General features: G+C 69.0%; 107 protein-coding genes, 1 tRNA gene and 1 pseudogene (1 of these 109 running past the window's edge). 60 read left to right on the forward strand and 49 right to left on the reverse strand.

The genetic code is table 11. The annotated features are described in order from the left end of the window. The 5 genes and pseudogenes from AC1DSA_RS15755 to AC1DSA_RS15775 all read left to right on the forward strand — a co-directional run. Positions 1–284, forward strand: a pseudogene (locus tag AC1DSA_RS15755) (efflux RND transporter periplasmic adaptor subunit); the annotation flags it as partial. Next, complete coding sequence (locus tag AC1DSA_RS15760) at positions 281–3,424, forward strand: efflux RND transporter permease subunit (RefSeq protein ID WP_477890807.1); 3,144 nt, start codon at positions 281–283, stop codon at positions 3,422–3,424. The pseudogene AC1DSA_RS15755 and the gene AC1DSA_RS15760, both read left to right, overlap by 4 nt. After that, complete coding sequence (locus AC1DSA_RS15765; protein ID WP_477890809.1) at positions 3,421–6,675, forward strand: efflux RND transporter permease subunit; 3,255 nt, start codon at positions 3,421–3,423, stop codon at positions 6,673–6,675. Before AC1DSA_RS15760 ends, AC1DSA_RS15765 begins: the two co-directional genes overlap by 4 nt. 5 nt (positions 6,676–6,680) lie before the next feature. Continuing rightward, entirely contained in the window at positions 6,681–8,096 is a 1,416-nt protein-coding gene (locus tag AC1DSA_RS15770; RefSeq protein WP_477890814.1) for an efflux transporter outer membrane subunit, read from the forward strand. A 57-nt stretch (positions 8,097–8,153) separates the two neighbouring features. Then, positions 8,154–8,564, forward strand: coding sequence for a hypothetical protein (locus tag AC1DSA_RS15775; RefSeq protein ID WP_477890816.1), 411 nt, complete (start codon positions 8,154–8,156; stop codon positions 8,562–8,564). A gap of 203 nt (positions 8,565–8,767) precedes the next feature. Here AC1DSA_RS15775 and AC1DSA_RS15780 read toward each other — a convergent pair whose 3' ends face one another. The 3 genes from AC1DSA_RS15780 to AC1DSA_RS15790 form a co-directional block, all read right to left on the reverse strand. Further along, the gene (locus AC1DSA_RS15780; protein ID WP_477890818.1) at positions 8,768–9,055 is read right to left on the reverse strand and encodes a hypothetical protein; all 288 of its coding nucleotides are present in this window, start codon (positions 9,053–9,055) and stop codon (positions 8,768–8,770) included. 48 nt (positions 9,056–9,103) lie between these two features. Continuing rightward, complete coding sequence (gene nth, locus AC1DSA_RS15785) at positions 9,104–9,754, reverse strand: endonuclease III (RefSeq protein WP_477890820.1); 651 nt, start codon at positions 9,752–9,754, stop codon at positions 9,104–9,106. Between the two features lie 170 nt (positions 9,755–9,924). Beyond that, on the reverse strand, positions 9,925–10,785 hold the full coding sequence (locus AC1DSA_RS15790; RefSeq protein ID WP_477890822.1) for a LysR family transcriptional regulator: 861 nt from the start codon (positions 10,783–10,785) through the stop codon (positions 9,925–9,927). Positions 10,786–10,868: 83 nt separating this feature from the next. On the opposite strand from AC1DSA_RS15790, the gene AC1DSA_RS15795 reads away from it, so the two are divergent. Together AC1DSA_RS15795 and AC1DSA_RS15800 are read left to right on the forward strand one after the other, a co-directional pair. Continuing rightward, positions 10,869–11,837, forward strand: coding sequence for a Bug family tripartite tricarboxylate transporter substrate binding protein (locus AC1DSA_RS15795; RefSeq protein WP_477890824.1), 969 nt, complete (start codon positions 10,869–10,871; stop codon positions 11,835–11,837). 7 nt (positions 11,838–11,844) lie between these two features. Beyond that, positions 11,845–13,458 carry a gamma-glutamyltransferase family protein gene (locus AC1DSA_RS15800; RefSeq protein ID WP_477890826.1) on the forward strand — a complete coding sequence of 538 codons (1,614 nt, stop codon included), beginning with the start codon at positions 11,845–11,847 and terminating at the stop codon, positions 13,456–13,458. A 71-nt stretch (positions 13,459–13,529) separates the two neighbouring features. Here AC1DSA_RS15800 and AC1DSA_RS15805 read toward each other — a convergent pair whose 3' ends face one another. Next, positions 13,530–13,865 (reverse strand): hypothetical protein, encoded by a 336-nt coding sequence (locus AC1DSA_RS15805; RefSeq protein WP_477890828.1) that lies wholly within the window; start codon positions 13,863–13,865, stop codon positions 13,530–13,532. A 157-nt stretch (positions 13,866–14,022) separates the two neighbouring features. Next, positions 14,023–14,985, reverse strand: a complete 963-nt coding sequence (locus tag AC1DSA_RS15810) for a Bug family tripartite tricarboxylate transporter substrate binding protein (RefSeq protein ID WP_477890830.1) — start codon at positions 14,983–14,985, stop codon at positions 14,023–14,025. 102 nt (positions 14,986–15,087) lie between these two features. Between AC1DSA_RS15810 and AC1DSA_RS15815 the strand changes: the two genes are divergently transcribed. Continuing rightward, complete coding sequence (locus tag AC1DSA_RS15815) at positions 15,088–15,993, forward strand: LysR substrate-binding domain-containing protein (RefSeq protein ID WP_477890832.1); 906 nt, start codon at positions 15,088–15,090, stop codon at positions 15,991–15,993. A gap of 64 nt (positions 15,994–16,057) precedes the next feature. Here AC1DSA_RS15815 and AC1DSA_RS15820 read toward each other — a convergent pair whose 3' ends face one another. Next, positions 16,058–16,603: a c-type cytochrome gene (locus AC1DSA_RS15820; RefSeq protein WP_477890834.1), complete on the reverse strand. Its 546-nt coding sequence runs from the start codon at positions 16,601–16,603 to the stop codon at positions 16,058–16,060. A gap of 37 nt (positions 16,604–16,640) precedes the next feature. After that, the gene (locus AC1DSA_RS15825; protein ID WP_477890836.1) at positions 16,641–18,356 is read right to left on the reverse strand and encodes an outer membrane protein assembly factor BamB family protein; all 1,716 of its coding nucleotides are present in this window, start codon (positions 18,354–18,356) and stop codon (positions 16,641–16,643) included. Between the two features lie 121 nt (positions 18,357–18,477). Between AC1DSA_RS15825 and AC1DSA_RS15830 the strand changes: the two genes are divergently transcribed. Together AC1DSA_RS15830 and AC1DSA_RS15835 are read left to right on the forward strand one after the other, a co-directional pair. Further along, positions 18,478–19,140, forward strand: coding sequence for an ankyrin repeat domain-containing protein (locus tag AC1DSA_RS15830; protein ID WP_477890838.1), 663 nt, complete (start codon positions 18,478–18,480; stop codon positions 19,138–19,140). A 371-nt stretch (positions 19,141–19,511) separates the two neighbouring features. Then, positions 19,512–19,976 (forward strand): cupin domain-containing protein, encoded by a 465-nt coding sequence (locus tag AC1DSA_RS15835; RefSeq protein ID WP_477890840.1) that lies wholly within the window; start codon positions 19,512–19,514, stop codon positions 19,974–19,976. A gap of 100 nt (positions 19,977–20,076) precedes the next feature. Here the strand turns inward: AC1DSA_RS15835 and AC1DSA_RS15840 are convergent, their stop codons facing one another. From AC1DSA_RS15840 to AC1DSA_RS15880, 9 genes are all read right to left on the reverse strand, one after another. Beyond that, entirely contained in the window at positions 20,077–20,982 is a 906-nt protein-coding gene (locus AC1DSA_RS15840) for a sugar phosphate isomerase/epimerase family protein (protein WP_477890842.1), read from the reverse strand. Beyond that, entirely contained in the window at positions 20,982–21,950 is a 969-nt protein-coding gene (locus AC1DSA_RS15845; RefSeq protein ID WP_477890844.1) for a 4-hydroxyphenylpyruvate dioxygenase, read from the reverse strand. Before AC1DSA_RS15845 ends, AC1DSA_RS15840 begins: the two co-directional genes overlap by 1 nt. Positions 21,951–21,952: 2 nt before the next feature. Then, entirely contained in the window at positions 21,953–22,786 is an 834-nt protein-coding gene (locus AC1DSA_RS15850) for a shikimate dehydrogenase family protein (protein WP_477891115.1), read from the reverse strand. Between the two features lie 23 nt (positions 22,787–22,809). Beyond that, entirely contained in the window at positions 22,810–23,283 is a 474-nt protein-coding gene (aroQ, locus tag AC1DSA_RS15855; RefSeq protein WP_477890846.1) for a type II 3-dehydroquinate dehydratase, read from the reverse strand. A 10-nt stretch (positions 23,284–23,293) separates the two neighbouring features. Next, positions 23,294–24,292: a TRAP transporter substrate-binding protein gene (locus AC1DSA_RS15860; protein WP_477890848.1), complete on the reverse strand. Its 999-nt coding sequence runs from the start codon at positions 24,290–24,292 to the stop codon at positions 23,294–23,296. A 27-nt stretch (positions 24,293–24,319) separates the two neighbouring features. Next, positions 24,320–25,600: a TRAP transporter large permease subunit gene (locus tag AC1DSA_RS15865; protein WP_477890850.1), complete on the reverse strand. Its 1,281-nt coding sequence runs from the start codon at positions 25,598–25,600 to the stop codon at positions 24,320–24,322. Positions 25,601–25,606: 6 nt separating this feature from the next. Next, positions 25,607–26,152 (reverse strand): TRAP transporter small permease, encoded by a 546-nt coding sequence (locus AC1DSA_RS15870; protein WP_477890852.1) that lies wholly within the window; start codon positions 26,150–26,152, stop codon positions 25,607–25,609. Between the two features lie 167 nt (positions 26,153–26,319). Next, positions 26,320–27,006: a TetR/AcrR family transcriptional regulator gene (locus AC1DSA_RS15875; protein WP_477890854.1), complete on the reverse strand. Its 687-nt coding sequence runs from the start codon at positions 27,004–27,006 to the stop codon at positions 26,320–26,322. Positions 27,007–27,217: 211 nt separating this feature from the next. Beyond that, a complete protein-coding gene (locus AC1DSA_RS15880; protein ID WP_477890856.1) occupies positions 27,218–27,967 on the reverse strand; it encodes a dienelactone hydrolase family protein in 750 nt (249 codons plus the stop codon). 174 nt (positions 27,968–28,141) lie between these two features. On the opposite strand from AC1DSA_RS15880, the gene AC1DSA_RS15885 reads away from it, so the two are divergent. Further along, entirely contained in the window at positions 28,142–28,762 is a 621-nt protein-coding gene (locus tag AC1DSA_RS15885) for a hypothetical protein (protein ID WP_477890858.1), read from the forward strand. 19 nt (positions 28,763–28,781) lie between these two features. On the opposite strand, the gene AC1DSA_RS15890 is transcribed toward AC1DSA_RS15885, so the two are convergent. The 5 genes from AC1DSA_RS15890 to AC1DSA_RS15910 are packed head-to-tail and all read right to left on the reverse strand — an operon-like array spanning position 28,782 to position 34,977. Further along, positions 28,782–29,594: an enoyl-CoA hydratase gene (locus tag AC1DSA_RS15890; protein WP_477890860.1), complete on the reverse strand. Its 813-nt coding sequence runs from the start codon at positions 29,592–29,594 to the stop codon at positions 28,782–28,784. After that, on the reverse strand, positions 29,591–31,024 hold the full coding sequence (locus AC1DSA_RS15895; RefSeq protein WP_477890862.1) for an aldehyde dehydrogenase family protein: 1,434 nt from the start codon (positions 31,022–31,024) through the stop codon (positions 29,591–29,593). Before AC1DSA_RS15895 ends, AC1DSA_RS15890 begins: the two co-directional genes overlap by 4 nt. Then, positions 31,021–31,800 (reverse strand): enoyl-CoA hydratase/isomerase family protein, encoded by a 780-nt coding sequence (locus AC1DSA_RS15900; RefSeq protein ID WP_477890864.1) that lies wholly within the window; start codon positions 31,798–31,800, stop codon positions 31,021–31,023. Before AC1DSA_RS15900 ends, AC1DSA_RS15895 begins: the two co-directional genes overlap by 4 nt. Further along, positions 31,793–33,994 (reverse strand): acetate--CoA ligase family protein, encoded by a 2,202-nt coding sequence (locus AC1DSA_RS15905; RefSeq protein ID WP_477890866.1) that lies wholly within the window; start codon positions 33,992–33,994, stop codon positions 31,793–31,795. Before AC1DSA_RS15905 ends, AC1DSA_RS15900 begins: the two co-directional genes overlap by 8 nt. Before the next feature lie 8 nt (positions 33,995–34,002). Further along, positions 34,003–34,977, reverse strand: a complete 975-nt coding sequence (locus tag AC1DSA_RS15910; protein WP_477890868.1) for a Bug family tripartite tricarboxylate transporter substrate binding protein — start codon at positions 34,975–34,977, stop codon at positions 34,003–34,005. A gap of 95 nt (positions 34,978–35,072) precedes the next feature. Here AC1DSA_RS15910 and AC1DSA_RS15915 point away from each other — a divergent pair, with 95 nt between their 5' ends. The 7 genes from AC1DSA_RS15915 (at position 35,073) to AC1DSA_RS15945 (ending at position 42,703) form a co-directional block, all read left to right on the forward strand. Then, on the forward strand, positions 35,073–35,969 hold the full coding sequence (locus AC1DSA_RS15915) for a LysR family transcriptional regulator (RefSeq protein WP_477890870.1): 897 nt from the start codon (positions 35,073–35,075) through the stop codon (positions 35,967–35,969). 205 nt (positions 35,970–36,174) lie between these two features. Further along, the gene (locus AC1DSA_RS15920) at positions 36,175–36,795 is read left to right on the forward strand and encodes a hypothetical protein (protein WP_477890872.1); all 621 of its coding nucleotides are present in this window, start codon (positions 36,175–36,177) and stop codon (positions 36,793–36,795) included. A 326-nt stretch (positions 36,796–37,121) separates the two neighbouring features. Next, complete coding sequence (locus tag AC1DSA_RS15925) at positions 37,122–38,318, forward strand: aminotransferase-like domain-containing protein (protein WP_477890873.1); 1,197 nt, start codon at positions 37,122–37,124, stop codon at positions 38,316–38,318. A 21-nt stretch (positions 38,319–38,339) separates the two neighbouring features. Next, positions 38,340–39,746, forward strand: coding sequence for an ATP-binding protein (locus AC1DSA_RS15930; protein ID WP_477890874.1), 1,407 nt, complete (start codon positions 38,340–38,342; stop codon positions 39,744–39,746). A gap of 391 nt (positions 39,747–40,137) precedes the next feature. Further along, entirely contained in the window at positions 40,138–40,494 is a 357-nt protein-coding gene (locus AC1DSA_RS15935) for a hypothetical protein (RefSeq protein ID WP_477890875.1), read from the forward strand. Further along, complete coding sequence (locus AC1DSA_RS15940; protein WP_477890877.1) at positions 40,491–41,318, forward strand: hypothetical protein; 828 nt, start codon at positions 40,491–40,493, stop codon at positions 41,316–41,318. Before AC1DSA_RS15935 ends, AC1DSA_RS15940 begins: the two co-directional genes overlap by 4 nt. A gap of 62 nt (positions 41,319–41,380) precedes the next feature. Continuing rightward, on the forward strand, positions 41,381–42,703 hold the full coding sequence (locus AC1DSA_RS15945; protein ID WP_477890879.1) for a tetratricopeptide repeat protein: 1,323 nt from the start codon (positions 41,381–41,383) through the stop codon (positions 42,701–42,703). Positions 42,704–42,829: 126 nt separating this feature from the next. Here the strand turns inward: AC1DSA_RS15945 and AC1DSA_RS15950 are convergent, their stop codons facing one another. Beyond that, positions 42,830–43,606 carry an IclR family transcriptional regulator gene (locus AC1DSA_RS15950; protein WP_477890881.1) on the reverse strand — a complete coding sequence of 259 codons (777 nt, stop codon included), beginning with the start codon at positions 43,604–43,606 and terminating at the stop codon, positions 42,830–42,832. A gap of 112 nt (positions 43,607–43,718) precedes the next feature. On the opposite strand from AC1DSA_RS15950, the gene AC1DSA_RS15955 reads away from it, so the two are divergent. The 7 genes from AC1DSA_RS15955 (at position 43,719) to AC1DSA_RS15985 (ending at position 48,901) form a co-directional block, all read left to right on the forward strand. Beyond that, positions 43,719–44,693 carry a Bug family tripartite tricarboxylate transporter substrate binding protein gene (locus tag AC1DSA_RS15955; RefSeq protein ID WP_477890883.1) on the forward strand — a complete coding sequence of 325 codons (975 nt, stop codon included), beginning with the start codon at positions 43,719–43,721 and terminating at the stop codon, positions 44,691–44,693. A 2-nt stretch (positions 44,694–44,695) separates the two neighbouring features. After that, positions 44,696–45,388 carry an RraA family protein gene (locus AC1DSA_RS15960; protein WP_477890885.1) on the forward strand — a complete coding sequence of 231 codons (693 nt, stop codon included), beginning with the start codon at positions 44,696–44,698 and terminating at the stop codon, positions 45,386–45,388. Further along, entirely contained in the window at positions 45,385–46,311 is a 927-nt protein-coding gene (locus AC1DSA_RS15965; RefSeq protein ID WP_477890887.1) for a hydroxyacid dehydrogenase, read from the forward strand. Before AC1DSA_RS15960 ends, AC1DSA_RS15965 begins: the two co-directional genes overlap by 4 nt. 357 nt (positions 46,312–46,668) lie before the next feature. Continuing rightward, positions 46,669–46,956 carry an excalibur calcium-binding domain-containing protein gene (locus AC1DSA_RS15970; protein WP_477890889.1) on the forward strand — a complete coding sequence of 96 codons (288 nt, stop codon included), beginning with the start codon at positions 46,669–46,671 and terminating at the stop codon, positions 46,954–46,956. A gap of 2 nt (positions 46,957–46,958) precedes the next feature. After that, positions 46,959–47,483, forward strand: a complete 525-nt coding sequence (locus AC1DSA_RS15975) for an NYN domain-containing protein (protein WP_477890890.1) — start codon at positions 46,959–46,961, stop codon at positions 47,481–47,483. A 204-nt stretch (positions 47,484–47,687) separates the two neighbouring features. After that, complete coding sequence (locus tag AC1DSA_RS15980) at positions 47,688–48,305, forward strand: excalibur calcium-binding domain-containing protein (protein ID WP_477890892.1); 618 nt, start codon at positions 47,688–47,690, stop codon at positions 48,303–48,305. Further along, entirely contained in the window at positions 48,296–48,901 is a 606-nt protein-coding gene (locus AC1DSA_RS15985; RefSeq protein WP_477890894.1) for a DedA family protein, read from the forward strand. The genes AC1DSA_RS15980 and AC1DSA_RS15985 overlap by 10 nt, the downstream gene beginning before the upstream one ends. A 12-nt stretch (positions 48,902–48,913) precedes the next feature. On the opposite strand, the gene AC1DSA_RS15990 is transcribed toward AC1DSA_RS15985, so the two are convergent. Continuing rightward, on the reverse strand, positions 48,914–49,777 hold the full coding sequence (locus AC1DSA_RS15990; RefSeq protein WP_477890896.1) for an alpha/beta fold hydrolase: 864 nt from the start codon (positions 49,775–49,777) through the stop codon (positions 48,914–48,916). A gap of 120 nt (positions 49,778–49,897) precedes the next feature. Between AC1DSA_RS15990 and AC1DSA_RS15995 the strand changes: the two genes are divergently transcribed. Then, a complete protein-coding gene (locus tag AC1DSA_RS15995) occupies positions 49,898–50,995 on the forward strand; it encodes a matrixin family metalloprotease (RefSeq protein ID WP_477890898.1) in 1,098 nt (365 codons plus the stop codon). A 22-nt stretch (positions 50,996–51,017) separates the two neighbouring features. Here the strand turns inward: AC1DSA_RS15995 and AC1DSA_RS16000 are convergent, their stop codons facing one another. Continuing rightward, positions 51,018–52,280 (reverse strand): phospholipase D-like domain-containing protein, encoded by a 1,263-nt coding sequence (locus AC1DSA_RS16000; protein ID WP_477890900.1) that lies wholly within the window; start codon positions 52,278–52,280, stop codon positions 51,018–51,020. Between the two features lie 155 nt (positions 52,281–52,435). Here AC1DSA_RS16000 and AC1DSA_RS16005 point away from each other — a divergent pair, with 155 nt between their 5' ends. Continuing rightward, positions 52,436–53,497, forward strand: a complete 1,062-nt coding sequence (locus tag AC1DSA_RS16005; RefSeq protein WP_477890902.1) for an Ldh family oxidoreductase — start codon at positions 52,436–52,438, stop codon at positions 53,495–53,497. A 276-nt stretch (positions 53,498–53,773) separates the two neighbouring features. Here AC1DSA_RS16005 and AC1DSA_RS16010 read toward each other — a convergent pair whose 3' ends face one another. From AC1DSA_RS16010 to AC1DSA_RS16020, 3 genes are read right to left on the reverse strand one after another with little or no spacing between them, the layout of a single operon-like run. After that, complete coding sequence (locus tag AC1DSA_RS16010) at positions 53,774–55,273, reverse strand: tripartite tricarboxylate transporter permease (protein ID WP_477890904.1); 1,500 nt, start codon at positions 55,271–55,273, stop codon at positions 53,774–53,776. Beyond that, positions 55,270–55,743, reverse strand: coding sequence for a tripartite tricarboxylate transporter TctB family protein (locus tag AC1DSA_RS16015; protein WP_477890906.1), 474 nt, complete (start codon positions 55,741–55,743; stop codon positions 55,270–55,272). The genes AC1DSA_RS16010 and AC1DSA_RS16015 overlap by 4 nt, the downstream gene beginning before the upstream one ends. Continuing rightward, positions 55,743–56,720 carry a tripartite tricarboxylate transporter substrate binding protein gene (locus tag AC1DSA_RS16020; protein ID WP_477890908.1) on the reverse strand — a complete coding sequence of 326 codons (978 nt, stop codon included), beginning with the start codon at positions 56,718–56,720 and terminating at the stop codon, positions 55,743–55,745. The genes AC1DSA_RS16015 and AC1DSA_RS16020 overlap by 1 nt, the downstream gene beginning before the upstream one ends. Positions 56,721–56,915: 195 nt before the next feature. Between AC1DSA_RS16020 and AC1DSA_RS16025 the strand changes: the two genes are divergently transcribed. The 4 genes from AC1DSA_RS16025 to AC1DSA_RS16040 all read left to right on the forward strand — a co-directional run bounded on the left by AC1DSA_RS16025 (position 56,916) and on the right by AC1DSA_RS16040 (position 59,990). Then, positions 56,916–57,212, forward strand: coding sequence for a c-type cytochrome (locus tag AC1DSA_RS16025; protein ID WP_477890910.1), 297 nt, complete (start codon positions 56,916–56,918; stop codon positions 57,210–57,212). Between the two features lie 19 nt (positions 57,213–57,231). Further along, positions 57,232–57,591: a translation initiation factor Sui1 gene (locus AC1DSA_RS16030; protein WP_477890912.1), complete on the forward strand. Its 360-nt coding sequence runs from the start codon at positions 57,232–57,234 to the stop codon at positions 57,589–57,591. Between the two features lie 109 nt (positions 57,592–57,700). Further along, on the forward strand, positions 57,701–59,737 hold the full coding sequence (locus AC1DSA_RS16035) for a penicillin-binding protein 1A (RefSeq protein ID WP_477890914.1): 2,037 nt from the start codon (positions 57,701–57,703) through the stop codon (positions 59,735–59,737). A gap of 25 nt (positions 59,738–59,762) precedes the next feature. Further along, positions 59,763–59,990, forward strand: a complete 228-nt coding sequence (locus tag AC1DSA_RS16040) for a hypothetical protein (RefSeq protein WP_477890915.1) — start codon at positions 59,763–59,765, stop codon at positions 59,988–59,990. On the opposite strand, the gene AC1DSA_RS16045 is transcribed toward AC1DSA_RS16040, so the two are convergent. Then, a complete protein-coding gene (locus tag AC1DSA_RS16045; protein ID WP_477890917.1) occupies positions 59,959–60,573 on the reverse strand; it encodes a 3'-5' exonuclease in 615 nt (204 codons plus the stop codon). The two genes, AC1DSA_RS16040 and AC1DSA_RS16045, sit on opposite strands and share 32 nt — an antisense overlap. 161 nt (positions 60,574–60,734) lie before the next feature. On the opposite strand from AC1DSA_RS16045, the gene AC1DSA_RS16050 reads away from it, so the two are divergent. From AC1DSA_RS16050 to AC1DSA_RS16080, 7 genes are all read left to right on the forward strand, one after another. Continuing rightward, positions 60,735–61,715 (forward strand): Bug family tripartite tricarboxylate transporter substrate binding protein, encoded by a 981-nt coding sequence (locus tag AC1DSA_RS16050; protein WP_477890919.1) that lies wholly within the window; start codon positions 60,735–60,737, stop codon positions 61,713–61,715. A gap of 19 nt (positions 61,716–61,734) precedes the next feature. Further along, entirely contained in the window at positions 61,735–62,379 is a 645-nt protein-coding gene (locus AC1DSA_RS16055) for a glutathione S-transferase family protein (protein WP_477890921.1), read from the forward strand. After that, complete coding sequence (locus AC1DSA_RS16060) at positions 62,379–63,158, forward strand: SDR family NAD(P)-dependent oxidoreductase (protein WP_477890923.1); 780 nt, start codon at positions 62,379–62,381, stop codon at positions 63,156–63,158. Before AC1DSA_RS16055 ends, AC1DSA_RS16060 begins: the two co-directional genes overlap by 1 nt. Before the next feature lie 9 nt (positions 63,159–63,167). Continuing rightward, on the forward strand, positions 63,168–63,953 hold the full coding sequence (locus tag AC1DSA_RS16065) for a 2-keto-4-pentenoate hydratase (RefSeq protein ID WP_477890925.1): 786 nt from the start codon (positions 63,168–63,170) through the stop codon (positions 63,951–63,953). An 8-nt stretch (positions 63,954–63,961) separates the two neighbouring features. Beyond that, a complete protein-coding gene (locus AC1DSA_RS16070) occupies positions 63,962–64,654 on the forward strand; it encodes a transglutaminase domain-containing protein (protein WP_477890927.1) in 693 nt (230 codons plus the stop codon). Between the two features lie 105 nt (positions 64,655–64,759). Beyond that, positions 64,760–65,836, forward strand: a complete 1,077-nt coding sequence (locus AC1DSA_RS16075; RefSeq protein ID WP_477890929.1) for a L,D-transpeptidase family protein — start codon at positions 64,760–64,762, stop codon at positions 65,834–65,836. Continuing rightward, a complete protein-coding gene (locus tag AC1DSA_RS16080; protein WP_477890931.1) occupies positions 65,833–66,987 on the forward strand; it encodes a M23 family metallopeptidase in 1,155 nt (384 codons plus the stop codon). The genes AC1DSA_RS16075 and AC1DSA_RS16080 overlap by 4 nt, the downstream gene beginning before the upstream one ends. On the opposite strand, the gene AC1DSA_RS16085 is transcribed toward AC1DSA_RS16080, so the two are convergent. Next, positions 66,969–68,213 (reverse strand): YbfB/YjiJ family MFS transporter, encoded by a 1,245-nt coding sequence (locus tag AC1DSA_RS16085; RefSeq protein WP_477890933.1) that lies wholly within the window; start codon positions 68,211–68,213, stop codon positions 66,969–66,971. The genes AC1DSA_RS16080 and AC1DSA_RS16085 overlap by 19 nt on opposite strands. A gap of 70 nt (positions 68,214–68,283) precedes the next feature. Between AC1DSA_RS16085 and AC1DSA_RS16090 the strand changes: the two genes are divergently transcribed. Continuing rightward, entirely contained in the window at positions 68,284–69,186 is a 903-nt protein-coding gene (locus AC1DSA_RS16090; protein WP_477890935.1) for a hypothetical protein, read from the forward strand. Positions 69,187–69,193: 7 nt separating this feature from the next. Here the strand turns inward: AC1DSA_RS16090 and AC1DSA_RS16095 are convergent, their stop codons facing one another. Further along, a complete protein-coding gene (locus AC1DSA_RS16095; protein WP_477890937.1) occupies positions 69,194–69,655 on the reverse strand; it encodes a universal stress protein in 462 nt (153 codons plus the stop codon). A gap of 105 nt (positions 69,656–69,760) precedes the next feature. Here AC1DSA_RS16095 and AC1DSA_RS16100 point away from each other — a divergent pair, with 105 nt between their 5' ends. The 7 genes from AC1DSA_RS16100 to AC1DSA_RS16130 all read left to right on the forward strand — a co-directional run bounded on the left by AC1DSA_RS16100 (position 69,761) and on the right by AC1DSA_RS16130 (position 75,564). Continuing rightward, the gene (locus tag AC1DSA_RS16100) at positions 69,761–70,309 is read left to right on the forward strand and encodes a hemerythrin domain-containing protein (RefSeq protein ID WP_477890939.1); all 549 of its coding nucleotides are present in this window, start codon (positions 69,761–69,763) and stop codon (positions 70,307–70,309) included. Positions 70,310–70,342: 33 nt separating this feature from the next. Continuing rightward, positions 70,343–70,810 carry a DUF2721 domain-containing protein gene (locus AC1DSA_RS16105; protein WP_477890941.1) on the forward strand — a complete coding sequence of 156 codons (468 nt, stop codon included), beginning with the start codon at positions 70,343–70,345 and terminating at the stop codon, positions 70,808–70,810. A 58-nt stretch (positions 70,811–70,868) separates the two neighbouring features. Continuing rightward, the gene (locus AC1DSA_RS16110) at positions 70,869–71,480 is read left to right on the forward strand and encodes an FHA domain-containing protein (protein ID WP_477890943.1); all 612 of its coding nucleotides are present in this window, start codon (positions 70,869–70,871) and stop codon (positions 71,478–71,480) included. Positions 71,481–71,496: 16 nt separating this feature from the next. Further along, positions 71,497–72,177 (forward strand): hypothetical protein, encoded by a 681-nt coding sequence (locus AC1DSA_RS16115; RefSeq protein WP_477890945.1) that lies wholly within the window; start codon positions 71,497–71,499, stop codon positions 72,175–72,177. Positions 72,178–72,352: 175 nt separating this feature from the next. Further along, a complete protein-coding gene (locus tag AC1DSA_RS16120; protein ID WP_477890947.1) occupies positions 72,353–73,666 on the forward strand; it encodes a DUF4382 domain-containing protein in 1,314 nt (437 codons plus the stop codon). Positions 73,667–73,910: 244 nt separating this feature from the next. Next, positions 73,911–75,143 (forward strand): DUF4382 domain-containing protein, encoded by a 1,233-nt coding sequence (locus AC1DSA_RS16125; protein WP_477890949.1) that lies wholly within the window; start codon positions 73,911–73,913, stop codon positions 75,141–75,143. Positions 75,144–75,243: 100 nt separating this feature from the next. Then, positions 75,244–75,564 (forward strand): hypothetical protein, encoded by a 321-nt coding sequence (locus tag AC1DSA_RS16130; RefSeq protein ID WP_477890950.1) that lies wholly within the window; start codon positions 75,244–75,246, stop codon positions 75,562–75,564. On the opposite strand, the gene thpR is transcribed toward AC1DSA_RS16130, so the two are convergent. Together thpR and AC1DSA_RS16140 are read right to left on the reverse strand one after the other, a co-directional pair. Next, positions 75,549–76,067: an RNA 2',3'-cyclic phosphodiesterase gene (thpR, locus tag AC1DSA_RS16135; protein ID WP_477890952.1), complete on the reverse strand. Its 519-nt coding sequence runs from the start codon at positions 76,065–76,067 to the stop codon at positions 75,549–75,551. The two genes, AC1DSA_RS16130 and thpR, sit on opposite strands and share 16 nt — an antisense overlap. 213 nt (positions 76,068–76,280) lie before the next feature. Then, positions 76,281–76,934 (reverse strand): CDP-alcohol phosphatidyltransferase family protein, encoded by a 654-nt coding sequence (locus tag AC1DSA_RS16140; protein ID WP_477890954.1) that lies wholly within the window; start codon positions 76,932–76,934, stop codon positions 76,281–76,283. A 155-nt stretch (positions 76,935–77,089) separates the two neighbouring features. On the opposite strand from AC1DSA_RS16140, the gene AC1DSA_RS16145 reads away from it, so the two are divergent. Further along, entirely contained in the window at positions 77,090–78,361 is a 1,272-nt protein-coding gene (locus tag AC1DSA_RS16145; RefSeq protein ID WP_477890956.1) for an MFS transporter, read from the forward strand. Positions 78,362–78,425: 64 nt separating this feature from the next. Beyond that, positions 78,426–81,158, forward strand: coding sequence for a sensor histidine kinase (locus AC1DSA_RS16150; RefSeq protein ID WP_477890958.1), 2,733 nt, complete (start codon positions 78,426–78,428; stop codon positions 81,156–81,158). Here AC1DSA_RS16150 and serB read toward each other — a convergent pair. From serB to mfd, 5 genes are all read right to left on the reverse strand, one after another. Then, positions 81,115–81,837 (reverse strand): phosphoserine phosphatase SerB, encoded by a 723-nt coding sequence (gene serB / locus AC1DSA_RS16155; RefSeq protein WP_477890960.1) that lies wholly within the window; start codon positions 81,835–81,837, stop codon positions 81,115–81,117. The genes AC1DSA_RS16150 and serB overlap by 44 nt on opposite strands. A gap of 74 nt (positions 81,838–81,911) precedes the next feature. Then, a complete protein-coding gene (locus AC1DSA_RS16160; RefSeq protein WP_477890962.1) occupies positions 81,912–82,262 on the reverse strand; it encodes a TfoX/Sxy family protein in 351 nt (116 codons plus the stop codon). A gap of 90 nt (positions 82,263–82,352) precedes the next feature. Continuing rightward, on the reverse strand, positions 82,353–82,628 hold the full coding sequence (locus AC1DSA_RS16165; RefSeq protein ID WP_477890964.1) for a hypothetical protein: 276 nt from the start codon (positions 82,626–82,628) through the stop codon (positions 82,353–82,355). Between the two features lie 143 nt (positions 82,629–82,771). After that, entirely contained in the window at positions 82,772–83,392 is a 621-nt protein-coding gene (locus tag AC1DSA_RS16170; protein ID WP_477890966.1) for a hypothetical protein, read from the reverse strand. Beyond that, positions 83,392–86,838 carry a transcription-repair coupling factor gene (gene mfd / locus AC1DSA_RS16175; protein ID WP_477890968.1) on the reverse strand — a complete coding sequence of 1,149 codons (3,447 nt, stop codon included), beginning with the start codon at positions 86,836–86,838 and terminating at the stop codon, positions 83,392–83,394. Before mfd ends, AC1DSA_RS16170 begins: the two co-directional genes overlap by 1 nt. Before the next feature lie 92 nt (positions 86,839–86,930). Between mfd and ispD the strand changes: the two genes are divergently transcribed. The 3 genes from ispD (at position 86,931) to AC1DSA_RS16190 (ending at position 88,983) form a co-directional block, all read left to right on the forward strand. Beyond that, the gene (ispD, locus tag AC1DSA_RS16180; RefSeq protein ID WP_477890970.1) at positions 86,931–87,629 is read left to right on the forward strand and encodes a 2-C-methyl-D-erythritol 4-phosphate cytidylyltransferase; all 699 of its coding nucleotides are present in this window, start codon (positions 86,931–86,933) and stop codon (positions 87,627–87,629) included. Between the two features lie 82 nt (positions 87,630–87,711). Beyond that, positions 87,712–88,188 (forward strand): 2-C-methyl-D-erythritol 2,4-cyclodiphosphate synthase, encoded by a 477-nt coding sequence (ispF, locus tag AC1DSA_RS16185; protein ID WP_477891117.1) that lies wholly within the window; start codon positions 87,712–87,714, stop codon positions 88,186–88,188. 81 nt (positions 88,189–88,269) lie between these two features. Then, complete coding sequence (locus tag AC1DSA_RS16190) at positions 88,270–88,983, forward strand: Crp/Fnr family transcriptional regulator (RefSeq protein ID WP_477890971.1); 714 nt, start codon at positions 88,270–88,272, stop codon at positions 88,981–88,983. A 37-nt stretch (positions 88,984–89,020) separates the two neighbouring features. Here AC1DSA_RS16190 and AC1DSA_RS16195 read toward each other — a convergent pair whose 3' ends face one another. Beyond that, positions 89,021–90,487: a sensor histidine kinase gene (locus tag AC1DSA_RS16195; RefSeq protein WP_477890973.1), complete on the reverse strand. Its 1,467-nt coding sequence runs from the start codon at positions 90,485–90,487 to the stop codon at positions 89,021–89,023. A 62-nt stretch (positions 90,488–90,549) separates the two neighbouring features. Then, positions 90,550–91,281 carry an osmolarity response regulator transcription factor OmpR gene (gene ompR, locus AC1DSA_RS16200; RefSeq protein WP_201169719.1) on the reverse strand — a complete coding sequence of 244 codons (732 nt, stop codon included), beginning with the start codon at positions 91,279–91,281 and terminating at the stop codon, positions 90,550–90,552. A gap of 163 nt (positions 91,282–91,444) precedes the next feature. On the opposite strand from ompR, the gene AC1DSA_RS16205 reads away from it, so the two are divergent. The 4 genes from AC1DSA_RS16205 (at position 91,445) to AC1DSA_RS16220 (ending at position 94,261) form a co-directional block, all read left to right on the forward strand. After that, positions 91,445–91,675: a hypothetical protein gene (locus tag AC1DSA_RS16205; RefSeq protein ID WP_477890975.1), complete on the forward strand. Its 231-nt coding sequence runs from the start codon at positions 91,445–91,447 to the stop codon at positions 91,673–91,675. A gap of 12 nt (positions 91,676–91,687) precedes the next feature. Then, complete coding sequence (locus tag AC1DSA_RS16210; RefSeq protein ID WP_477890977.1) at positions 91,688–92,389, forward strand: SIMPL domain-containing protein; 702 nt, start codon at positions 91,688–91,690, stop codon at positions 92,387–92,389. Positions 92,390–92,450: 61 nt separating this feature from the next. Next, positions 92,451–93,446: a diacylglycerol/lipid kinase family protein gene (locus tag AC1DSA_RS16215; protein WP_477890979.1), complete on the forward strand. Its 996-nt coding sequence runs from the start codon at positions 92,451–92,453 to the stop codon at positions 93,444–93,446. After that, positions 93,443–94,261, forward strand: coding sequence for a metallophosphoesterase family protein (locus AC1DSA_RS16220; protein ID WP_477890981.1), 819 nt, complete (start codon positions 93,443–93,445; stop codon positions 94,259–94,261). Before AC1DSA_RS16215 ends, AC1DSA_RS16220 begins: the two co-directional genes overlap by 4 nt. Before the next feature lie 7 nt (positions 94,262–94,268). Here the strand turns inward: AC1DSA_RS16220 and AC1DSA_RS16225 are convergent, their stop codons facing one another. Further along, complete coding sequence (locus tag AC1DSA_RS16225; RefSeq protein WP_477890983.1) at positions 94,269–95,039, reverse strand: 3-hydroxybutyrate dehydrogenase; 771 nt, start codon at positions 95,037–95,039, stop codon at positions 94,269–94,271. A gap of 80 nt (positions 95,040–95,119) precedes the next feature. On the opposite strand from AC1DSA_RS16225, the gene AC1DSA_RS16230 reads away from it, so the two are divergent. From AC1DSA_RS16230 to AC1DSA_RS16240, 3 genes are read left to right on the forward strand one after another with little or no spacing between them, the layout of a single operon-like run. Continuing rightward, a complete protein-coding gene (locus tag AC1DSA_RS16230; protein ID WP_477890985.1) occupies positions 95,120–96,064 on the forward strand; it encodes an alpha/beta fold hydrolase in 945 nt (314 codons plus the stop codon). Further along, the gene (locus AC1DSA_RS16235) at positions 96,036–98,237 is read left to right on the forward strand and encodes a RelA/SpoT family protein (RefSeq protein ID WP_477890987.1); all 2,202 of its coding nucleotides are present in this window, start codon (positions 96,036–96,038) and stop codon (positions 98,235–98,237) included. The genes AC1DSA_RS16230 and AC1DSA_RS16235 overlap by 29 nt, the downstream gene beginning before the upstream one ends. A 4-nt stretch (positions 98,238–98,241) precedes the next feature. Continuing rightward, a complete protein-coding gene (locus AC1DSA_RS16240) occupies positions 98,242–99,447 on the forward strand; it encodes an amidohydrolase family protein (protein ID WP_477890989.1) in 1,206 nt (401 codons plus the stop codon). A gap of 105 nt (positions 99,448–99,552) precedes the next feature. Here the strand turns inward: AC1DSA_RS16240 and AC1DSA_RS16245 are convergent, their stop codons facing one another. The 4 genes from AC1DSA_RS16245 to AC1DSA_RS16260 all read right to left on the reverse strand — a co-directional run bounded on the left by AC1DSA_RS16245 (position 99,553) and on the right by AC1DSA_RS16260 (position 103,821). Beyond that, entirely contained in the window at positions 99,553–100,029 is a 477-nt protein-coding gene (locus AC1DSA_RS16245; RefSeq protein WP_477890991.1) for a hypothetical protein, read from the reverse strand. Continuing rightward, positions 100,026–100,361 carry a PqqD family peptide modification chaperone gene (locus AC1DSA_RS16250; protein WP_477890993.1) on the reverse strand — a complete coding sequence of 112 codons (336 nt, stop codon included), beginning with the start codon at positions 100,359–100,361 and terminating at the stop codon, positions 100,026–100,028. Before AC1DSA_RS16250 ends, AC1DSA_RS16245 begins: the two co-directional genes overlap by 4 nt. Beyond that, positions 100,330–101,292 carry a radical SAM protein gene (locus AC1DSA_RS16255; RefSeq protein ID WP_477890995.1) on the reverse strand — a complete coding sequence of 321 codons (963 nt, stop codon included), beginning with the start codon at positions 101,290–101,292 and terminating at the stop codon, positions 100,330–100,332. Before AC1DSA_RS16255 ends, AC1DSA_RS16250 begins: the two co-directional genes overlap by 32 nt. Before the next feature lie 84 nt (positions 101,293–101,376). Continuing rightward, the gene (locus AC1DSA_RS16260; protein ID WP_477890997.1) at positions 101,377–103,821 is read right to left on the reverse strand and encodes a S8 family serine peptidase; all 2,445 of its coding nucleotides are present in this window, start codon (positions 103,819–103,821) and stop codon (positions 101,377–101,379) included. Between the two features lie 271 nt (positions 103,822–104,092). Here AC1DSA_RS16260 and AC1DSA_RS16265 point away from each other — a divergent pair, with 271 nt between their 5' ends. Both AC1DSA_RS16265 and AC1DSA_RS16270 read left to right on the forward strand, forming a co-directional pair. Next, positions 104,093–106,876 carry an ATP-binding protein gene (locus tag AC1DSA_RS16265; protein ID WP_477891119.1) on the forward strand — a complete coding sequence of 928 codons (2,784 nt, stop codon included), beginning with the start codon at positions 104,093–104,095 and terminating at the stop codon, positions 106,874–106,876. Further along, positions 106,854–106,930 (forward strand) — tRNA-Val (locus tag AC1DSA_RS16270). Before AC1DSA_RS16265 ends, AC1DSA_RS16270 begins: the two co-directional genes overlap by 23 nt. A 124-nt stretch (positions 106,931–107,054) precedes the next feature. Here the strand turns inward: AC1DSA_RS16270 and AC1DSA_RS16275 are convergent. The 5 genes in view from AC1DSA_RS16275 to AC1DSA_RS16295 are tightly spaced (at most 26 nt apart) and all read right to left on the reverse strand, a layout consistent with a single transcriptional unit that may run on beyond the window. Next, positions 107,055–107,510 (reverse strand): cyclophilin-like fold protein, encoded by a 456-nt coding sequence (locus AC1DSA_RS16275; protein ID WP_477890999.1) that lies wholly within the window; start codon positions 107,508–107,510, stop codon positions 107,055–107,057. A 26-nt stretch (positions 107,511–107,536) separates the two neighbouring features. Beyond that, positions 107,537–108,280, reverse strand: coding sequence for an SDR family oxidoreductase (locus tag AC1DSA_RS16280; RefSeq protein WP_477891001.1), 744 nt, complete (start codon positions 108,278–108,280; stop codon positions 107,537–107,539). Next, a complete protein-coding gene (locus tag AC1DSA_RS16285; RefSeq protein ID WP_477891003.1) occupies positions 108,277–108,681 on the reverse strand; it encodes a (R)-mandelonitrile lyase in 405 nt (134 codons plus the stop codon). Before AC1DSA_RS16285 ends, AC1DSA_RS16280 begins: the two co-directional genes overlap by 4 nt. Before the next feature lie 25 nt (positions 108,682–108,706). Then, the gene (locus AC1DSA_RS16290) at positions 108,707–109,834 is read right to left on the reverse strand and encodes an alpha/beta hydrolase (RefSeq protein WP_477891005.1); all 1,128 of its coding nucleotides are present in this window, start codon (positions 109,832–109,834) and stop codon (positions 108,707–108,709) included. 23 nt (positions 109,835–109,857) lie between these two features. Beyond that, positions 109,858–110,228, reverse strand: the 3' portion of a protein-coding gene (locus AC1DSA_RS16295) for an MFS transporter (protein ID WP_477891007.1). Its footprint extends 844 nt past the window's final position; only the last 371 of its 1,215 coding nucleotides appear in the window; its start codon lies off the right edge, out of view; its stop codon occupies positions 109,858–109,860.

The following is a 110,228-nucleotide window of genomic DNA, read 5'->3' on the forward strand; positions in this document are numbered from 1 at the left end:
GCGCTTCCGCGGCGCGCGCACCGGCGCCGCGGCGCGAAGCCACCGCGCCCTTCGCCGGCGCCTCGGCCAGCATGGGCGCGGGTGGTGGCGCCGCCGGCCGCGAAGCCGGCCTGAGTCCTGAGGAACGCGCGGCGCGGGCCGCGGCCCTCGCCAAGCTCACGCCCGAAGAACGCGCCGCCCGCGCCGCCGCATTCGAGAAGCTCACGCCGGAAGAGCGCGAGGCGCTGCGTCAGCAGCGGCGCGCGGCGCGAGCGGCAGCCAGCGGAGCCGCCCCATCGCAATGAGTCCGTCCCGTCCCTTCATCCTGCGGCCCGTCGCCACCTCGCTGCTGATGGTGGCCATCGTGCTCGCCGGGCTGGTGGGCCTGCGCTTCCTGCCCCTGTCGGCGCTGCCGCAGGTGGACTATCCGACCATCCAGGTGCAGACGCTGTTTCCCGGCGCCAGCCCGGAGGTGATGGCGCAGACCGTCACGGCGCCGCTGGAGCGGCAGTTCGGGCAGATGCCGGGGCTGTCGCGCATGGGTTCGACCAGCGCCGCCGGCGTCTCCATCGTCACGCTGCAGTTCGGCCTGGGGCTGCCGCTGGACGTCGCCGAACAGCAGGTGCAGGCCGCGATCAACGCCGGCGGCTCGCTGCTGCCGGCCGACCTGCCGGCGCCGCCCGTGTACGCCAAGGTGAACCCGGCCGACGCGCCGGTGCTGACGCTGGCGATCACCTCCAGCTCGCTGCCGCTGACCGAGGTGCGCAACATCGCCGATACGCGCCTGGCGCTCAAGATCAGCCAGGTCTCCGGCGTCGGCCTGGTGACGCTGTCCGGCGGCCAGCGCCCGGCCGTGCGCATCCAGGCGGACAACCGTGCGCTCGCCTCGATGGGGCTCACGCTCGACACCATCCGCACCACCATAGGCTCGGCCAACGCCAACGCGGCCAAGGGCAGCATCGACGGCCCCACGCGGTCGTACACGATCAACTCCAACGACCAGCTGCTCACCGCCGAGGACTACGGCAACCTGATCGTCACGGTGCGCAACGGCGCGCCGGTGCGGCTGCGCGACGTGGCCTCGGTCGTCGAGAGCGCGGAGAACGTGAAGCTGGGGGCGCTGGCCAACCTGCAGCCGGCGATCATCCTGAACGTGCAGCGCCAGCCCGGCGCCAACGTGATCGCCACCGTCGATGCGATCAAGCAGCGCCTGCCGGAACTCACCGCCGGACTGCCGCAGTCGATCCAGGTGGACGTGCTGTCGGACCGCACCACCGGCATCCGCGCGTCGGTGGAGCACGTGGAGATCGAACTGGTGCTGGCCGTGCTGCTGGTGGTGCTGGTGATCTTCGCCTTCCTGCACAGCCCGCGCGCCACCCTGATCGCCAGCCTGGCCGTGCCGATCTCGCTGGTCGGCACCTGCGCCGCGATGTACCTGCTGGGGTACAGCCTGAACAACCTGTCGCTGATGGCGTTGACCATCGCCACCGGCTTCGTGGTGGACGACGCCATCGTCATGATCGAGAACGTCGCGCGCCACATCGAGGACGGCCTGCCGCCGATGGAGGCGGCGCTGAAGGGCGCGGCGGAGATCGGCTTCACCATCATCTCGCTGACAGTGTCGCTGGTCGCGGTGCTGATCCCGCTGCTGTTCATGGGCGACGTGATCGGCCGCCTGTTCCGCGAGTTCGCGGTGACGCTGGCGATCACCATCCTGATCTCCGCCGTGGTGTCGCTGACCCTGGTGCCCATGATGTCCGCGCGCTGGCTGAAGCCGCACACGGAGCCGGAAAGCGGCCTGGGCGGGCGGATCCAGCGCGGCTTCGACCGCGTGGTCCACCACTACGACCGCGGGCTCACCTGGGTGCTGGGCCGGCAGACGCTGACGCTGCTGGTGGCCCTGGGCACGCTGGCGTTCACCGTGCTGCTGTACATCGCGATCCCCAAGGGCCTGTTCCCCACCCAGGACACCGGCCAGCTGCAGGTGCGGGTGGAGGCGGCGCAGTCGATCTCCTATCCGCGCATGGCGCAGCTGCAGCAGGACGTCGCCCGCTTCATGCTGCAGGACTCGGCGGTGGCGTCGATCGCCAGCTTCGTCGGCGTCGACGCCGCCAACAACACCATGCTGCACACCGGCCGCATGCTGGTGAACCTCAAGGGCGGGCACGGCAGCCAGCAGGCGCTGATGGACCGCCTGCGCGACCGCGGCCAGCGGGTGCCGGGGGTGCGCCTGTACCTGCAGCCGGTGCAGGACCTGACCATCGAGTCCGAGACCGGGCCCACGCAGTACCGCGTGGCGCTGGAGGGCTCGGACACGGCCACCGTCAACGACTGGGCACAGCGCGTGGTCGATCGCCTGCGCCAGGAGCGCCGCCTGGCCAACGTCACCACCGACGCGGGCGCCTCGGGCGCGGCCATGTTCGTGGACGTGGACCGGGACAGCGCCGCCCGGCTGGGCATCAGCACGGCGGCCATCAACGAGGCGCTGTACAGCGCCTTCGGCCAGCGCATCGTGTCGACGATCTTCACCGAGACCAACCAGTACCGCGTGGTGCTGGAGGCGCGGCCGGAAGCGAATGCGAACGCGCTGAATTCCATCCAGCTGCGCGGCACCTCGGGCGAAGCGACGCCGCTGACGGCGGTGGCGCGCATCACCGAGCGGCGCGCGCCGCTGCAGGTGGTGCACGTCGCGCAGTACCCGGCGGCCACCATCGGCTTCGACACGGCGCCCGGGGTGGCGCTGGGCTCGGCCGTCGACGTGATCCGCGGCGTGCTCGACGAGATGAAGCTGCCGGCGACGGTCAGCACCACCTTCCTGGGCGCGGCGGGGGCATACGAGACTTCGCTGTCCAACCAGTTGTGGCTGATCCTGGCGGCGGTGGTGTGCGTCTACATCGTGCTGGGCGTGCTGTACGAAAGCTACGTGCACCCGCTCACGATCCTGTCCACGCTGCCCTCGGCCGGCGTCGGCGCGCTGCTGGCGCTGATGGTCACCGGCAACGACCTGGGGGTGATCGGCATCATCGGCATCATCCTGCTGATCGGGATCGTCAAGAAGAACGCGATCATGATGATCGACTTCGCGCTGGACGCCGAGCGCGAGCAGGGCAAGTCGCCGCGCGAGGCGATCCACCAGGCCGCGCTGCTGCGCTTCCGCCCGATCATCATGACCACGCTGGCGGCGCTGTTCGCGGCCGTCCCGCTGATGGTCAGCTGGGGCGACGGCGCCGAGCTGCGCCGGCCGCTGGGCCTGGCCATCTTCGGCGGGCTGATCGTGAGCCAGCTGCTGACGCTGTTCACCACGCCGGTGATCTACCTGGGGTTCGACCGGTTGGGGCGGCGGTGGCGCTCGAAGCAGCCCTCACCCCAACCCTCTCCCGCAGGCGGGAGAGGGAGTGATCGGCCCCCTCTCCCGCTTGCGGGAGAGGGAGGGGTGAGGGAGTGAACCTCTCCGGCCCCTTCGTCCGCCGGCCCGTCGGCACCGTGCTGCTGACGGCTTGGATCGCCCTGGCCGGCATCGCGTCCTTCTTCAAGCTGCCGGTGGCTTCGCTGCCGCAGGTGGACTTCCCCGTGATCTCGGTCTCGGCCAGCCTGCCCGGCGCCAGCCCGCAGACCATGGCGACCAGCGTGGCGACGCCGCTGGAGCGGCGGCTGGCCACGATCGCGGGCGTCAACGAGATCACCTCCAACAGCGGCACCGGCAGCTCGCGGGTGACGCTGCAGTTCGACATCAACCGCAACATCGACGCGGCGGCGCGCGAGGTGCAGGCGGCGATCAACGCCTCGCGCACCGACCTGCCGGCCACGCTGCGCAGCAACCCGACCTACCGAAAGGCCAACCCCTCGGCCGCGCCGGTCATCATCCTGGCGCTGACCTCGCCCTCGCGCTCGCCCGGCCAGATCTACGACGCGGTGTCCAACATCGTGCAGCAGAAGATCGCGCAGGTGCCCGGCGTCGGCGACGTGGAGCTGGGCGGCGGCTCGCAGCCGGCGGTGCGGGTGGAACTGATCCCGTTCGCGCTGAACCGCTACGGCATCGCCATGGAGGACGTGCGGGCGGCGCTGCAGGCCGGCACCGCCAACCGGCCCAAGGGCGACGTGAACGTCGACGGCCAGCGGCTGCAGATCTACACCGGCACCGGCATGGCCAACAATGGCAAGTCGGCGTCCGACTATCGCAGCCTGGTGGTGGCCTGGCGCGAGGGCGCCGCCGTGCGGCTGTCCGACGTGGCCGAGGTCAGCGACGGCGTCGAGAACATCAACACCATGGGCCTGTTCAACGGCAAGCCGGCCGTGATCGTGCTGGTGACGCTGCAGGCCGGCGCCAACGTGATCGAGACGGTGGACGCGGTGCGCAATCTGCTGCCCTCGCTCCAGGAAGCGCTGCCCAAGGACATCGGCCTGGAGGTGGCGTCCGACCGCACGCACTCGATCCGCGCCTCGCTGCACGAGGTGGAGGTGACGCTGGGCATCTCGATCCTGCTGGTGGTGCTGGTGGTGAGCCTGTTCCTGCGCAGCGCGCGCGCGACCTTCATCCCCGCGGTCGCCACCATCGTGTCGCTGCTGGGCACCTTCGGCGTGATGTGGATGCTGGGCTTCTCGCTCAACAACCTGTCGCTGATGGCGCTGACGGTGGCCACCGGCTTCGTGGTGGACGACGCGATCGTGGTGCTGGAGAACACATCGCGCCACATCGAGGCGGGCATGGACCGCTTCCAGGCGGCGCTGCGCGGCGCGCGCGAGGTCGGCTTCACCGTGCTGTCGATCAGCCTGTCGCTGATCGCCGTGTTCATCCCGCTGCTGTTCATGGGCGGCCAGGTGGGCCGGCTGTTCCGCGAGTTCGCGGTGACGCTGTCGGCGGCGGTGATGATCTCGCTGCTGATCTCGCTGACCACCACGCCGATGATGTGCGCCTGGCTGCTGCGGCGCGACGCGCACGAGCGCCGGCCGGGGCGCTTCTCGCGCTGGGCCGAACGCGGCTTCGGCTGGCTGCAGAAGTCCTACGAGGTCAGCCTGGACTGGGCGCTGGCGGCCCGCTGGCTGGTGCTGCTGATGCTGGTGCTGGTGATCGCGCTCAACGCCTTCCTGTTCGTGCGCATCCCCAAGGGCTTCTTCCCGCAGCAGGACACGGGCCAGATCAACGGCGGCATCCGCGCCGACCAGAGCATCTCGTTCCAGGCGATGCAGGACAAGCTGCGGCAGCTGGTGGAAATCATCCGCAACGACCCGGCGGTGGACACGGTGGTGGCGTTCACCGGCGGCTCGCGCGCCGGCGGCGGCTTCATGTTCGTGAACCTCAAGCGCGGCGGCGACGCCGAGCGCGGGCAGGCCGTGATCGCCCGGCTGCGCCCGCAGCTGGCGCGCGTCACGGGCGTGAGCCTGTTCCTGAACCCGGTGCAGGACCTGCGCATGGGCGGGCGGCAGTCCAACAGCACCTACCAGTACACGCTCAAGAGCGACAACGAGGCCGACCTCAAGCTGTGGGCGCAACGCCTGGCCGAGGCGATGAAGGCCCAGCCCGCGCTGGTGGACGTGGACACCGACCAGCAGGAAAACGGCGTGGAGACCTTCGTCGACGTCGACCGGCAGACGGCGACGCGCCTGGGCATCAGCTCGCGCGACGTGGACAACGCGCTGTACAACGCCTTCGGCCAGCGCCAGGTGGCGACGATCTACGAAGAGGTCAACCAGTACCGCGTGATCATGCAGATCGCGCCGCGCTACATCCGCAGCCCCGAGGCCCTGAAGGACGTGTACGTGCCGGCGCGCAGCACCGGCGCGCCGACCGACCTGGCGGCGTCGCTGAGCACCTCGACCACCGCGACGGCGAGCACCACCACCGCGACGACGGCGGCGACCTCGGCCAATCCCTCGCTGCGCGATGCCTCCACCGGGCAGGCGGTCAGTGCGGCGGCGACCCCCATGGTGCCGCTGTCGTCGATCGCGCATTTCTCCGAGCGGCCGACCGCCACCTCGGTGAACCACCAGGACGCGGAGCTCGCCACCACCATCTCGTACAACCTGGCGGAAGGCGCCACGCTGGCCGACAGCCAGGCGGCGGTGCGGGCGGCACAGGACGAGATCCGCATGCCGATCAACGTGCGCGGCAGCTTCCAGGGCACGGCGCGCCAGGCCGAGGAAACCAACAAGAACCAGCCTCTGCTGATCCTGGCCGCCATCGTCGTGATCTACATCGTGCTGGGCGTGCTGTACGAAAGCCTGGTGCACCCGATCACCGTGCTGTCCACGCTGCCGTCGGCGGGCGTGGGCGCCGTGCTGGCCCTGCTGCTGGCGCGCATGGAGTTCTCCATCATGGCGCTGATCGGGCTGTTCCTGCTGATCGGGATCGTCAAGAAGAACGCGATCCTGATCATCGACTTCGCGCTCGACGCCGAGCGCTCGCGCGGCCTGTCGCCCTTCGACGCGGTGCGCGAGGCCTGCCTGCTGCGCTTCCGCCCCATCCTCATGACCACCATGGCCGCCATCCTGGGCGCGCTGCCGCTGGCCATCGGCTTCGGCGAGGGCGCCGAGCTGCGCCGGCCGCTGGGCATCGCCATCATCGGCGGGCTCGTCGCCAGCCAGGTGATCACGCTGCTGACCACCCCGGTGGTGTACCTGCTGATGGACAAGCTGCGCCGGCGCAGCCCGCTGGAACGCCAGCTCTCGCGCCATGGCGAGCCCCTGCCAACCCCCTGAACCGAATGAAACTGCGTCCCGTCCCGCTTCGCCTGCTGTCCCTCCTTGCATCGGCCCTGGTGCTGGCCGGCTGCGCCAACCTCGAGCCGAAGTACGAGGTGCCCGCCGTCGACACGCCCGTGGCCTTCAAGGAGGGGCAGGGCGCGTGGGTTGCCGCGGCGCCCGCCGATGCGCTGGAACGTGGTCCCTGGTGGGAGCTGTTCGACGACCCGGTGCTCAACGGCCTCGCCGCGCAGGTGGATGTGTCCAACCAGAACGTCGCCGCCGCGCTCGCCGCCTACGACCAGGCGCGTGCCGTCACCCGCGAGCAGCGCGCCGCGCTGTTCCCGCAGGTGAACCTGGACGCCGGCGCCAACCGCACCGGCGGGCCGGACCGCCCGACCACGCGCAGCTACCGGGTCAGCATGGGCGCGAGCTGGGAGCCGGACGTGTTCGGCCGGCTGCGGCTGGGCGTGCAGGGCGCGCGCGCCGGCGAGCAGATCGCGGAAGCGGACCTCGCCGCCGCGCGCCTCGCCGCGCAAGGCGAGCTGGCCGCCAACTACTTCGCCGTGCGCCAGGCCGACATCGCCTATGCGCTGCAGGCCGCGACGGTGGCCGGCTACCAGCGCAGCGTGCAGATCACCCGCAACCGCTACGAGGCGGGCATCGTCGCGCGCACCGACGTGCTGCAGGCGGAGAGCCAGCTGTCCAACAGCCAGGCCGACCTGCTGGGCGTGGAGCGCCAGCGGCAGACCTTCGAGCACGCCGTCGCGGTGCTGGTCGGCAAGGCGCCGGCCCACTTCGCGATCCAGCTCGACCCGAACTGGAGCGTGCAGATCCCGGCCGTGCCGCCGGTGGTGCCCAGCACGCTGCTGCAGCGCCGTCCCGACATCGCGGCGGCCGAGCGCCAGGTGGAGCAGGCCAACACCCGCATCGGCGTCGCCCGCGCGGGCTACTACCCCAGCTTCAACCTCACGGGCTCGCTCGGCTCGACCGCGGCCGGCATCGGCGACCTGTTCAACGCGTCCAGCCTGGCATGGGCGCTGGGCGCGTCGGTGGCGCAGATGGTGTTCGACGCCGGCGCCACCACCGCGCGCGTCGACCAGTCGAAGGCGGCGCTGGAGCAGTCGGCGGCGCGCTACCGGCAGACCGTGCTGACCGCCTTCCAGGACGTGGAGGACCAGCTGGTCGCGCTGCGGGTGCTGCAGGCCCAGCAGTCGCTGCGGCAGGAGGCGAGCCGGGCTGCAGACCTGGTGGAACAGCAGGTCCTGAACCGCTACCAGGCCGGCCAGGTCAACTACACCGAGGTGATCACGGCCCAGCAGAACGCCGCGGCCGCGCGCCGGGCGCTGGTGCAGGCCCAGATCGACCGGCAGGTGTCCGCCGTGGCGCTGGTCCAGTCCCTGGGTGGCGGCTGGCGCGGGCTGGAGGCCCGGCCCTGACGGGGGTCATTTGACCGCCGTCAAGTCCGCGTCATTCCGGCGGAGTACCGTAAGCGGATGGGCAATGGCAGGTTTGCCGCCATCCTGGCGGTGCTGATTTCGGTGGGCGTGGCCGCCTGGCCGAGCGTGACGCAGAAGAGCGTGGTGCACGGCGTGACCGTGGCCGTCACGCCGGGCACGCTGGCCCAGGAAGCCAGCATCTGGGACTTCGCGGTCGCCTATGACGCGCAGGGCGGCCGGCTGCTCAAGGGCGACGAGCCGCTGGACCAGTTCGTGCTGGTGGGCGGCGGCCACCGCGTCAAGCCGCTGGCCTGGGAAGGCGACCGCGACGGCACCCGGCACCGCGCCGGCGTGCTGAAGTTCATCGCCGTCCATCCGCGCCCCAAGGAACTGCAGCTGGAACTGACGCGGCCGGGCGAGAACAAGCCGCGCGTCTACCGCTTCGTCTTCGGCGACTGGTCGGCGTAGAAGCCTCGCGGATGCTGGGGTTCGCCTGCGGGCTCACCGCCAGCCTACGGGGCAGGCCAGGTAGGCTGGGGTGACGCAGGAACCCCAGCGATGCGCGATGCGCGATGCGCGATGCGCGATGCGCGATGCGCGAAGGGCTGGGGTTCGGCGCTGCGCGCGCTCACCGCCAGCCTACGAGGCGCGGAGCCCGCCGCGTGAAGCGATCAGCCCTGCTCGGGCTCGGTGCCCTGTCCCAGCAGCGCCATCATCCCGCCTTCCAGCGCCTCCATGTGCCGCGCCAGCTGCGGCGTCGACTCCTTGGAGATCTTCATGTAGCCCTTGAAGGTGCGCAGCAGCGTCGCGCGGTCGTTGTGGTGCAGCAGCATGGTGGCCAGCGCGGCCTGCAGCACGTGCACCTGGGCGGCGAGCATCAGCTGGTTGTCCACCAGCCCCTGGATGCTCTGCCTGTGCACGTCGAGCGTTTCCCTGATTTCCTTGTCGTCCTGGTCCATGCCGGCCTCGTCAATGTGTCCAATCCATTGTGACAGCGAAGGCGCGGCTCAGGCGCGCAGCGCGGGCGGCGGCGTTTTCGGCCGGTAGTCGCACCAGCGCGCCACCGCGCATTCCCAGCACCTGGGCAGGCGCGCGACGCACACGTAGCGCCCGTGCAGGATGAGCCAGTGGTGCGCGTCCTGCAGGTAGGCCTTGGGCACGCGCTCCATCAGGCGCTGTTCCACCTCCAGCGGGGTCTTGCCCGGCGCCAGCCCGGTGCGGTTGCTGACGCGAAAGATGTGCGTGTCCACCGCCATCGCCTCTTCGCCGAAAGCGACGTTGAGCACCACGTTGGCCGTCTTGCGGCCCACGCCGGGCAACGCCTCCAGCGCCTCGCGGTCGCGCGGCACCTGGCCGCCGTGCCGCTCCACCAGGATGCGGCAGGTCTCGATCAGGTGCCTGGCCTTCATGCGGTACAGGCCGATGGTCTTGATGTACTCCTCGAGGCCTTCCTGCCCGAGCGCCAGGATCGCCTGCGGCGTGCTGGCGACGTGGAACAGGCGGCGCGTCGCCTTGTTCACGCCGGCATCGGTGGCCTGCGCCGACAGCAGCACGGCCGCCAGCAGCTCGAACACGGTGCTGTACTCCAGCTCGCTGGCCGGCATGGGGTTGGCCGCCTTCAGCGTGGCGAAGAAGGGTTCGATGTCCGCGTCTTTCATGGACCAAGTGTAGGAGGCCGGGGCGCGGAGTTCGTAGGCTGGGGTGACGAAGGAACCCCAGCGATGCGCGGAGAGCTGGGGTTCGGCGCTGCGCGCGCTCACCGCCAGCCTACGGGATCCACTCGCCAGCCTACGGGACGATCTCGCCAGCCTACGACGAACTCGCCGGCCTACGGCACGAACTCGCGGGCGACGGCGGCGATGACGCTGGCCTTGTCGGAGTCGCGGCGTTGCACCCAGGCAATGCGCCGCTCTTCCGCATCCGGGATCTCGATGACGCGCAGCTTGGCGTCGCTGGCCCAGCGCGCGCCACGCAGCAGCGGCATCACGGCGACGCCCAGGCCCGAGCGCACCAGTTCCACGATGCCTTCCAGGGCGTTGAGCTCCAGCAGTTCGGCCGGTTTCACGCGCAAGCGCCGCAGCGTGCGTTCCACCAGCCGCCCGGTGTGCTGCGTGGGGTCGAAGCGGATGAAGGGCTGCGATTGCAGGAGGACGCGAGGACTGGTGCTCTCCAGCTTGCGCGGCGCCAGCAGCACCATGGGCTCCGCGTAGACGGTGGTCCAGACCAGCTCCGGGCGCGCCCCGGGCTCGCGCACCGCGATGGCCGCGTCGAGTTCACCGGACTGCACGCGTTCGATCAGCTCGATCGACTTGGCGGCGGACACGTGCAGGTCGAGCGCCGCATGCCTGCCCTTGAGTGCCAGCGTCGCCTGGATCAGCGGCCGCACGGCGGAGACCACCGCGCCCAGGTGCACGGTGCCCGCCATCGCATCGGCCGCGGAGGAAGGCGCCAGCATCTGTTCGTACAAGGCGAGCAATCTGCGCACCTGCGGCACCAGCTCGCGGCCGGCGTCGTTGAGCACCACCCCCTTGCCCTGGCGCTCGAACAGGGGACGGCGCAGCTCGCCTTCCAGCGCGCGCATCTGCTGGCCCACCGCCGCCTGCGTCAGCGCCACCCGCGCGGCCGCCGCCGCGAACGATCCCTCGCTCGCCACGGCGGAGAAAGTGCGCAGGACGCGGATGCTGCTCATGCCCGGATCCTAAATCAATGCTTTAGCGTGGCTAAAGGATTATTCGCTTTTGCTTTGGCGAGACCGTTCCTATCATGGTCCCCATGATGCTGAAGCTGTTCGCCTCCCTCCTGCTGGCCGCCTCGACGCTGCTGGCGCCCTCCGCGCAGGCGCAGGGCTATCCCGTGCGCCCGATCCGCCTGGTCGTTCCCTTCCCCGCGGGCGGCGCCACCGACATCTTCGCCCGCGCCGTGTCGCAGAAGCTGGGCGAGCGCCTGGGCCAGCCGGTGATCGTGGACAACAAGCCGGGCGCCGGAGGCGCCATCGGCTCCGACGTGGTCGCCAAGGCCCAGCCGGACGGCTACACGCTGCTGCTGGCCACCAGCAGCACGCACAGCATCGGCCCCAGCTTCGGCGGCAAGCTGCCCTACGACGCGGTCAACGACTTCACGCCGATCGCGCACGTGGGCGACGCGCCCAGCATCATGCTGGTGCCCAACAGCGCGCCCGCCAAGACGATCAAGGAATGGGTGGACTACGCCCGCAAGAACCCCGGCAAGCTGAACTACGCGAGCAGCGGCCCCGGCACCGTGGTGCACCTCACCGCCGAATACTTCAAGGCGCAGGCCGGCCTGTTCCTCGTCCACATCCCGTACAAGGGCACGGCCCTGGCGATCCCCGACCTGGTGAGCGCCAAGGTCGACGTGCTGTTCGACTCGCTGCCGAGCGCGCTGCCGCACGTGAAGGAAGGCCGGCTGCGCGCACTGGGCATGACCAGCCTCAAGCGCTCGCCGCTGCTGCCCAACCTGCCGGCGATCTCCGAGACCATTCCCGGCTTCGAATCGGTGACGTGGTTCGGCGTGTACGGTCCCAAGGGCCTGCCGCCCGAGCTGGTGCAGCGCGTGAACACGGCGCTCAACCAGGCGCTGCAGGAGGCGGACGTCAAGGAGCGCCTCGCGCGCCTGGGCATCGAGCCGGTCGGCGGCACGCCGCAGCAATTCGCGGCGATGCTGGAGAAGGACCGCGCGAAGTGGAGGAAGATCATCACCGAACGCCACATTTCCCCGGAGTGAGCCGCCCATGAAGCAATTCGATTTCCACAATCCCTACCCGAGCACGCGCATCCCGGTGTTCGCGCGCAATGCGGTGTCCACGTCGCATCCGCTGGCGGCGCAGGCCGGCCTGCGCATGCTGTGGAAGGGCGGCAATGCGGTCGACGCGGCCATCGCCGCCGCCGCCGCCATGACGATCTGCGAGCCGGTCAGCAACGGCCTGGGCAGCGACGCCTTCGCGATCCTGTGGGACGGCAAGCAATTGCAGGGCATCAATGGCTCGGGCCCCGCGCCGGCCGGATGGACGCCCGAGTACTTCCGCAAGAAGTACGGAGCCGACGCGAAGACGCCGCCCAAGCGCGGCATCGATTCCGTCAGCGTGCCGGGCGCGGTCGCCACCTGGGTGGCGCTGTCCGAGCGCTACGGCAAGCTGCCCTTCAGCGACCTGCTGGCGCCCGCCATCGAAATCGCCGAGCGCGGCTACCTGCTGCCCATCGTCGTGCAGCAGAAGTGGGAAGCGGCGACGCCCGAACTCGGCCCGCAGCCCGGCTTCGCGCAGAGCTTCCTGCCCTGGGGCCGTGCGCCCAGGGTCGGCGAGCTGTTCCAGTTTCCCGCCGCCGCGCGCGCGCTGCGCCTGATCGCCGAGACCAAGGGCACCGCCTTCTACGGCGGCGAGATCGCCGAGGCCATTGCGCGCTTCAGCAAGGACAACGGCGGTGCGCACACGGTGCAGGACTTCGCCTCTTTCAAGCCGGAGTGGGTGACGCCGATCGCGAAGAACTACCGCGGCTACACCATGCACGAGATCCCGCCCAACGGGCAGGGCATCGCCGCGCTGATCGCACTGGGCATCCTCGACAAGTTCGACCTGCGCTCGCACAAGGTGGACAGCGCCGATTCGCAGCACCTGCAGATCGAGGCCATGAAGCTCGCCTTCGCCGACGTCTACCGCTACGTGGCGGAACGCTCGGCGATGGAGGTCACCACCGAGCAGATGCTCGATGACGCCTATCTCGCCAGCCGCGCGAAGCTCATCGACATGAAGCGCGCGCAGGACTTCAAGGCCGGCAACCCGGTCAAGGGCGGCACGATCTACCTGACCGCGGCCGACGAGAACGGCATGATGATCAGCTTCATCCAGAGCAACTACATGGGCTTCGGCTCGGGCTGCGTGGAGCCCAGCTTCGGCATCAGCCTGCAGAACCGCGGCCACGGCTTCAGCCTGCAGCCCGGCGCCAACCAGGTCGCCCCGGGCAAGCGTCCCTTCCACACCATCATCCCGGCCTTCCTCACCAAGGATGGCCACCCGGTCATGAGCTTCGGCGTCATGGGCGGCAACATGCAGCCGCAGGGCCACATGCAGACGCTGGTTCGCATGATCGACTACGACCAGAGCCCGCAGGCTGCCTGCGATGCGCCGCGCTGGCGCTTCAACGCGGGCCTGGAGATCAACGTCGAACACCAGATGGATCCGGCCGTGGTGCGCGAGCTGAACGCGCGCGGCCACCGCATGGAAGTCATCAACGACAGCTACCAGGACTTCGGCGCCGGCCAGTTCATCTGGCGCATGGGCGACACCGGCAAGGAAGGCTACGTGGTCGCGTCGGACGCGCGCCGCGACGGGCTCGCCGCGGGGTTCTGAGCGCGGTCGGTCCGCGGCTTCGGTTCGCGGTGTTGAAAGAGGAAGGGCGGCGCGATGCCGCCCTTTCCACGTCAGGCCATCGAGCCGGCCTGCATCTGCCTCTTCAGGCGCGAGAGCTGGTCGTGCGCGCGCTGCACCGCCTGCTGGGTCTTGGGATCGACGCTGCTACCGGCCTGTCGGCAAGCCTGCATCGCGCGGTCGGCCGTCTGCTCGAGCTGCATCACCGTCTGCCGCAGCGCGTTCTCGTCCACGGAGCCCGCGTGTTTGGCCTGGCTCGCCTGCTGGTGCAGGTCCATGACGCACTGCTGCAGGTCCTGCGGCGCGCTGCCCGAACGCACGGCCGCCTTGGCCTCGTCCGCGCAGGCCTCGACCCGCTCGATGCTTTGCTTGATCTCCTGCGTATCCATCATCTCTCCTGTGAAACGAACGTCGGGTTGACGTCTCTCCGTCCCATTTCACGGTGGGTCCCGGGAAGACAAGGAGGGAGCGTTCCACGCAGGCACGTGGGCGTCGTCCGACAGGGCCCGGCACAGCAGCAGGCGCGGCCGGGCCAGGGCGGCGGGCTCACTGCACCGTGATGCGCGCCGTGCGGATCACGGTTGACCACCGTGCCATCTCGCTGGTCATGAACGCGCGGAACTCGGCGGGCCCAGAGGCGCCCACCGGCTCGAGTCCGGCGGCGGCGAGCCGCTGCTGCACGGTCTCCAGGGCGAGCACCTTGCCGATGGCGGCCGACAGGCGCTCGACCACGGCCACCGGCGTGCCTGCCGGCGCGACCACGCCGTGCCAGTCGCGCACCGTCACCGCGGGATGGCCGCTTTCCGCCATCGTCGGGACGTCAGGCAATCCGGCAATGCGGTGATCGCCGGTGGTGGCCAGCGCGCGCAACCGGCCGGCCTTCACCAGGGCGAGCACCGAAGGGCTGCTGGCGAACATGAACTGCACGTGGCCGCCCGCCACCGCGGTGACGCCCGCCACCGCGCCATTGAAGGGCACGTGCTGCAGCTGCAGGCCCAAGGTCTGGGCGAACAGCTCGCCGGCCAGGTGCGCCGGCGTGCCGTTGCCGCCGGAAGCGTAGGTCAGGGGCGCGGTGCGGGCGGCGGCCACCAGGTCGCCCAGCGTCGCGAACGGGCCGTCGGCGCGCACCACCAACACGTTGGTGACCGCCGAAATCTGCCGCACCGGCGCGAGGTCGTGTGCGCTGTCATAAGGCACGGAGTGGAGCAGGGCGGGTGCAACGGCGGCGGGCAGCCCGAAGATGCCGATCAATTGCCCATCGGGTTTCGCGCGTGCCACCGCGGCGATCGCCACGGTGCCGATCGCGCCAGGCCGGTTCTCCACGACCACGGGCTGTCCCAGTTCCGCAGCGAGCGGTCCGCTGATCGCCCGCGCCACCACGTCGCCCGGTGTCCCGGCAGCGGCGCCGGTGACGATCAACAGCGGTCCTGATGGCGTGGGCGCGGCGGTCTGCGCCCCTGCGGCGAGGCAGGCCCAGCACCCGATCCACAGGGCAATGCGCTTGATCATTCCGTCCTCCATGCACCCGGTTGCGATTCGTGCAGTACAGCATCGCCGGCCTCGCGACGTAAGATGACCCGTGCTTCTGCGCGATAACCCGGGGCTATCACCATGCAGCTGAACCAGCTACGCAATTTCATCGCCATGGTGGACGCGGGAAGCATCCGCGCGGCGGCGCGGGGGCTGGGCATTTCGCAGCCCGCAGCCACCAAGAGCCTGCGCTCGCTCGAACAGGAACTCGACGCCGTGCTGGTGCAGCGCAATACGCGCGGCGTGACGCTCACCGAGGCCGGCAAGGCGTTCCTCGCGCATGCGCGCAGCGTGCAGAGCGAATTGCAGCGCGCACGGCAGGAGCTGGCGCAACTGGCGGGCCAACGCAGCGAAGCGGTCGCTCTCGGTGTCGCTTCTGTGGTGGGGGCCTGGCTGGTGCCTCCGGTGCTGGAGCGGTACCGCGCGAGCTGGCCGGACGCCGGGGTGCGCGTGGTGGAGGGCACGCAGGAAACGCTGCTGCCCCTGCTGCGGGAGGGCGGGATCGACTTTGCCGTGTGCCTGCGCATGGAGCCGGAGTCCACCGGCGGCTTCAACGTGCGGCCGCTGGCGCGGCTGCGCCTGACGGTCGTGGGGCGCAAGGGGCACCCGCTGCGCCATGCTCGATCGCTGCGGGCGCTGGCCGACGCCCACTGGGTGATGAGCCGGCCGCGCGGCGGCACCGGCGTGCTGGAACACGCGTTCGCCGCCGAGGGTTTGCCGCTGCCCGCTTCAGCCGTCGAGTGCGATTCGCACGGCCTGAAGGTGGCGATGCTGGCTGCCGGTGATTCCCTCGCCCTCGTCAGCAAACCGATGCTGGCGGAGAAGAGTGCCCGCGCCGTGCTGGAGGAGATTCCGCTGGACAAGCCGTTCCCGCTGATGACCTTCGGCCTCTACAGCCGGGCCGATGCGCGGCCAAGCGCCGCGGCGCGCGCGTTCGCGACCCTGCTGGCCGGACACTGCCGGCAGGTGCTGCGAATCGCCGCATGAGCCTTCCGCTCGGCGGGTGCGCGGACCCGTGCACGCATCGTTCGTGCGCGCCAGCACGCGGCGTTCAGCGCAGTCCCGCGATGTAGTGCGCCAGGTTCTCGATGTCGGCATCGGACAGGGTGCGCGCCACGCTGGTCATGTTGCCGGCGTCGTTGGTGCGGGTGCGCTCCTTGAAGGCCTTGAGCTGGGCGACGATGTACTGGTAGCTCTGCCCCGCCACCCGCGGGATCTCGTTCTGCCCCTTGAACGCCTCCTGGTGGCACATGGTGCAGAGCGTCTCGTCCGCCTTGGCCTTGCCCAGGCGCGCCTTCGCCTCGTCGGGCTTGAACGTCGACGGCTTCAGCGCCTGCGCCGCATAGAAGTTGGCGACGTTGACCATGTCTTCGCGCGACAGCGGCTGCGCCTTCGGGGACATCAGCGGATTGCTGCGCCGGCCTTCCTTGAAGTCGCGCAGCTGGATGTAGAGGTAGCGCCAGGACTGTCCCGCGAGGCTGGGCACCTCGGGCGAGGGCGCGTTGCCGTCCGCGGCGTGGCACTCCCCGCAGATCTGCTGCGCCTTGGCGCGGCCGGCCTCGACGTCCTGCGCGGGTGCCGGCCCGGCGGCCAGCACTGCGAGGGTGAAAAGGACTTGCCGCGCGGCCCGCATCTCAGTCGGGCAGGGCGAACACCACCATGGTGTTGCCGCGCTTGAAGTCCAGCTGCGTGTTGCCGCCGCAGCCCATGGCCACGTACTGCTTGCCACGCACGGTGTAGCTCACGGGCATGGCGTTGGCGCCGGCGCCGCAGTTGAACTCCCACAGCTTCTGGCCGGTGCCGGCATGCAGCGCGCGGATGAAGCCGTTGCCTTCGCCGTAGAACACGAGGTCGCCGGCGGTGGCCAGGGCGCCGCCGATCAGGGGCTGCTCGGTGTCGAACTTCCAAGCCATCTTGCCGGTGTCCACGTTGACGGCCGCGAGGCGTCCCCACTGCTTCTCGCCCTCGATCACCTTGAAGGCGCCGCCGAGCCACAGCTTGCCGCCGGGGTACTTGGCCTCCTCCACGTGGTAGGTCATGGGCTGGTGCAGGTTCAGCGCATACGCGAGCCGGTGCTTGGGATGGAAGGCCATCGGCGACCACTCGACGCCGCCGTTGGCGCCCGGCAGCATGCGCGCACCTGTCGCAGTGGGCAGCACCCACATGTTTTCCTGCGGGATCATCGCCTCGGAGAAGCGGATCAGCTTGCCGGTGGCGCGGTCGTGCACGTACACGTGGCCGGTCTTGCCGCCGTGGATCACGGCCGGGACCATCTTGCCGCTGGCGTCCTTCGCGTCGACCAGGATCGGCGGGCTCACCGCGTCGAGGTCCCACACGTCGTGCGCGACGTACTGCGAGTGCCACTTGTACTGCCCGCTGTCCAGGTCCACCGCCACCATCGAATCGGTGTAGAGGTTGTCGCCCGGCCGCTCGGCGCCGTACAGGTCCGGCGAGGGGTTGCCGACCACGAAGAAGATCGTGCGGGTCTTCAGGTCCACCGCCGGGTTCATCCACACGCCGCCGCCCAGCGTCTGGTAGAAGTTGCTGTTGCGCCCGAGCGCTTCCTTCTCGGCGGCGATGTTGCGCTTCATGTTGCGGCCGGTCAGGTCGTTCTCGGCCCACACGCCCTCGTGGCCCTTCTCGGGGATCGTGTAGAAGGTCCACAGCGGCTTGCCGTCCTTGGCGTCGAAGGCCTTCACGAAACCGCGGATGCCGTACTCGCCGCCGTTGGTCCCGATCAGCACCTTGCCGTCCACGACGGTGGGCGCCATGGTCTCGCTGTAGCCCTTCTCGGGATCGGCGATCTGGGTCTCCCACAGCACCTTGCCGTCCTTGGCGTCGAGCGCCACCAGCTTGGCGTCCAGCGTGCCCATGAAAAGCCGGCCGCCCTCGATCGCGACGCCGCGGTTGTTGGGGCCGCAGCAGAAGGTGGTGATCGGACCCATCTTGTGCTTGTAGTGCCAGAACTGCTGCCCCGTGGTCGCGTCCAGCGCGTACACGTGGTTGAACGAGGTCGTCATGTACATGATCCCGTCGACGACGATGGGCGCCGTCTCCATGGATTCCTTGACCTCGGTCTGGAACATGAACACCGGCCGCAGGCGCTTCACGTTGGTGGTGTTGACCTGCGTGCCCGGGTAGTAGCGCTGCTGCTCATAGCCGCCGTTGGTGTGCAGCCAGTTGGCGCCCTGCTTGTCCGCCGCGTTCAGCATGTCCTGCGTGACGTTGGGCGCCTTGACGATCATCGGCGGGCCACCCGCGCGCTGTCCCTGGATTTCCTGTGCAGAGGTACTGGCGGCGAGGGCACACAGGAGCGCCACGGGCCAGACGGATGGACGGAAGACCTGCATACGACTTCTCCTCGTGAGTGGACGCTTCGAGTGAAGTCCGGCGCGCAAGCGTCGGGCTGGCGGTGGATAGGCCGGCGCCAGTATCATCATTTCCTCCCCCGAATTCAAGGAGCTGGCCGCCATGCACTTGCCCCCCGGCCTTGGGCGCATCCTCGCCGTCCTCCTGTTTGCGGCCTGCAGTGCGTCGGCGCTGGCGCAGCGGGGCGCCGACCAGATCAACGTCAACGGCCAGCTGGTGATCGCCGCGCGCGCCGGCCAGGTCGATCGCGTCGGGAAACTCCTGGAGGAGGGCGCGCAGGTCAACTCGCGCGACCGCAACGGCGATTCGCCGCTGAACATGGCGGCGGCCCGCGGCAACCTTGCCATGGTCGAGCTGCTGCTGGGTGCCAGGGCGGACGTGCAGCTGGCCAACCTGGCGGGCGTGACGCCGTTGATGGCGGGCGCGTTCTCCGGCAACGCGGAGATCGTGCGCAAGCTGCTGGCCGCGGGCGCGCGCACCGATCCGGTGGACCGCGTGAAGAAGACCGCCGCCGTGTATGCGGCCGGCCAGGGCTGCATCGGCTGCCTGGAGCAATTGCTGCAGGCGGGCACGCCCGTCAACGGCCGGCTGGACCGCGACCTGACGCTCTTGATGTGGACCGCGGGCTACGGCCAGGAAGCCGCGGCGAAGTGGCTGCTGGAAAAGGGCGCGGACCGCAGCCTGCGCGACGACCGCGGCAAGACCGCTGCCGACATCGCGCGCGAGACCAACCACGCCGCGCTGGCGCAGCTGCTCGCGCCCTGAGCTCTTCAGCGCGCCGTCCGTACCTGGCGGCGAGGGGCGGCGGCCTTGGTACGGGAGACGACCTGACGCGCAGCGCTGGGGTTCGCCTGCGGGCTCACCCCAGCCTACCGAAACACCCGAAGCTGCGGCTGTTCCCGTAGGCTGGCGGTGAGCGTGCGCAGCACCGAACCCCAGCGTCGCGTGCCAAGCGGCGCGGAGCAAGCCCCATCCCCAAAGCCCGCGGTTGAAAACACCCCCGCCCCCGCCTACTGTTGCCTCGCTGGCGCGGCCGTGCAGGACAGACAGCGGGCGGCGCAGCCCATCCGTCACGGCTACGGCCGGCATGGCGGCGCCGGTGTCCGAATGGCCGAAAGGAGCATGCCGTGAAGCACATGACCCATCCTGTCCTGTTGTCCCTGTCCACCGTGGCGCTGATGGCGCTGGCTCCGCCCGCTTGGGCGGTGCATGGCGGCGAAGGCCTGCAATGGGGCGATGCGCCCCCGATGCTGCCCAAGGGCGCGAAGCTCGCCATCCTGCAGGGCGACCCCGGCAAGGCCGGCCCCTTCGTCATGCGCCTGCAGCTTCCCAAGGGCTACAAGGTCGCCCCGCACTCGCATTCGCAGACCGAGAACGTCACGGTCATGTCGGGCAGCTTCATGGTGGGGATGGGCGACAAGGCCGACCCCAAGGCAATGAAGCCCATGCAGGCGGGCGCCTTCGGCTCGATCCCGGCCAAGGCCAACCACTACGCGATGGCCAAGACGCCGGTGATCCTTCAGATCCACGGGGAAGGCCCGTTCGACCTCACCTACGCCGATCCCAAGGACGATCCGTCGAAGGGCCAGGCCAGCAAGTAGGGGCACGCCTGAAGGCGGAACCCCTGCGCCGCACGCACGCTGCGCTGCACGTAGGCTGGCCGGTGAGCCCGCAGGCGAACCCCAGCGATCCCGGCAAACCTCAGCGCGTGCGCAGGCGCAGCTGGTTCGGCAGCGGCAGCGAGCGCCGCAGCACGTCCTCGCCCAGCCACAGCGCGGCGGCGCGCGCGCGCTGCGACACCATCGGCAGCGGCATCTGCACGTAGTCGTCGTTGAACACCTCGAAGCTGTAGTCCCCGGTGTAGCCCAGCGCGTCCAGCTTCAGCACCATCTGCACCAGTTCGTGCGTGTGCACGCCCTCGCCGGGGAACACGCGGAAGGTGCGGGCGGTGGCCATGCGTTCCTCGAAGGTGCGCGTCTCCTGCCACATGAAGTCGGACAGCTGCACCAGGAAGATCTTCGCCGGGTCGAGGTCGTCCATCCGCTCCAGCGGCGTCTTCGCCGCCAGGATGTGGAAGGAATCGAAGCCGATGCCCAGGTTGGGGCAATCCGCGCGGCACACCACGTCCCAGGCGGTGGTGAATTCGTTGACCGTGCGGCCCCAGGACAGGCCCTCGTACGCGATCTTGATGCCGAACGGGATCGCCAGCATCGCCAGCTTGCGCAGGTCGCGCGCGATCGCGTCGAGGTCCGTCGTGGCATGGGTTGAAGTCGACGAACAGGCCAGCAGCACGTCGCAGCCCAGCGCCGCGCACATCTCCAGCATGGTCTTGGCGATGTCCACCTTGTACTGGTGCAGGTGGCCGGACAGGCCCTCGAAGTCGCGCAGCACCTGGAAGCCGGTGCCGCGCAGGCCGCTCGCGCGCACCGCCTTCACCGCGGCCTGCCAGCCCTGCGGATGGCCCACCAGGTCGTTGGCCTTGAGCATGACCTGGCTGAAGCCGGCCTGCTGCATCGCCTCCAGCTTGGCCTCCAGCGGGCCGGCCAGCGTGATGGTGTCCATGCCGAAGACACGGATCGCCTGCTGCAGGCTGCGCGGGTCGTTCATCAGGAACCCTTTTTCGTGCCCCGCGCCGCGGTGGCCGCCGCTTCCGGCGCCCGGGCGGGGCCGGCTTCGCTGTGCACCAGCTCGAAGACGACGCTGCCCAGGAAGGTCTTGGTGATCGCGCCGCGCCGCTCGGTGTGCGCCGCGCCGCTCTCCACGAATTCCATGCCCAAAGCGCGCAGCGCCCGCACCGCGGCCAGCACGTCGGGCACGCCGAGGCCGATGCGCTGCAGCCGTTCGCTGTCGTCCAGCGAATCGGGCTCGGGCTCGATCACCTGCAGCATGAAGCGGGTCTCGGGGCGCAGCGCCGGCGCGCGCAGCAGCTTGCCCGCGGGCATGATGCCGAAGCGCTGGTCGTCCGGGATCACCTCGATGCCGAACAGCTCCTGGTAGAACTCCAGCCAGTCGTAGGTGCGGTCCGCGCCGATGTACTGCACGATGCCGAAGAAGTGGATGCCGGCCACGCCGGGGGGATTCGGGTCGACGCCGGGGATCTTCACGAAGTCCACGTCGTAGATCGAGAACTCGCGGTAGCGATCCACGAAATAGATCCGGCTGCCGCCCACGCCGTGGATGGCGGGGATGTTCAGTTCCATCGCCTCGGGATGCGTGGGCACCTCCCAGGCGCCGCGCTCCAGCACGTACTTGTAGGCGGCGCGCGCATCGCGCACGCGCAGCGCGATCGCGCTGATCGCCGGCGTCGCCTCGCCGTGTGTCGCGCCGTCGGCGTCGCGCGGGTGCGCGTTCACCACGATGTTGATGTCGCCCTGCCGGTACAGCAGCACCTCGCGCGAACGATGCCGCGCGACCGGCCGGAACCCCATCCGCTCCAGCACGTGGCCCAGCGCCTGCGGCTGCGAGGTGGCGTACTCGATGAACTCGACGCCGTCCAGGCCGATCGGGTTGGCCTCGTCGCTGAAGGCATCCTGCAAGGGCTCGCGCGCTTCGGGTTGCAGCAACAGGTCGCTCATGTCTAGTACTCCAGTCGCGCCACCGAGCGCAGCGTGTCCGCCGTGGTCGTCGGAAAGCCGAAGAACTCCAGGTAGGCCGGGATCATCTCGAACAGCATGTCGGTGCCCACCTGCACGCGGCAGCCGCGCGCCTGCGCCGCGCCCAGGAAGGCGGTCATCTCGGTCTTCATCACCACCTCGCCGACGAAGCTGCGCGGATCGAGCCGGTCCATGTCCACGGGCAGCGGATCGCCCGCGTTCATGCCCAGCGGCGTGGCGTTGACGACCAGGTCGCAGCCGGCCGGGTCGCGGCTGCCGGTGCTCACCGTCACGGCCGGGTAGTGCGTGCGCAGGCGACCGGCCAGGGCCTCGGCGGCTTCGGCCTGCACGTCGAACAGGTCGATCCGGCCGATGCCCGCGCCCGCCAGCGAGGCCGCGATGGCCGAGCCGACGCCGCCGCTGCCCACCACCAGCGCCTTGGCGCCCCGCAGCTGCAGCCCCTTGCGCTGCAGGCCGCGCACGAAGCCCTCGCCGTCGAACATGTCGCCCAGCAGGCGGCCGTCCGGCAGGCGCTTGACGGCATTGCAGGAGCCGGCGACCTTGACGACGGGCGTCACCTCGTCGCAGAGGTCCACCACGCTCACCTTGTGCGGCATGGTGATCAGGGCGCCGCGCATGTTCTCCAGCGCGAACACGCTAGGCAGCACGGTGGCGAAGTTCTCCGGCTTGCAGCCCATTGGCACGACGATCGCGTTGACGCCGATGGACTCGAAGTACGGGTTGTAGATCATCGGCGCCTTGAACGAATGCGTCGGCCATCCGAGGTGGGCGATGAGCTCCGTGTGTCCGTTGATCAGCATGGTCTTGGGCAGGCGTGCGTTCATCGCAGATTCGCGTTATCGGGGTCGTGCGTGCGCACCAGGCCTTCCAGGGCGATCACGTAGCCCTGGACGCCGAAGCCGACGACGATGCCGGCGGCGGCCGGCGAGATGAAGGAATGGTGGCGGAAGGCCTCGCGCGCATGCACGTTCGAGATGTGGCACTCGATCACCGGCAGGCCGTCCACGCCCTTGATGGCATCGTGCAGCGCCACCGAGGTGTGGGTGAAGGCGCCGGGGTTGAACACGCAGCCCAGCGCCTCCCCCTGCTTGAACAGGCGGCCGTACTCGTGGATCTTGTCGAGCAGGGCGCCTTCCCAGTTGCTCTGGAAGCACTCGACCTCGTAGCCCAGGCGCTCGCCGGCGGCGCGGCACAGGGCCTCCACGTCGGCCAGCGACGTGGTGCCGTACTGCGCCGGCTCGCGCGTGCCCAGCAGGTTGAGGTTGGGCCCGTTCAGGACGAGGATCTTCCGCACCGCCGCTCCCTTACTTCCGCAGCTTGGCCAGCTCGGCCATCATGGACTTGACCGTGGCCTCGCCGACGTTGGCCGCGTGCTTGTCGATCACCGGCTTCATCTTCTCGCGCAGCTTGGTCACTTCGGCCGCCGGCAGTTCGGTCACCTGCATGCCGCCCTTCTTCAGGTCTTCCAGGCCGCTTTGCAGCGCGGCGCGCGACTGGGTGCGCTCGTACTGGATCGACTCCTGGGCCGCTTCCTGCAGCACCTTGTGCTCGGCGGGCGCCAGCGAGTCCCAGACCTTCTTGCTGATCACGATGGACTGCGGGTTGTACTGGTGGTTGGTGAGCGTCATGTACTTCTGAACTTCGTTCAGCTTGGCGCCCTTGATGGTGGCCACCGGGTTCTCCTGGCCGTCGACGGCGCCCTGTTCCAGCGCGGCGTACAGCTCGGGGAAGGGCAGCGGCGTCGGGTTGGCGCCCAGCGCCTTCACCCAGTCGACGTTGATCGGGTTGGGGATCACGCGCAGCTTCAGGCCGGCGATGTCCTCCACCTTGCTGATCGGGCGCTTGCTGTTGGTGAGCTGGCGGAAGCCCAGCTCGTAGTAGCCCAGGCCGACCAGGCCCTTTTCTTCCAGCTTCTTGTGCAGGCTCTGGCCGAAGGGGCCGTCCACCACCGCGTCGGCTTCCTTCGCATTGCCGAACAGGAAGGGGAAGTCGTAGATCGCGAAATCCTTCACCAGGCTGGCGAAGATGCCGGAGTTCATCGCCGCCATCTCCAGCGAACCGCCCTGCATCGCCGAGATGTTGGCCTGGTCGCTGCCCAGCGCGCCGCCGGCGAAGACCTGCACCTTCAGCTTGCCGCCGGACTTCTTCTCCACCAGCTCGGCGAACTTCTCCATGCCGCCCACGATCGGCGTGCCCTTGGCGTTCTGGTTGGCGAACTTGATCGTGCGCGTCTGCGCCTGCGCCAGCCCGAAGGCGGACAGGGCGACGGCGGCCACCAGCGTCTTGAGGAACAGTCGTTTCATTGGTTGTCTCCAGTGGTTGTAGCGAAATCAGTTGTAGAACCAGTGCGCCGGCACCGTCACCAGCTGCGGGAAGAACACCATGAGGAACATCACGATGAACTGCGCCACCATGAACGGCCACACGCCCTTGGTCACCTCGTCCATGCTCACCTTGCCGACGCCGGCCACGGTGCTCAGCACGGTGCCCACCGGCGGGGTGATCAGGCCGATGGCGTTGTTGATCATGAACAGCACGCCGAAGTAGACCGGGTCGATGCCGGCGGCCTTGACGATGGGCATCAGCACCGGCGTCAGGATCAGGATCGTGGGCGTCATGTCCATCGCGGTGCCCACCACCATGGTCAGCACCATGATCGCCAGCATCAGCAGGGTGGGGCGGTCCAGCAGCGGCTGCAGCAGCGACACGACCTCGGCCGGCAGGTTGGCCACCGTGATCATCCAGGCCGAGACCATCGCCGCGGCCACCAGGAACATGATGACGGCGGTGGTCTTGGCGGCCGCCTCGAACAGGGCATAGAGCTGCGAGAGCTTCAGCTCCTTGTAGATCACCGTGGAGACGAACAGCGCGTAGACGGCGGCGACCACGGCGGCTTCGGTCGGCGTGAACACGCCGAACTTCAGGCCCACCACCACGATGAAGGGCAGTACCAGCGCGAAGGTCGCGTCCTTGAAGGCGGCCACCACCTCCGCGCGGCTGGCGCGCGGCGCGGCCTGGATCTTCTCCTTGCGCACCAGCCACCACCAGGTGATCCAGAGTGCGCCGCCCAGCATCAGGCCGGGGACGATGCCGGCCATGAACAGCTTGGAGATCGACACGTTGGCGGCGACGCCGAACACCACGAAGCCGATCGAGGGCGGGATGATGGGCGCGATGATGGAGGCGGCGGACAGCAGGCCGGCGGAGCGGGCCTTGTCGTAGCCGGCGCGGTTCATCATCGGCAGCAGCAGCGCGGCGAGCGCGGCCGCATCGGCCACCGCCGAGCCGGACAGCGCGGCCATGATGATCGCCGCCATGATGCCCACGTAGCCCAGGCCGCCGCGCACGTGGCCCACCAGGGTCATGGCGAACTGCACGATCCGGCGCGACAGGCCGCCGGCGTTCATGATCTCGCCGGCCAGCATGAAGAAGGGCACGGCCAGCAGCGGGAAGCTGTTGGCGCCCTCGATGGTGTTCTGCGCCAGGATCTGCGGATCGAAGGTGCCCATGTGCCACATCAGCGCGGCGCCGCAGGCGAGCAGGGAGAAGGCGATCGGCACGCCCAGGGCCATGGCGCCCAGCAGCGCCCCGAGGAAGATGGTGATGGTCATGGCCGCTTACTTGGTGGTGGCGGGGTGGGGATCGCCGTGCGGCATGTCATCGGATTCGGTGACGCCGATCAGCTCGGATTCGGTGAGCTGGCCGGACACCAGCTTCCAGAAGTCGCTCAGGATGAAGACCATGGCGAACACGGAGAAGAACACCCCGGCCGCGTAGAAGTAGCCCATCGAGGCCTCCATCACGGCGCTGGTGGTGCCCCAGTTGATGACGGTCTGCTGCCAGGAGCCCTGGAACATCAGCCAGCACAGGTACAGCATCAGCAGGTGGCTGGCGCCGAGGCAGAACTTCTTGCCGCCCACCGGCAGGCGCGAGATCAGGCTGTCGGTGCCCAGGTGGTGGTGCGTGCGCAGGGCCACCAGGGCGCCCAGGAAGGTCATCCACACGAACAGCCAGCGCGACAGTTCCTCGGACACGGTGATGCCGCTGTTGAAGGCGTAGCGCAGCACCACGTTGCCGAACACCATCACGACCATGGCCGCGAGAAAGATCACCATCACGAAGGACAGCACGCGGCACAAGCGGTCGAGCAGGGTCTGGATCATCGGTTTGTCTCCTGGACGGGGGACCACCGATTCGCCTTGCGGGCCGGTGGTGGGATTTGCCGACCCGGATTTTGTACGGACTGGTTAGTTTTATCTTGAGGGAAAACCCTGATCCAGATCAAAATCTTCCCGCCACGGCCGTGCTGCGCCGCGGCCCGTGCCCGGCCTTACTTCTTCATGAAGCGCACGATCATCTCGACCACGTTGTCGCGGCGGTGCGTGGTGTAGGCCTTGGACTTCATGTCGATCTTGAAGATCAGCCCGAAGGTATGGCGGTTCGACACGTTGAAGAAACTCAGGGCCGAGATCGAGGCGTGGATGTCCACCGGGTCCAGGCCGGTGCGGAACACGCCCGCCTTCACGCCACGTTCGTAGAGATGGCGGATCGCCGCGATCGCGGGGACGTTCAGTTCCTGGATGCGCTGCGACTGCGCCAGGTACTGGCCGCGGGCGATGTTCTCGTTCATCACGAGGCGGATGTAGTTCTCGTGGTCCAGGTGGTGGTCGAAGGTGAAGGCCACCAGCCGGCGCAGCGCCTGCTCGGGTTCCAGGTCCTGCAGGTGCAGTTCCGACTCGATGTCGCGCACGCGCTTGTACGCTTCCTCCAGCACGGCCAGGTACAGGCCTTCCTTGCTGCCGAAGTAGTAATAGATCATCCGCTTGCTGGTCTGCGTGAGGGCCGCGATCTCGTCGATGCGCGCGCCCGCCAGCCCCTTCTCGCCGAACTCGACGGAGGCCACTTCGAGGATGTTGGCCTTGGTGCGTTCGGGGTCGTTGGTGCGGCTCGTCTCCCGCGCCGGCGCCTTGCGCGCGCCTGCCGCCGCCTGCCGGCCGGAATGTACTAGTTCGTTCATTCTCGGCAGTATAGGGCGGCGGGGGCGGGATGGCTAGCGCGGACGGATCGTTCGTGAGCCGTGGGTCTCGTACGCTGGAGACCTCGTACGCTGGAGACCTCGTAGGCTGGCGGTGAGCCCGAAGGCGAACCCCAGCGCTTTGCGCAGGCGCCGCGCTTTCGCGCATCGCTGGGGTTCCTGCGTCACCCCAGCCTACGAATGCGTCACCTCCCTACTGCACCGCCGCGACCGGCCCGATCGTCCTGCGGAACAAGCTGAACAGCCGCTCCCAGTGCCGCTCCGCCGAGGGCTGGTGGTAGATGCCTTCGCGCCGCGGAAAGACGAAGCCGTGCTGCGCGCCCGGATACCACTCCACGCGGTGGGGCGTTTCGCCGGCGCGCAGCGCCGCCTCCAGCTGGTCGACGTCCTCCTTCGGCGCCCAGATGTCGGTTTCCGCGCAGGCCACGTAGGTCTCGCAGCGGATGCGCGGCGTCATCCGGTGCGGCGAGTCGTCCAGCTCGGTGACCATGCGCGCGCCATGGATCGAGGCGATGGCGCGGATGCGCTCCGGCAGGGCGGCCGCGGCGGCGAACACGAAGGGCCCGCTCATGCAGTAGCCGACCGCGCCCACGCGCCTGGCATCGGCCTCGGGCTGCGCCTCCACGAACTTGAGCATGGCCTGGGTGTCCCGCACCGTCATGCCGTTGCTGAGGCTGTTCATCAGCTCGAACATGGGTTTCATGCCCTCGGGCGTGCGCACCTTCAGCTCGAACTCGCGGGTGCGCCGGTAGTACAGGTTGGGCAGCACCACGTAGTAGCCCACGCTGGCCAGGCGCCGCGCCATGTCGTGCAGTTCTTCCCGCTTGCCGGGGGCGTCCATGTAGAACAGCACCACCGGATGCGGTCCGCCTTCCTCCGGATGCACGACGAAGCTGTTCATCGCGCCGTCGGAAGTGGGAATGTCGAGATGCTTTTCGATCATGGCGGCTCCTCTGCGAAACCAAGAATGCCATCGAATCCGCGGAGAGCGTCCGGGGGTAGTCCCGCCCCACCACTGCGCCTGGTAGGTGCCTGCCTACCTGCCTCCGCCCGGCGGGACGACATGTGTTTGGCCGCATCGGTCCAACATGGGAGGAGCCCATGAAAGGGGAACACCATGCACACGATCATCTGCACCTTCGACGACAAGGCCCGCGCCAAAGAGGCTGTCGACGCGCTGGTGCGCGCCGGCTTCGCGCGCAACGACCTGCACATCGAGCACAAGGACGCCGTCGCGGAACGCGTCGGCGCCAACGACCACTGGGACAGCATGGAGCGCGAGGTCGCCGTCGATCCCCACGTGGTGACGTCCTTCGGCCACTTCTTCGCCCGCCTGTTCGGCCGCGACCATCTCGGTGGGCACGGCGACCGCTATGCGCGTCACGTGGAGCACGGCAGCCATGTCGTGGTGGCGGACACGCGCGACGCCGCCGAGGCGGAACGCGCCCGCGCCGTGCTGAATTCCATGCAGGCTGGCGACCTCGACGTGGTGCACCGCCGCGAGCAGCGCCCGCTGCGTGACATCCTGGGCCGGCGCGAGGAAGGCAAGGCCGGCATGTTCGAGCGCAGCCGCGACGTGTACGCGGGAGCCTCGGCGACCGCATCGCCGATCGAGCGCGAGCGCGAACGGGCCGTGGCGTCCGGCACGCTGAACCCGACCACCGGCCCCGACCTGCGCGATCCCGACCCGGACCGCGCGCCGGGGCTGCGCTACGCGGACAACGACAAGCCGCTCTAGGCCAGCGCTCCAGCTTCGGCTAGCGGCCGGTGAAGCGTGCCGGCCGCCGCTCCTGGAAGTGCGCCACGCCTTCCCGGAAGTCCTCGCTCTGGATGCTGGTGAACATCTCCGCGTTCGCCAGCGCCACCGCTTCGCCCAGCGTCTGGTAGGGCGCTTCCCACACCTGCCGCTTCATCACGCGCACCGAGCGCGGCGACACCTCCGTTGCGAGCGTGCGCGCCAGCGCCAGCGCTTGCGGCAACAGCTGGTCGGCGGCGACCACGCGATTCACGAGTCCCATGCGAAGCGCTTCGGCCGCATCGACCTTGCGTGACGTCAGCAGCAGGTCAGTCGCATTCGCATGGCCGACGATGCGCGGCAGCATCCAGGCGATGCCGTGTTCGGCGATCAGCCCGCGCTTGGCGAAGGCGGTGGCGAACACCGCCTGCTCGGAGGCGATGCGAAAGTCGCTGTACAGCGCCATCACCAGGCCCAGGCCCGCGGCCGCGCCGTTGATGGCGCAGACGATCGGCTTGGGCGCCGCGGGGAAGTACGAATAGCGCGTCTGGTAGTCGGCGCGACGGTTCATGTCGTACGGACGCATCCACTCCGCCGCCTGGATGTCCTCGGGCGGCAGCACCTCCAGTTCGTCCATGTCCATGCCGGCGCAGAAGGCGCGGCCCGCGCCGGTCAGCACGATGGCGCGGATCTCCGGGTTGCGACCGGCCTGCTCGATGGCATCGCGCAGCTCGGCCTCCAGCACCTTGGTCAGCGCGTTCATGCGCTCTGGGCGGTTCAGGGTGATGACGGCGGTGGCGCCGTCCAGGGTGGTCTGGATCTGCTGGTAGGTCATGGCGTTTCGAAATGGCTGGGTGGCAGTTGCAGGGAGCGCGGCTCGAGGAATTCCTCGATGCCGAAGCGGCCGTTCTCGCGGCCGATGCCGGAGCGCCTGAAGCCGCCGAAGGGCGCTTGCGGATTGAAGGGTGCGCCGTTGATGTCCACCTGGCCGGCGCGCAGGCGCTGCGCGACGGGAAGGGCGGCGGCCGGCGTAGCGGCCCACACCGTGGCGGCCAGGCCGTAATCGGTGCCGTTGGCGATGGCCACGGCCTCGTCGACGCTGTCGTAGGCGATCAGCGCCAGCACCGGGCCAAACACTTCCTCGCGCGCGATCGCCATCTGCGGCGTCACCTGGTCCAGCACCGTGGGCGGGAAGAAGAAGCCGTGCGGCGGCAACGGGCCATCGGGCGTCACCCGCCGCGCCCCTTCGGCGATGGCGGCCTCCACCATCGCGCCCACCTTCTCGCGCTGCGCCGCCGAGACCAGCGGCCCGAGCCGCGTCGCGGGATCGGCCGGATCGCCCATGCGCCAGGCCGGCGCCAGTTCCGCCGCGAGGTGCGCGGCCTGCTGCGCCTGGTCGCGCGGCACCAGCAGGCGCGTGCTGGCGGAGCAGGTCTGGCCGGAATTCAGGAAGCAGCCGCTCAGCGTGGCCTTGACGGCGGTGGCGAGGTCCGCGCCCGGCAGCACCACGGCGGCCGACTTGCCCCCGAGCTCCAGCGCCACCCGCTTGATGTCCTGCCCCGCGACCGCCGCGATGCGCTGTCCCGCGCGGGTGGAGCCGGTGAAGGACACCATGTCCACCTCGGGGTGCTTGACCAGCGCCTCGCCCACCTCCGGCCCGTTGCCGTGCACGAGGTTGAACACGCCCAGCGGCAGGCCGGCCTGCGCCACGGCTTCGGCCAGCAGGAAGGCGCTGGAGGGCGCCAGCTCCGAGGGCTTGAGCACCACGGTGCAGCCCGCCAGCAGCGCCGGCGCCACCTTGCCGGTGATCTGGTGCAGCGGGTAGTTCCACGGCGTGATGCAGGCGACCACGCCGGTGGGCAGTTGCTGCACCAGCGAGTGGCCGATGCGGCTTTCCCATTCCAGCTCGTGCGCGAGTTCGGCGTAGTGGTCCCAGGCGGCGATCGGCGCGGCGGCCTGGAGGCGCGCGGACAGCTTGGCCGGCATGCCGACCTCGCGCGTGATCACCTGCGCGATCGCGTCGCTGCGCTCGCGCAAGGCGGCGCCCACGCGGCGGACGGCCGCGATGCGTTCGCACAGCGACGTGGCCGACCAGGCGGCGAAGGCGGCCCGCGCCGCGTTCACGGCCAGGTCGACGTCGTTGCGCGACGCGCTGCGGTAGCTGGCGAACACCTGCTCGCTGTAGCTGTCGGTGACGGGCAGGTCCTGGACGCCGGAGGCTTCGCGCCAGGTGCCGGCGATGAACAACTGGGTGTGTCGGTTCATGGGTTCTCCTTGCGTTGGCGGCGGGCCAGGAATTCCTGCATCACGCGGGTGGGCTCGCCGGTGGCGTAGCACTCCAGCTGGTAGCGGATGCCGGCGCTGCAGGCCTCCTCGAAGCCGGCCTGCGTGCGCTCGCGAAAGCGCTGCTTGGTGGCGCGCACCGCGGCGCGCGGCAATGCGGCGAGCTCGCGCGCGCGTTGCAGGGCGCGCGGCAGCACATCATGCGGTGCGACGAGGTCGTTGACCAGGCCCAGCGCATGCGCCCGCTCACCGGTGAGCAGCTCGCCGGTCAGCGACAGCTGCTGGTTGAGCGAATGTCCGACCTGCAGCGACATCAGGTACGAGCCGACGATGCTGGCAAGGCCTGCGCGCACCTCCGGCTGGCCGATCTTCACGCCGGCATGCGCCACCCGCAGGTCGCACATCAGGCCCATCTGGAAGCCCGCGCCCGCGGCGGTGCCGTTGAAGGCGGCCACGATCGGCTTGGTCACGTCGCGCACCGCCTGGTACATCGCGTGCTGGCGGTTCAGCCAACCGGCGAGGCGGTCGGTGGTGATCGCGGCCGACTCCTCCAGGTCCTGCCCCGCGCAGAAGGCGCGCTCGCCGCTGCCGGTCAGCACGATGGCGTCGGCGTGGTCGCCGGCATCGAGCTGCTTCAGCGCGCGGGTGAGGCCCTGGCGCACGGCGTCGTTCACCGCGTTCATCGCCGCGGGGCGGTTCAGGCGCACGATGGCGATGCGGCCATCGAGCTCGGTCGTGACGGCGTCCTGGTCAGCCATGGGACGGCTCCTTCTGTTCGATGACGGCATCCACCGCCCAGCCGCCCTGGCCGGCCGCGCCGGCGATCAGTGGGTTGAGATCGATGGAGGCGATGCGGTCGTCATGTGCCGCGGCATAGCGGCCCAGCGCCACGGCCGCGCGCGCGACCACCTGCAGGTCCACAGCCGGCTCGCCGCGCACGCCGGCGAGGATCGGCGCGATGCGCAGCTTCGCCAGCTGGTCCAGCACGTCCTGCTCGTTGAAGGGATGCAGCAGCACCACGAAGTCCTTCAGCGCTTCCACGTACTTGCCGCCGTCGCTCACCATCACCGCGGTGCCGAACAGCGGGTCCTGCTTCACGCCGAGGGCGAACTCGCGCTGGCCGCGCACGCGCTGCGCCACCAGTACGCCGTCCAGGGGCTGGCCGAGGGCGCGCACGCGGGCCACGCACTGCTCGTAGGCGTGCAGCACGTCGTCTTCGCTGCGCTGGTTGAGGAAGACCAGGCCGTGCTCGGACTTGTGCGGGATCGCTGCGGAGCAGGCTTTCACCACCACGTCCGGGCCGAGCTCGCGCCAGGCCTGCACGGCTTCGCGCGCGGAGTGGCACAGGCGGTGGGGCGCGACGGGGACGCCGGCTTGTTGCAGGAGGGCGAGGCTGGCGGCTTCGCTGAGGGTGGTGGTGTGCTGGGGTTCGGCGCTGCGCGCGCTCACCGCCAGCCTACGGGGGGGAAGCTGGGGTTCGGCGCTGCGCGCGCTCACCGCCAGCCTACGGGGGGCGGGCGTGGGCTCAGCGCCCACGGCCAGCGTACGGGGGGAACGATGGGAGGCGGCTTCGACCAACGCGGCGTGGCGGCTCACCTGGTGCAGGGCGGCGAGCGCGTCGGTCTCGTGGCCGAACACCGGCACGCCGGCGGCGCGGAAGGCGTCGCGCACGGACGCTTGCGGTGCGGACACCACCACCGGCTTGCCGGTGCGGCGCAGGAAGGCCGCGGTGTCGGCCGCCATGCCGGGCACGTCGTAGCCTTCACCCGCGACCGGCACGCCAATCAGGAACATGTCGCCCTGCGGGTCGGCGGCCAGCGCTTCCAGCGTGCGGCCGAACATGGTGCCGTCGGCCAGCAGCGAGGCGGTCAGGTCCACCGGGTTCTGCGCGGTGGCGAAGCCCGGCATGATCGCCGTGAGGGCCTGCACCGTGGCGCGGTCCAGTTCCGCCAGCGGCAGCCCCATGCGTTCCGCGGTGTCGGCGCAGACCACGCCCACCGCGCCGCTGTGGCTCATCACCACCAGCCGCTGCGCGGGCCGCACGCCGCAAGCGAGGTACAGCTCCACCGCGTTGACCAGCCCGTGCACGTCGTCGGCGCGCCAGATGCCGTGCGCGGCGAAGAAGGCGTCCACCAGCGCGTCGTCGTTGACCATCGCGCCGGTGTGCGACGCCGCCGCCTTGGCGCCATGCGCGCTGCGGCCGGACTTCAGCGCCACCACCGCGGCGCCGCGGGCCTGCGCAATGCGCGCGGCCTCGGCCAGCACGTCCGGGTCGGTCAGCGATTCGATGTAGAGCAGCAGCACGCGGATGTCGGGATCGGCCGCCGCCGTGAGCGCCAGTTCGTTGACCGACGCATCGGCATCGTTGCCCGAGGCCACCACGTAGCGCACGCCGATGCCGCGCTCTCGCAGCAGGGCGTAGGGCATCACGCTGGCGGCGCCGCTCTGGCTGATGACGGCCACCGGGCCATCTTGCGGCGGCACTTCCATGAACATGGTGCTGAAGTTCAGGACCGCGCCGGTCTGGAAGTTGGCGATGCCCTGCGCATTGGGCCCGACCAGGCGGATGCCCAGCGCGCGCGCCTCGGCCACCATGGCGGCCTCGCGCTTCTTGCCTTCGGGGCCGGTCTCGCCGAAGCCGGAGCTCATGAGCACGGCGCTGTGCACGCCGCGCGCCGCGCACTGGCGCAGCACGCCCTGCACGTGGTCGCCGCCGACCGCGACGACGGCGACGTCGGGCGCTTCCGGCAGGTCGGCCAGCGAGGCATAGGCCTTGTAGCCCTGGATGGTGTCGCGCTTGGGGTTGATCGGGTACACCGCACCCTGGTAGCCGAAGCTGCGCAGGTAGTGCAGCGGCCGGCCGCCCACGCGGTTGCGGTCTTCGGTGGCGCCGACCACCGCAATGCTGCGCGGCCGGAACATCGCGGCCAGCCGCGGATCGATGACGGTCATGGCGGGCCTCAATCGAGCGTGGCGCCGGACGCCTTCACCACCGGCCCCCACTTGGCCATGTCGTGCTTGATCAGCGCGGCGAATTCGGTGGGCGAGGTCGGCTTGGCCTCCGCGCCGTCGGCCTGCATCTTCTTCTTCATCTCCTCGGTGGACATCACCGCCACCATCTCGCGGTTCAGGCGCTCGATGACGGGGGCGGGCGTGCCGGCCGGCGCGAGCACGCCGAACCAGATGGTCACGTCGTAATCCTTCAGGCCCGATTCCTGCGCGGTGGGCACGTCCGGCAGCAGCGGCGATCGCTTGGGCCCGGTGACGGCCAGCGCGCGCACCTTGCCGGCGGCGATGTTGCCGGTCTGCTGCGCGACGGTGTCGAACATCATCGTCAGGCGGCCACCCAGCAGGTCCACCAGCGCCGGGGCGCTGCCCTTGTACGGAACGTGCGTGATCTGCACCGCGGCGTTGCTGCGCAGCAGCTCGCCCGAAAGGTGGTTGGAACTGCCGTTGCCCGCCGAGCCGTAGGAGATGGTGTTGGGCTTGGCCTTGGCCAGCTTGATCAACTCGCCCAGGTTCTTCGCCGGCACCTCGGGGTTGACCACCAGCACGTTCATGGTGGTGGCCATCAGGCTCACCGGTGCGAAGTCCTTGACCGGGTCGTAGCGCAGCTTGCTGTACAGGCTGGGGTTGATCGCCATCGTGCCGGTGGTGCCGAAGAACAGCGTCTGCCCGTCCGGCGCCGCCTTGGCCACGGCCTCGGCCGCGATGCTGCCGCCGGCGCCGCCCTTGTTGTCCACCACCACCTGCTGGCCCAGGCGCTCGCCCAGCTTGAGCGCCAGCACGCGCGCCATCGCGTCGGTCGGCCCGCCGGCGGGGAAGGGCACCACCAGGGTGACCGGACCCTTGGGGTACGCGGGCCCCTGGGCCTGGGCGAGGGGGACGAGGGTGAAGGCGGCCGTGACGGCCACCAGCAGCGGGGCGATGCGCATGTCTTGTCTCCTGTGGGAATGGCGGCAGCTTAGGCCGCGCATGCCTTGCCGGAAAGCGCAGTTGGATCAATCCAGCCTTGCATTAAAGTGAAGGCATGAACTTGAAGCAGCTGCAGTCCTTCGTGCACGTGGCCGAGCAGGGATCGCTGGCGCGCGCCGGCGCCGCCACCGACCTGGCCGAGTCGCTCATCAGCCGCCACGTCGCCGCGCTGGAAGGCGAGTGGGGCGACCGCCTGTTCGAGCGCACCGGCCGCGGCATGGCGCTGTCGGAGTTCGGCCGGCGCATGCTGCCCGAGGTGCGCGCCGCGCTCGACCAGGTGGGACGGCTGGAGACCATCGCGCGCGACTCCGCGGGCGTGCCCACCGGCACCGTGCACGTGGGCGTTCTGCCCTCGCTGGCGCCGCAGCTGCTGCCGCTGCTGTTCGCCGACCTGCGCACCGGCGCGCCAGGCGTCACGCTGCACGCGGCCGAGGGCTTCAGCGGCAACCTGGACGAGCAGCTGGCCAGCGGCCGGCTGGACATCGCGGTGATCAACCGCTACGGCCCCGCGTCCGCGCGGCACGAGGAGGTGCTGGGCACGGCCGAGACCTGGCTGATCGGCAAGGCCGGCAGCCCCCTGTTGCAGGAGGGCAGCGTGCCCTTCAAGGCGCTGGCCAGCGTTCCGCTGGTGCTGCCTTCCACACCCAATGGCCTGCGCGTCACGCTGGACCAGCTGTCGCGCCGCCACGGCATCCAGCTGGACATCGTGATGGAGGTGGACAGCTCGGGCAGCATGAAGGACGTGGCGCTGAGCGGCCATGCGTACACGCTGCTGCCCCTGATGGCGGTGAAGGAAGAGCTGGCCCGCCGCACGCTGGGCGCCGCGCGGGTGGTCAAGCCCGGCATCCGCCGCACGATCGCGCTGGCGCTGACCACGCAGCGGCCGCTGTCGCGCGCCGCGCGGCACGTGGCTTCGCGCATCCGCGAGCTGGCGCCGGGACTGGTCGGTTAGGAGCCTGTGCTCGTAGGCTGGCGGTGAGCCGCGAAGCGCGAACCCCAGCAGACCTCGCGCATCCAGGCGCTGGCGCCTAGACTGGGGATAGGGCTCTGCGCGGCAGGGTAGTCCGCTGCCTACGGCCGGCCTGCCACCCGGACGATTGGACCCGGGCCGGCACGGCCATCCAATGGACGGAGTGCTGAACCACAGGAGGTGCCTCATGCATACCGCGATCTGTACTTTCGACGACCCCGCCCAGGCCGAGCAGGCCGTCAACCGCCTGCTGCAGTCGGGCTTCGACCGCCACTCCGTGCACATGGAGCACCGCCATCCCGACGGCAGCCCCATGGACGACAACCACGAGCACCACGACCGGGACGTGAAGGGCAAGTTCTCGTTCTTCGAGCGCCTGTTCGGCGCCGGCAAGCACGTGCCGCACGTGGACGCCTACACGAGCGCCGTGGAGCGCGGCCTGTACGTGGTGATCGTGGAAGGCCGCGACGAAGCCGAAGCGGAACGCGCGCAGGACGTGCTGCACGGCATGGAGGCCAGCGACCTCAACCTGCTGCACCGCGCCGGCGAACCGCCATTGCGGGACATCGTCGCGGAGCGGCAGGCGACGGCCGACAGCGAAGGCGGCCTGGGCCTGGCGCGCGACAACGTGGCGTCCGGCGACACCCTGCGCCGCGAGGGCGATGCTCCCGAAAGGCGCGAGCCGGAGCGCGCCATGGCCTCGCAGGGCTGGGGCGAGCAGCGCACGCTGGAAGTGGTGCCCCCCGGCGAGCAGCGCCCGATCGCCTCGCCAGAGCTGCCGCTGACGGACAGCGACAAGCCGCGCTGAAGCCCGTCCGCCTGCGCACCGAGCCCGCCGCGTGCGGGCTTTTTGCTGGCCGGCCCATGGGGTGCGCATTCCGTAGGCTGGTGGTGACGCAGGAACCCCAGCGACGCCCCAAGCGCTGGGGTTCGCCTTCGGGCTCACCGCCAGCCTACGTGTCCCCTCCCCGTAGGCTGGTGGTGACGCAGGAACCCCAGCGTTCGACCCGGACGCCGAGGCGGGCGGGGAGGGTGCCCAGCGAATTCAGCACAATGTCGTCTCCCGGAACCCGCGGCCCACCGCCGCGAGGGGTCCATGCCCGCTCCGGAACCCCGACACCAAGAGAAGCCAAGATGCCCCTCCATTTCGCAGACCGCCTGAACAACGTCGAAACCTCCGCCATCCGCGAGCTGTTCAAGCTCCTGGGCAAGCCCGGGATCATCAGCTTTGCGGGGGGCTTTCCGGACAGCGCAATGTTCGACGTGGAGGGCCTGCGCGAGGCCTCGCAGCGCGCGCTGCAGGAGGAGCCGGGCGGCGCGCTGCAGTATGGCGCCACCGAGGGCTACGAGCCGCTGCGCACGCAGTTGGCCGCCTTCGAGCGCGCCAAGGGCGTGACCGACCTGGAGCCGCACCAGCTGATCGTCACCACCGGCAGCCAGCAGGCGCTGGACCTGCTGGGCAAGACCATGATCGACCCGGGCGACAAGGTGATCGTCGAGGGCCCGACCTTCCTGGCCACCATCCAGTGCTTCCGCCTCTATGGCGCCGACGTGCAGAGCGCGCCCATCGACGCGCACGGCGTGCAGGTGGACGTGCTGGAAAAGATGATCGTGGAGCACAAGCCCAAGTTCGTGTACCTGATCCCCACCTTCGGCAACCCGAGCGGCGCGCTGCTGTCGCTGGAGCGGCGCAGGAAGGTGCTGGAGCTGGCCGTGAAGCACCAGGTGCTGGTGGTGGAGGACGACCCCTACGGCGACCTGTACTTCGGCGAGCCGCCGCCCCCCAGCATCCTGGCCCTGAGCAAGGACGTGCCCGGCAGCCGCGAATGGATCGCCCACTGCGGCAGCATGAGCAAGGTGCTGAGCCCCGGCCTGCGCGTGGGCTGGCTGGTCGCGCAACCCGAGCTGCTGGCCAAGGCGACGATGTGCAAGCAGTTCAGCGACGCGCACACCAGCACCTTCGCGCAGGCGACCGCGGCGCAATACCTGAAAAGCGGCCGCATGCCGGCAACGCTGAAGAACGTGCGCCAGAAGTACGGTGAGCGCGCGCGGACGATGGCCGATGCGTTGAAGCGCGAGCTGGGCGATGCGATCGAGTTCACCGAGCCACAGGGCGGGCTGTTCTTCTGGGCGCGGCTGACGGGGGCCGGCGGGAAGGTGAAGGACGCGGGCGAGTTCGCGAAGAGGGCGATCGAGCAGGGGGTGGCGTTCGTGCCGGGGGCGCCGTTTTTTGCGAGGGATCCGGATTTGAGTACGTTGCGGCTTTCGTTTGCTACCGCGGATGTGAGCAAGATTGAAGCAGGCGCCGGAAGGCTGAGGAAAGCTCTTTGACACCAATTTTATGCACCGAGCATGCGCAGCACTGAAGGTATGCCAATGGAACTGATATCAATTTCGAAAGATGAAGCGGAAGACCTTCTGAAACTTTCGGAGAATCACTTTCGCGACTTCAAGGCAAAGGCAATTGCGCCCGCCAAGTTGACCCAATCCGTGTCCGCATTTGCTAACTCCGCAGGCGGAGAGATCTACATCGGCGTCGCGGAGCGCCCGGAGCGATCAGAGCGGATCAGAGAGTGGGACGGGTTCGACGATCAGGAAGCTGCGAACGCCATAATTCAGACCCTTGAAGCGATGTCGCCACTCGGAAATCATTACAGAGCTGAGTTTCTGAAGTGCGATGATTTTGCCGGGCTTCTGCTGAGATTGACAGTGCAGAAAACACGGGAAATCCTAACTGCAAGCAACGGGGTTGCTTACGTTAGGAAGTCTGCGCAGAAAATCCCCCTGCAAGACGACGAAGCGCTCCAGAAGCTGCGAATGGACAAGGGGATTACATCGTTTGAAGATGAAACTCTCCCGCTTCCGATCAGCGAAATCTCTAACTCGGTCACGGTCATTGAATTCATGCTGAGTGAGATTCCTTCGATGGATCCAGAGAAGTGGCTCCGATCACAGTTGCTTGTCACCGACGAGAAGCCCACAGTCGCCGGAACATTGCTTTATGCCGATCAGCCGCAAGCAGCATTGCCGAAGCGGTCAGCGGTGAAGATCCTTCAGTACAGGACGCGAGAGGAAGGTGTTGACAGGGACACGCTGGCGTTCACTCCTATTACAGTTGAGGGCCCGCTCTACGATCTAATTAAGGAGGCCGTCGCAGAGACAAAACGAATCGTGGAGTCGGTCAAAAAACTTGGGGAGAACGGCCTGGAGGCAATCTCTTATCCGGATGTGACTTTGCACGAGGTGATAACGAACGCAGTGCTTCACCGCGATTACAGCATTCCAGTCGATGCCCAGATCAGAATCTATGATGACCGCGTGGAAGTTGAGAGTCCTGGCAAGCTGCCGGGGCATGTGACAGTGGATAATATTCTTGACTCTCAGTTTGCGAGGAATCCCAAGATCGTTAGATTGATCAATAAATTTCCGGATCCTCCGAATCAGGATGTGGGCGAGGGGTTAAACACTGCTTTCGACGCCATGCGGAAGATTCGTCTGAAGGAGCCGCAGATCAAGGAGCTGGAAAACTCTGTGTTGGTGGAAATTTGGCACGAGCGCCTTTCGTCTCCTGCCCAGATTGTGATGGATTATCTGGAGACACATTCGACGATAACTAACTCGCTGGGACGCGAGATCACGGGTATACGTCGAGACGTGCAAATGAAGGACGTGTTCGTGGCTTTACGAAAGTCTGGCCAACTCGAACAAGTTCCGGAAACAAGGGGCCGGGCGTCCACCTGGCGCAAAGTATCAAAGTAGAGGCACGGCTTCGCGTAGGGACGCACCACCGCCGGCTCCACTTGCCATATTGCGAACATCTCTGTCGATTTTCCAGGAATAAGCCGTGGCTGAAACGCGAGCTCGCCGACGCGATCGAGTTCACCGGTCGGGGAAGGTCGTCAAGCGGGCTAGCGAGCAGGGGTGTGCCGATCGTGCCGGGGCTCCGATTCTTGGGAGGGAGCCGGATGCTGCAATCTTAAGGCCTAGTTTTCGCGCCAGCGAGTAGAACTCGTTGAATAAATGACGTCGTTTCACCTATCACAGACAGCAGTTTTGTCACCTCAGCCTGGTGTGGTGTCGCAGGTTGGCGGTCCGCTAGCGTCTAAGCGGGACTTCGGCATTCAACGTTATGATCACGGCAGGAGGGGATATGAAAGAAGTCGCGCTTCGTGTCGGCACCAGCCTTCTCGCTGCTGTAATCGGGTATGTGGTGCTTACTTTGCTTGCCGAAGGGCTTAGTAACCTATGGAAGCTGGCAATTGCGATTGCACTCGGGGTCCTTGCATTTGCTGCCTCCGTTTGGGCAGCAACTAAGTCAGACACGCCTTTAGGCCGAGAAGCGGAAACTTCTGTCGCTAGCAATCTGAGGGGTAAGAACGCACGAATTCAAGGCGTTACTGCGAACGCCGAAGACGCGCAGAAACTCGAAGTGGCTTCCAACATCCAGGCGTCAGAAGACATTGAGATCAAGGACGTGAATGCGACTTCGTTTAAGAAGAAGCAATGACGCGACCGCAGAAACCGTGGCTGGATTGGCGTGCGGAAAAAGTGCTGCTAGCAGATTCAATTCGCCGTCAAGGAGGCGTGGTGAGGATTCAGGCTTCTGACTCAGGGCCCCTGCTAGAGTTTGCGAGCGTGCTTCGCAGTCATTTGGATCATGGTGAGTGGCAGCGTCCTTGGGTCACGATTCAATTTGACCCGGAGAACTCCAACACGCGCTATTTCGACGAGATGGTTCGTCAGATGGAAAGATCATTGTCCATTCCTGGTGAGCTGGCTCAGCCAACGTCTTTAGGTGCCGGCTCCAAGCTCGCGTCGGACCTGCAAGCGTCGGCCATATCAATCACAAACTCATTCAATTTCGGACATTCCGAGTACGAACAGAACCTCCTGCAGGAGCGTCGGGCCGATAGGATCGCGGAGATAGTCGGCCAGCGTTCACACGAGCAAGCTGTCTGCATCATGTTTCTTCAGTCAGAAGGCTTCCGACGGCAAGACTTGGAGAAATTCAGAGCCTTGCTTTGGTCCGACAGGCTTGAGCGTCTCGCGCGCGACGGTGTCCTGATTGTTGATCTCACCCGCCGCCCCGGGGGGCATGGAACGTGGCCTCCGGACGTGGATCTTCATTTGCACCTTCCAGATCAGTACGATTCGCACTCCCGTCAGAATGCCATCGAGGATCTTGCCGAACTCCTCTACAAGGGAGGTCGAGAAAAAACCGAAGCGGAGGCGCTGGCCTATAGTCGCGCGATGTTGGATAGCCACAATACTCCCTCCACTCTGTATGCCCAGCTCGCTGCAATTCTTGCGACTCGGAGGTCCCCGCTGTGATTGATGCGGCGCCTCCCCGGCTGCGAGCCTTCTTGGAAGCCGCCCCGCGAGGAAGCCTGCGTGTGCTCAAAGCTTTCGCGGCTGCTGAATCGATGAGTGATTGGCTGGCTCGTGATCTGCTGGATCTGGTCTGTCTGGGTCAGAAACAGCTTGATCAACTTGTGCCCTCCGTGCATGTCGCAGGATTTGTCGTCGAAAGAAATAGCGAGTGGCACATAGCAGAGCCGGAGAGGCGCTACTTAGTTTCTGAGTTAGTTAAGGACGAGAATCTATTCACAACGTGTCATGCTAGATTGGCCGAACTCGCCATGCAGCAGGTTCCGCTGGAAGGAAGTGAGCTTCCAGCGTACCTTACGCAACCGGTCGGACGGGCATATCACGTGACCGCAATTGCCCCGAGCCAAGGATTGCCTCTGTACCAAGAAGCGTATTCTGGCCGACTGGGGGATAGATGGTTGGCAGCACGGCTTGCCTTAGAGCAGCAGGAGCATCGCCTGATCCCGCGCAACGCCATTGAGCCTGCCTTTCTTCGAGGAATGGTGCTGTACCGTGAGGGACGGATTGAGAAAGCTATGCGGGTTCTGCAGCCCGTGGCGTATGCGGAAGAAGTCCGGCGCGAAGTCGCAGTCGCAGCGCACCTTTACGCTCGAAGTTTGAGACGTAGTGATCCGGTGGAGGCTGAACGACTTTTGAGGCGCAGCCTCGCACTGCAAGAGGCACTTGATGACCCGCTTGGAGAGGCCCATGTTCTCCATTCGCTGGCACAGCTATTAGGTCCCGCTCGCCATTCCGAGGCCATCGAATTATTGAAGAAGAGCCTGAGCCTCGGTGAATCGCTCCAAGACAAACACCACCAGGCGGAAGTGTTACACACGATGGGCGCGATTTCGTCGGAGCAGAACACCGGTCAAGGCATCGAGCTGCTGCGAAGCAGCCTAGCATTGCTTGAAGACGCCAATGACCGACACGGGCAAGCGCAGGTTCTTCACACTCTCGGCCAAAACCTTTGGGACACAAACGCGAGAGAAGCGGAGCAACTTCTACAGAGAAGCATTGGTATCTTAACTGCACTTAATGATAAGTTTGGTCGAGCGCAAGTGCTTCACACTTTAGGTCAAAAATTGGCCTCTACAGATCGAGAAACCGCTGAGGTTGCGCTAAGACAGAGTCTCGAAATTGGCGAACAGATTGGAAATCTTCGGCACCAAGCTATGGTGCTCATGACGTTGGGTGCGTTTATTTGGCCGGGAAATCAGGCGGAGGGACGTCGCCTGCTGCTTAGAAGTCTCGAGCTCGAGCGCGTTGGACGTAATCACGTAGGGGAGAGGTTGGTCTTGCGCGAACTCGCGCGCCGTGGCATTGAACCTGACGCTTTTGCCTCTTAGGTTAAGGCGCGGCTAATGGGTTGTTAGACACGCACAAGCAGCGGGTTGCGGCGCGAGACATGCTAGTGAGCATCCGCCTCGCGACGCCTGATGGTGAATGTTCGCTAACCGTCGACGCGTGGTTGCTCACGGATGCCAAGTCGAAACCACCCCCGGCGTCTCCCCCGTCACACTCCCCGCCAGTTCATACGACAGCGCGTTCGCCGCCGCGATCACCGTCTTCGCGTGCGCCTCCAGCTTCTTTTGCGACAGCCTGGACGTCGGGCCCGAGATGCACATCGATCCCAAGAGCCGCCAGCTCAGGCCGAACACCGGCGCCGCCACGCTCGACACCTCCGGCTCGCGCTCGCCCATGCTGATGTCGTAGCCGCGCTGGCGGATCTGCTCGTAGACCTTTCCCTTCTCGCCCATGAAGGCCAGGATCACCTTGCCGGGCGCGCCCTTGTCCAGCGGCAGCCGCTCGCCGATGCGCACGTGGTGGCGCACCGCCTGCGGGCCTTCCACGCGCGAGATGCAGGCGCGGATGTCGCCCTCGCGCGCGTAGAACGACGCGCTCTCGCCGGTGGCGATGCTCAGTTGCCGCAGCGCCGGCTCCACCGCGTTGTTGACGTCGAAGCCTGCCTGGTAGCGCGCGCCCAGCCAGCCCGTGGCCGGGCCCAGGCGCCACGCGCCGTCGTCGCGCTGCACCATGTAGCCCGAGAGCGCCAGCGTGCGCGCGAGGCGCAGCACGGTGGTCTTGTGCATGCCGGTGCGCCGGCTCAGCTCGGCCAGCGGCAGGCTCGCCTCGCCGACGGCAAAGGCTTCCATCAGCGAGAGGGCGCGCGTCACTGCGGTCACACCGCCGCTTGACGCGGCTTCTTCTTCGGCGGGTGGGGCAGGGGGCTTTCTGGCGGTGTTGCGCATCGCGAAGCGGGTTGCACTGTACGAAACGGCATTGTACGCAGTGCAACGCCTGCCTAAAGTGCGGTCCACGGTCGGCAGGGTCCCTCGCCGCCATCCCCCTTCAGGAGACACCATGCACTTCACTCGCCGCGCCGCGCTGGGCCTTGCCCTGGTCAGCGCGTTCGCCTCCACCGCCGTGCTGGCCCAGGCCTGGCCGGCCAAGCCCATCAAGCTGATCGTGCCCTTCCCGGCCGGTGGCGGCACCGACATCATCGGCCGCGAGCTGGCGCAGAAGGTCGCCGGCAACGCGGGCTGGACCATCGTGGTCGACAACAAGCCGGGCTCGGGCGGCAACCTCGGGGTCGATGCCGCGGCCAAGTCGCCGGCCGACGGCTACACGCTGGTGCTGGGGCAGACCAGCAACCTGGCGATCAACCCGACGCTGTACTCCAAGCTTCCCTACGACCCGGTCAAGGACCTGTCGCCGATCGGCCTGGTGGCCAGCGCGCCGCTGGTGATCGTGGTCTCCGCCGACTCGCCGTACAAGACGCTGGCCGACGTGGTGGCCGCCGCCAAGGCCAAGCCGCAGGCGCTGAACTACGCCACCTCCGGCAACGGCACGGTGGCGCACCTGGCGACCGAGCTGTTCCAGCGCACGGCCCACGTGCAGCTGACGCACGTGCCGTACAAGGGCGCATCGCAAGGCGTCACCGACCTGATCGGCGGCCAGGTGCAGCTGTACGTGTCCTCGGTGCCCACGCTCATCGGCCACATCAAGAACGGCAAGATGCGCGCGCTGGCGGTCACCTCCGCCAAGCGCACCGACGACCTGCCGCAGGTGCCCACCGTCGCCGAGTCCGGCTACAAGAGCTTCGAGGCGGTGACCTGGTTCGGCGTGCTCGGCCCGGCCAACCTGCCCAAGGACGTGGTGACCCGCTTCAACGCCGAAATGAACAAGGCGCTGCAGTCGCCCGACCTGCTGAAGAAGCTCAGTGGCCAGGGCGCGGACGTGGCCAGCAGCACGCCGGAGCAGTTCGGCAAGCTGATTCGCGACGACATCGGCCGCTGGGGCAAGATCGTCAAGGAATCGGGCGCGAAGGCGGATTGAACATGACCACCTCCACCCACTCCGACATCGTGCGCGACTTCGAGCGCGTCTCCGCCGACATCGTGCGCAAGGCCGCGCAATTCCAGCCGGCGATCATTGCCGACGTGGCCGGCCGCCGTGGCGCGCTGCACGGCCGCATCACCGCGCTGCGTCCGCGCATGAAGCTCGCCGGCCCCGCGCTGACCGTGGACGTGCGTCCCGGCGACAACCTGATGATCCACGCCGCGATGGCGCTCGCCAAACCGGGCGACGTGCTGGTCATCGACGGCAAGGGCGACCAGACCGCCGCGCTCATGGGCACCATCATGATGAACGCCTGCCGCCAGCTGGGCATCGCCGGTGTCGTCATCGACGGCGCCGTGCGCGACAGCCTGGAGATCGACGAGATGGACTTCCCGGTCTTCTCGGTGGGCACCAATCCCAACGGCCCGACCAAGCAGGTCAGCGGCCGCATCGGCCACCCGGTGACGGTGGGCGGCGTGACGGTGCACTCCGGCGACTTCGTGATCGGCGACGCCGACGGCGTGGTGGTGGTGGAGCGCGAGAAGATCGAGTCGCTGCTGCCATTGGCCGCGAAGAAGGTGGCCGACGAAGAGTCGCGCATCGCGCAGATCAAGCAGGGCAATACCAGCGCCTCGTGGCTGGACGCCGCGCTGCGCACGGCCGGCGTGCTCAAGCAAGGCGAGGCGCTGTGAGCAAGCCGGTCCTGATCGTCACCGGGGCCGACCTGGCGCCGCAAGCGCTGGAGCTGCTGCAGGACTTCGAGGTCGTGTACGCCGGCAAGACGCCCGAGGTGGCGGACCTGGTGGCGCTGGCACGCCGGCACGACCCGGTCGCGATGATCGTTCGCTACGGCAAGGTGCCGGCCGAGGTGATGGACGCCGCGCCTTCGCTGAAGGTGATTTCGAAGCATGGGAGCGGGACGGACACCATCGACAAGTCTGCGGCTGCGGCGCGCGGTATCGAGGTGGTGGCGGCAGTGGGGGCGAATGCGGCGGCGGTGGCGGAGCAGGCCATGGCCTTGCTGCTGGCGTGTGCGAAGTCGGTGGTGAAGCTCAACGAGCGCATGCACCACGGGCATTGGGACAAGGCGACGCACAAGAGCGTGGAGCTGGCCGGCCGCACCGTGGGGGTGATCGGGCTCGGCGCGATCGGCCGCCGTTTCGCCCGCATGGCGAATGCGATGGACATGCGCGTCATCGGCTACGACCCATTCGCGCAGAACCTGCCGGAGTACGTGGAGCGGGTGGAACTGGCGGAGCTGTTCGCGCAGGCGGATGCCATCTCGCTGCACTGCTCGCTGACGGAAGAGAACCGCAACCTGCTGAACGCGAAGACGCTGGCGCAGTGCAAGCGCGGCGTGATCGTGGTCAACACCGGCCGCGGTGGGCTGATCGACGAAGCGGCCTTGCTGGACGCGCTGGCCAGCGGGCATGTGGCGATGGCGGGGCTGGATGCCTTCGCGCAGGAGCCGACGCCGCAGGACCATCCCTTCTTCGGGCACCCCCAGCTGGTGCTCAGCCCGCACATCGGCGGCGTGACGAGCGATGCCTACGTGAACATGGGCGTGGCGGCGGCGCGCAATGTGCTGGCGGTGTTGGGGAAGGTGGCGGCGTGAGTTGACGCCGCTGGTTTGGCGCTTCGCGCGGTCACCCGGCGCGGACGGCGCTGCTGGGGTTCGGCGCTTTGCGCGCTCACCGCCAGCCTACGGGGAGCCGCGCGGTATTCGTAGGCTGGCCCGGCCACCGGCCGGGGAAGGTGAGCTGCGCGAACCCCAGCTCCCCGAACCGACGCCGCTGCTGGGGTTCGGCGCTTCGCGCGCTCACCGCCAGCCTACGGGGGTGCCCGCCGCGCACCCCAGGCCAGTGGAGTGCCCGCCGCGCAACCAGGCCAGTGGAGTGCCGCCGCTCCCCCACGCCCCCCAACTCCTGGCCGAAGCCGTACCATGCGCCCACGAGGGGGGCAGCCTGTGCGCATGGGAACGATGGTCGGCGTGGCAATCTCGCTGGGGGTGCTCGGCGGCGTTGTGCTGTATGGCTATTGGACGGATTTCGAGTATCCCTTGCTCCGGTCGCGCATCTCCGCGGAGGCCCCGAGCACCCAGTCGGACGGCAAGCCGCTGTTCCGCTGCGAAGGCAAGAACCGGTGCAATCAGATGACGTCGTGCGAGGAAGCCATGTTCTACCTGCAGCACTGCCCGCGTTCGTCCCTGGACGATGACAAGGACGGCATCCCCTGCGAAGTGCAGTGGTGCCAGAAGTGAACATGGAAACCAACCCGCATTCCGTCGCCCTCTACTGGGATTTCGAGAACCTGCACGCCGGCCTGGTCGAAGAGGTCGACCCCGGAGCGTACGCGCGGCCGGACAACCGCTTCAAGGTGCAGGAGCCGCTGGTGAACATCCCCGCGGTGATCGCCGTGGCGGCGGCGCTGGGGCCGATCGCCATCAACCGTGCCTACTGCAACTGGCAGTTCTTCGGGCGCTACCGCGACGCGCTGATGCAGAACGCGATGGACCTGGTGCAGCTGTTCCCGCCCGGCAATGCCGCCAAGAACGGCGCCGACATCCGCCTGTGCCTGGACGCGATGGAAGACCTGGCGCGCTTTCCGCACATAACGACGGTGGTGGTGGTCGGCGGCGACAGCGACTTCACCGCACTTGCGCAAAAGGCGAAAGCCGCCGGCCGCCGCATCGTCGGCATCGGCACCCGCAACGCCACCAGCCGCCACTGGGCGAGCGCGTGCGACGCGTTCCACTACTACGAGACGTTGGGGCAGGCGGGGGCTTGACTCTCATCGCGCGGAGCCCCGTAGGCTGGGTTGAGTCCCGTAGGCTGGGGTGAGTCCCGTAGGCTGGGGTGAGTCCCGTAGGCTGGTGGTGAGCCGCGCGAACCCCAGCTTTCAGTTCCGGCAAGGCTTTGCCAACCGGATCTCCACCCGACGCATCCCCCGCTCCTGTGGCGCTACCCAGCCCAGCTATGCTTGCCGCTTCGCATGCCGGGCATCGTCGGCGGAGGGACACGATTGCGCTTCACCGGAAAGCTTCACGACTGGAACGAGGAGCGGGGATTCGGCTTCATCCGGCCCCTGGAAGGCGGCGCGGACCTTTTCGTGCATGCGTCGGCGCTGCCGTCGCCCCGCCCCCAGCCGGAGGAGGTGCTGACCTTCGAGGTCGCACTGAATCGCGAAGGTAAGAAGAAAGCAGTGGAAGTGCGCCGGCAGGCGACCGAAGCGTCCGGCCTGGCAGCGGATCGGCAGCGCAGCGTGCGGCCGGCGGCACGACCCTATGAGCCGAACGGACCTACAGGCGGCGTGCGGGGGACCGGCATCATCGGTACCATCGCCGGACTCGCCATCCTGTGCGCGGTGTCCTGGTACGGGTATCGAGAAAAGTTCTCCTTTTCCGCGCCGGCTCCGCAGGAAGTCGAAGCGGCACAGGGCCGGGGCGCGCAGAAGGTGCTCGACACCGGACGATTCCGCTGCGACGGCCGCACGATGTGTTCCCAGATGAGCTCCTGCGAAGAGGCGACGTATTTCCTGAAGAACTGTCCCGGCGTGAAGATGGACGGCAACAACGACGGTATTCCTTGCGAACGGCAGTGGTGCCGCTGACCCAATTGCTCCTCGACCTCTCCCTTTCCTATCTGGCGTCCCTGCAGGGACTGTCCGCCTACGGGTTCGTGTTCCTCCTCCTGGTGCTGTGCGGGATCGGCGCGCCCATCGCGCAGGACCTGCTGGTGCTGGCGGCGGCCGCCATGGGCTTGCAGACCCTGCCGCTGGTCGTGGTCGCGTGGCTGGGCATCGTGGCCGGTGACGCGGTGACCTTCTACTGGGGCCACCATTACGGCGCCAAGTGGATCCGCGATCCGCGGGCGGCGCGCTTCATGCCGCCGGAGCGGCTGCACAAGCTGGAAGAGGTCGCGGGACGCTTCGCCGTGCCGCTTTGCTTCCTCACGCGCTTCCTGCCCGGGCTGCGCAGCACGCTGTTCTTCGTGGGCGGAACCCTGCGCATGTCCTACCGGTCGTTCTTCGTGGGCAACGGCGTCGCCGCGCTGCTGCATGTCGCGGTGCTGACCTATGGCGTGCACGCGCTGGGCTGGCGCTGGCAGCAGGTGCAGGCGCCGCTGGACAACGCCGACAACCTGCTCACCGCGGGCCTGGTGCTGTTGCTCGTGATGCTCTGGCTGCGCGCGCGGCGCCGCGTCTAGTCCCGCGCGGGGTCAGCGGCTCGCCAGCAGCCGCGCCAGGGCGGCATGGAAAGCCGGCGGGTCCTCGTACGGCAGCCAGTGGCCGGCACCGGGGACCAGCAGGAATTCACGCACCCGGCCTTCAGAGAGTTTCGTACCGAGTGCCGGCAGCACGTCCCGGTACAGGGCGTCCTGCTCGCCGTAGATCGCATCGACGCGGCACTGGAGCGTGGGCAGCGTGCGCGCCAGGATGTCCGTCATGGCCAGCTTGCGGCGCTGCATGCGGTCGCGCGGCACGTTGGCGGCCTGCAGCGCGACCGCGAGCTCGTCGACCTCGCCGTGCAGCATCAGTGCCGCCAGGTTGTTGCGGTGCGCGGCCCATCGTCCCTCGACCGTGGGCTGGTCGCGCCACGAGGTGAGCGGCAGGCGCCGATCGCGCAGTCCCAACCCGGGCGCACCGACGAGCACGAGCCGACGCACGCGCTCGGGATGCGATGCCGCCATGAGCGCACCGCACAGGCCGCCGAAGGAGAAGCCCACCACGTCCACCGGCTGCTCACCGACCAGCGCGGGCAGGGCCTGCGCCAGCGCCGGCGCCACCGCGTCGGCGTCCTGCCCTTGCGGCGGCCGGGCCGAATCGCCGAAGCCGGGCAGGTCCGGCACCACCACGCGCCGGCCCGTGGCGGCGAGCGTCTCGACGTTGCGGATCCAGTGCGTCCAGCTTCCGCTGCCGCCGTGCAGCAGCACCAGCGGCTCGCCGCTGTCCATCCCCCAGGCATGCCACACGATCTCGCCGTCGCCGCAGGGCGTGGCGTGGCGCCTTGCGAGTGCGAGCACGCGCAGGGCTTCGGGGGGCAGGTCGGTTTGCAGGGGAGGGAAGGGGCCGGATGCGAACATCTCGAGATTGTCTCTCTGGATGCGGGTCATGGTCCCGTCCCCGGGGGATTGCGGGCGTGGCGTGACACCGATATCTTGCTCGGTGCCGTCCGGGGCCGTCGCCCCCGCAGGAGAACCACCATGGCCCAGAAGAAAGCCGCCGCCCCGCAAGGCGCCACTCCCTCGACGGCGTCGCGCATGCATCGCTTCTGCAACGTCACCTATCCCAAGGGCTACATGCAGCCCGCGCCGGCCGCGGACGATCGCACGCGCCTGTTGCGCGAGACCAGGTACAAGTGGCTCAACGGATCACAGTTGCGCTACTGGTTCTTCGACAAGCCGAAGAAGTGGGCCGGCACCGAGGCCGACCGCAAGGTGGTGCGGCAGGCCTTCCAGATGTGGAAGGCGCTGGGCATCGGCCTGGACTTCGCCGAGGTGGCCAACGCCAAGGAGGCCGACGTGCGCATCGCCTTCCTGGACGGCGACGGCTCGTGGTCGTACATCGGCACCGACGTGCTGACCAAGCGGGACGATCCGCGCACCATGAACTTCGGCTGGAGCCTCACGGAAGACGCCGCCGAAGGCCTGGACACGGCGCTGCACGAGATCGGCCACACCCTCGGCTTCCCGCACGAGCACCAGAACCCCTTCGCCGGCATCGTGTGGGACGAGGCGGCGGTCTACAAGTCGCTGGCCGCGCCGCCGAACCGCTGGAGCAAGGCGACCACCAAGTCCAACATCCTCGACAAGCTGCTGGCCGACAAGGTGCAGGGCTCGTCCTGGGACCCGAACTCGGTGATGCACTATCCCTTCGATGCGGGCCTGATCAAGCAGCCGCAGAAGTACGCCAAGGGCCTGTTCCCCAAGGGCGGGCTGTCCGCGCGCGACCGCAAGTGGGCCAAGTCCTTCTACCCCGAGCTGAAGCCGGACGCCGTGAAGACGCTCACGCCGTTCAAGGCGAATTCGCTCTACCTGGCCTCGGGCCAGCAGGCCGACTTCCGCTTCAAGGCCATCGAAACGCGCGACTACGAGTTCCGCACCTTCGGCGAGGCCGACGCGCTGATGGCGCTGTACCAGCAGGCCAATCCCAAGGGCAAGCCGCTGGCGCTGGAAGACGACGGCGGCACGGAGGACAACGCGCACCTGAAGGTGCACCTGGACGCCGGCAAGGAATACCTGCTGCGGCTGCGCCTGCGCTATGCGAAGAAGCCGGGGCAGGCGGCGGTGATGGTCTGGTGAGCGGCGCACGCGCCGCGGCACGTCACAGGATGTCGTTCAGCAGGTAGGCCGCGTTGTCCTTGATCTTGATGAAGATGCTGCGCTTGCGCCACTTCTCCAGCTCGATCTCCTCGGCGCGCGCCACGTACTTCTCGAAGATCGCGTCGAACTTGGCGGCGATGCCCTTGTCCAGCACGCCCAGCGTGATCTCGTCGTTGGTGTCGAAGGAGCGGTCGTCGAAGTTGGTGGAGCCCACCGCGCTCCAGCAGCCGTCGATGGTCATGATCTTCTGGTGCAGCAGGGTGTGCGGGTACTCGTACAGGCGCACGCCCAGCTTCAGCAGCGACTCGAAATGGCGGTGGCCGGCATGCTGCACCATCGGCGAGTCGGAGCCGCTGGTGGCGGGCATCAGCACGCGCACATCGACGCCGCGCTTGACCGCCGAGCCCAGTGCGTGGATCGCCTCGATCTTGGGGATGAAGTAGGGGTTCTGGATCCAGATGCGCTCGCGCGCCAGGCAGATCGCCGTGTGGTGCAGGATCTTCACGGCGGGCGCGGAGTTCTCCGGCTTCAGGTACGCGGCGAAGATCGGGATGTCGCCCACCTTGTCCAGCACCGGGAAGAAGTCGTCGCCAACGAACAGCTCGCCGGTCTCGCCCGCCCAGTTCTCGCTGAAGGCGCCCTGGACGCTGTGGACGATGGGCCCGTGCAGCCAGACGCTGACATCGCTGTTGTGCTCGTGGTCCTCGGCGTTCCCCAGCCAGTCGTCGGTGATGCAGTGGCCGCCGACGAAAGCCTCCTGCCCGTCGAGCACGCAGATCTTGCGGTGGTCGCGGTCGTTGAGCACGCCGATGGTGTAGATCGAGCGCTTGTGGAAGAACTTCACCTTGCAGCCGGCCTCGCGCATGCGCTGCACCATGTCGGGCTCCAGGGTCTTGCAGCCCTCGGCGTCCAGCATGATCCGCACCGGCACGCCGGCCTGGGCGCGGTCCTTGAAGGCGGCGGCCATGCGGTCGGACAGCTTGCCCGGCTTCCACAGGAAGGTCTCGAAGTGCACCGACTTCTGCGCCGCGCGGATGCGCTGCTCCAGCACGTCGTAGAAGTGGCCGTTCTCCAGCACGTCGACCGTGTTGCCGTCCACCGAGGTGCCGAGCGACAGGCCCGACAGCGAGGGCATGAGCTTGTCGATGCCGCAGTCGCTCTTGACCTGCAGCACCGGGCTGCGGTGGCGGCGGATCGACCAGATCACCACGATGAGCGCGGCGACGATCGCGAGCGAAAGCCAGAGCCAGAAGGACGGTTCCATGGGGCCGCATCGTGGCTGATCGGGTGCACGGCTGAGGTAGGACAAGGGCGCAAGCCCATACCGGCGGCGCCTGATTTCCGGGCGTACGGGATCACGCTGACGCGGGCGGCGGTGGCGGGCCGTAGACTGGCGCGGCCCTCTCTTCCATCCCATCCATGACGCAGTCCTCTCCGCGCTACGCCGCCCTTTCGCTTTCCACCTTCGCCCGCTCGGCGCTTGCAGCCGCCGGCATGCCCGACGACAAGGCGCGGGCCGTCTCCGACATCCTGGTCGAGGGCGACCTGATGGGGCACACCACGCATGGGCTGCAGCTGCTGCCCTCGTACCTGCGCGAGATCGAGGCCCGCTCCATGAACGTGGAGGGGCAGCCGGAGGTGATCCACGAAGCGCCGGCGGCGCTCACCTGGAACGGCCGGCGGCTGCCCGGTCCGTGGCTGGTGCTGGAGGCCATGAAGGCCGCGACGCAGAAGGCCAGGGTGTGCGGCACCGGCACCGTGGTGATCCGGCAAAGCCACCACATCGCCTGCCTCGCCGCCTTCCACCAGCGCGCCACCGACCAGGGGCTGATGATGATCCTGGCCTCCTCGGACGCGAACTCCGCGAGCGTCGCACCCTTTGGCGGGCTGGACCCGGTGTTCACGCCCAACCCGATCTCCATCGGCATTCCCACCAGCGGCACGCCGATCGTCACGGACATCTCCACCTCGGCCACCACCAACGGCCTGACCAACCGGCTGCACCAGGAAGGCGGCAAGCTGCCCGCGCCCTGGGTGATCGACGGGCACGGCCGTCCCAGCGACGATCCCGCCGTGCTGTTCCAGGAACCCAAGGGCACCATCCTGCCCCTGGGCGGCATGGATTCGGGGCACAAGGGTTACGGCCTGTCGCTGACGGTCGAAGCGCTCACCGGCGGCCTCGCCGGCTTCGGCCGCGCCGACCTCAAGCAGGGCTGGGGCGCGACGGTGTTCGTGCAGATCATCGATCCCGCGGGATTTGCCGGCGCGCAGCCTTTCCTGCGGCAGATGGACGAGGTCGCGCGGCAATGCCACGCGTCCCGCCCCGCGCAACCGGGGCGGCCGGTGCGCCTGCCGGGCGAGAAGGGAAACGCGCTGATGCACCGGCAGCGCGAGGAGGGCGTCACGCTGCACCCGGGCATCGTGGAGGCGCTGAAGCCCTGGGCAGAGAAGCTGAAGATCGCGCTGCCGCCGGCGCTTTAACTGGCGGGGCCTGCTGGCCAACCGCGCCACCACCATCCGCCGTCGATGCCGAAATCGCTGGGGTTCGGCTTCGCGCTCACCCCAGCCTACGGGGCTTCGCGCTCACCCCAGCCTACGGGACAGCCGCAGCAGTGGCGCGCGTCGCCGTAGGCTGGCGGTGAGCCCGCAGGCGAACCCCAGCGACCGCGCGGAGAAGCGAAGCTCACGCAGCCGCCGGTCCCGTAGGCTGGCGGTGAGCCCGCAGGCGACCCCCAGCGATCGCGCAGTGCCGAAGCGCTAAGCCGCCACCGCCGGCCTGCGCATCCGCACCAGCTTCAGCACCGGCGGCAGGAACCACACCACGCAGGTCACCACGGCCAGTCCCAGGGCGATCGGCCGCGCGAAGAACGCGCCGAACTCGCCGTTGGACTTGATCATGGAGGTGATGAAGTTCTCCTCCAGCATGCCGCCCAGCACCACGCCCAGGATGGCGGGCGCGATCGGGAAGCGGTTGGCCTCCAGCACGTAGGCCACGATGCCGGCCACGAGCATCACCCCCACCTCGAACATCGAGTTGTTGATGGCGAAGGTGCCGACGATGCAGAACAGCAGGATCAGCGGCATCAGCACGTTGCGCGGCACCTTCAGGATGCGCTTGGACACCTTGATGCACAGGATGCCCAGCGGAATCATGATGATGTTGGCGATGATGAACAGCAGGAACACCGCGTAGATGTTCTGCGGGTTGGTGGTGAACAGCGTCGGCCCCGGGTTCATGTTCTTCATGTAGAGCACGCCGATCACGATGGCCGTGATCGAGTCGCCGGGGATGCCGAACACCAGCGCCGGGATCCAGGCGCCCGCCAGGGCGCTGTTGTTGGCCGAGCCGGACTCGACGATGCCCTCGACGTGGCCGGTGCCGAACTTCTCCGGCTCCTTCGAGAATTTCTTGCTCATCGCGTATGACATCCAGGCCGCGATGTCCGCGCCGGCGCCGGGCAGGGCGCCCACGGCCGTGCCCAGCGCGCTGCCGCGCAGGATCTGCACCGGGTACTTCTTGGCCAGCTCCCACTGGCCCCGCATCACGTTGCCGACCTTCTCCACCACCAGCTCCGCCGGCGGGCTGGTGTCGACCACGAAGCGGATCACCTCCGAGATGGCGAACATGCCGATCATCATGGCGATCATGCCGATGCCGCCCGTCATCTCCGCGTTGCCGAAGGTGAAGCGCGGAAAGCCCGCGGGGTTGCCCAGGCCGACGCAGGCGACCAGCAGCCCCAGCATCAGCGTGATCGAACCCTTGAGCGGCTGGTCGCTGGTGATGGAGACCGCGCAGGTCAGGCCCAGCAGCACCAGCCAGAAGTACTCGAAGGAGCTGAAGTGCAGCGCGAATTCCGCCAGCGTGGGCGCGGCGACGATCAGCACCGCGGTGCCGAACAGCCCGCCGACGGCGGAGAACACCAGGCCCGCGCCCAGCGCCAGTTCGGCCTGGCCCTTGCGCGTCATGGCGTAGGCCTCGTCGGTGTAGGCGGCGGACGCCGGCGTGCCGGGGATGCGCAGCAGGCAGCCCGGGATGTCGCCGGAGAAGATCGCCATGGCCGTGGCCGTGACGATGGTGGCGATCGCCGGGATCGGCGCCATGAAGAAGGTCACCGGCACCAGCAGTGCGGTGGCCATGGTGGCGGTCAGCCCGGGCACGGCGCCGACGAACAGGCCGAACAGCGACGCCAGGATCATCGCGATGATGGTGCCCGGCTCGAACACCATGGCAAATGCCTGCAGCAGGGCGGCGCTCACCAGGCCACCCCCGTCAGCACGCCCCAGGGCAGCGGCACGCGCAGCAGCTTGTAGAAGGCGAAGTGCACCACCAGCGCCGCGATCACCGCGATCATCACCGCGCGCAGCGGCGGCACGCGCAGCACCAGAAAAAGCGCGAGCAGGACCAGCGTCGCCGTGATCAGGAAGCCCAGGCGGTCGGCGGCGACGATGTAGAACACGATCGAGCCCAGCAGCACCACCAGCGCCAGCCCGTGGCGCGGCGAACCCAGCCAGTCGTCGAAGGCCACCCAGGGCTGCTCGGCACGGTGGCGCAGGCCCTTGGCGATCAGCAGCGCGCCGCCGATGCACAGGCCCACGGCGATCAATCCCGGGAACAGCGCAGGCCCGACCGGCTGGCCGGGGATCTTGGGATAGCCCTGGATGGCGGCCAGCACGACCGCCCCCAGCAGCATCAGCAGCAGCCCGAAGACCGCGTCGTTGAGCTTCATTACTTGGCGATGCCCACGGCCTTCATCGTGGCGCCCAGCTCGGCGTCCGACTTCGCCATGAACGCGCCGAACTCCTGCGGACCGGCGTAGATGACGCCGAAGCCGCGGCTGTTCATGAAGTCGTGGTAGTCCTTGCTGTTGGCCACCTTCTGCACGGTGGCGGCCAGCTTGTCGCGCACGTCGTTGGGGATGCCCTTGGGCGCGACGATGCCGCGCCAGGCCGCCATCGTCCAGTTGCTGCCGATCGCCGCCTTGAGCGTGGGCACGTTGGGGTACAGCGCGGCCGGCTTGTCGTTCATGATCGCCAGGCTCTTCACCTTGCCGGCGTCGATCAGCGAGCGCGCTTCCGGCAGCGACACGGGCGCGATCTCGATGCCGCCGGCCACCATGTCCTGCAGGCCCGGCGCGGCGCCGTTGCTGGGCACCCAGGGCACGGAGGCCGGATCGATCTTCTGGTCCTTCAGCAGGCCCGCCAATGCCAGGTGCCAGATGCCGCCCTGGCCGGTGCCGGAGGCCTTGAACTTGCCGGGGTTGGCCTTGATCGCGGCCAGCAGGTCCTGCACCGTCTTGTAGGGCGCGTCGGCGCGCACCTGGATGCCGGCGGGGTCGGCGTTGACCAGGCCGATCGGCGTGTACGAGGCGCCGGTGAGCTCGGTGAGGCCCTGCCAGTGCATCATGCCGATCTCCACCGTGGCCAGGCCGATGGTGTAGCCGTCGGGTTGCGCGGAGGCGATCGCGGCGTGGCCGACGACACCGCTGCCGCCGGTGCGGTTGACCACCGTGACCGGCTGGCCCAGTTCCTTTTCCATCAGGCTGCCCAGGATGCGCGCGGTGGCATCGGTGCCGCCGCCGGCGCCCCAGGGCACGATCAGCGTGATGGGACGCGCGGGATAGTTCTGCGCGGCGACGGGCAGGGCGGAACAGGCAAGCGCGGCGAGCGCGCCGGCCATCAGCAGGCGGCGGGAAGGGCGGGTCATCCGGTGGTCTCCTTGCGTCGCGTGTTCGGGTTGGGGTGCGACTGCGGCCAATCTACGCCCGGCCCGCGCAGCCGCGTGCTAGGGACAACCGCAATGGATGCCGAGGCCCGGGCGACCCAAGCCCGCGCTTGATGCAACGCAAGGGGGCGGGCGCGGGTGGGCCTAGCATGGGCGGAACTCGACCTCGGCTGCACCATGCGACACCTCCTTTCGACCCTGTTCGCCCTCGCGGTCCTGGCGCCTGCGCATGCGCAGACGGCGGCGCCCAGCCGGGGCCAGCTCCTCTACGGCACCCACTGCGTCGAATGCCACACCACCCAGATGCATTGGCGCGAACAGCGGCTGGCGCGCGACTGGCCCAGCCTGAAGGCGCAGGTGCGCCGCTTCCAGGAACTGGCCGGCCTGGCCTGGAACGACGAGGACATCGATGCCGTGGCGCGCTACCTCAACGACACGATCTACCGCTATCCCGAGACGCAGGCGCGGCGCTGAGGCTGACTAGAATCCGCCGATGCGCAAGAGCGGAGGCGGCCTCGTCTATTCCACCGAAGCGGGCCGGATGTGCCCGACCTGCCGCCGTCCGGTGGCCCAGTGCACGTGCCGGCAGGCGGCGCGCGCCGTGCCTGCCGGCGACGGCATCGCCCGCGTGCAGCGGGAGAGCAAGGGCCGCGGCGGCAAAACCGTCACCATCGTGCGCGGCGCGCCGGTCGACGCGGCGGCGCTGGTCCAGCTGGGCCAGCAGCTCAAGGCGGCCTGCGGCTCCGGCGGCACGGTGAAGGACGGGACGATCGAGATCCAGGGCGACCATGTCGACAAGGTGCTGGCGCTGCTGCTGCAACAGGGCCTGAAGGCCAAGCGCGCGGGCGGGTAACAAGCCCTTACGGGGCCTGCCGAAAAGCCGTTACGCTGGCAGCCCGACTGTCGCGCCAAGCGACCGAGTCCTACACGGCTCAACCACACCCCCACTTAGATTCTTTCGGATGACCCCGGCCCTCGCCCGGGCCCAGGCCTGGGCCGTCGAAACCTCGCGCCGCGCCTATGCGCTGGCGCGGCGCCACCCCGTGCGCACCGTGCTGCTGGTGCCGGCGCTGCTGGTGCTGTACCTGCTGCTGCTGATCCCCCTGACGCCCAGCATCTCGGACCTGCGCAAGGTGAAGTCGGAGGTGCCCTCGGTGGTGATGTCCGCCGACGGCGTGGTGCTGGCGGAGTTCAAGCGGATCAACCGCCAGTGGGTGCCGCTGGCCAAGATCTCGAAGCCGGTGGTCGATGCGCTGATCGCCACCGAGGACCGGCGCTTCTACGAGCACCACGGCATCGACTTCCGCCGCACCGGCGCGGCGGTGCTGAACACGCTGCGCGGGCGGCGCGAGGGCGGCTCCACCATCACGCAGCAGCTGGCGCGCAACCTGTACCCGGAACAGATCGGCCGCTCGGTGTCGCTCAATCGCAAGGCCAAGGAAGCGATCACGGCCCTGAAGATCGAGTTCGTCTACTCCAAGCAGGAGATCCTGGAGACCTACCTCAACACGGTGCCCTTCCTCTACAACGCGTTCGGCATCGAGATGGCCGCGCGGACCTACTTCGACAAGTCCGCCGACAAGCTCGACGTGCTGGAGAGCGCGACGCTGATCGGCATGCTCAAGGGCACTTCGTACTACAACCCGGTGCTCAATCCCGAGCGCGCGCGCGACCGCCGCAACACGGTGCTGGACCAGATGGTCAAGTACGGCAAGCTCGATGCGAAGCGCGCCGAACTGCTGGCGGCGCGGCCGCTGCGGGTGGACTTCGAGCGGCAGGGCGAGCAGGTGGGCATCGCCCCGCACGCCGCGCAGCAGGTCAAGAAATGGCTCATCACCTGGGCCGACCGCGAGGACTACGACCTGTACGCCGACGGGCTGGTGGTGCGCACCACCATCGACACGCGGCTGCAGAAGGCCGCCAACGCCGCGGTCACGCGCCAGCTGCACCAGCTGCAGGAGCTGGCCGACCGCGGCCGGCGCAAGGGCGAGGAGCGACCGCAGCTACAGGCGGGCTTCCTCGCGCTGGACCCGCGCAGCGCGCAGGTGAAGGCCTGGGTGGGCAGCGGCGACTTCACCAAGGAACAGTTCGACCACGTGAACCAGGCGCGGCGCCAGCCGGGCTCGACCTTCAAGCCTTTCGTGTACGGCGCCGCCTTCGGGCTGGGGCTGACGCCCGAGGACACCTTCGTCGACGAGGTGGTGACGATCCGCGACCGCGGCGGCGCCGTCTGGAGCCCGCGCGACACCACGCCGCCGACCAACCAGCCGATGACGCTGCGGGACGGGCTGGTCCAGTCCCGCAACAGCATCACGGCGCAGGTGATGCAGCGCGTCGGGCCGGAGCGGGTGGCCGAGCTGGCCTTCAACCTGGGCGTGCGCGAAAGCAAGCTGGAGCTGGTGCCCTCGCTGGCCCTGGGCACCAGCCCGGTGACGCTGCGCGAGATGGTCACCGCCTACGGCACGCTGGCCAACAACGGCCTGTACCTCGGCGACCCGCAGCTCATCACCCGGCTGGAAGACCGCAACGGCCACACGCTGGCGCTGTTCACCCGGCCCAAGCCGATGGAAGTGCTGCCCAAGCCGCGCGCGCTGCAACTGCTCAACGTGATGCGCGGCGTGGTGGACGAGGGCACCGGCGCGGCGATCCGCACCCGCTACGGCATCCAGGCGGACGTGGCGGGCAAGACCGGCACCACCCAGGACAACTCGGACGGCTGGTTCATCCTGATGCACCCGCAGCTGGTGGCGGGCGCCTGGGTCGGCTTCAACGACAACACCGTGACGATGGGGGAAAGCTGGGGGCAGGGCGCCCGCAGCGCGCTGCCCATCGTCGGCGAGTTCTTCGGGCAGGCCCTGCGGCTGCGCGCGGCCGATCCGCGGGTCGAGTTCGACATTCCGCGGCCGCGGCCGAAGCCGCGCGAGCCGGCGCCGCCGCGCGACCCCGTGCAGGACCTGGTCCACGATTTCTTCGGGCGCCTGGTCCGGATGATCCAGTGACGCGCGCTGATTACAATTTCCGGTCATGGCGGCTCCCCGCGAACCCGGTCATCCCGAGCTGGTGCGCCTGCACGCCGAATGGCAGGCGCGCCTGACGCGCCTGCGCGTGCACGAGCAGCTGCTGTCCGACGCGCTGCTGCTGCTGGCCCGGGGCGAGGGCCCGCGGCCCGACGCGATCATCGACGAGGTGGTGCAGATGCGCGCGGAATGCTCCGCCGCCTTCAACCGCCTGATGGATGCGGCGAAGGCATGAGCTCCAGCGCCTGGTACACGCGCAGCGCGGCCCAGGCGTCGTTGGCGGCATAGAGCAGCTGCGCCGGCGTCAGTTCGCGCTGCGCCCAGTTGGAGGTCGCGGCCCGCTTGGACTTGAGGTAGCGCTTCTCGAACAGCACCGCCACCGCCGCCTTGATCCCCATCTGCCGGCGGTAGCCCCGCTCGCGGAACACCGTGTCCAGGTCCAGCACCTCGCGCGGCTGCACGCCCAGCTTGTGGGTGATGCGGCGGGTGTCGTCGCGCAGCCCGAACCCCGCCTTCACGCTCGCCTCGCGCGCCAGCAGATCGCCCGCGATCGCGCGGCACGCCGGGTCGTGCAGCTGGAACACGTAGGCGTGCTCGAGCGTGGCCAGCTGGATGATGTGCGGCCCCTCGGACGCCTGGCCGACCTCGAAGGTCGGCCGCGACTCGGTGTCGAAGCCCCAGACCGGCGCTGCCTGCAGGGCGCCGGCGGCCTGCTCCGCCTGCGCTTCGGTGCGGACCAGGACGATGCGGTCGAGGCCGAGCCGCTCGAAAGGTTCGAGCAGCGCGATCTCTTCAGGGGAGGGCAGCGGCGGCGACATGGACGGCCCGCAGTCTACCTGTCGCGCCGGGCGCGACGGCGGCGCGTCGCCCGCGCGACTGGGCCGGCCCCTTCCTAGGGCACAGGAGCATTCACGCTGCCGCGCGCCGCCTCCAGAATGGTTGCATGCCAACCGGCATCGCATTCCTCCAGGAGATCCCCATGCATCGCACGCGCGTTCGCGCCCTGGCGGCAATCGCCGCCTTCACGCTGGCCGCCGCCACGCCCCTGAGCTTCGCGCAGGCCCCGGCCGCCTGGCCGACCAAGCCGATCCGCATCATCGTGACCTTCCCCCCGGGCGGCGCGCCCGACACGCTGGCACGGGTGCTGGCGGAAAAATGGGCGCCCCTGGGCCAGCCCATCACCGTGGAGAACAAGCCCGGCGCCGGCGGCAACATCGGCGCCGACATGGTGGCCAAGGCGGCGGGCGACGGCCACACGCTGGTGATCGGGACCGTCGGCACGCACGCCATCAATCCTTCGCTGTACGAGAAGATCCCGTACAACAACATCAAGGACTTCACCCCCATCAGCTTCCTGGCCTCCACGCCCAACCTGCTGGTGGTGAACAAGAACGTGCCGGCCAACAACGTGAAGGAGCTGGTCGAGCTGGCGAAGAAGCAGCCGCTGTTCTTCGGCTCCTCCGGCAGCGGCACCTCGATCCACCTGTCCGGCGAGCTGTTCAACACCCTGGCCGGGGTGAAGATGCAGCACATCCCGTACAAGGGCCGGGCCGAGGCGATTCCGGACCTGCTGGGCGGGCGCATCCAGATGATCTTCGACAACATGCCCTCGGCGCTGCCGCTGGTGCAGGAGGGCAAGCTGAAGGCGATCGCCGTGACCAGTGCGCAGCGTTCGCCGGCGGCGCCCACGATCCCGACCATCGCGGAATCGGGCCTGCCCGGCTTCGAGGCGACCTCGTGGTTCGCGCTGCTCGGCTCGCCCGGCATTCCGCGCGACGTGCAGATGCGCATCAACGCCGAGACGCTCAAGGTGATGGCCATGCCCGACGTGAAGGACAAGCTCGCCAAGCTGGGCCTCGACCCGAACCCCGGCACGCCCGAGGCCCTCGCCACGCTGATCCAGGCCGAGACGACCAAGTGGGCCAAGGTGGTGAAGGAATCCGGCGCCAAGATCGAATAGGCAACCAGGACACCGAACCATGCTCACGCTCCACGGCTCCCCCATCAGCAACTACCACAACAAGGCCAAGCTGGCCCTGTTGGAGAAAGGCATTCCCTTCGAGGAGAAGATCGTCAACTTCCGGGACAAGGACGCCGCGTTCTACGAACTGTCGCCGATGGGCAAGATCCCCTTCCTCACGACGGAGCAGGGCTGCCTGTGCGAAAGCCAGGTGATCCTCGACTACCTGGAAACGGTGTACCCCGAGCCGCCGCTGCTGCCCAAGGATCCCTTCGAGGCCGCCAAGGTGCGCGAGCTGGTCACCTTCCTGGACTGGCACCTCGAGATGGCGGCGCGCCAGCTCTATGGCGCCGCCTTCTTCGGCGCGCCACCCCTGAGCGAAAGCAACGCCGCGCGCATCCGCCGCGAGATCGAACAGAAGATCGCCGGCGTCAAGCGCCTGCTGAAGATGGCGCCCTATGCCGCCGGTGACACCTTCACCATGGCCGACTGCGCCGCCTTCGTGGACCTGCCGGTGGTGGGCCTGGCCACCAAGGCGATCTACGATGAAGACCTGCTGCTGGCCAACGGCGTCGACTACAAGGCCTACGTGAAGTTCATCGGCGAGCGCCCGACGGCGCAGCAGGTGGTGGCCGACCGCAAGGCCGTCGCGGCCAGGAAGTGATGGCCGACGCCCGCAAGGTTGCGCTCGTCACCGGCTCCGGCACCGGAGTCGGCGCGGCGGTCGCGTTGCAGCTGGCGCACCGCGGCTGGAACGTGGTGATCAACTATTCGCGCAGCGCCACCGAGGCCGAGGCGTCCGAAGCCGCCTGCCGCGCGGCCGGAGCCGACACGCTGTTGCTGCGCGGTGATGTGGCGGTGGACGCGGACTGCCGCGGGCTCGCCGCGGCGGCGGTGCAGCGCTGGGGCCGCATCGATGCGTTGGTGAACAACGCCGGCATGTCGGTGTTCGGCGAAGCGGCGGCGTGGGACGCGCTCGATATGGATGCCTTCCAGCGCATCTACGCGGTCAACACCGTCGGCGCCTTCCAGATGGTGCGCGCCTGCCTGCCGCAGCTGAAGGCCGGCGCGGGCTGCATCGTCAACGTGTCGTCGATCGCCGGCGCGCTGGGCATCGGCTCCTCGGTGCCCTACATCGCGTCCAAGGGCGCGCTCAACGCCATGACCCTGCACCTGGCGCGCACGCTGGCGCCTGACGTGCGCGTCAACGCGGTGTGCCCCGGGCTCATCACCAGCCGCTGGTTCGCCCAGGGCATCGGCCAGGAGGGCGCGGACCGCACGCGCGCCGGCTTCGAGCGCGCGGCGCCGCTGGGCCGTGCCTCCTCGCCGGAGGACGTCGCCGGCGCGGTCGTCTGGCTGATCGAGGGCGCACCGACCATGACGGGCGAGCTGCTGCTGCTCGATGGCGGCATGCACCTCGGGCCGCGCACGCCGCCGCGCTAAGCTCGCGGCATGACACCCGAATTGCTGCTGCGACACAACGACGAGGCCACGCTGTGGCCCGAAGCCTGCGGGCTGGACGTGGGCGTGGCGTACGAGCGCGCGCTCAGCGTGCGGCAGCTGCGCATCCGCCGCGGCGAACAACCGCGCGGCTTCAAGGTCGGCTTCACCAACCGCACGATCTGGCAGCGCTACGGCGTGTACGCGCCGATCTGGGGCACCGTGTGGAACACCACGCTGACCTTCTGCGAAGGCGAGGGCGAGCTGGCGCTGGCCGGCACCTGCCAGCCGCGCATCGAGCCGGAATGCGTGTTCGGCATCAAGGCGACGCCACCGGCACGTGCGACGCTGGACGACCTGCTGGCCTGCATCGAATGGATCGCGCCCGGCTTCGAGATCGTGCAGTCGCATAGGAAGGACTGGAAGTTCGTGGCCGCCGACACCGTCGCGGACAGCGGGCTGCACGGGCTGCTGCTGGTGGGCCTCAAGATCGGCGTGAATGGCCTGCCGCGCGAGGCCGCGGCCTTCGACGCGCTGCTCGCGGCCGACCGCATCACCCTGCAGCGCGGCAGCGAACGCATCGACGAAGGCGTGGGCGCCAACGTGCTCGATGGCCCGCTGCATGCGCTGGCCCATTTCCTGTCGGAACTGCGCAACATTCCGGGCGCACCCGACCTGCAGCCCGGCGACGTCGTCACCACCGGCACCTGGACCGACGCTTGGCCGGTGCAGCGCGGCGAGACCTGGCGCGCCGAGTTCGGCGCGCCGCTGGCGCCGCTGACCGTGCGCTTCGTCTGAAAGACTCCATGAACGCTCCCGCTCCGCAGGATTGCCTCGCGGCCACGACGCACGTGGACAGCGACCATCCCCAAGTGCGCGCCTTCGCCGCGCGCCATGCCCGCGGCGCGAGCGCGCGCGAGCAGGCGGTGGCGCTGTACTACGCGGTGCGCGACGGCTTCCGCTACGACCCTTACCGCGTCGACCTCGGCACCGAGGGCATGCGCGGCAGCTCCGTGCTGTCCGCCGGCCATGGCTGGTGCGTCACCAAGGCGGCGCTGCTCGCGGCCGCCTGCCGCGCCGCCGGCATCCCGGCCCGCCTGGGCTTCGCCGACGTGCGCAACCACCTGTCCACCCAGCGCATGCGCGAGACCATGACCACCGACGTGTTCATCTGGCATGGCTACACGGAACTCTGGCTGGACGGCGCATGGCGCAAGGCGACGCCGGCCTTCAACATCGAGCTGTGCGAGCGCTTCGGGCTGCTGCCGCTGGAGTTCGACGGCGTAGGCGACTCCATCTACCACCCGTTCGATCGCGCGGGCCAGCGGCACATGGAGTACCTGCGCGAGCGTGGCAGCTTCGCCGACGTGCCGCTGGCGCAGATCCTGGAGGACTTCCGCCGGGTGTATCCCGGCTGGCTGCACGGGCCCGCAACGCGCAGCGAACTGCAGCAAGGCGACTTCCTGGCCGACGTCGCGCGCGAGCCCGGCACCCGCTGAGCCTGTGGCGCCAGGACGGCGGCGGCCGACCGCCGCGTTCGCCGCGCGACTACACGCCGGGCGCCGCGGCAGGGCTACGGTAGGGCATCCCACATGGAGCCTTGCATGCCCAAGCAATCCCTGATCCTGCGCGTCCTCGCGCTGGCGCTGCCGCTGAGTTTCGCGGCCGCCCCGGCGGTGCACGCCGCCACGTCGCACAAGGCGACGCACGCTTCGTCGACGACGCCCGCGAAGAAGGCCGCGTCCTCCGTCATCGTCCCGCCCGGCTTTCCCGCCGACGCGACGCAGCACATCCAGCAGTTGAACGCCGACACCGCCACGCCGGACCTGAAGCCGGGGGCCAAGGGGCCGGCGGTGATCCGCGCCCAAGTCCTGCTGGACCGCAACTGGTTCTCGGTCGGCGAGATCGACGGCAGCTTCGGCAGCAACATGAAGAAGGCGCTGGCCGCGTTCCAGGCCGCCCGCGGCCTGCAGGCGACCGGCAACGTCGATGCGCCGACGTGGACTGCGCTGGGTGCGCAGCAGGCACCGGCCTTCGCGGTCTACACCGTCACCGACAAGGACGTGGCCGGACCCTACACGGCCATTCCGCAGGACCCAGTCGCGCAGTCGCAGCTGCCCGCCATGGGCTACCAGGACATCAACGAGGCGCTGGGCGAGCGCTTCCACATGAGCCCGAAGCTGCTCGCGGCCCTGAACCAGGGGCGCAACTTGCAGGCGGGCCAGGGCATCGTGGTGACGGACGTGGGCCGGGCGCTCGCCATGCCTGCGAAGGCCGCATCGCTGCGGATCAACAAGAGCGAACAGATGCTCTACATCCTCGGCGCCGACAACCGGGTGATGGGCGCCATGCCGGTGACCATCGGCGGGCAGGAGTTCCCGCTTCCGGATGGCACGCTGCAGATCACGGCGCAGGCCAGGAACCCGGATTTCAGCTATGACCCGTCGCTGCTGCGCCATCCCAAGGCTGATAAGAAGGTGCGGTTGCCGCCCGGCCCGAACAGCCCGGTGGGCGTGATGTGGCTGTCGCTCAGCAAGGAGCACCTGGGCATCCACGGCACGGCCGAACCGTCGCAGATGGCCCGGGCGGAAAGCAGCGGCTGCGTGCGGCTGACCAACTGGGACGTCGTGCGACTGTCGACCGTCGTCAACAAGGGGATCAACGTGGAGGTGCAATCGTGAAGCGCTGGCACCTCTCCCTGCTCGCCGCGGCGGCGGCGCTCGGCCTGCAGGCCTGCGACCAGCAGCCGCCCCACACCACCGTCACGCCACCCACGGCCTCGCTGCCGGACAGCGCGCCGCTGAACGCGGCGAGTGGCAGCACCGCCGCCGCGCCCGCGGAGGTGCCGCCGGCGCCCGCGGTGGATGCGCAGGCCGCGGCATCGGCGACGGCGACCGATCCCCAGGCCGCGGCTTCGGCCGGCGGCACGCCGGCGATCACCGCCGGCACGCAGCCCACGACCTCGGGCGACAACCCGGTGCCGCCGACGGCTTCGGCCGATCCCGCGGCGGCCGCGGATACGTCCACCAGCACCGCTTCCACGGCGCCGGCATCGACCTCGCCGACGCCGGAGACCAGCAGCATGGGCGGTCCTGCCGCGCCGACCGTCGCGCCCCCCGCCGCAGCCGGCGTGCCCGATGGAACCGCAGCCCCGACCGAGCTCGCACGCTTCTTCGATGAAGCGAGCGGCGGCACGAAGACATCGGCGGCCGGCAAGAACGGCACCGCAGCGGGATCGACCTCCGGCACCGCTGGCACGAAGACGGGTGCGACCCCCGGCGACATGAAGCCCAAGGCCAAGGCCGGCGACAAGGTGTCGGCCGACCTGCCGGCGGTGCGCAACCCGGGCGATCCGCAAGGCGCGCAGCTGCTCGCGCAGCGCGCGCTCGAAGTGCCGGTGGTCGGCATCAAGCCGGCGACGCTGACCGACCAGTACGACCAGGGACGCGGCAATCGCCGGCACGAAGCGATCGACATCCTCGCGCCCACCGGCACGCCGGTCGTGGCGGTGGACGACGGCCGCATCGCCAAGCTGTTCACCAGCAAGGCCGGCGGCCTCACGATCTACCAGTTCGACGCGACTTCGCAGCTGGCCTATTACTACGCCCACCTGCAGCGCTATGCGGACACCGTGCGCGAAGGCATGGACGTCAAGCGCGGCACCCTGATCGGCTATGTCGGCGCGACCGGCAATGCCGACGACAAGGCACCGCACCTGCACTTCGCGGTGTTCCGCCTGAACACCCCGCCCAAGTGGTGGCAGGGCGAGCCGGTGAACCCGTACCCCGCACTGGCCCGCGCACAACCCGCGGTTCAGGTCACGGAGCGCTGAACCAGGGGGTAGGCGCGGGCGATCGCCACGTACAGCAGCGCGCCGATCGCGAGCAGGGTGCTGGCGATCCACAGCGACACGGTGAAGCCCTCCGCGGCGCTCGCGCTGTGCGCCACCAGCCAGGCGGCCAGCGGCGGCCCGGCGATCTGGCCGAGGCCGTACATTGCCGTGAGCAGGCCCATGAAGCTGGTGGCCTGCTGCGAGCGCACCCGCCGCGCCTCCTGCATCGCGAAGAAGGTGATGGCGGTGAACGGCAGGCCCAGCAGCAGGCTGCCGAGGGCGAAGCCGGCCAGCGTGGGACTCACCAGGCTGGAGGCGACGCCGATCGCCTGGATCGCGTAGCAGGCCGCCAGCCGCAGTCGCAGGTCGCCGCCGGGCCGCAGCCGCGAGGCGCCGAGTGCTCCCAGCATCACGCCGACGCCGAACAGCGGCCAGAACAGGTCCAGCCAGGGCGACCCCGGCAGCGCCTGCCGTGCGATCACCGGCAGGAAGGTGGCCGTGATGATGTAGCCGATGCCGGCGATGCCATAGGCCAGCGTGAGCAGCGCCATCTGCCCGCTGCCGGCCCGCGCGGCGGGAGGCGCGTCCTTGCCCGGACCGGTGCTGGCCGGCATCGCCGCGATCCCGCGCCGGGCGTCGAACACGCGCCAGACGCTGGCCGTGAGCGCCGCCGCCAGCACCCCGAAGGTGAGCCAGCCCGCAGCCGCCGGCGCCTGCAGCGCAACCAGTCCGCTGGCGGCCAGCCCGCTGGCGACGATGCCGCCGCCCGGGCCGACGTAGATCAACGCGCCCATCGCCGGCAGCTGGCGGCGTGCCAGCTGCTCCAGGCACCATCCGGACGTGTAGAGGAACACCACCGCGCTGGCCACCCCCGCGGCAAAGCGCAGCAGGGGCCAGGCCGCCGGCAGGTGCACCGCCATCCCCAGCGTGAGCAGCACCGTGGCCACCAGGCCGGCGCGCACGAGTTTCGGCCCGTTGACCGTCGCGGCCCAGCCCACTCGCCGCCAGATCCAGGGCTGGAAGGTGCAGGCCAGGGCGCCCAGCAGGTAGCCGAAGTAGTTCGCGCTGGCCAGCAGGCTGGCGCCGGCGAGCGTCACCGAGCGCTCGGACAGCATCAGGGGCAGCAGGGGGGTGAAGGCGAAGCGGCCGATGCCCATCGCGACCGCCAGCGACACGAGGCCGGCGAGGGCGATGGCCACCGGCCGGGGGGCGGGGAAGGCGGTCATGCGGCGCGGAGTTTCGCATGCGGCGTTGGCTGACGCGGCCGTGCGCGGGGCTTGGCTAGGATGCTGATCCATGAAGATCCTGCTCGCCCTGCGCCCCTGCAGTCCGGGACTGTCCCGCCGCCTGGCGGCCGACGATGGACTGGCACGCGCGCTCGGCGCCAAGCCCAACCCCGCGGTCGGTTTCCTGTTCCCGCGTTTCTTCGATGCCTCGGGCCCGGTGCTGCCCCGGCTGCTCGCGCTGGCCGAGGGCGAGGCCGTGAGCTTCCTGCGCGACCTGCAGTGCAGCCCGCCGGAACTGGCGGGCTGCACGCACTTCGAGGCGGTGTGCCGCTCCTCCATCGGCCAGACGCGCGCGGACTCCAAGGCCACGATGGCGGCGTACCACCAGGACAGCCTGCACCCGACCGCGAGCCGCTGGGCGGTGCGGCTGCCGCAGCGCATCTACCTGAGCAAGCCGGTGGCGGACGGCGCCATCAGCCACGTGGACGAATGGACCGGCGAGTACGTGCTGGGGCCGCAGGCCGCGCAGGCGCTGCGCGCCAGCGGCCTCACCGGCTTCGAGCTGCGGCCGGTGCTGCACCACAAGAACGGCGAGGCGAGCGAGCTGGGCGAACACCTGGTGGCGCGCGCACTGCTGCCGGCGGCGCTGGAGGACGGCACCACCTTCGAAACCTTCGACGACGGCCCGCGCAAGCCGTCGACGCCGCGCCGCTATGGCCTGCTGGCCTATCCGGCGGGGGCGCTGGCCGAAACCCCGGATCTGGCGCGCACCGCGGAGCCCTGGGGCGCCTGGCGCACGCCGGCCTGGATAGCCCGCCAGCGGGCGCGCGCGTGGTTCGAGGCGCAGCAGGTGCGCGGCTGGAAATTCCAGCCGGTGCTGGAGGCCGGCGGCCGCCTGCACGCGGAGCACACGCGCCGCTGGGACGAGCTGCTCGGCACGCTGCGCGCGGCCGGCGCCAGCGTGCTGGCCTGAGCGCGCGTCAGCGCGCGACCAGCACCGGGATCGCCGATTCGGCGACCACCTTGCTCGCCACGCTGCCCAGCATCAGGCGGGCGACGCCGGTGCGGCCATGCGAGCCGACGACGATCAGGTCGGCCCCGACGTCCTTGGCGCTCTGCACGATGCCCACCGAGGCACCGACGTCTTCGGCGAGCCGCGCCCGGAAGGCAACCGCGGGCGCCTTCTCGCACAGCGCCGCCACCTTGTTGTGGGCCGCTGCCGCGTGTTCCAGCGCCGCCGACATGTAGGCCTGGAAACCGAGCGGATTGGACTCGCCCACGCCCAGGTAGGGGTAGGGATCGACGACGTACAGCGCCGTCAGCGTCGCGCCGTGCACCCGGGCGAGGTCGATGGCCAGCTGCGCGGCGTGGTCGGAGGCGGCGGAGCCGTCGGTGGCGAGGAGGATGTGCTTGAACATGGCGGGACTCCCGGGAAGTTGCATGGACGCCATGGTGCAGCGTGCAGTCGGCGCTTCGGTTGACGTGCATCAATTGCGGGGACGCCCCTGAGGGCAACATGGTCTTGTACGAGCCATGGAGAGGGCCACATGAGGATCCAATTCACCGACCTGTCGCCAGCGGAAGCCGAGCTGCCGATCACGTCGTTCACGCGCTGCCACCTGGGCATCGTGTCGCAACTGCAGGCGACCGCGCGGCTGCCCGAGCTGGTCGATGCCGCGAACCGCGCCCGCAAGACCGCTGCCCAGACCCTGGACCTGTTCCGCCAGACCGTGCTGCCGCACCACGCCGAAGAAGAGGCCGAACTGTTCCCGGCCGTGCTGCGCGCCTGCAATGAGCCGGAGCGCGAACGCGTGCAACCCATCGTCGACCGGCTCACTGCGGAACACCGCGCCGTGGAGGCGCTGTGGCGCCAGATCGAGCCCGCCGTGCGGGCCGCCGCCCGGGGCATCGCACCCGAAGTGGACGCCGAGGCCATGGAGGAGATGGTGCGCAAGGTGCTGCGGCACGCACGCTACGAGGAGACGGTGTTCCTGCCACTGGCCGAACGCATCCTCTCGCGCAACGGCGACCACATGGAAGCCCTGGGCCTGGCGCTGCACCTGCGGAATGCGCCGCTGGTGGTCGGCTACATCTGAGGCACGCCGCATCCCACCGCGATAATCCGCGGCATGGCCTTTCCCCTCGACGGCTCCTCCATCACCCACGGCATCCAGCTGGCCGTGGCGCCCGTGTTCCTGCTCACCGCGGTGTCCGGGATGATCGGCGCGGTGGCCGGCCGGCTGGCGCGCATCATCGACCGCGCCCGCGTCGTGGAGGACCGGTCCCGCGAAACGACCGACCCGGCCTGGCTTGCGCGCGCCGCGCGCGAGCTGCAGCAGCTGCGCGTGCGCGGCATGCTGGCCAATGGCTGCATCGCGCTGCTTGCCAGCTGCGCGCTGCTGATCGGGGTCACGATCATCGTGCTGTTCCTGGGCGAGACCAGCGGCATCCAGATCAGCCGGTGGGCCGTCGCCTGCTTCCTGCTGGGGGTCGCCTGCTTCCTCGCGGCGCTGCTTTGCTTCCTGGCGGAGACTTTCCTTGCCACCCGTCTGCTGGACTTCCGGGTTCACCCGCATGGGGGAGGTCCGCCCGCTTGAAGCGGCCCGCGGCGCGGATTAGCATGCCCCTGCCGCCTGCGCGGTCTGGAGGTGCCATATGCCGCAGCTGATTGCGAGCGTCAAGGGAGTCGAGGTCAAGCTCGTGTACCTGCACAAGGACCGCACGACGCTGGGCCGCAAGCCGGGCAACGACATCGTGCTGGACACGATGGTGGTGAGCGGGGATCACTGCGCGTTCGACCTGGTGGGCGTGGCCGACGTCTTCCTGACGGACCTGGCAAGCACCAACGGCACCTACGTCAACGACCGCATGGTCAAGGAACGCACGCGCCTGCACGACGGCGACGTGATCGCGATCGGCCCCTACCGCATCCGCTACCTGCAGGCCAGCGAGGCGCCCAGCACCTTCGGCGGGACGCTTTCGTTCGCGCCCGATGCCGTGCCGCTGCATGGCGTGTTCACCGTCGAGACGGGCACGTCCGCGGGGTTGGAGGTGCCGGTGGTGAAGGCCGTCACCACCTTCGGCAAGCCGGGCGTGTCGGTGGTCTCCGTGGCGCAGCGCCGCGGCGCCTACTTCGTGACGCACCTGGGGGGCGCCAATCCCGCGGAGCTCAATGGCCTGGCCATCGGCAGCGACCCGGTCATGTTGTCCGACCAGGACGTCCTGGACCTGGCCGGCACGCGCATGCGGTTCCAGCTGCGCGAATGAAGTGCACAATCCCCGCATGGGCCTGATCGGCAAGTTCTTCAACAACGGCAAGGAAGGCGCGCCCGGTTCCGCGAGCACGCAGTTCCGCGAGAGCGAGCCGGACACCGACTCGGGGCCTTCCCGCAACGCGCGCAAGCGCGAGCTGGTGCAGATCGTGCTGCGCGACACGATGCGCAAGCACGGCGTGCCCTCGGACTGGGTCGAGTGCCGGATGCTTTCCAGCGTCAGCCGCACGGGCCGCCATGGGCTGCATGTCAATTTCGTGGTCAAGCAGGCGCACGACCGCCTGCTGGCCTACGTGTTCGCGTTCCAGGACAGCTTCGAACGCGAGCTCTCCCGCTTCGAGCCGCGGGCGCGCGACTGGCTCCTGACCATCGGCTGGGAATTCCAGGGCTTCAATGCCAAGGAAATGCCGGACCCCAACACCTGGGCCGCCAGCGGCCCGGTGTCGCTGCACGCGCCGCTCGTGCAGGCGGACTGGTTGCCCGAGGCGAGCGGCTTCGGTGCGGATGCCGTCGACGAAGCCCTCGATGACGCGGAGCCACCCAAGACGGACGACGACGTGCAGCGCGACCTGCGGGCGCTGTTCGCCATCCGCGATGCCGCCATCGCCGACACCGACCCGGGCCGTCCACGGCGGCCCGATCCCGACGAGTTCCAGTCCACCCAGGCTCTGGGCGACGACCCGAAGAAGTAGCGGCCGCTTGGCGGGCCATTTCCCCGAGTCCGCAAGGGTTGTATCGGGTCGCAACACAAGCGGCCCAGACGCAACCGCCGGGTGCATTCTCCCTGTTTGCTTTTCGCCTGGACATACACGCGAGCCGTGCCTTCCCCTGGAGCATCGCTCGCGTGTACTACACAAAGGACGTTCCATGAAAAAGATGAATGGGAGCGCAAGCGCGTTGCGCTGGTTCGCCCGAGTCGGCAGCGTGGCAGCGGCGCTTGTCCTGGCTGCTTGCGGTGGCGGCGGCGGGGGCGGCGACGTCGTCGTCGGCGGCAGCGGAGGGAGTACCGGCGGCGGAGGGAGCACCGGCGGCTCGGTCGCCACCGGCACGCTGCAGATGTCCATCACGGATGCGCCAGCCTGCTACCAGAGCGTCGTCGTCAACGTCGCCAAGGTGCGGGTGCACATGAGCGACGACAGCAACACCGGCGACAACGACGGCGGATGGCAGGACATCGTCCCGCCGAACGCGCCGGTCAGGATCGACCTGCTGAACCTCACCAACGGCCAGATCAACCCCCTGGGCACCTCCGTCGTGCCGGCCGGCAAGTTCCACCAGGTCCGGCTGGTGCTCGCCGCCACGGGCAACACCGTCACGCCGGTCGGCGGCACCCCGCAGCCGCTGAAGACGCCCAGCGGCCAGCAGAGCGGCCTGAAGATCAAGGCGGACTTCGACGTCCTGCCCAACGCGCTGAACGACATCCTGTTGGACATCGATGCCTGCAAGTCGATCGTGCACACAGGCTCCGGGACCTACATCCTGAAGCCGGTGGTGCGCGTGTCCGCCAAGCCGAGCGGCACCATCCAGGGCTTCGTGACCAGCACCGTGGTCCTGGGAACGACGACCGCGACGCTGAACAGCATCAACGTGTCGGCCCAGCAGAACGGCACCGTGGTGCGGTCCACCATCCCCGACGCGAACGGCCGGTTCATCCTGTCCTTCCTGCCGTCCGGCACCTACACCGTCGTGGTGACAGGCGATGGCGTGCAATCCGGCGGCGTGCTGGACACGACCAAAGGGGCCGCCACCCGCGTGATCGACAGCGTCCCCGTGCTCACGTCCACGGTGAACCTCAACACCTCGACCAGCACCTTGGTGCTGAGCACGTCGCCGATGAGCACGGTGACCGGCACGGTCACGGCGAGCACTCCCACCGGCACGACCACGGTCAGCGATGACGCGCTGGCCTCGGCGATGCAGACTGTGAAGTCGCGCCTGGTGCAGGTCAACGCCACGCGCCTGGACGACGACACCGGCAAGTACGCCCTGCACCTGCCGGTCGGGGCGCCGGAGTTCCAGCTGTTCACCCTGCTGCCGGTGCCTCTGCCGTTGCCGGCGTCCATCACCGACCCGGCCGCGGCTGGCATCTACACGATCCGGGTTTCCGGCGAGACCCTCGCGACCAAGGAGGCGCCGGCGAACATCACCGGCGGCCCGGCGGTCGTGAACTTCTCGTACTGACCGGGCTTTCCTCCGGCAAGGGGCCTGCCAGCCGGATGGCCCTTTTCCCTTGCGGCCCCCAAGCTCTTGCCCGCCCCGGCGGACCGTGTTGTCTCGGGGCTGAATGGGGTGTGTCAGTTCGCAACAAAAGCGGCCCAAGAGCAACCGCCGAGCTGCATTCCCGCTCTTTGCGTTACGCCTGGACACCCCGAGCCGTGACTTCCCAAGGAGCATCGCCCGCGTGTTCTACACAAAAGGAAGTTTGATGAAGAAGATGAATGGGAGCGCGTTGCGCTGGTTCGCCCGCGTAGGAAGCCTGGCGTCGGCAGTCGTGCTGGCGGCCTGTGGAGGTGGCGGTGGCGGCGGCGGCGGGACGCAGACTGGCACGCTGAAGCTGTCGATGACCGATGCGCCGGCATGTTATGAGCACGTCATCGTCAACGTCGAAAAGGTGCGCGTGCATATGAGCAGCGACACCAGCACGAGCGACTCGGATGGCGAATGGCGCGACATCGTCCCGCCCGGTGCGCCGGTCCAGGTCGACCTGGTGAATCTCACCAACGGCCAGCTCCAGGATCTCGGAACGTCCGTGCTGCCCGCCGGCAGCTACCACCAGCTGCGCCTGGTCCTGGCCAACTCCGGCAACTTCGTGAAGCCGATCGGGCAGCCCCAGCAGCCGCTGAAGACGCCCAGCGGCCAGCAGAGCGGCCTGAAGATCAAGGCGGACTTCACCGTGCTGGCGGATCAGGTCAACGGCTTCCTGATGGACTTCGACGCCTGCAAGTCTGTCGTCGTGGCCGGTAACTCGGGACAGTACATCCTGAAGCCGGTGGTGCGCCTGACGGCCCTGCCCACGGGCACGATCCAGGGCTTCGTGACCACCACCATGGCACTGGGCACCGGAACCACGACCCTGCCCATCATCAACGTGTCCGCGCAGCAGAACGGCGCTGTGGTCCGATCCACCATTCCGGATGCCTCCGGCAAGTTCAGCCTGGCCTACCTGCTGCCCGGTACCTACACGGTGGTGATCACCGGCGATGGCGCCGCGGGCGGCACCGTCGGCGCGGCGACCCGCGTGGTGGACAGCATCCCGGTGGGGACGTCGACGGTGAGCATCAACACCAACACCACGACCAGCACCATCGTCCTCAGCTCGTCGGCGATGAGCACGGTGACCGGCACGGTCTCGCCGAGCAGCTCCATCGGCACCACGACGATTGCCGATGAGGCGCTGGCCTCCGCCATGCAGACGGTGAACTCGCGCCTGGTCGAGGTCAACGGCACCCGGGTCGGCGACAACATGCAGTACGCCCTGCGTGTGCCGGTGGCGGCGCCTCAGTACCAGCTGTTCTCCGCGGGCGGCCTGCCGGCGCCCACCGCCGATGCCGGCGCTGCGGGCAAGTACACCATCCGCCTGTCGGGTGCGGGTCTGCCCACCAAGGAGACGCCGGCCGACGTCACCGGCGGCCCGGCGGTCGTGAACTTCTCGTACTGACCCGGGTTTCCTCCGGCAAGGGCCTGCCAGCCGGCAGGCCCTTTTTTCTTGCGGCCTGCAAGCTCTTGCAATCCGGCCGCGCCAGCCTCACCTCCGATGCATGAACACCACCGCCTCCACGAACCTGATCATGCTGGCGCGCATGCTCGAGCGCCTGGACCGCAGCAAGGTCGCCGTCGACCCGCAGCAATACCGGGCCGTGGTGGATCACTTGGCGGACACCCTGCGCACGGCGCCGCACGACGCCGGCCTGGAAGCCGTGCTGGAAGGCTCGCCCGCGACCGCGGAGCTCTACGAAAACCTGCAGTACGAGCACGCCGGCCTCTGCCGCTCGCCCCTGGAAGCGGGCCTGAACGCCGAACTGGACGCGCGCGCCGTGATCGACAAGGCGCGCCGCAGCGCCGCTCAGCCGAAGAGCTGAAGGTTCTCGTAGCCGCGCCCGCCGGGGAGCGACTGCACCAGCGCGAAGCCGGGCCGCGCCTGCCAGCGCACGGGCGCCGGCGCTGGCTGCGCACCGAAGGCCTTGCGGGCCAGCGTCACGTGCGGCCGGTAGCGACGCACGTCTACGGGCAGGCCGATGCCCTCCAGCCGCTCTCCCAGCCTGGCATGCAGCCGCGCCAGGGCGGGAGGCACCTCGCCCGCCTCCAGCACCGCGATGCCGCCCGGCCACACCTGCGGCCGGTCCAGCAGCAACTCGCAACCGTCCCACGCCAGGTCCAGGCCCTTTTGCAGCGCCGGCACCAGCCCGGCATCGACCGACCCGAGGAAATGCAGCGTGAGGTGCAGCCGCTCCGGTGGCGTCGGCCGCGCGGTCGCCGGCCACGCCCAGGATTGCGCGCGCGCGAGCAATGCGGCCCGCGTCGCATCGGACGGCCACAGCGCGAGGAACAGGCGGACGGTGGGAGGGGTGGAAGGAGCGGCCATGCCAGGCAAAAAAGAAGAGCCCCGAAGGGCTCGAACGCTCGAAATCGTTTCCGGATCCGCAGCGGGACCCCAGGCCGGCCGCTACGGTGCCATCCAATGTACCGGGCGGGTCCGCGCAGGCAAGCAGGGGAAACCCAAGGGTATGGCGCCGTGCCCGCTGCAGCCCAATGTGGGCTGGAGGCGGTCCGGCCAAAGCGGCCGCGCGGCTGAGCCTCAGAGCTTCGGGATCCGCAGCGTCTTGCTGATCATCAGGCTGCCGGACAGCACGAACAGCAACGCCAGCGGGTGCAGGTTCCAGGGACCGAGGTCGAGCACGCCGCCCCACAGGCGATCGCCCAGCGCCCCCTGCCACGCGGCCCAGGCGAGCACGCCGGTCAGCACCACGCTGGTGGGGATGGGCGTGCCTTCGAAGTACTTCACCTTGCCCGACTCATCGCCGGCCAACTGCTCCGCCGTCACGTTGTAGCGCGCCAGCCGGCTCACGCCACAGCAGACGAAGTAGATCAGCGCCGCGGCGTCCCAGCCGCCCTGCATGCCCGCCGCGAAGGCGAGGGCGGCCGGCGCCATGCCGAAGGAGATCACGTCGGACAGCGAGTCGAGTTCGCGGCCGAGCGCCGAATGCTGGTGCCGGGCGCGGGCGATGCGGCCGTCGAGGACGTCGAAGATGAAGGCCGCCGGCGCGAGCGACGCCGCCGCCAGGAAGTGGGCGCGGTCGCCGCTGGCCATGTACATCATCGCGAGCAGGATCGCGCCGACGCCGCAGGCGGCATTGCCCAGGGTGAAGAAGTCGGCCAGGTGGAATTCCCGGACCATGGAGAAGTGGCGGCGCGCCGCGGTGCGTTCCATCGGATCGTCCTTCATGCTCATGGGGCACATTAAGCTCCAGCTTGGGCCGCAACCGTCGTCCCCTCGCCGAGCGGGGTGTAGTCGCATGCCGACGCCGGGCGGTCCGCGAGGGCGCGCCCCGCGTTGCGGGTCCTGCCGGGTTGCACTGTCCCGCCGTTCGTATCCAATCCTTCCCCATGTCCGCCGCCTCCCGCGCCGCCATCGAATCGCCCTACGCCTGGCTGCGGCTGGCCATGTCGCTGCTGCTCATGACCATCGGCGGCTCGGGCATGTACGCCATCACCGTGGTGCTGCCGCGCATGCAGCAGGACTTCGCGGCCAGCCGGGGCGATGCCTCGCTCGCCTACACGCTGACCATGATCGGCTTCGGGATCGGCGGCGTGCTCATGGGACGGCTGGCGGACCGCCTCGGCGTGATGGTGGTCGTGATGGTCGGCGCGGTCGGGCTCGGCCTGGGCTACATCGCGGCCAGCTTCGCGCCCGGCCTGCTCGTGTTCTGCCTGGTGCAAGGCCTCATGATCGGCATGCTGGGCACCTCCGCGACCTTCGCTCCGCTGGTGGCGGACACCTCGCGCTGGTTCGACCGTCGCCGCGGCATCGCGCTGGCGATCTGCATGAGCGGCAACTACACCGCGGGCGCGGTCTGGCCGCCGGTGATGCAGTACTTCATCGATCTCGCCGGCTGGCGGCAGACCTACCTCGGCCTGGGGGTGTTCTGCATCCTCACCATGGTGCCGATGGCGCTGCTGCTGCGGCGGCGGCCGCCCTCGCAGGTCCTGTCGGCCGCCGCCGACCCGTCGTCCGGCGCCGCACCCACGTTCTCGCGCCGCCCGCTGGGCCTGCCGCCCAACGTGCTGCTGGCGCTGCTGTCGCTGGCGGGCGTGTCCTGCTGCGTCGCCATGTCCATGCCGCAGGTGCACATCGTCGCCTACTGCGGCGACCTCGGCTTCGGCGCTGCGCGCGGTGCCGAGATGCTGTCGCTGATGCTGGGGATGGGCGTGCTGAGCCGGCTGGTCTCCGGCTGGATCTCCGACCGCATCGGCGGCCTGCGCACGCTGCTGCTCGGCTCGCTGCTTCAGGGCGTCGCGCTGCTGCTGTTCCTGCCCGCCGACGGGCTGGCGTCGCTCTACGTGGTCTCCGGGATGTTCGGCCTGTTCCAGGGCGGCATCGTGCCCTCCTATGCGCTGATCGTTCGGGAGTACTTCCCGCCGGAGGAGGCCGGCGCCCGCGTGGGCACCGTGCTGATGGCGACGCTGATGGGGATGGCGCTGGGCGGCTGGATGTCCGGTGCCGTGTTCGACCTGACCGGCTCGTACCGCGCCGCCTTCCTCAATGGCATCGCCTGGAACTTCCTCAATCTCTCGATCGTCGGCTTCCTGCTCTGGCGCGCCACCGCGCTGGGCCTGATCCGCGGCTGGCCCGCCGCGGGAGGGCGCGCCGCCGCGTGATCTATAGTCGCTGCGCCATGCGAGCGCCCGCCGTTCCGCGCCGTCCCCGGCCGCACCGCGCATGATGTCGCGGCTGGTCCAGATCGCCTGCCTGTGGTTGCTGACCTTCAGTGCCTGGGCGCAGGGCGCGCTGGCGCTCGGCGCCGAGGACAACTACAAGCTCGCGCCCTACGTCACCTACCTCGAGGACGCGGAAGGCAAGCTGGGCCTCGACGCGATCCTGCAGCCGGCGCAGCAGGCACGCTTTCGCCCCATGCGCGGCAGCGGCCCGGCGGCGAATTTCGGCCTCACGCGTTCGGCGATCTGGCTGCGGGTGGAACTGCAGTCGCCTGCCGGCCAGGACCCGAACTGGCTGCTGGAACTCGCCTACCCGCCGCTGGACCACCTGGAGCTGTACTCGCCGGCGAAGCAGGGCGGCTGGCAGCGGCAGGTGGGCGGCGACCTGCAACCGTTCTCCAGCCGGCCGGTCGCGCACCGCAACCACGTGCTGCCGGTGTGGCTGCCCGCGGGCCAGGCGACCGCGCTGTACCTGCGCCTCGAAACCGAAGGAACGATGGCGGCGCCGCTGCGCCTGTGGCGCGCCGAGGCGCTGTGGCAGAACGACCAGGCCAGCTATGCGCTGCTGAGCCTCTACTTCGGCCTGCTGGTGGGGCTGCTGCTCTACAACCTGCTGCTGTTCGTCTCCGTGCGCGACGGGGCCTACCTGATCTACGTGCTGTTCGTGGCGGGGATGGGCATCGCCCAGGCGGCGCTGACCGGCCTGGGCTACCAGTTCCTGTGGACCGATCGCGTGTGGTGGAACAGCGTGTCCCCGCCGGTGGGGCTGTGCGCGGCCGCCGTCTTCGGCCTGTTCTTCGCACGCCGCTTCCTGGAAAGCCGCGAGGGCATGCCGGTGATGGACCGGATCCTGCGCGTGCTCACCGCGCTGTGGGGTGCGACGCTGGTGACGGCCTTCGTGTTGCCCTACGTGGTGTCCACCTGGCTGGTGACGCTGCTGGCGCCGGTGACCGTGGGCGCCCTGATGGTCTCCGGCGTGCTGGCGCTGCGGCGCGGCCACGGCGGCGCGCGGCACTACCTGGCCGCATGGGCGGTGCTGCTGGTGGGCGTGCTCACGCTCTTTTTGCACAACACCGGGGTGCTGCCTTCCAACGGCCTGACCTCCAACGCCCTGCTGCTCGGGTCGGCGCTGGAGATGGTGCTGCTGTCGTTCGCGCTGGCCGCCCGCATCAACGTGGCACGGAGCTTCCGCGAACAGGCCCAGGCCCGCATCGCCGCGGAGCACGCGATGGTGGAGGCGCTGTCGGACTCCGAGCAGCGGCTGAAGACCGTGCTGGAGGAGCGCGAGATCGTGCTGGACAACTCCATCGTCGGCATCTGCTTCCTCACGCGCGAGGGCCGGCTGCGCTGGGCCAACCGCGCGATGATCGAGATGTTCGGCGCGGGCGGCCTGCCGGTGCTGTCGATGGAGCCGTTCTACCTCTCGCGCGGCGAGTACCTGGAAGTGGGCGGCGAAGTGGCGCAGGCCGCGGTGCGCGGCGAGGTGTACCAGCGCGAGATGCAGGTGCAGCGCCTGGATGGCAGCCGCCTGTGGATCCTGCTGTCCGGCAAGGCGGTGAGCAAGGACGACCTGGACCAGGGCACCGTGTGGGTGATCATGGACATCACCCGGCGCAAGGAGCTGGAGGAGCAGCTGCACCGCACGATGTCCGAGCGCGAGGCCATCCTGAACAACGCGGTGGTCGGCATCGTGCTGTCGGTCAAGCGCCGCCACGAGTGGGTGAACGAGAAGTTTTCCCAGATGCTGGGCTACCCGCGGCAGGTGCTGATCGGCCAGGGCTCCGACTACCTGCACCCCGACACGGAAAGCTGGCAGCGCTTCGGCGTCGAGGCGCGCGCGGCGCTGATCGCGACCAATGGCTACACCTGCGAGATGCAGCTGCGGCGCCGAACCGGCGAGCTATTCTGGGTGGAGATGGGCGGCAGCTGCGTGCGGCCGAACGATCCCGACGCGGGCGTGATCTGGACCTTCCTGGACATCACCAGCCGCAAGAAGTCGGAAGCGGAGATGCGCGAGGCGCTGGAGCAGCAGAAGGTGCTGAACGAACTGCGCTCCCGCTTCGTGGCGATGACCAGCCACGAGTTCCGCACCCCGCTGGCGGCGATCCTGTCGGCCGAGGAACTGCTGCGCCACTACGGCGACCGGCTGCCGGCGGAGGAACGCCGCGAGACGCTGGACAGCATCGCCTCCGGCGTGCAGCGCATGTCGCGCATGCTGGACCGCGTGCTGCTGCTGGGGAAGGCGGAGGCGCAGATGCTGGACTTCAGGCCGCAGGACCTGGACGTGCGTGCGCTCTGTCCGCAGCTGGTGGAGGAGGCCCGGCAGCAGCATCCGCAAGGGGCCGCGCAGGTGGTGTGCGAGGTCGCGCCAGAGGTGTCGCCCGGCCTCTACGACGAGAAGCTGCTGCGCCACATCTTCGGCAACCTGCTGTCCAACGCGATCAAGTACTCGCCGCAGGGCGGCGAGGTGCGCTTCGAGGTGCGGCGCGACGGTGCGGACACCGTGTTCCGCGTGGCGGACCAGGGCATCGGCATTCCCCCCGACGAACTGGGCCACCTGTTCGAATCGTTCCACCGCGCCAGCAACGTCGGCGAGATCCAGGGCACCGGCCTGGGGCTGGCGATCGTCAAGACCGCGGTGGACCGGCACGGAGGCAGCATCTCCGTGGACAGCCGGCTGGGCGCCGGCACCGCCTTTACCGTACGACTTCCAGCAGCCGATCGAGACCGCCCGCATTGATCGCGACGTGGGCGTTTTCGCGCACCTTGGGCTTGGCGTGGTAGGCCACGGACAGGCCGGCCTCGCCCATCATCGGCAGGTCGTTGGCGCCGTCGCCCACCGCGATCGCCTGCTTCGGTGACAGGCCCAGCCGGGCGCAGGTCTCCAGCAGCATCCTGCGCTTCTCCTCGCCGTCGCAGATGTCGCCCCAGGGCTGGTCCACCATGCGGCCCGTGAGTTCGCCGCAGTTGGGCCCGGAGCGGATCTCCAGCACGTTGGAGCGGGTGAAGTCGATGCCCAGCCGGTCGCGGATGCGGTCGGTGAAGAAGGTGAAGCCGCCGGAGACCAGCAGCGTCTTCAGGCCCGCGGCCTTGCAGGCCTGCACCAGCTGCTCCGCGCCGGGATTGAGCTGCAGGCGCTCGGTGTAGATCATTTCCATGTCGGCGACCGTCACGCCCTGGAGCAGGGCGACGCGGCGGCGCAGGCTTTCCTTGTAGTCGGCGATCTCGCCGCGCATGGCGGCTTCGGTGATCGCCGCCACTTCCTCCTTCTTGCCGACCGCATCGGCGATCTCGTCCACGCACTCGAGGTTGATCAGCGTGGAGTCCATGTCGAAGGCGATGAGCTTGAAGTCCTTCAGCGCGAGGGGAGGGGCGATGCCCTGGATGGCGAGGCCGGGGGCGAATTCTTTGGCAGGCATGCTGCGATTTTCGCATCCGGTGCGGACCGAAGTCCTGCACTGGCCGGCTGGGGTTCGCTCCGTCCACCGCCAGCCTACGGCGATGCCCGTTTGCGCGCGGGCGACCGCAGTGCCGCCTGCACGGCCAACTCCGCCCAAGGCCGCATGAGCGCCGGCGAATCCATCGCTTCCACTGGCGCCGTCCAATAGTGCAGCGACACCCTCCGCCCCTTGGCCGAATACACGAAAGGCATGCTCCCCGCCGCCTCGAAGCGCGGCGTCGTTTCGGCGTCGGCCTTCAGGTACAGGGTCTCGCCCGTGACGATGGCGATGAAGAGGTCGTCCACGTAGATGCCGTGGCCGCCGAACATGCGCTTCACGCGCACCGTCCCCAGCCCCGAGAAAAGCTCGGCGCAATAGCTGGCAAAGGCGTCCTTGACGGGCATGCCCCAGTGTAGGAGCCCGGCGGGGGGCCGCCCCACGCCCTGCCAACGCAGCCGGCCCGTGAGGCCAGGCCTACGGGCAGGAAGCCAGGATCAGTACTTGATCTCCCGCTTCTCCTGGCGACCGTCCTGCTTGGTGTCGCGCTTGTCCTGGCGGCACTCGGCGTTGCTCTTGTTGTTCTCCTGCCTGCAATCGATCTTGCCCGTGCGCGCATCCTGCTTGGCGTCCTGGTTGGCATCCCTGCCCGCCTGGCGCTCGTTCGCCTGCTTGGTCTGCGCGAGGGCGGTCCCCGACAGGAGGAGAAGGCCGGCTGCAACGGCTGCGGGCGCGACGGTCCGGCGCCAGAATTCGAATTTCGAGGCGGTCATTCGCATGCTCCTGCTGGGGAAGAAAGGGAATGGATCTTCCGTGGGTGGCCAGGGTCAGTCTAGGTTCTCGTCAGCTTCCCCGCAATCAAGGTCGGGGAATAAATTCGAACGGCGAATCGCGCCGCGATGGCGATGACGAGTCCCTACGGGCGTCGCAGGTAGCGCTCGTCCGACCAGGTCAGGAGCCATTCGGGCTTGAAGGCCACGAAGATCGCGGTGAGCATGCCGGTGACGAAGCCATCGCCCCAGGCCATGAGCCAGCGCGCCACCCGGCCGAGGCCGGTGGGGACGCCCGGCAGCGGCGCGCCGAACTGCTGCGCGAGCAGTCCCGCGGCGAACAGGCACACGACCGCGCCGAGGAAGCCGCGGCCGAGCACGTAGACGAAGGGATGGGCCGGCAGCCAGCGGCGCATCGCCGCGCCCAGCAGCAATGCGAAGGTGGCGGGCACGACGCCTTGCCAGACCGCCAGGGCGAGTGCCGCTGCGGCCGGCATCGGCGACACCGCCCAGGCGAGCAGGCCGACCAGCAGCAGCACCGGCACCGCCAGCGGCCAACCCAGCATGAGCAGCACCAGCACGGCGCCCGACCATTGCAGTTGCAGCGGCAGGTGGTGGAGGGCGGGCAGCGCCCACAGCCAGGGCAGGACGACCAGCACCGCGAGCATCGGCGTGAGCAGCGCGGGCGCGCCGGCGAGCAGCCGCCACGGGCGCAGCGCCAGCGCGACCAGCAGGGCCGCCAGCGCCAGCGTGGCCTCCAGCAGCATCAGGCGGGCTCCGCCACCTTGGGCTGGCCCAGCGCCCTCAGCACATCCCGCACCATCTGCGCCCGGTCCTTCGCGTCCACCAGCGATTTCTCGATGCGCAGCTTGTCGTTGCCGGCCAGCTTGATGTGCTTGTTCTTCTGCACCAGCTGGATGATGGCGAGCGGCTCCACCGGAGGATTCGGCTTGAAGGTGATGTGGATCACGGTGGGGGCGGCATCCACCTTGACCACGCCGTAGGGCCGCGCCAGCACGCGCAGCCGGTGCACGTCGATCAGCGTCTGGCCCTGCGGCGGCAGCTTGCCGAAGCGGTCGACGATCTCCTCCAGCAGGCGGTCGATCTGGTCCACGTTCCTGGCCGTCGCCAGCTTCTTGTAGAAGGACAGCCGCAGGTGCACGTCGCCGCAGTAGTCGTCCGGGAGCAGGGCGGGTGCGTGCAGGTTGATGTCGGTGGTGACGGACAACGGCGCCAGCAGGTCGGGCTCCTGGCCCGCCTTGAGCGAACGCACGGCCTCGGCCAGCATCTCGTTGTACAGCTGGAAGCCGACCTCCAGCATGTTGCCGCTCTGGTTCTCGCCCAGCACCTCGCCGGCGCCGCGAATCTCTAGGTCGTGCATCGCGAGGTAGAAGCCGGAGCCCAGCTCCTCCATCTGCTGGATCGCCTCCAGCCGCTGCGCCGCCTGCTTGGTCAGGCCCTCGACGTCCGGCACCATCAGGTAGGCATAGGCCTGGTGGTGGCTGCGGCCGACGCGGCCGCGCAGCTGGTGCAGCTGCGCCAGGCCGAACTTGTCGGCCCGCGCGATCACGATGGTGTTGGCCGTCGGGACGTCGATGCCGGTCTCGATGATGGTGGAGCACAGCAGCACGTTGTGCTTCTGCGCAATGAACTCACGCATCACCCGCTCCAGTTCGCGCTCGGGCATCTGGCCGTGCGCCACGGCGATGCGCGCCTCGGGCAGCAGCTGCTCCAGCTGCTGGCGGCGGTTCTGGATGGTCTCGACCTCGTTGTGCAGGAAATAGACCTGGCCGCCGCGCTTCAACTCGCGCAGCACGGCCTCGCGGATCACGCCGCTGCCTTCGTTGCGCACGAAGGTCTTGATCGCCAGGCGCCGCTGCGGCGCGGTGGCGATCACCGACAGGTCGCGCAGGCCTTCCAGCGCCATGCCCAGCGTGCGCGGGATCGGCGTGGCGGTGAGCGTGAGCACGTCGACCTCGGCGCGCATGGCCTTGACCGCCTCCTTGTGACGCACCCCGAAACGGTGTTCCTCGTCGATGATCAGCAGGCCCAGGTTCTTGAACTTCGTGGACTGCGCGAGCAGCTTGTGGGTGCCGACCACGATGTCGATGCTGCCGTCTTCCAGCCCCTTGAGTGCCGCGTTGATCTCCTTGGTGGAGCGGAAGCGGCTCATCTCCGCCACCTTCACCGGCCATTTGCCGAAGCGGTCCACCAGCGTCTGGAAGTGCTGTTCCGCCAGCAGCGTGGTGGGCGCGAGGAAGGCCACCTGCTTGCCGCCGGTGACCGCAACGAAGGCCGCGCGCAGCGCCACCTCGGTCTTGCCGAAGCCCACGTCGCCGCAGACGAGGCGGTCCATGGGATGCGGCGACACCATGTCCTGGATCACGGCATGGATCGCCGCGTTCTGGTCGGCCGTCTCCTCGAAGCCGAAGTCGTTGGCGAAGGCCTCGTAGTCCTGCGCCGAGAGGCGGAAGGCATGGCCTTGCCGCGCGGCGCGGCGGGCGTAGAGGTTCAGCAGTTCCGCGGCGGTGTCGCGCACCTGCTCGGCCGCCTTGCGCTTGGCCTTCTCCCACTGGCCGGAGCCGAGCTTGTGCAGCGGCGCTTCTTCCGCGCCGACGCCGGTGTAGCGGCTGATCAGGTGCAGCTGGCTCACGGGCACGTAGAGCGTGGCCTTGTCGGCGTACTCCAGGTGCAGGAACTCGGTGTTCCCCTGGCCCAGGTCCAGGTTGACCAGGCCCTTGTAGCGGCCGATGCCGTGCTGCGAGTGCACGACCGGGTCGCCCACGTTCAGCTCGGACAGGTCCTTGATCAGCGCATCGACGTCGCTGACCTGTTCCTGCTTCTTGCGGCGACGCGCCGTCGGGGCGCTGGCGAACAGCTCCGTCTCGGTGACGAAGTCGATCGCCTCCTCGACCCAGGCGAAGCCGCTGGCGAGCGCGGCGGTCGCGATGCCCAGCTTCTCGTCGCTTTGCTGGAATTCGGCCAGCGTGTCGAAGGCGGGCAGCGTCAGGTGGCTGGCCCGCAGGAAGTCCAGCAGGCTTTCGCGGCGGCCGGCGCTTTCGGCCAGCACCAGCACGCGGTGCGCGGTGGCCTGCGTGTGCGCCTTGAAGCGGGCCAGCGGATCCTCCGCGCCACGCACCACGGCCAGGTCGGGCAGCTTCTGCACCCACGCGCTGTCTTCCACGTCCTGCGCGTTGCTGCGCAGCGCGAGCTGCGGGTGCGCGTTGCAGCGGGTGTAGAACTGCTCGGACGACAGGAACAGCGCTTCCGGCGGGAGCACCGGCCGTTCCGGGTCGCCCTGCACCAGCCGGTAGCGGTCGCGCGTGTCCTGCCAGAAGCGCTGGAAGGCCGGCTCCAGGTCGCCGTGCAGCACCACGCTCGATTGCTCGCCCAGGTAATCGAAGACCGTCGCGGTCTCCTCGAAAAAGAGGGGCAGGTAGTACTCGATGCCGGCGGTGGCGACGCCGTTGCCCATGTCCTTGTAGATGCGGCTCTTGGTCGGGTCGCCTTCCAGCAGCTCGCGCCAGCGGCTGCGGAAACGCGCCCGCGCCTCATCGTCCATCGGGAACTCGCGGCCGGGCAGCAGGCGCACCTCGGGCACGGGGTACAGGCTGCGCTGCGAATCCGGGTCGAAGGTGCGGATCGAATCGACCTCGTCGTCGAACAGGTCGACGCGGAAGGGCACCGGCGAGCCCATCGGGAACAGGTCGATCAGGCCCCCGCGCACCGCGTATTCGCCGGGGCTCACGACCTGGGTCACGTGGTTGTAGCCGGCCAGCGTGAGCTGGGCCTTCAGCTTGGCCTCGTCCAGCTTCTGCCGCACGCTGAACTGGAAGGTGTAGCCCGCCAGGAAGCTCGGCGGCGCGACGCGGTAGAGCGCGGTGCTCGCGGGCACCAGCACGACGTCCGCCTCGCGCTGCAGGATGCGCCACAGCGTGGCGAGCCGCTCGCTGATCAGGTCCTGGTGCGGCGAGAAGGTGTCGTACGGCAGCGTTTCCCAGTCCGGGAACAAGGCGCAGCGCAGCCCCGGCGCGAAAAACGCCATTTCGTCGAGCAGGCGCTGGGCGTCGTTGGCATCGGCCGTGACGATGGCGGTCAGCCTGCCGTCGCGCAGTTCGCGCTGCGCCAGCTGGGCGAGCAGCAGCGCATCGGCAGAGCCGGCCGGCCGTGGCAGCGCAATACGCCGTCCGGTTAACAGCTTGGGTAGGTCCATGAGGATTCCGCGAGCGAAAATGCAAAACACCCCGCTCGCGGTCAGGGCGGGGTGTGCAAGCATTGTAGGGTGAATAGAATGAAGGCGACGACATGAACGGCACTGCACCCACCCCCCGGTATTTCGCACTCATCCCCTGCGCCGGCAACGGCAGCCGAGCCGGCACCGCAGGCCCCAAGCAATACGAGCGCGTCGCTGGCCAGCCCATGGTCTGGCATACGCTGTCCGCCTTCGCCGGCGTCAAGCGGATCGCCCGCACGCTGGTCGTGGTCGCGCCCGGCGACGGCTTCTTCGAGCGCAACCCCAGCACCTCGGCCCTGGTCGTGGCCTGTGGCGGTCCGACGCGTGCGGTGAGCGTGGCCAACGGCCTGCGTGAACTGCGCCGCGTGGGCGCCGTCGACAACGACTGGGTGCTGGTGCACGACGCCGCGCGCTGCCTGATCACGCCCGACCTGGTCGACCGCCTGATCGATTCCTGCGCGAACGACGAGGTGGGCGGCCTGCTGGCGCATCCGCTGGCGGACACGCTCAAGATCGGCGAGAACGGCCGCGTCGCCTCCACCCTGAACCGGGTGAACAAATGGCAGGCGCAGACACCGCAGATGTTCCGCCTGGGCATGCTGCGCCAGGCGCTGGAGGCGGGCGGCGAAGGCATCACCGACGAATCGAGCGCCATCGAGGCCATGGGCGCGAAGCCGCTGCTGGTGGAAGCGGGCGCGCAGAACTTCAAGGTCACCTACCCCGAGGACTTCGCGATGGCCGAGGCGGTGCTTCGCGCCCGCGTCAGATGAGCCCCCTCGCTTCGCACTCCGTTCCGTCGCTGCCCCCTGAGGGAGCGTGGGCGCCCTTCGGGTGGCCGTGCGGGCGCCCGTGATGCAGCTGCGCGTCGGCGAAGGCTGGGACACGCACGCACTGGTGCCCGGGCGCAAGCTCGTGCTGGGCGGCGTGGAGATCCCCTCCGACCTCGGTCTGCTCGGCCACTCCGACGCGGATGCGCTGCTGCACGCCATCACCGATGCGCTGCTGGGCGCCGCCGGCCTGGGCGACATCGGCCGGCACTTTCCCGACACCGAGGAACGCTTCCGCGGCGCCGATTCCGTGGTGCTGCTGCAGGAAGCGGCGGCGCGCGTGCGCGCGGCCGGCTGGGGCATCTCCAACATCGACAGCACCATCGTGGCGCAGGCCCCCCGGCTGGCGCCGCACATCGAAGCCATGCGCGCACGCATCGCGCAGGCGCTGGGCCTGCAGCCGGGGCAGGTGAACGTGAAGGCGAAGACCGCGGAGAAGCTGGGCCCCGTGGGGATGGGGCAAAGCATCGAGGCGCGGGCCGTGGTGCTGCTGACGGCCTGAGGCCGGATCGGCCGGCGGGCCCGTCGTGGCCGGCCCGTTCCACTCATTGACACCCCTCGCGGGCAGCCCCTATAAGCGCTCATGGGCGAACTGCTGGCGGATGTGGTCGCCGACCTGACGCGGCCCCTCGAGACCGTTCGAGGCATTGCGACGATCGTATTGACGCTGATCGGCGTCATGCTCGTGATCGTCGCCAGCCTGATGCGCACCATGGTGCGGCTGCGCGCCATCACGGTCATGAGCAACCTGTTCCTGCTCGCGGGCGCGGTCACGGCGCCGCACGGGGCGCTGGTGCTGCTCTACCTCATCCTGGTGCCGGTCAACTGCGTGCGGCTGGCGGAGATCATGCGGGTGACCCGACGCGTAGAGGAAGCGGCGCGGCGCAAGGACCTGTCCGGACTCTGGCTCATGCCCTACATGAAGGCGAGGCGGCTGGCGGCGGGGACCGTGGTCTTCCGCAAGGGGGATGCGGCGGATGCGCTGTTCCTGCTGATGGAAGGGGAGCTGGAATGGGTGGAAATCGGCACCCGCCAGCCCCGTGGCGAGCTGTTCGGCGAGATCTCCTTCTTCGCGCCGGACCGAACGCGGACGCTCACCGGCCGCTGCCTCACCGACTGCCTCGTGATGAAGATCCGCGGCGATGCGTTCAAGGAGCTGTACTTCGAGAACCCGAAGTTCGCTTTCCACGTCTCGGAGCTCATCGCCGAACGCCTGATCACCGACGTGCGCCAGTTGCAGCACAAGCTCGACACGATGCCGGCGCCGCTGTCGCCGGAGCTGCACAAGATGCGTTGAGGGATCGCCACCGCGCGGCGGAGGGCCGCGCTCGCTGTCAGGCGGTGGCTTCCGCCTTGTCCTCCGGCTGCGCCCTTGCGCTGCCCGGCACCGGCGGCATCAGCCGCGGCCGCTGCAGCTTGATGTGCGCGGCCAGCCCGCCGGAGGTGGTGTTCGACAGCGCGAAGATGCCGCCCATGCGCTGGACGGTCTTGTCGACGATCGCCAGGCCCAGGCCCGCGCCCGTGGCAGCCGTGCGGGCCGCATCGCCCCGGAAGAAGGGCTTCACCAGGTTGGGCAGCGCCTCGGGCGAGACGCCCATGCCGTGGTCGCGCACCTTCAGCAGCACCCATTCGTTCCGGGCGCGCGCCGTGATGTCCACCAGCGCCACGCCGGTCTCGGGCGTCTTGCCGTAGCGCCGTGCGTTCTCCAGCAGGTTGGAGATGACGCGGGCCAGTTCGACCTCGTCGGCCAGCACCTGCATGTTCTTGGGCATGTCGAGGTTGACCTTGATGTCGCCGTGGTCCTCGATGGCATACATGCAGGCCTCTATCACGTCGTTCAGCACGACCGGCTTGAGCTCCGCGTGGTCCGGCCGCGCGTAATCGAGGAACTTGTCGATGATCGCGTCGAGCTGGTCGATGTCCGCCGCCATGTGCTCGCGGGCGTCGGGGTCGACCACGCTCATCTCGGTTTCCAGCCGCAGGCGGGCCAGCGGCGTGCGCAGGTCGTGCGAGATGCCGGCCAGCATGACCGCGCGGTCCTGCTCGATCTTGGCCAGCTGCTGCGCCATCCGGTTGAACCCGATGTTGACCTCGCGGATTTCGCTGGTCACGGCCTTCTCGTCGAGGCGGCTGGCGTCGAAGTCGCCATCGCGCACGCGGCTGGCCGCGAAGCTCAGCTGCTTGAGCGGCCGGTTGATCAGGCGGGCGATCACCGCCGCTCCGGCCAGCGACAGCGCCGCGGCCGTGATCAGCCAGACCAGCCAGGTCCGCCCCCCGACCTGCGAAAACTTGTTCCGGTCGAGCAGCATCCAGTAGTCGTCGCGGTCGATCTTGAAGCCGATCCACAGGCCTTCGTCGCCATTCACGTTGCTGGCCATGACGGTGCCCGAGCCCAGCCGCCCGACCAGCTCGTCGACGATGCGCCGGTCCATGGCGCTGCCGGTCAGCGCCGCGTACTTGTCCTTGGGTTCGCGCGGCAGGATGCGCACGCCTTCCTGGTCGGCCAGCGTCTTGATCAGGGAGACGCGGGCGATCGGGTCGGCGTGCACCAGCGCGGCACGGCTGAGATTCACCAGCGAAGCGATCTGCTGCGCCGTCTGCACCGCCCGGGGCTCGAACTCGAGCTGCCGGAAGGTCTGCAGCCAAGCCACGATCGAGCCGATCAGGAGCAGGGACAGCAGGAAGAAGGTGCGCCAGAACAGGGAGAGCCCCAGGCGGGGCCGCATCTCCAGCGGGGCGGGTGCCGTTTCCAGCGGCGCGGGGCTCGTGGCTTCCACTTGGGTGGTGATGGCGCGGATCATGGCTGAAGCCGATTGCACTCCAGCCGGGTCAGTCTGTCATCCGCGTTTTCGCCCTGCGGGGATCAGCCCGCGCCGTCCGGCACGAACACGTAGCCGACGCCCCACACGGTCTGGATGTAGCGCGGCGAGGCGGGATCGGCTTCGATCAGCTTGCGCAGGCGCGAGACCTGCACGTCCAGGCTGCGGTCGAAAGGTTCGAATTCGCGGCCGCGGGCCAGCTGCGCCAGCTTTTCGCGCGACAGCGGCTGGCGCGGATGGCGCACCAGCGCCTTGAGCATGGCGAATTCACCGGTGGTGAGGGGCAGTTCCTCGCCGTTCTTGCGCAGGGTGCGGGCGCCCAGGTCGAAGGCGAAGGGGCCGAAATTGACCACTTCGTTGTCGGACGAGGGGGCGCCGGGCGCTTCCTGCGCCGGACGGCGGCGCAGCACCGCGTGCACGCGGGCCAGCAGTTCGCGCGGATTGAAGGGCTTGCCCAGGTAGTCGTCGGCGCCGACTTCCAGGCCGACGATGCGGTCCACGTCCTCGCCCTTGGCGGTCAGCATGATGATCGGGGTGCGGTCGTTGGCGGCGCGCAGGCGGCGGCAGATCGACAGGCCGTCCTCGCCGGGCATCATCAGGTCCAGCACGATCAGGTCAGCGGTTTCCCGGAGCATCAGGCGGTTGAGCGCCTTTCCGTCTTCCGCCAGGATGACTTCGAAGCCTTCCTGCGTGAGGTACCGGCGGAGCAGGTCGCGGATGCGCGCGTCGTCGTCCACCACCAGGATCTTGTCGGTCCGTGCTGCAGCTTGCGTCATGGTTCTCCAGAAGCCTATTTGTAACAGCGCCGATTCTGAAGGCCGATCGCCCCGTTTTCCGTTTTTCCCCCTGCTTTTTCCCGCTGTTACAAATGTTGCCCCAGCAGGGCCGCATTGACAAGGGGTAAGTGAACCGCAGGCCAGGCGGGGCGTTTTAGATCGCATGAGCCCGATTCCCGCCGTCCTTGCCTTCGCCAGCTTCGCCGCCGCGGCCGCCCCCGCCGCCCAGGGCGAAACCCGGGGGCAGCAGCCTCCGCCGGACCTGCGGCGAACCGTGCAGCAGTACCCGGGTGGCGGCGAACCGGCGCGGCGCGAGCTCACGCAGATCCAGCGCGCCGAGCTGCGCCGGCAGCTGTCCGAATTCGCTCCGCCCCCGTCCCAGCGCCGGCGCTGATACAACGCAACAATGAAAACCAGAACGATCCTGGCCGGCTGCGCGCTGGCCGCCGCCGCCGTGGCCTTGCCCGCCCAGACCCTGCCTCCGCCGCAAAACGTCCTGCAGCTGCAGGCCAGCGGGTCGGTCGAGGTGCAGCAGGACCTGCTGCAGATGAACCTGACGACCGCCCGCGACGGGACCGATCCGACCGCCGTGCAGACCCAGCTGAAGGCGGCGCTGGACACCGCACTGGCGGAGGCCAAGAAGAGCGCGCAACCCGGCCAGCTCGACGTGCGCACCGGCAACTTCTCCCTGTACCCGCGCCACAACCGGGAAGGCCGCATCAGCGGGTGGACCGGCACGGCCGAGCTGGTCCTGGAGGGCCGGGACTTCGCGCGCATCACCCAGGCGGCCGGCCGCATCCAGACCATGACCCTGGGCGGCATCACCTTCGGGCTCAGCCGGGAACAGCGCGCCAAGGTCGAAGGCGAAGCACAGGCGCTGGCGATCGACCGCTTCAAGGCCAAGGCCGCGGACCTGGCCAAAGGCTTCGGGTTCAGCGGCTACACGCTGCGCGAGGTGGCGGTGAACGCCAACGAGCCGGGCTTCACGCCCAGGCTGCGCATGGCGGCGCAGGACGCCCGCGCTTCTTCCGCCGAGTCCGCGGTGCCGGTCGAGCCCGGCAAGAGCACGGTGATGGTGACGGTGTCCGGTTCGGTCCAGCTGCGCTAGCCACCCCTACGCTGGCTGCAGTCCGACAGGGCGGGCGTGGACGTGCGGCTAAGCTGGCCCGATGTCCGCCGTCCTGCCATCCCGCACCGCATCGCCTGGCGACACTTCGTTGGCCGGACCCGTGGCGGCCGGCGAGTGGTTCATCGTCATGAACCGCGGCTCCGGCGCCGAGGAAAAGGATGAGGCACGCCAGGCCATCGAAACGGAGCTGGCGCAGGCGGGCCGCAGCTACCGTTTCGTGCCCGTGGGCGAGCGCGGCATCGTCGCCGCCTGCCAGGAGGCCGGCCGGCTGGCCGCCGAGCACGGCGGCATCCTCGTGGCTGCGGGGGGCGACGGCACCATCAACTGCGCGGCCCAGGCCGCGCTTTCCTGTGGCTGCCCGCTCGGGCTGATCCCGCTAGGCACCTTCAACCTGTTCGCACGCCAGCTCGGCATGCCCCTGGACCCGGCGGGCGCCACGCGGGCGCTGCTGCACGGCGCAACGGAGCCCCAGCAGGTCGGCCTGGTGAACCAGCGCGTCTTCCTGGTCAATGCCTCGGTCGGCCTCTATCCCAAGTTGCTGGCCGACCGGGAGGCGGCCAAGCAGAAGCTCGGCCGCCGCCGTGTGGTCGCGATGCTGGCCGCGCTCAAGAGCATGCTGGAGTGGCGCCTGCAACTGGTGCTGGATGCCGAGATCGATGGCGACCCGATGCAGCTGCGCACGGCGAGTGTTTTCCTGTGCAACAACCGCCTGCAATTGCAGCGGCTGGGCATCACGCCCGACGTCGTCGAGCAGGTGGGGGCAGGGCGGCTCGCCTGCCTGCTGGTCCCGAGGATGGGGGTGTGGTCCAAGCTGCGCATGCTGGCGGGCGCGGCGTTCGGCAAGCTGGGGGAGGATCGCGAGCTGCGCAGCCTGCCCCTGCGCTCGCTGGGCTGCGCCTCGCGTTCGGCGCGCCGGCTGAAGGTCGCCACCGACGGCGAAGTGCAGTGGATGGAACTGCCGCTGCGTTTTACCGTGGCGCCGCGCGCACTGCAGGTGGTGGTGCCGCCGCGGGGCGAAAGGCTGCCGCCGCAATGACGGTGCTGCTGCACATCTCCGACACGCACTTCGGGACCGAGGAGGCTCCGGTGGTCGCGGCGCTGCAGGCCCTGGTGCGCGAGCAGCAGCCCGAGGCGGTCATCCTGAGCGGGGACATCACGCAGCGGGCCCGCAGCGCGCAGTTCGCCGCCGCGCGCAGGTTCTGCGATTCGCTGGGGGTGGCGCGGCTGCTGACGCTGCCCGGCAACCACGACATCCCCCTGTACAACGTCGCTGCCCGGATCGTTTCGCCATATCGGGGCTACAAGGCGTGCTTCGGCGACGAGCTCGAACCGGAGCTGGAATTCGCCGACGTCCTCGTGATCGGCGTGAACACCACGCGCCCGGAGCGCCACAAGGACGGCGAGGTCTCGCCGGCGCAGGTGCAGCGGGTGGTCGATCGGTTGCGCGACGCGCCCCGCGGCCAGTTGCGCGTGGTCGTCACGCACCAGCCCGCGTGCGTGATGCGGCCCGAAGACAGGAAGGACCGGCTGCACGGCGGCGAGCAGGCCGTGCAGGCCTGGGCCCGCGCGGGCGCAGACCTGGTGCTGGGTGGGCACATCCACCTGCCCTACGTGAGCGACGCCTGCGCGATCGCGGACAGCCGGACTTCACGCCCGCTGTACTGCGTGCAGGCCGGCACGGCGCTGTCGCATCGCGTGCGCCATGGCACGCCCAATTCGGTGAACCTGGTGCGGTGGAACCCCCCGGCCGATGGCGCCGCGCGCATCTGCCAGGTCGATCGCTGGGATTTCGACCTGGCGGACGGGCGATTCGAGCTGACGCATCCCTACGAGCTCAAGCTCGGGGATTAGCGACCGTCTACTGCGCGACCCAGCCCCCGTCCATGTTCCAAGCCACGCCGCGCACGTTCTTGCCGGCGTCGGAGCAGAAGAAGACGGCGAGCTCGCCCAGTTCCTCGGGCGTGGTGAACTGCAGCGATGGTTCCTTCTCGGCGAGCAGCTGCTTCTTGGCTTCCTCGTTGGAGATGCCCGACTGCGTGGCGCGTGCGTCCACCTGCTTCTGCACCAGCGGCGTCAGCACCCAGCCGGGGCAGATCGCGTTGCAGGTGATGCCGGTGGTCGCCGTCTCGAGCGCCGTGACCTTCGTGAGGCCGACGATGCCGTGCTTGGCCGCGACGTAGGCGGATTTTTCCGCGGAGGCCACGAGGCCGTGCACCGAAGCGAGGTTGATGATGCGGCCCCAGTTGGCCTTCTTCATCGCGGGCAGGGCCAGCCGGGTGGCGTGGAAGGCGCTGGAGAGGTTGATCGCGATGATCGCGTCCCAGCGCTCGGGCGGGAAGTCCTCGATCTTCGCCACGTGCTGGATGCCCGCGTTGTTGACGAGCACGTCGACCCGGCCGAAGGTGTCGGCGGCGTACTTCATCATGGCCTCGATCTGCGCCGGCTTGCTCATGTCGGCGTCGTGGTAGCCCACCTTGACGCCCAGCGCTGCGACTTCGGCCTTCGGGCCCTCCGAGTCGCCGAATCCGTTGAGCACGATGTTGGCGCCCTGGCGTGCCAGGGCCTTGGCGATGCCGAGGCCGATGCCGCTGGTGGAACCTGTGACGAGGGCAGTCTTGCCTTTGAGCATGGGGATTCTCCTCTCCGGGATGATTTACGATGACGTGGAGTTCGCCCTAGCGTATCCGCTTCCCGGCAACCCACGCATCCATGACCGTCCCTACGCTGAACTACGTATCCTGCCCGGACCCTTCCGGCAGCCACCGCATGGCCTGGTGGCAGTGGGGCAGCGCCGACGCGCCGCACGCCGTCGTGTGCGTCCACGGGCTGTCGCGGCAGGGTCGCGACTTCGACACGCTGGCGCAGGCTCTGGTCGAGCGCAGCGGGCAGGCCCTGCGCGTGGTGTGTCCCGACGTGGTCGGCCGCGGGCGCAGCGACTGGCTGGCCGATCCCATGGGCTATGGCATCCCGACCTACGTGGGCGACATGCTGCAGATGCTGCAGCAGCTGCACGCCGCCGCGCCGGTGCGCACGCTGGACTGGGTGGGCACCAGCATGGGCGGCCTGATCGGCATGGGGGTGGCGGGCACGCCCAAGCTGCCCCTTCCCGTGCCCGTGCGCCGCCTGGTCCTGAACGACGTGGGCCCGGTGATCCAGTGGGCGGCGCTGCAGCGCATCGGCACCTACCTGGGGCAGACCGGCCGCTTCGCCTCGGTGCAGGAGGCTGCGGATGCCATGTGGGCGATCTCGCAAGGATTCGGTCCGCACACGCGGGAGCAGTGGCTGGCGCTGTCGCAGGCGATGGTGAAGCCCCTGCCGGACGGCGGCTTCACCTTGCACTACGACCCGGCCATCGCCGTGCCGTTCCGGACGCTCGACGAGAAGTCCGCGGCCGCCGGCCAGGCCGCGCTGTGGCACGCCTATGACGCGATCACCGCGCGCACGCTGCTGCTGCGCGGCGCGGAATCGGACCTGCTGTCGCGCGCGACCGCCAACGAGATGATGCGGCGCGGGCCCAGGCCGGGGCTGGTCGAATTCAACGGGGTGGGCCACGCGCCCACCCTCATCGCACAAGACCAGGTGGACGCGGTGTGCGCCTTCCTCCTGGACCAGGAATCCGCGGACGATGAAAAGCCATACGGCGGAACAGGGTGACGTCGCGGTCGCGGTGCCCGACCTGGTCGCCGCGGCCGAACAGTCGCTTCCCCAGCAGGCGAACGCCCTGGCGCGCGCCCGCGCCTTCGCCGAGCCGCTGATTGCCGGCGAGACACTCGACACGGGCGAGAACACGCTCGTGCACGCCGATGCCGTCGCGGCGATCCTCAAGACCATGGGCGGCTCGGAGGCCATGCAGGCCGCGAGCTACCTCGTCTACGCCTGCGCGCACCTGAACAAGCCCGAGGAGGTGATCGCCAAGGCCTTCGGCGAGAACTATGCCGCGCTGGCGATGGAGACCAACAAGCTGGTGCGCGTGCAGCAGCAGGCCCGCGGCGCCGACAGCCTGCTCGAGGATCCGCGCGTGCAGACCGAGAACGTGCGCAAGATGCTGCTGGCGTTCTCGCGCGACCTGCGCGTGGTGATGCTGCGGCTGGCCTCGCGCCTGCAGACGCTGCGCTACTACGCCGCCACCAAGCAGGCCGTGCCGCCGGCCGTCGCGCGCGAGGCGCTGAGCATCTTCGCCCCGCTGGCCAACCGGCTGGGCATCTGGCAGCTGAAGTGGGAGATGGAAGACCTGGCTTTCCGCTTCCTGGAACCGGAGACCTACAAGAGCGTGGCCCGCTGGCTCGACGAAAAGCGCGTGGAACGCGAACACTACGTCGAGCAGCTGCGGCGGGACCTGGAGGGCGAGCTGAAGGCGCAGGGTATCGTCGCGCAGGTGCACGGCCGGCCCAAGCACATCTACAGCATCGTCAAGAAGATGCGCGGCAAGTCGCTCGACTTCGAGCAGGTGCTGGACGTGCGCGCGCTGCGCGTGATCGTGCCCGACGTGAAGGACTGCTATGCCGCGCTGGCCTGGGTGCACGCGCGCTTCTCGCCCATCATCGAGGCGTTCGACGACTACATCGCCCGGCCCAAGGCCAACGGCTACCAGTCGCTGCACACCGTGGTGCGCGACGCGGGAGGCCGGCCGATCGAGATCCAGATCCGCACGCAGGCCATGCACGAACACGCGGAGCACGGCGTGGCCGCGCACTGGGCGTACAAGGAGGCGGGGCACAAGGGCTATGCCGGCGTCAGCGCCTCCACCGTGTACGACACCAAGATCGCCGTGCTGCGGCAGCTGCTGGCGTGGGAGCGCGACCTGGCCGGCTCCGCGGAGGGCCTGTTCGAGGACCGCATCTACGTGCTGACGCCGCAGGCCTCCATCGTGGAGCTGCCGCAGGGCGCCACGCCGGTCGACTTCGCCTACAGCGTCCACACCAACCTGGGCCACCGCTGCCGCGGCGCGCGGGTGGACGGGGTCATGGTCCCGCTCAACACGCCGCTGAAGAACGGGCAGACCGTGGAGATCGTCACCGCCAAGGAAGGCGGGCCCTCGCGCGACTGGCTGAACGCGGAACTGGGCTTCCTGGCGAGCCACCGCGCGCGCGCCAAGGTGCGCGCCTGGTTCAACGAGCGGGTGCGGCACGAAACCGAAGCGCGCGGCCGCGAGCTGGTGGAACGGCTGCTCCAGCGCGAGGGCCGCACGGCGATCAAGCTGGAGGAGCTGGCCTCGCAGCTGGGGTTCAAGTCGGCCGAGGACATGTACTTCGTGGTCGGCAAGGACGAATTTTCGCTGCGCAACATCGAGGTGCTGCTGCATCCGCCGGCCGAGCAGCCCACCGAGGACGAGGTGCTGCTGGCCCGCAAGTCGCGGCCGACGCAGGCCCGGTCGCCCAAGGGCGGCGTGCTGGTGGTGGGCGTCGATTCGCTGCTGACGCAGCTGGCCAAGTGCTGCAAGCCGGCGCCGCCGGACGGCATCAGCGGCTTCGTCACGCGCGGCAAGGGCGTGAGCATCCACCGCCGCGACTGCACCAGCTTCCGCCAGCTCGCCCAGCGCAGCCCGGAGCGCGTGATCGAGGTCGAGTGGGGCCGGCCCAAGGCCGGGGGCGAGGCCGTCTACCCGGTGGACGTCTCGGTCGAGGCGTCCGACCGCCAGGGGCTGCTGCGCGACATCTCCGAAGTCTTCGCGAAGGAGAAGATGAACGTGGTCGGCGTCCAGTCGCAGACGGTCAAGGGCACGGCCTGGATGACGTTCACGGTGGAGATCGCCGACTCCCAGAAGCTGGGCAAGGTGCTGTTCGCCGTGAAGGACGTGGGCGGCGTGCGCTCGGCGCGCCGGCGCTGAGGCCATGGACCTGCTGCTGCGCAACGTGCGTCCCCTGGGCGCAGCCGCGGCCGACTTGCTGGTGCGGCGCGGCCGCATCGAGGCGATCGGCCCGACGCTGTCCGCGCCGGGCGTGCCGCAGGAAGACGGAGCCGGCGCGCTGCTGTTGCCCGGCCTGGTGGAGGCGCATGCCCATCTCGACAAGACGCTGTGGGGGCTGTCCTGGTACGTCAACGAGGTGGGCGCCCGGCTGCAGGACAAGATCGCCAACGAGCGTCGCTGGCGCAGCGAGACCGGACACGATGCCGGCAGCCAGTCGCTGCGGCTCGCGCTGGAGTACCTCGCCCGGGGCACGACCCGCCTGCGCACCCATGTGGACATCGACACCGATGCGGGCCTGCGACACCTGCACGGGGTGCTGCGCACGCGCGAACAGCTGGCGGGCCGGCTCGAGATGCAGGTGGTCGCCTTTCCGCAGTCGGGCCTCACCGTGCGTCCCGGCACCGCGGAGCTGCTGGAGGATGCGCTGCGCGAAGGCGCCGACGTCCTGGGCGGCCTCGATCCCGCCGGCATCGACGGCGACGCGCAGCGCTCGCTCGACGTGCTGTTCGCGCTCGCCCTTCGGTGTGGCAAGCCGCTGGACATCCACCTGCACGAAGCGGGCGAGGCCGGCGCCGCCACGCTCGAAGGCATCCTGGACCGCACCGGCGCGCTCGGTATGCAGGGCAGGGTGGCCATCAGCCACGGCTTCTGCCTGGGCGACGTGGACGAGCTGCGGCGCGGACAACTGCTGGAGCGGATGGCCCGGCTGCAGGTCGCCGTGATCACGACCGGCACGGCGTCGCGTCCGGTGCCACCCGTGCTGGCGTGCCGCGCTGCCGGCGTCGCGGTGGCCGGCGGCAACGATGGCATCCGCGACACGTGGACGCCCTACGGGCAACCCGACATGCTGGAGCGCGCGATGCTGATCGGCCTGCGCAACAACCTGCGCCGCGACGACGAACTGGCGATCGCCTTCGAGACCGTGACCTCCGGCGCCGCGGCCGTGTGCGGCTTTGCCGGCCATGGACTCGCGCCCGGCTGCCGGGCGGATCTCGTGCTCGTGCGCGCGCACAACGTGCAGGAGGCGGTCGTCGCGCGGCCGGTGCGGCAGCTGGTGGTCTCCGGCGGCGCCGTGGTGGCGCGGGAAGGCGTGCTCGTTTCCTCTGCTACAGGATCGGCAGCGAGCTGAACATCGGGATGCTGTTGCATCCGCCTGCGTGCCGACCGAGGACGGGGTGCCGTTGGCGCGCCAGTCGCGGCGCAGGCGCTGATGCCGCGCCGCGCGCACGCCGCGTCAGCTGCCGGCCACCTGCAGCGAATTGAAGGTCCGGCCCATGATCTCCGTGCGCATCGCCGGTTCCTGCGCGATCAGGTCGAGCCAGTCGCGCAGGAGCCCGGTGTCGGAATGGATGGCGTCGTTCAGGTCCTGCAGCGCGCCTATGCTGTCCAGCCCCCAGACGGTCCGGTATTCGAAGTCGGGAGCTGCCCCCGAGATGGAAACCGAATACGTGCCAAGGTAGGTCACGTTGCCGTCCGCCAGCGTCTCGTCGGATTCGTAGGCACCGACCGCCGTCCTGAAGGCGTCGCGGTCGTCCGGGGCGACGGTGTAGAACCACACGACCTGGAAGTTCGGCCAGGTGGCCTCGCCGGGGTCCGCGTTGCCGAAGGTGAAGCTCGCGCCGGAGCGCACTTCCGGGTCCAGCGCGCGGGCGGCCGGCGCGGCATTGGCCCTGGCGAGCTGCGCGATGCGGGAGAGTTCTTCGTCGTTCATGTTGTCGCTCCTTGGTTGATGGGGGACGGCGAGTCGCGGGAAGCTTCCACCAGCGACAGGTCGACGAGTTGCTGCAGCCCGGCCAGCACCTCGCCGCGCCGGCGTGGCGACGCCGAAACGGACCGTGCCCGCAGCACGGCGGCTTCGATTTCCGCCACGGTGCCACCGTCGCAGGCCTCGAACAACAGCCAGCTCGCGGGGTTCAAGGTGATGACGCGCGCCGGTTTCGGCCGGTACACCATGCACATGCGGATTTCCGGCATGCGGCGCACCACGAGGTCCGCCCGGCGCACCAGACGGTCAGCGCGGCAAAGAGGTGAGGTCGACGCCATGATTGAGCTCCAGGTCGAACGGATCCGGCGCGCTGAAGCGGCCGTGGAAGGCGTAGGCGGTCGAGCGGCAACCGCCGTGCGATCCCTGCGTGGCGGAGCACTTGGAGCAGCTGCCCTCGACGCGTCCGCTGCGCAGCTCCCGTCCGAGCGGGTGGTTCCAGGTCTCGAGGAAGGGCTGCTGCAGCACGTTGCCGAAGTTCACGTAGTCCCGCAGGTAGGCACAGCCGATGGAGTCGCCGAACGCATTGATGCCCGACATCTGCCAGCAGCAGTTGGCATTGCGCGGGTGCCACGACTGCATCAGGCGCAGCCCCGCCGGGGGCTGAAGCGCGGAGAGCGACTCGGTCATCTCCGGAAGCGACAGCGCCAGTTCCGTCCACTGCGCCTTCACGCCTCCGAGCGGGTACAGCCGCAGCACGCCCGCCGCGCTTGCGCCGAGCGAACCGACCAGGTCGCACCAGGCTTGCAGCTCGTGCACGTTGCGGCGGTTCAGGATGAACAGCGCGTGCGTCTCGACGCCCGCGGCCACCAGGTGCCGCACACCCGCGACCGTTCGCTCGAAGCTGCCCGGCGTGCCGGTCAAGGCATCGTGCGTCGCCGCGGTGGCGCCCCACAGGTCCACCAGCACGATGCCGACGTCGATGGCCTTCAGCCGCGCCGCCAGCGCATCGTCGATCAGCGTGCCGTGCGTGCGCACCATGGTGAACATGCGCGGCGTGTTCTCGGCCAGCAGCTCGACGAAGCCCGGCTTCAGGAACGGCTCGCCGCCCTCGATGTACAGCCACATCACGCCACTGGCTGCGAGGTCGTCGATGACGCGGCGCCAGTCCTGCGTCGACAGCTCGGGCCGCGGCTTCGGTTCCTTGCAGCGCCCATAGCACAGGCGGCAATCGAGGTTGCATTGCTCCGTGATGACCAGCGTGGTCTTCATGGGTCGTTCCAGCGGGCCCGGGTTGAGCGGACTGGGCGCTGCCGCAGCGACGAAGGTCAATCCAGGATGCATGGGGCCAGGCCTTCAGGGAAAGCGGGCCAGCACGCCTGCGGGGTTGAGGCGGCCCTGGCCGAGGACGGGGTTCCAGCCAGCGGGCTGGCCATTCAACGGCGTGGCCGCAGGCTGGCCGGCCAGTGGCTGCGCTGTCTCGACGAGCGCCTTGCGCACGTCCGCCAGCGCGGCGTTCGGGTCCTTTTCGTACACGCAGGCGATGGTCCCGGTGACGAAAGGGGCTGCCACGCTGGTTCCGGTGACACGCGCCAGGCTGCCTGCGAGGCCGTTTCCCCGACAGGAGCGGATGAGGGTCACAAAGTGCGCGGGAGCCGCCAGGTCGGGCCTGAAGACGTCACCGCGCCGGCTGGGGCCGCACGCGGACAGCTTCCAGGGCCTGAGATGGCCGGAGGCCGTGCTGTACCCGCCGACCACGATCGCGTCGGGACCGCATGACAGCGTGCCGATGGTGGAGGGGCGATCCCTGGCATCCACCGGCAGGGGGGGCTGGCCCTCCCGGGCGAGGCCCGACGGCCCCTCGTCATCGCGTTCCAGCCATGCGTGGAAGCGCACAGGCTGGCCCACTGGCGCCAGCGGATTGGCACGCGGCACCAGTTCGAGCAGCACCGTCCACTTCACCGGCGTCTTGGCCACGTCCCCGAGCTCCAGGCGAATGACGTGGCGGCCGGGGACGGCAGCTGGATTGGCCGGCGCCCGACCCATCCCCTGCGCGGGGGCTGGTTCGTCCTGTTCCCCCGGGGACTGCTGTGCAAGCGGCACGGGTGCAGGCTGGATCAGCGTTCCATTCGCATCCAGCGCCGTTCCCAGCTGGGAGCCCATCACGCTGCCCACCCACTGGCCGTTCTCCGTCAGCGGCCAATTCTCTCCCGGCTGCACGGGGCCAAACGACTGCTGATCCGGGGCAATGAGCGTGACCTGCAGCCAGGCGTCCGTCGCGTCGTACCAGATCTCCACCACGTTGCGTGTCAGGTCCTGCGGGGCCATGCGCCAATCGAAGGTGACCGGCGCGCCCGCAGCAACCTGGTCGGTGAGGTGCTGCCAGCGCAAGGCCTGCACGGAGCTGTCCGGGAGGTTGCCGGCCGCGATCACCACGGCGCGGCCGCGAGCGTCCGGACCTGCGCTTCCAGTGCGCAGGTGGGTCGCGAGGGTTCGGTCGAAATGCCCGTCGCCATCGTGCGGCCCGCTCATGGTGTTGAGGCTCAGGTTCACCACGCACGGGAGGTTGTTGCTCTCGGCCACGGCGAAGATGAAGGCGACACCTTGCAGCACATCGTCCAGGTCGAGTTCGCGGCGGCCGTCCGGCTGCACGTGCACCCGCACCTGGACGAACACGATGTCCGCATCGGGCGCGACGCCGCAAGGCTGCGCCGCAGGGTCGGCGTCCGCAGGCACGGTACGGCGACCGCCCGCTGCGACCTCCATGACGAAGGTCCCATGGGCCCCATCCGGGCCATTGGCGCTTCCCGGAGCGGCGGCCGTGTAGTGGTTGTCGTGCGGGTGGTACCCGAGCAAGCCATACGGGCCCGCAGGGTCCGGGGGGACCGTGGCCTGCCACTGCGCCAGTGACGCTTCGATGGCCGAACGGCTGAAGAACCTGCCGAAGTCGAACGCGCAGGCAACACCATTGACCGTGACCACGGGCGGTGCTCCGGGGACGGCAGTGTTTTCGTTCTGGTCCCACAGCGCGAGGATGCGCGAACGCGTTCCCCTGGCGCCGGTGCGAAAGCTGGGATGGGCGAAGTCGCAGCCGAAATCGACGATGCCGACGATCGTGTTCTGTCCGGTTTGCGTGATGCCGTAACTCTGCGGCGTGGCGGCGGATGGGGTCTGCAGCAGGCACTCCGCATGGGCGAGTTGCGGGTTGAAGCCGCCCGCCAGGCCGATCTTCCGCACGCCGAAGTTCCGCTTCCTGTCAGGCTTGCCGAACAAGGCGAGTTGCATGTCGGCGTCCGTCCAGCGGATGGAAGCGGCGCTCTCGCGCACCTCGGGATCCGGGCTGAACAGCGGCCGCAACACGCGGGCGATCACCTCGAGGTCGAATGCAACCGTCAGGCTGATTCGTTTCGCTTTCTTCAGACGGTCCCGCGTGGCCTTGCGCAGCTGGGCGAGTGCCGACTCGAGGCTGGTGCCGTGCCGCCCCGCGGGCTTGCCCGCACGCGCCGGCATGAAGCTGGACATCGGCAGTGCGATGCGGCATTCGGGGTCCGTGGTCAGGTAGCGGATCTCCGCCACCAGCGTGCGCAGCTTGCTGTTCGCGCTGGCCTCGTAGATCTGCGCAAGGATGGCGAGGAGGGATTCCAGCGGATCGTCGCCGGCGAGTTCAACATACCCGGAGAACCAGGACTCTTCCTGCGCCTGCCGCTCGGGTGCGGCTGCAATGCGTTCGACGCGCGCCGCGAAGCCGGGATCGACCGAGGGACCCATGCCCCACCGGTGGGGGGTGCTGTCAATGGACACGTGATTCCCCTCCGATTAGACTGAATCGTAGTCTCTTCACAGCCGGCCGTGCGTACCGGATGTCATCTGAAAAGGGGACTCCCCATGACGACCAGGAAGCCGCGTTCGGAAGTCCGCCGTGGATAGCGGTCCGGCTTGCCTGTCCTGCGGCGTCGATTCGCCCCGCGGCGCGAAGTTCTGCGCCGCGTGCGGAGCTCGGCTGTCCGGCGCACATGTCGAGCCGCCCCTCGAAGGAGGTGCACGGCCTTCCGTCGAACGACGCCAGCTGACGGTGATGTTCTGCGACCTGGTGGGCTCCACCCGGCTGTCGCTCGAACTCGATGCGGAGGACTTCACCGAGGCGGTCAGCGGCTACCGGGATGCCTGCGCGCGCGTCGTGCGACGCTGGCATGGCTTCATCTCGCGCTACGTCGGCGATGGCGTGCTCATCTATTTCGGCTACCCGCGGGCGGAGGCGGACGACGCACTGCGGGCCGTGGCCGCGGCCTGGGAACTGTCGCGGACCATCGCGCAACTCGAAGTCCCGCATCGCGGGGCCGGGCCGGATCGCATGCTGCGGCTGCAATCGCGCATCGGCCTGCACACGGGGCTGGTCGTCGTCGGCGACGTGATCGGGCGCGACAGCCACGAGAACGACGGAGCCCTCGGGGCGGCGCCCAACATCGCTGCGCGCCTGCAGGCCATGTGCGAGCCGGGGGAGGTGGTGATCAGCGACACCACGGCTGCGTTGCTTCCCGCGACCATCAAACTGCGCCCGCTCGATCGCAAATCGGAAAAGGCCGACTTCGGGACGGTGCACCCTTTTTGCGTGATTGACGTGCCACGCGATCCCACTCCCGGACGCAGCCTGTCCGCCAGCGGCCTGGTCGGCCGACACGGCACCCTCGAGCGATTGCGCAGCGCCCTGCGCGATGAGGCTCCCGGTCCCGTGGCGCTGTTCGTCTGGGGTGAAGCCGGCGTGGGCAAGAGCCGGCTGGTGCACGAACTGACCGGCGCGGACACGGCGCCGGTGCGCTGGCTGCGCATCACATGCAGCGGCTACGGCCGGCTGTCGCCGCTGCACCCCTTCCGCGAGTGGCTGCACGAACCCGAGGCGGGTTCGGTGGAGGCACTGGCCGTGGAAGCGGACAGCACCCCCTACGACCGCCGGCGCCGCATCTTCGACGAGCTCCAAGACACGCTGCTGGCCGGTGCGTCGCGCACCGGCCTGGTGATCGAGGACCTGCACTGGGCCGACTCGATGACGGAGGAGTTCGTCGCGGAGCTGCTGGGCACGGGGCCGGCCGCGCTGGCCGCGCTCGTGATGACCTCGCGCGAACCTCCGCACGAGCTGCTCGCCACCAGCGGCAGGCTGCACGTCGAGGCCTTGCAGCGCCTCACCCCGGGCGATGCCGCTTCGCTGGCACGTGGGATCGAGACCCCACGCCCGCTCACTGCCTACGAGCTCGCGGAGATCGTGGACCACGCCGACGGCGTGCCGCTGTTCATCGAGGAGTTCGTGCGTGCGATCACTGCCAGGGATGCGGGCGCCGACGGCATCCCGATCACGCTGCGCGATTCGCTGATGAGCGCGCTGGACACGCTGGGGACGGGGCGCACGGTGGCGCTGTGTGCATCGGTGTTCGGCCGGCGCTTCGAGTACCGGCAGCTCCAGGCACTGCTGGGGCTGGACGACGGGGAACTGGCGCCGGCCCTGGCGGCGCTGGTGCACGCGCGTGTGCTGGTGCAGGTCGGCGAGGTGCCGGCTGCGTCCTTCGAATTCCGGCACGCGCTGCTGCGTGATACGGCGTACCACACGCTGTTGAAGTCGGAGCGCGCTCGCTGGCATGCACGCGTGGCCGAACTTGCGGCCGCAGGCGTCCTTAGGATTGCGGAGTCCATGCCTGAACTGCTGGCGACCCATCACTCGCTGGGTGGCAACCGGCGCGGTGCGATCGAATACTGGTTGCGTGCGCAGGAGCGCGCGATGAGGCGTTCGGCGCACGTCGAAGCGATGGCGCATGTCCGCAGCGGGCTGGAGGACTGCCGCCAACTGGCGCAGGACGACCCCGTGGAGAGCATGCGGCTGGAGCTCGTGCTGCTGCGCCGGCTGACGGCGCCGCTCATTGCGATCTCCGGCTGGTCCACCCCGGAACTGGAGACCGTGTACGCGCGCGCCATGCAGTTGTGCGCGGCCGGACCCGCCGACGCGGCGTTCGAGCTGGAATTCGGTCTGTACAACATGCACTTGCTTCGCAGCGACCTGGGCGCTGCGGACGCGATCGCCGATCGCCTGCTGGCCGCCGCACGGAACGAACTGGCGCAGGACCGGCGCGAGATGATGTTGCTGGTTGCGCTGCGTTGCAAGGCACTGCCGGCCTTCTATGGTGGCGATCACGGGTCGGCCACCCGCTACCTGCTGGAGCTGCTTTCGCTGCACGACCCTGTGCGGCATGCCGGACACGCGCAGCGCTACGGCACCGATCCGGTGATGCTGGCGCTGTCGTATCTGGGGTGGATGGACGCCGTGCAAGGGGACGCCGCGGGCGCGCGGGCGCGCACCGACGCTGCGCTCGAACGCGCGCGTGCGGAGCGGCACGTGTTCAGCATCTGCTATGCGTCGTGCTTCGCCGCTTCGACGGCGCAGTTGTGTGGCGACGTCGAACGTGCCGCGCACCACGCCGCGGAAGCCCTGCTGATCGGAAACCGGCACAACTTCCAGTACTGGATCGCATGGGCCCAGGCCATAGAAGGATGGGTGGCCGGCCTGCAATCGCCGGAGCGGGGCGTCGCGTTGATCGACGATGCCCGCGACCGCTACCTGGCGACCGGCTCGACGCTGGCGGCGCCGTATTTCGAGGCCCTGGCCTGCAGGACCGCGCTCGCGGCCGGCCTGCCCGACGCCGAGGCGCGCGAGGCCCGATTGCTCCGGGAGGCGCTGGCGAGCGGCGTGCGGTTCTGGGAAATCGTGCTTCGACCGGCCTCGGCCCAAACGAGCGACGCCGTAGAAAAGCGACTCGCCATTTTCGGGTTAGAATCACAGGCTCAACGACAGGCGCGTAGCTCAGCTGGTTAGAGCACCACCTTGACATGGTGGGGGTCGTTGGTTCGAGTCCAATCGCGCCTACCAACACGAAGGCCTGAAAAGTCCGGTGAACCCTGGGATTTTCAGGCCTTTCTTCTTGGTCGCGTGGGTTCGCCGGGCAAGCGCCAGGGCAACTTTCGAAGACGGCCTTCGCTGCTTGCCGTCGTAGTCACTCCCCCGTGAACACGATCCGTACCTGCCCCCGGCCGAGCACGTCCGGGAGCGACGCCGGCTCATCGATGCGTCCCAGCCGCGTGTACGAGTAGGGCGAGTCGAACGTGAGATAGAAGACGACCAGCGTGTCCGCGCGCCACAACATGACGTCGCCAACGCGGATCGTTCCGGGTCGACTGTCCCTGGCCGGCAGCGCCTTCGGGAGTTTCGCGTGCTTCTCGTTGCCGTTCAGGTCCGGCATGTCCAGCGTGAGCGGCAAGCGGGCCGCGAACACGCGGGCCGCGTCGTTGTCAGCGAGGGTGATCGAAAAGCGGCGTTCACCGACCGCCATCCAGATACGTCGTTGGCCTGGGGTGTTCGCCTCGGGACCGGCCGCAGGCCCGGGCGGAACGGCGTAGGCGTGCATCAGGCTCATGCAAAGTGCCGCGGCGGCAACGGATTTGATCTTCATGGCCTCGCTCCTCGTGTTTCGCCGACCTACCACGGCTGGTTGGCCGGCCCCACCGTGAACTCGTTGACCGTCGTGTCTTCGGGCAGGTCGATGGCGAATGCCACGACATCGGCGATCCGGTCCGCGCTGATGCCGTATTGCCGGTAAAGGGCGTGCATGCTGTCGGCCGACGCTTGGTGACTGATGGTGTTCAGCAACTCGGTGTTGATCGCCGCCGGATAGATCGTGGCCGTCCGGATATTCGTTCCCTCCATTGCCGACTCCATGCGCAGGACCTCCATGAAGTCGCGCACGAACCACTTGGTGCCGCCGTACACCGCACCGCCGGGATAGGCCTTCAGGCCTGCCACGGACGAGGTCGCGATCACGTGCCCCGACTTCTGTGCGATGAACGAGGGCAGGACGGCTGCGACGCTGTTGAGAACTCCCTTGACGTTGACGTCGACCATGCGATGCCAGTCGTCCGTCTTCATCGCCGAGAGGGGAGAGCTGGGCATGAGGCCGGCGTTCAGGAACATGACATCGACGCGCCCGAAGGTCTTCTTGGCCAGCTTCACGATGTCATCGTTGTCGGACTGCCGGGTCACGTCGAGCTCGCGGTAAGCGGCCTGGCCGCCCGCCCTCTCGATGTCGTCCGAGATCTGTTTCAGTTCCTTTTCTCGGCGCGCGCCGAGGACGACCTTCGCGCCCCGGGCCGCGAGCAGCCTTGCAGTGGCCGCGCCTATGCCCGATGACGCTCCCGTGATGATGACGACCTTGTCCTTGATCATGCCTTTCCTCCGCAATAGTGTTCGTCCGACACGGGTTCCAGCCACTCCACGGCCTTCCCGTCCAGCGCCTCCTGGACGGCGATGTGCGTCATGGCCGTCGTCGACGTTGCGCCATGCCAGTGCTTGTGGTTCGGCGGGCACCAGATCACGTCGCCGGCACGGATCTCGACCCTTTCTTCGCCTTCGCACTGCGTCCAGCCGCATCCCGCCGTGACGATCAGTGTCTGGCCGAGCGGGTGCGTGTGCCAGTTGGTGCGCGCCCCCGGCTCGAAGGTCACGGCGGCGCACGATTGGCGGGCAGGGGCCGGCGGGTTGCTCAATGGGTCGAGGCGGACGCTGCCGGTGAACCACTCGGCGGGACCCGTGGTGGACGGTTGCGATCCTGCGCGTTTCAGTTCCATGTTGGTTCCTTCCAATCACGAATGCCTACTTCAGGTTCTGGCTGAAGAAGGCTTCCAGCCTGTCGAAGGGAATCTTCTCCAGGTTGTCATACAGGTCGACGTGGTCCGCGCCCGGAACGATCACGAGTTCCTTCGGAGCGGACGCGACCTGGTAGACGTCTTCCGAGTAGTAGCGGGAATGGGCATTCGCGCCGGCCACCAGCATGATCGGCCGCGACGCGATCATGGCGATGTTCGCAGCCAGCGGGAACTCGAAGAACGACATCGGTGTCGTGGCTGTCCACGCCGTGGTGGAGTTGATCGCCCGCGGATGGAAGCCGCGGGGCGTGCGGTAGTAGTTGAAGAAGGCGGCCAGCACCGGATCGGGATCGGCCGGCAGCTTTTCGGGCAGCACGCGGTTGCCCTTCAGCAGCCGGCCCTTGGCGTCGAAGGGCACTTCGTGGAAGCCCAGCGCGAACGTCCCCTTCTCGGCATCGACCCAGCGCTGCTGGCTCAGGTAGTCGATCACCCTGTGGCGCTGTTCGAGCGTATAGCCGTCCTTGTAGCTTCGACTCATGCTGCGGGACATGTCGTACATCGAAGCCGTGGCCACCGCCTTGATCCGTGAATCGGCGGTGGCGGCCGTCAGGGCCATGCCGCTCAGGCCGCAGATCGCCATGGCGCCGATGCGCTCGCGATCCACGTCGGGCAAGAGGCCGAGGTGATCGACCGCGGCGCTGAAGTCCTCGGCGTGGATGTCCGGCGACGCCACGTTGCGCACCTGGCCGCCGCTCTCGCCGGTGAACGACGAATCGAAGGCCAGCGTGACGAAGCCGCGTTCCGCGAACGTCTGGGCGTAAAGCCCGGACGATTGCTCCTTCACCGCGCCGAAGGGGCCGCTGAGCACCAGGGCCGGCAGCTTGCCGGGGCCGGTGTTCCTCGGTCGGTACAGGTCACCGGCCAGGACGATCCCGAACCGGTTCCTGAACGTCACCTTGCGGTGGATCACGCGGTCGCTTTGCGGGAACACCTTGTCCCATCGCCTGGTCAGTTCCATGCTTCCTCCGCTTGAACGTTTCTGCTGGCCTGCGAGTGCGGGCGTGCCCGCCATGGCGGCCGTTCCGAGAGCCAGGGCGCCTTGCAGCGTGCGCCGGCGCGAGTTCGAGAATTCCATGTGCGTTCCTTTCGATTGGTTGTTCACGCTCCGCGGCGACTGCGGCGCGCGGTCGCCAGCGCCAGGGCCGCCGCTGACACCAGCAGCAGCGCGCTGAAGCCGAAGGTGCTGGCGTAGCCGCTGGCATCGAAGAGCAGTCCACCGACCGTCGAGCCCAGTGCGATGGCCAGCTGGATCACGGCCACCATCAGCCCGCCGCCTGCTTCGGCGCTTTCCGGCAGCGTCGTCGTCAGCCAACTCCACCAGCCGACCGGCGCGGCCGTGGCGAGCAGTCCCCACGCGGCCAGCAGGCCGACGACGGCGGCAGCCAGTCCACCGAAAAGAACCAGCGCCACGGCCACGGCGGCCATCGCGAGCGGGATGGCGATCAAGGTGTGGTACAGGTTCCGGGAGA

Source organism: Ramlibacter sp. P4_H7 (assembly GCF_056400765.1).

Bases quoted from the DNA above. Each gene is read 5' to 3' on its own strand.
- AC1DSA_RS15760 (WP_477890807.1), top strand. From the start codon at position 281: ATGAGTCCGTCCCGTCCCTTCATCCTGCGGCCCGTCGCCACCTCGCTG.
- AC1DSA_RS15770 (WP_477890814.1), top strand. From the start codon at position 6,681: ATGAAACTGCGTCCCGTCCCGCTTCGCCTGCTGTCCCTCCTTGCATCG.
- AC1DSA_RS15775 (WP_477890816.1), top strand. From the start codon at position 8,154: ATGGGCAATGGCAGGTTTGCCGCCATCCTGGCGGTGCTGATTTCGGTG.
- AC1DSA_RS15780 (WP_477890818.1), bottom strand. From the start codon at position 9,055: ATGGACCAGGACGACAAGGAAATCAGGGAAACGCTCGACGTGCACAGG.
- nth (WP_477890820.1), bottom strand. From the start codon at position 9,754: ATGAAAGACGCGGACATCGAACCCTTCTTCGCCACGCTGAAGGCGGCC.
- AC1DSA_RS15790 (WP_477890822.1), bottom strand. From the start codon at position 10,785: ATGAGCAGCATCCGCGTCCTGCGCACTTTCTCCGCCGTGGCGAGCGAG.
- AC1DSA_RS15795 (WP_477890824.1), top strand. From the start codon at position 10,869: ATGATGCTGAAGCTGTTCGCCTCCCTCCTGCTGGCCGCCTCGACGCTG.
- AC1DSA_RS15800 (WP_477890826.1), top strand. From the start codon at position 11,845: ATGAAGCAATTCGATTTCCACAATCCCTACCCGAGCACGCGCATCCCG.
- AC1DSA_RS15805 (WP_477890828.1), bottom strand. From the start codon at position 13,865: ATGGATACGCAGGAGATCAAGCAAAGCATCGAGCGGGTCGAGGCCTGC.
- AC1DSA_RS15810 (WP_477890830.1), bottom strand. From the start codon at position 14,985: ATGATCAAGCGCATTGCCCTGTGGATCGGGTGCTGGGCCTGCCTCGCC.
- AC1DSA_RS15815 (WP_477890832.1), top strand. From the start codon at position 15,088: ATGCAGCTGAACCAGCTACGCAATTTCATCGCCATGGTGGACGCGGGA.
- AC1DSA_RS15825 (WP_477890836.1), bottom strand. From the start codon at position 18,356: ATGCAGGTCTTCCGTCCATCCGTCTGGCCCGTGGCGCTCCTGTGTGCC.
- AC1DSA_RS15830 (WP_477890838.1), top strand. From the start codon at position 18,478: ATGCACTTGCCCCCCGGCCTTGGGCGCATCCTCGCCGTCCTCCTGTTT.
- AC1DSA_RS15835 (WP_477890840.1), top strand. From the start codon at position 19,512: ATGACCCATCCTGTCCTGTTGTCCCTGTCCACCGTGGCGCTGATGGCG.
- AC1DSA_RS15840 (WP_477890842.1), bottom strand. From the start codon at position 20,982: ATGAACGACCCGCGCAGCCTGCAGCAGGCGATCCGTGTCTTCGGCATG.
- AC1DSA_RS15845 (WP_477890844.1), bottom strand. From the start codon at position 21,950: ATGAGCGACCTGTTGCTGCAACCCGAAGCGCGCGAGCCCTTGCAGGAT.
- AC1DSA_RS15860 (WP_477890848.1), bottom strand. From the start codon at position 24,292: ATGAAACGACTGTTCCTCAAGACGCTGGTGGCCGCCGTCGCCCTGTCC.
- AC1DSA_RS15865 (WP_477890850.1), bottom strand. From the start codon at position 25,600: ATGACCATCACCATCTTCCTCGGGGCGCTGCTGGGCGCCATGGCCCTG.
- AC1DSA_RS15870 (WP_477890852.1), bottom strand. From the start codon at position 26,152: ATGATCCAGACCCTGCTCGACCGCTTGTGCCGCGTGCTGTCCTTCGTG.
- AC1DSA_RS15875 (WP_477890854.1), bottom strand. From the start codon at position 27,006: ATGAACGAACTAGTACATTCCGGCCGGCAGGCGGCGGCAGGCGCGCGC.
- AC1DSA_RS15880 (WP_477890856.1), bottom strand. From the start codon at position 27,967: ATGATCGAAAAGCATCTCGACATTCCCACTTCCGACGGCGCGATGAAC.
- AC1DSA_RS15885 (WP_477890858.1), top strand. From the start codon at position 28,142: ATGCACACGATCATCTGCACCTTCGACGACAAGGCCCGCGCCAAAGAG.
- AC1DSA_RS15890 (WP_477890860.1), bottom strand. From the start codon at position 29,594: ATGACCTACCAGCAGATCCAGACCACCCTGGACGGCGCCACCGCCGTC.
- AC1DSA_RS15895 (WP_477890862.1), bottom strand. From the start codon at position 31,024: ATGAACCGACACACCCAGTTGTTCATCGCCGGCACCTGGCGCGAAGCC.
- AC1DSA_RS15900 (WP_477890864.1), bottom strand. From the start codon at position 31,800: ATGGCTGACCAGGACGCCGTCACGACCGAGCTCGATGGCCGCATCGCC.
- AC1DSA_RS15905 (WP_477890866.1), bottom strand. From the start codon at position 33,994: ATGACCGTCATCGATCCGCGGCTGGCCGCGATGTTCCGGCCGCGCAGC.
- AC1DSA_RS15910 (WP_477890868.1), bottom strand. From the start codon at position 34,977: ATGCGCATCGCCCCGCTGCTGGTGGCCGTCACGGCCGCCTTCACCCTC.
- AC1DSA_RS15915 (WP_477890870.1), top strand. From the start codon at position 35,073: ATGAACTTGAAGCAGCTGCAGTCCTTCGTGCACGTGGCCGAGCAGGGA.
- AC1DSA_RS15920 (WP_477890872.1), top strand. From the start codon at position 36,175: ATGCATACCGCGATCTGTACTTTCGACGACCCCGCCCAGGCCGAGCAG.
- AC1DSA_RS15925 (WP_477890873.1), top strand. From the start codon at position 37,122: ATGCCCCTCCATTTCGCAGACCGCCTGAACAACGTCGAAACCTCCGCC.
- AC1DSA_RS15930 (WP_477890874.1), top strand. From the start codon at position 38,340: ATGCGCAGCACTGAAGGTATGCCAATGGAACTGATATCAATTTCGAAA.
- AC1DSA_RS15935 (WP_477890875.1), top strand. From the start codon at position 40,138: ATGAAAGAAGTCGCGCTTCGTGTCGGCACCAGCCTTCTCGCTGCTGTA.
- AC1DSA_RS15940 (WP_477890877.1), top strand. From the start codon at position 40,491: ATGACGCGACCGCAGAAACCGTGGCTGGATTGGCGTGCGGAAAAAGTG.
- AC1DSA_RS15950 (WP_477890881.1), bottom strand. From the start codon at position 43,606: ATGCGCAACACCGCCAGAAAGCCCCCTGCCCCACCCGCCGAAGAAGAA.
- AC1DSA_RS15955 (WP_477890883.1), top strand. From the start codon at position 43,719: ATGCACTTCACTCGCCGCGCCGCGCTGGGCCTTGCCCTGGTCAGCGCG.
- AC1DSA_RS15960 (WP_477890885.1), top strand. From the start codon at position 44,696: ATGACCACCTCCACCCACTCCGACATCGTGCGCGACTTCGAGCGCGTC.
- AC1DSA_RS15970 (WP_477890889.1), top strand. From the start codon at position 46,669: ATGGGAACGATGGTCGGCGTGGCAATCTCGCTGGGGGTGCTCGGCGGC.
- AC1DSA_RS15975 (WP_477890890.1), top strand. From the start codon at position 46,959: ATGGAAACCAACCCGCATTCCGTCGCCCTCTACTGGGATTTCGAGAAC.
- AC1DSA_RS15980 (WP_477890892.1), top strand. From the start codon at position 47,688: ATGCCGGGCATCGTCGGCGGAGGGACACGATTGCGCTTCACCGGAAAG.
- AC1DSA_RS15990 (WP_477890896.1), bottom strand. From the start codon at position 49,777: ATGTTCGCATCCGGCCCCTTCCCTCCCCTGCAAACCGACCTGCCCCCC.
- AC1DSA_RS15995 (WP_477890898.1), top strand. From the start codon at position 49,898: ATGGCCCAGAAGAAAGCCGCCGCCCCGCAAGGCGCCACTCCCTCGACG.
- AC1DSA_RS16000 (WP_477890900.1), bottom strand. From the start codon at position 52,280: ATGGAACCGTCCTTCTGGCTCTGGCTTTCGCTCGCGATCGTCGCCGCG.
- AC1DSA_RS16005 (WP_477890902.1), top strand. From the start codon at position 52,436: ATGACGCAGTCCTCTCCGCGCTACGCCGCCCTTTCGCTTTCCACCTTC.
- AC1DSA_RS16015 (WP_477890906.1), bottom strand. From the start codon at position 55,743: ATGAAGCTCAACGACGCGGTCTTCGGGCTGCTGCTGATGCTGCTGGGG.
- AC1DSA_RS16020 (WP_477890908.1), bottom strand. From the start codon at position 56,720: ATGACCCGCCCTTCCCGCCGCCTGCTGATGGCCGGCGCGCTCGCCGCG.
- AC1DSA_RS16025 (WP_477890910.1), top strand. From the start codon at position 56,916: ATGCGACACCTCCTTTCGACCCTGTTCGCCCTCGCGGTCCTGGCGCCT.
- AC1DSA_RS16030 (WP_477890912.1), top strand. From the start codon at position 57,232: ATGCGCAAGAGCGGAGGCGGCCTCGTCTATTCCACCGAAGCGGGCCGG.
- AC1DSA_RS16035 (WP_477890914.1), top strand. From the start codon at position 57,701: ATGACCCCGGCCCTCGCCCGGGCCCAGGCCTGGGCCGTCGAAACCTCG.
- AC1DSA_RS16040 (WP_477890915.1), top strand. From the start codon at position 59,763: ATGGCGGCTCCCCGCGAACCCGGTCATCCCGAGCTGGTGCGCCTGCAC.
- AC1DSA_RS16045 (WP_477890917.1), bottom strand. From the start codon at position 60,573: ATGTCGCCGCCGCTGCCCTCCCCTGAAGAGATCGCGCTGCTCGAACCT.
- AC1DSA_RS16050 (WP_477890919.1), top strand. From the start codon at position 60,735: ATGCATCGCACGCGCGTTCGCGCCCTGGCGGCAATCGCCGCCTTCACG.
- AC1DSA_RS16055 (WP_477890921.1), top strand. From the start codon at position 61,735: ATGCTCACGCTCCACGGCTCCCCCATCAGCAACTACCACAACAAGGCC.
- AC1DSA_RS16060 (WP_477890923.1), top strand. From the start codon at position 62,379: ATGGCCGACGCCCGCAAGGTTGCGCTCGTCACCGGCTCCGGCACCGGA.
- AC1DSA_RS16065 (WP_477890925.1), top strand. From the start codon at position 63,168: ATGACACCCGAATTGCTGCTGCGACACAACGACGAGGCCACGCTGTGG.
- AC1DSA_RS16070 (WP_477890927.1), top strand. From the start codon at position 63,962: ATGAACGCTCCCGCTCCGCAGGATTGCCTCGCGGCCACGACGCACGTG.
- AC1DSA_RS16075 (WP_477890929.1), top strand. From the start codon at position 64,760: ATGCCCAAGCAATCCCTGATCCTGCGCGTCCTCGCGCTGGCGCTGCCG.
- AC1DSA_RS16085 (WP_477890933.1), bottom strand. From the start codon at position 68,213: ATGACCGCCTTCCCCGCCCCCCGGCCGGTGGCCATCGCCCTCGCCGGC.
- AC1DSA_RS16090 (WP_477890935.1), top strand. From the start codon at position 68,284: ATGAAGATCCTGCTCGCCCTGCGCCCCTGCAGTCCGGGACTGTCCCGC.
- AC1DSA_RS16095 (WP_477890937.1), bottom strand. From the start codon at position 69,655: ATGCAACTTCCCGGGAGTCCCGCCATGTTCAAGCACATCCTCCTCGCC.
- AC1DSA_RS16100 (WP_477890939.1), top strand. From the start codon at position 69,761: ATGAGGATCCAATTCACCGACCTGTCGCCAGCGGAAGCCGAGCTGCCG.
- AC1DSA_RS16105 (WP_477890941.1), top strand. From the start codon at position 70,343: ATGGCCTTTCCCCTCGACGGCTCCTCCATCACCCACGGCATCCAGCTG.
- AC1DSA_RS16110 (WP_477890943.1), top strand. From the start codon at position 70,869: ATGCCGCAGCTGATTGCGAGCGTCAAGGGAGTCGAGGTCAAGCTCGTG.
- AC1DSA_RS16115 (WP_477890945.1), top strand. From the start codon at position 71,497: ATGGGCCTGATCGGCAAGTTCTTCAACAACGGCAAGGAAGGCGCGCCC.
- AC1DSA_RS16120 (WP_477890947.1), top strand. From the start codon at position 72,353: ATGAAAAAGATGAATGGGAGCGCAAGCGCGTTGCGCTGGTTCGCCCGA.
- AC1DSA_RS16125 (WP_477890949.1), top strand. From the start codon at position 73,911: ATGAAGAAGATGAATGGGAGCGCGTTGCGCTGGTTCGCCCGCGTAGGA.
- AC1DSA_RS16130 (WP_477890950.1), top strand. From the start codon at position 75,244: ATGAACACCACCGCCTCCACGAACCTGATCATGCTGGCGCGCATGCTC.
- thpR (WP_477890952.1), bottom strand. From the start codon at position 76,067: ATGGCCGCTCCTTCCACCCCTCCCACCGTCCGCCTGTTCCTCGCGCTG.
- AC1DSA_RS16140 (WP_477890954.1), bottom strand. From the start codon at position 76,934: ATGAGCATGAAGGACGATCCGATGGAACGCACCGCGGCGCGCCGCCAC.
- AC1DSA_RS16145 (WP_477890956.1), top strand. From the start codon at position 77,090: ATGTCCGCCGCCTCCCGCGCCGCCATCGAATCGCCCTACGCCTGGCTG.
- AC1DSA_RS16150 (WP_477890958.1), top strand. From the start codon at position 78,426: ATGTCGCGGCTGGTCCAGATCGCCTGCCTGTGGTTGCTGACCTTCAGT.
- serB (WP_477890960.1), bottom strand. From the start codon at position 81,837: ATGCCTGCCAAAGAATTCGCCCCCGGCCTCGCCATCCAGGGCATCGCC.
- AC1DSA_RS16160 (WP_477890962.1), bottom strand. From the start codon at position 82,262: ATGCCCGTCAAGGACGCCTTTGCCAGCTATTGCGCCGAGCTTTTCTCG.
- AC1DSA_RS16165 (WP_477890964.1), bottom strand. From the start codon at position 82,628: ATGACCGCCTCGAAATTCGAATTCTGGCGCCGGACCGTCGCGCCCGCA.
- AC1DSA_RS16170 (WP_477890966.1), bottom strand. From the start codon at position 83,392: ATGCTGCTGGAGGCCACGCTGGCGCTGGCGGCCCTGCTGGTCGCGCTG.
- mfd (WP_477890968.1), bottom strand. From the start codon at position 86,838: ATGGACCTACCCAAGCTGTTAACCGGACGGCGTATTGCGCTGCCACGG.
- ispD (WP_477890970.1), top strand. From the start codon at position 86,931: ATGAACGGCACTGCACCCACCCCCCGGTATTTCGCACTCATCCCCTGC.
- ispF (WP_477891117.1), top strand. From the start codon at position 87,712: ATGCAGCTGCGCGTCGGCGAAGGCTGGGACACGCACGCACTGGTGCCC.
- AC1DSA_RS16190 (WP_477890971.1), top strand. From the start codon at position 88,270: ATGGGCGAACTGCTGGCGGATGTGGTCGCCGACCTGACGCGGCCCCTC.
- AC1DSA_RS16195 (WP_477890973.1), bottom strand. From the start codon at position 90,487: ATGATCCGCGCCATCACCACCCAAGTGGAAGCCACGAGCCCCGCGCCG.
- ompR (WP_201169719.1), bottom strand. From the start codon at position 91,281: ATGACGCAAGCTGCAGCACGGACCGACAAGATCCTGGTGGTGGACGAC.
- AC1DSA_RS16205 (WP_477890975.1), top strand. From the start codon at position 91,445: ATGAGCCCGATTCCCGCCGTCCTTGCCTTCGCCAGCTTCGCCGCCGCG.
- AC1DSA_RS16210 (WP_477890977.1), top strand. From the start codon at position 91,688: ATGAAAACCAGAACGATCCTGGCCGGCTGCGCGCTGGCCGCCGCCGCC.
- AC1DSA_RS16215 (WP_477890979.1), top strand. From the start codon at position 92,451: ATGTCCGCCGTCCTGCCATCCCGCACCGCATCGCCTGGCGACACTTCG.
- AC1DSA_RS16220 (WP_477890981.1), top strand. From the start codon at position 93,443: ATGACGGTGCTGCTGCACATCTCCGACACGCACTTCGGGACCGAGGAG.
- AC1DSA_RS16225 (WP_477890983.1), bottom strand. From the start codon at position 95,039: ATGCTCAAAGGCAAGACTGCCCTCGTCACAGGTTCCACCAGCGGCATC.
- AC1DSA_RS16230 (WP_477890985.1), top strand. From the start codon at position 95,120: ATGACCGTCCCTACGCTGAACTACGTATCCTGCCCGGACCCTTCCGGC.
- AC1DSA_RS16235 (WP_477890987.1), top strand. From the start codon at position 96,036: ATGAAAAGCCATACGGCGGAACAGGGTGACGTCGCGGTCGCGGTGCCC.
- AC1DSA_RS16240 (WP_477890989.1), top strand. From the start codon at position 98,242: ATGGACCTGCTGCTGCGCAACGTGCGTCCCCTGGGCGCAGCCGCGGCC.
- AC1DSA_RS16245 (WP_477890991.1), bottom strand. From the start codon at position 100,029: ATGAACGACGAAGAACTCTCCCGCATCGCGCAGCTCGCCAGGGCCAAT.
- AC1DSA_RS16250 (WP_477890993.1), bottom strand. From the start codon at position 100,361: ATGGCGTCGACCTCACCTCTTTGCCGCGCTGACCGTCTGGTGCGCCGG.
- AC1DSA_RS16255 (WP_477890995.1), bottom strand. From the start codon at position 101,292: ATGAAGACCACGCTGGTCATCACGGAGCAATGCAACCTCGATTGCCGC.
- AC1DSA_RS16275 (WP_477890999.1), bottom strand. From the start codon at position 107,510: ATGAAGATCAAATCCGTTGCCGCCGCGGCACTTTGCATGAGCCTGATG.
- AC1DSA_RS16280 (WP_477891001.1), bottom strand. From the start codon at position 108,280: ATGATCAAGGACAAGGTCGTCATCATCACGGGAGCGTCATCGGGCATA.
- AC1DSA_RS16285 (WP_477891003.1), bottom strand. From the start codon at position 108,681: ATGGAACTGAAACGCGCAGGATCGCAACCGTCCACCACGGGTCCCGCC.
- AC1DSA_RS16290 (WP_477891005.1), bottom strand. From the start codon at position 109,834: ATGGAATTCTCGAACTCGCGCCGGCGCACGCTGCAAGGCGCCCTGGCT.